At 69.3% G+C, this 101,231-nt stretch carries 83 protein-coding genes, 1 tRNA gene and 12 pseudogenes; 41 read left to right on the forward strand and 55 right to left on the reverse strand.

Features of this window, described 5'->3' with window-relative positions:
- Nucleotides 1-628 precede the first annotated feature (628 nt).
- Nucleotides 629-1,074: pseudogene (locus ACZ6TU_RS37735) on the reverse strand (IS200/IS605 family accessory protein TnpB-related protein); the annotation flags it as partial.
- Between the two features lie 230 nt (nucleotides 1,075-1,304).
- Between ACZ6TU_RS37735 and ACZ6TU_RS37740 the strand changes: the two are divergent.
- Both ACZ6TU_RS37740 and ACZ6TU_RS37745 read left to right on the forward strand, forming a co-directional pair.
- Entirely contained in the window at nucleotides 1,305-2,003 is a 699-nt protein-coding gene (locus tag ACZ6TU_RS37740; protein WP_469553300.1) for an SDR family oxidoreductase, read from the forward strand.
- A gap of 503 nt (nucleotides 2,004-2,506) precedes the next feature.
- The gene (locus ACZ6TU_RS37745) at nucleotides 2,507-3,337 is read left to right on the forward strand and encodes an enoyl-CoA hydratase/isomerase family protein (RefSeq protein ID WP_469553301.1); all 831 of its coding nucleotides are present in this window, start codon (nucleotides 2,507-2,509) and stop codon (nucleotides 3,335-3,337) included.
- 324 nt (nucleotides 3,338-3,661) lie between these two features.
- Here the strand turns inward: ACZ6TU_RS37745 and ACZ6TU_RS37750 are convergent, their stop codons facing one another.
- Nucleotides 3,662-4,465 carry a nuclear transport factor 2 family protein gene (locus ACZ6TU_RS37750; RefSeq protein ID WP_307049833.1) on the reverse strand — a complete coding sequence of 268 codons (804 nt, stop codon included), beginning with the start codon at nucleotides 4,463-4,465 and terminating at the stop codon, nucleotides 3,662-3,664.
- A pseudogene (locus ACZ6TU_RS37755) lies at nucleotides 4,454-5,389 on the reverse strand (NADP-dependent oxidoreductase); the annotation flags it as partial. The gene ACZ6TU_RS37750 and the pseudogene ACZ6TU_RS37755, both read right to left, overlap by 12 nt.
- Before the next feature lie 87 nt (nucleotides 5,390-5,476).
- On the opposite strand from ACZ6TU_RS37755, the gene ACZ6TU_RS37760 reads away from it, so the two are divergent.
- From ACZ6TU_RS37760 to ACZ6TU_RS37775, 4 genes and pseudogenes are all read left to right on the forward strand, one after another.
- Entirely contained in the window at nucleotides 5,477-6,487 is a 1,011-nt protein-coding gene (locus ACZ6TU_RS37760; protein ID WP_469553302.1) for a GlxA family transcriptional regulator, read from the forward strand.
- A 387-nt stretch (nucleotides 6,488-6,874) separates the two neighbouring features.
- On the forward strand, nucleotides 6,875-7,246 hold the full coding sequence (locus ACZ6TU_RS37765) for an SDR family NAD(P)-dependent oxidoreductase (protein WP_307038877.1): 372 nt from the start codon (nucleotides 6,875-6,877) through the stop codon (nucleotides 7,244-7,246).
- Nucleotides 7,225-7,611: pseudogene (locus tag ACZ6TU_RS37770) on the forward strand (SDR family NAD(P)-dependent oxidoreductase); the annotation flags it as partial. The gene ACZ6TU_RS37765 and the pseudogene ACZ6TU_RS37770, both read left to right, overlap by 22 nt.
- Nucleotides 7,608-7,751 carry a hypothetical protein gene (locus tag ACZ6TU_RS37775; RefSeq protein WP_218968829.1) on the forward strand — a complete coding sequence of 48 codons (144 nt, stop codon included), beginning with the start codon at nucleotides 7,608-7,610 and terminating at the stop codon, nucleotides 7,749-7,751. The pseudogene ACZ6TU_RS37770 and the gene ACZ6TU_RS37775, both read left to right, overlap by 4 nt.
- A 164-nt stretch (nucleotides 7,752-7,915) precedes the next feature.
- Here ACZ6TU_RS37775 and ACZ6TU_RS37780 read toward each other — a convergent pair whose 3' ends face one another.
- Nucleotides 7,916-9,463 carry a long-chain-fatty-acid--CoA ligase gene (locus ACZ6TU_RS37780; protein ID WP_469553304.1) on the reverse strand — a complete coding sequence of 516 codons (1,548 nt, stop codon included), beginning with the start codon at nucleotides 9,461-9,463 and terminating at the stop codon, nucleotides 7,916-7,918.
- A 29-nt stretch (nucleotides 9,464-9,492) separates the two neighbouring features.
- Between ACZ6TU_RS37780 and ACZ6TU_RS37785 the strand changes: the two genes are divergently transcribed.
- On the forward strand, nucleotides 9,493-10,065 hold the full coding sequence (locus ACZ6TU_RS37785; RefSeq protein ID WP_469553306.1) for a TetR/AcrR family transcriptional regulator: 573 nt from the start codon (nucleotides 9,493-9,495) through the stop codon (nucleotides 10,063-10,065).
- 391 nt (nucleotides 10,066-10,456) lie between these two features.
- Here ACZ6TU_RS37785 and ACZ6TU_RS37790 read toward each other — a convergent pair whose 3' ends face one another.
- A complete protein-coding gene (locus tag ACZ6TU_RS37790; protein WP_469553308.1) occupies nucleotides 10,457-11,323 on the reverse strand; it encodes an alpha/beta fold hydrolase in 867 nt (288 codons plus the stop codon).
- A 218-nt stretch (nucleotides 11,324-11,541) separates the two neighbouring features.
- Between ACZ6TU_RS37790 and ACZ6TU_RS37795 the strand changes: the two genes are divergently transcribed.
- Nucleotides 11,542-11,907: a hypothetical protein gene (locus ACZ6TU_RS37795; protein ID WP_469553311.1), complete on the forward strand. Its 366-nt coding sequence runs from the start codon at nucleotides 11,542-11,544 to the stop codon at nucleotides 11,905-11,907.
- 1,044 nt (nucleotides 11,908-12,951) lie between these two features.
- Here ACZ6TU_RS37795 and ACZ6TU_RS37800 read toward each other — a convergent pair.
- Complete coding sequence (locus ACZ6TU_RS37800) at nucleotides 12,952-13,803, reverse strand: alpha/beta fold hydrolase (RefSeq protein ID WP_466350228.1); 852 nt, start codon at nucleotides 13,801-13,803, stop codon at nucleotides 12,952-12,954.
- Between the two features lie 437 nt (nucleotides 13,804-14,240).
- Here ACZ6TU_RS37800 and ACZ6TU_RS37805 point away from each other — a divergent pair, with 437 nt between their 5' ends.
- Complete coding sequence (locus tag ACZ6TU_RS37805) at nucleotides 14,241-14,846, forward strand: TetR/AcrR family transcriptional regulator (RefSeq protein ID WP_307038895.1); 606 nt, start codon at nucleotides 14,241-14,243, stop codon at nucleotides 14,844-14,846.
- Nucleotides 14,847-15,680: 834 nt separating this feature from the next.
- Here ACZ6TU_RS37805 and lpdA read toward each other — a convergent pair.
- Together lpdA and ACZ6TU_RS37815 are read right to left on the reverse strand one after the other, a co-directional pair.
- The gene (gene lpdA, locus ACZ6TU_RS37810; protein ID WP_469553313.1) at nucleotides 15,681-17,093 is read right to left on the reverse strand and encodes a dihydrolipoyl dehydrogenase; all 1,413 of its coding nucleotides are present in this window, start codon (nucleotides 17,091-17,093) and stop codon (nucleotides 15,681-15,683) included.
- A 210-nt stretch (nucleotides 17,094-17,303) separates the two neighbouring features.
- Nucleotides 17,304-18,482 (reverse strand): saccharopine dehydrogenase NADP-binding domain-containing protein, encoded by a 1,179-nt coding sequence (locus ACZ6TU_RS37815; protein WP_469553314.1) that lies wholly within the window; start codon nucleotides 18,480-18,482, stop codon nucleotides 17,304-17,306.
- Nucleotides 18,483-18,572: 90 nt separating this feature from the next.
- Here ACZ6TU_RS37815 and ACZ6TU_RS37820 point away from each other — a divergent pair, with 90 nt between their 5' ends.
- The gene (locus ACZ6TU_RS37820; protein ID WP_469553315.1) at nucleotides 18,573-19,205 is read left to right on the forward strand and encodes a TetR/AcrR family transcriptional regulator; all 633 of its coding nucleotides are present in this window, start codon (nucleotides 18,573-18,575) and stop codon (nucleotides 19,203-19,205) included.
- 395 nt (nucleotides 19,206-19,600) lie between these two features.
- Here the strand turns inward: ACZ6TU_RS37820 and ACZ6TU_RS37825 are convergent, their stop codons facing one another.
- Nucleotides 19,601-20,473, reverse strand: a complete 873-nt coding sequence (locus ACZ6TU_RS37825) for an alpha/beta fold hydrolase (protein ID WP_469553317.1) — start codon at nucleotides 20,471-20,473, stop codon at nucleotides 19,601-19,603.
- Nucleotides 20,474-20,595: 122 nt separating this feature from the next.
- On the opposite strand from ACZ6TU_RS37825, the gene ACZ6TU_RS37830 reads away from it, so the two are divergent.
- The gene (locus tag ACZ6TU_RS37830) at nucleotides 20,596-20,658 is read left to right on the forward strand and encodes a hypothetical protein (RefSeq protein ID WP_469553392.1); all 63 of its coding nucleotides are present in this window, start codon (nucleotides 20,596-20,598) and stop codon (nucleotides 20,656-20,658) included.
- Nucleotides 20,659-20,710: 52 nt separating this feature from the next.
- Here the strand turns inward: ACZ6TU_RS37830 and ACZ6TU_RS37835 are convergent, their stop codons facing one another.
- Nucleotides 20,711-21,220, reverse strand: coding sequence for a winged helix-turn-helix transcriptional regulator (locus ACZ6TU_RS37835; RefSeq protein ID WP_469553319.1), 510 nt, complete (start codon nucleotides 21,218-21,220; stop codon nucleotides 20,711-20,713).
- A 160-nt stretch (nucleotides 21,221-21,380) separates the two neighbouring features.
- On the opposite strand from ACZ6TU_RS37835, the gene ACZ6TU_RS37840 reads away from it, so the two are divergent.
- Nucleotides 21,381-22,394, forward strand: coding sequence for an NADP-dependent oxidoreductase (locus tag ACZ6TU_RS37840; protein ID WP_469553321.1), 1,014 nt, complete (start codon nucleotides 21,381-21,383; stop codon nucleotides 22,392-22,394).
- Between the two features lie 414 nt (nucleotides 22,395-22,808).
- On the opposite strand, the gene ACZ6TU_RS37845 is transcribed toward ACZ6TU_RS37840, so the two are convergent.
- Entirely contained in the window at nucleotides 22,809-23,834 is a 1,026-nt protein-coding gene (locus ACZ6TU_RS37845) for an enoyl-CoA hydratase/isomerase family protein (protein WP_469553323.1), read from the reverse strand.
- A 184-nt stretch (nucleotides 23,835-24,018) separates the two neighbouring features.
- On the opposite strand from ACZ6TU_RS37845, the gene ACZ6TU_RS37850 reads away from it, so the two are divergent.
- The 3 genes from ACZ6TU_RS37850 (at nucleotide 24,019) to ACZ6TU_RS37860 (ending at nucleotide 27,413) form a co-directional block, all read left to right on the forward strand.
- Nucleotides 24,019-24,285 carry a hypothetical protein gene (locus ACZ6TU_RS37850; protein ID WP_469553395.1) on the forward strand — a complete coding sequence of 89 codons (267 nt, stop codon included), beginning with the start codon at nucleotides 24,019-24,021 and terminating at the stop codon, nucleotides 24,283-24,285.
- A gap of 146 nt (nucleotides 24,286-24,431) precedes the next feature.
- On the forward strand, nucleotides 24,432-25,343 hold the full coding sequence (locus ACZ6TU_RS37855; RefSeq protein WP_469553324.1) for an alpha/beta hydrolase: 912 nt from the start codon (nucleotides 24,432-24,434) through the stop codon (nucleotides 25,341-25,343).
- Nucleotides 25,344-25,523: 180 nt separating this feature from the next.
- Nucleotides 25,524-27,413 carry an AMP-binding protein gene (locus ACZ6TU_RS37860; protein ID WP_469553326.1) on the forward strand — a complete coding sequence of 630 codons (1,890 nt, stop codon included), beginning with the start codon at nucleotides 25,524-25,526 and terminating at the stop codon, nucleotides 27,411-27,413.
- A gap of 80 nt (nucleotides 27,414-27,493) precedes the next feature.
- Here the strand turns inward: ACZ6TU_RS37860 and ACZ6TU_RS37865 are convergent.
- Nucleotides 27,494-27,601 (reverse strand): annotated as a pseudogene (locus ACZ6TU_RS37865) (aromatic compound degradation protein PaaI); the annotation flags it as partial.
- Between ACZ6TU_RS37865 and ACZ6TU_RS37870 the strand changes: the two are divergent.
- Nucleotides 27,599-27,950: pseudogene (locus ACZ6TU_RS37870) on the forward strand (alpha/beta hydrolase); the annotation flags it as partial. The pseudogenes ACZ6TU_RS37865 and ACZ6TU_RS37870 overlap by 3 nt on opposite strands.
- A gap of 208 nt (nucleotides 27,951-28,158) precedes the next feature.
- Here ACZ6TU_RS37870 and ACZ6TU_RS37875 read toward each other — a convergent pair.
- The 3 genes from ACZ6TU_RS37875 to ACZ6TU_RS37885 all read right to left on the reverse strand — a co-directional run bounded on the left by ACZ6TU_RS37875 (nucleotide 28,159) and on the right by ACZ6TU_RS37885 (nucleotide 30,872).
- A complete protein-coding gene (locus ACZ6TU_RS37875) occupies nucleotides 28,159-28,851 on the reverse strand; it encodes a TetR/AcrR family transcriptional regulator (RefSeq protein ID WP_466350237.1) in 693 nt (230 codons plus the stop codon).
- Between the two features lie 39 nt (nucleotides 28,852-28,890).
- On the reverse strand, nucleotides 28,891-29,646 hold the full coding sequence (locus ACZ6TU_RS37880) for an SDR family oxidoreductase (RefSeq protein WP_466350238.1): 756 nt from the start codon (nucleotides 29,644-29,646) through the stop codon (nucleotides 28,891-28,893).
- A 398-nt stretch (nucleotides 29,647-30,044) separates the two neighbouring features.
- Nucleotides 30,045-30,872 (reverse strand): SDR family oxidoreductase, encoded by an 828-nt coding sequence (locus ACZ6TU_RS37885; RefSeq protein ID WP_469553329.1) that lies wholly within the window; start codon nucleotides 30,870-30,872, stop codon nucleotides 30,045-30,047.
- 63 nt (nucleotides 30,873-30,935) lie between these two features.
- Between ACZ6TU_RS37885 and ACZ6TU_RS37890 the strand changes: the two genes are divergently transcribed.
- Together ACZ6TU_RS37890 and ACZ6TU_RS37895 are read left to right on the forward strand one after the other, a co-directional pair.
- Nucleotides 30,936-32,162, forward strand: a complete 1,227-nt coding sequence (locus ACZ6TU_RS37890) for an acyl-CoA dehydrogenase family protein (protein WP_469553331.1) — start codon at nucleotides 30,936-30,938, stop codon at nucleotides 32,160-32,162.
- Between the two features lie 140 nt (nucleotides 32,163-32,302).
- Complete coding sequence (locus ACZ6TU_RS37895; RefSeq protein WP_466350241.1) at nucleotides 32,303-32,797, forward strand: MarR family winged helix-turn-helix transcriptional regulator; 495 nt, start codon at nucleotides 32,303-32,305, stop codon at nucleotides 32,795-32,797.
- A 555-nt stretch (nucleotides 32,798-33,352) separates the two neighbouring features.
- Here ACZ6TU_RS37895 and ACZ6TU_RS37900 read toward each other — a convergent pair.
- From ACZ6TU_RS37900 to ACZ6TU_RS37910, 3 genes are all read right to left on the reverse strand, one after another.
- On the reverse strand, nucleotides 33,353-34,414 hold the full coding sequence (locus tag ACZ6TU_RS37900; protein ID WP_466350242.1) for an LLM class flavin-dependent oxidoreductase: 1,062 nt from the start codon (nucleotides 34,412-34,414) through the stop codon (nucleotides 33,353-33,355).
- The gene (locus ACZ6TU_RS37905; RefSeq protein ID WP_067425071.1) at nucleotides 34,414-34,947 is read right to left on the reverse strand and encodes an SRPBCC family protein; all 534 of its coding nucleotides are present in this window, start codon (nucleotides 34,945-34,947) and stop codon (nucleotides 34,414-34,416) included. Before ACZ6TU_RS37905 ends, ACZ6TU_RS37900 begins: the two co-directional genes overlap by 1 nt.
- Before the next feature lie 112 nt (nucleotides 34,948-35,059).
- Nucleotides 35,060-35,557 (reverse strand): winged helix-turn-helix transcriptional regulator, encoded by a 498-nt coding sequence (locus ACZ6TU_RS37910; RefSeq protein WP_466350244.1) that lies wholly within the window; start codon nucleotides 35,555-35,557, stop codon nucleotides 35,060-35,062.
- Nucleotides 35,558-35,663: 106 nt separating this feature from the next.
- On the opposite strand from ACZ6TU_RS37910, the gene ACZ6TU_RS37915 reads away from it, so the two are divergent.
- Complete coding sequence (locus ACZ6TU_RS37915) at nucleotides 35,664-36,560, forward strand: short-chain dehydrogenase/reductase (protein ID WP_469553334.1); 897 nt, start codon at nucleotides 35,664-35,666, stop codon at nucleotides 36,558-36,560.
- Nucleotides 36,561-36,591: 31 nt separating this feature from the next.
- Here the strand turns inward: ACZ6TU_RS37915 and ACZ6TU_RS37920 are convergent, their stop codons facing one another.
- Nucleotides 36,592-37,275, reverse strand: coding sequence for a TetR/AcrR family transcriptional regulator (locus ACZ6TU_RS37920; RefSeq protein ID WP_469553336.1), 684 nt, complete (start codon nucleotides 37,273-37,275; stop codon nucleotides 36,592-36,594).
- A gap of 264 nt (nucleotides 37,276-37,539) precedes the next feature.
- Here ACZ6TU_RS37920 and ACZ6TU_RS37925 point away from each other — a divergent pair, with 264 nt between their 5' ends.
- Genes ACZ6TU_RS37925 through ACZ6TU_RS37935 form a run of 3 tightly spaced genes read left to right on the forward strand, consistent with a single transcriptional unit; the run spans nucleotide 37,540 to nucleotide 40,948 of the window.
- Entirely contained in the window at nucleotides 37,540-38,508 is a 969-nt protein-coding gene (locus ACZ6TU_RS37925) for an enoyl-CoA hydratase/isomerase family protein (RefSeq protein WP_466350247.1), read from the forward strand.
- A 7-nt stretch (nucleotides 38,509-38,515) separates the two neighbouring features.
- Entirely contained in the window at nucleotides 38,516-39,439 is a 924-nt protein-coding gene (locus ACZ6TU_RS37930; protein ID WP_469553338.1) for an alpha/beta hydrolase, read from the forward strand.
- 36 nt (nucleotides 39,440-39,475) lie between these two features.
- Nucleotides 39,476-40,948 carry a class I adenylate-forming enzyme family protein gene (locus ACZ6TU_RS37935; RefSeq protein ID WP_469553340.1) on the forward strand — a complete coding sequence of 491 codons (1,473 nt, stop codon included), beginning with the start codon at nucleotides 39,476-39,478 and terminating at the stop codon, nucleotides 40,946-40,948.
- A 539-nt stretch (nucleotides 40,949-41,487) separates the two neighbouring features.
- Here ACZ6TU_RS37935 and ACZ6TU_RS37940 read toward each other — a convergent pair.
- The 3 genes from ACZ6TU_RS37940 to ACZ6TU_RS37950 all read right to left on the reverse strand — a co-directional run bounded on the left by ACZ6TU_RS37940 (nucleotide 41,488) and on the right by ACZ6TU_RS37950 (nucleotide 47,194).
- Nucleotides 41,488-43,929 (reverse strand): helicase associated domain-containing protein, encoded by a 2,442-nt coding sequence (locus ACZ6TU_RS37940; protein WP_469553341.1) that lies wholly within the window; start codon nucleotides 43,927-43,929, stop codon nucleotides 41,488-41,490.
- A 173-nt stretch (nucleotides 43,930-44,102) separates the two neighbouring features.
- Entirely contained in the window at nucleotides 44,103-44,603 is a 501-nt protein-coding gene (locus tag ACZ6TU_RS37945) for a hypothetical protein (RefSeq protein WP_466350251.1), read from the reverse strand.
- Between the two features lie 209 nt (nucleotides 44,604-44,812).
- On the reverse strand, nucleotides 44,813-47,194 hold the full coding sequence (locus tag ACZ6TU_RS37950) for a helicase associated domain-containing protein (RefSeq protein ID WP_469553342.1): 2,382 nt from the start codon (nucleotides 47,192-47,194) through the stop codon (nucleotides 44,813-44,815).
- 176 nt (nucleotides 47,195-47,370) lie between these two features.
- Here ACZ6TU_RS37950 and ACZ6TU_RS37955 point away from each other — a divergent pair, with 176 nt between their 5' ends.
- Nucleotides 47,371-48,408 (forward strand): TniQ family protein, encoded by a 1,038-nt coding sequence (locus ACZ6TU_RS37955; protein ID WP_469553344.1) that lies wholly within the window; start codon nucleotides 47,371-47,373, stop codon nucleotides 48,406-48,408.
- Nucleotides 48,409-48,464: 56 nt separating this feature from the next.
- On the opposite strand, the gene ACZ6TU_RS37960 is transcribed toward ACZ6TU_RS37955, so the two are convergent.
- The 4 genes from ACZ6TU_RS37960 to ACZ6TU_RS37975 form a co-directional block, all read right to left on the reverse strand.
- Nucleotides 48,465-48,538 (reverse strand) — tRNA-Met (locus ACZ6TU_RS37960).
- 67 nt (nucleotides 48,539-48,605) lie between these two features.
- Nucleotides 48,606-49,181: a transcriptional regulator gene (locus tag ACZ6TU_RS37965; RefSeq protein WP_469553346.1), complete on the reverse strand. Its 576-nt coding sequence runs from the start codon at nucleotides 49,179-49,181 to the stop codon at nucleotides 48,606-48,608.
- Nucleotides 49,182-50,738 carry a helix-turn-helix domain-containing protein gene (locus ACZ6TU_RS37970; protein WP_469553348.1) on the reverse strand — a complete coding sequence of 519 codons (1,557 nt, stop codon included), beginning with the start codon at nucleotides 50,736-50,738 and terminating at the stop codon, nucleotides 49,182-49,184.
- Entirely contained in the window at nucleotides 50,735-51,022 is a 288-nt protein-coding gene (locus ACZ6TU_RS37975; RefSeq protein WP_469553350.1) for a helix-turn-helix domain-containing protein, read from the reverse strand. Before ACZ6TU_RS37975 ends, ACZ6TU_RS37970 begins: the two co-directional genes overlap by 4 nt.
- Nucleotides 51,023-51,056: 34 nt before the next feature.
- Here ACZ6TU_RS37975 and ACZ6TU_RS37980 point away from each other — a divergent pair, with 34 nt between their 5' ends.
- Entirely contained in the window at nucleotides 51,057-51,407 is a 351-nt protein-coding gene (locus ACZ6TU_RS37980) for a hypothetical protein (RefSeq protein WP_469553352.1), read from the forward strand.
- A pseudogene (locus ACZ6TU_RS37985) lies at nucleotides 51,395-51,684 on the forward strand (transposase); the annotation flags it as partial. The gene ACZ6TU_RS37980 and the pseudogene ACZ6TU_RS37985, both read left to right, overlap by 13 nt.
- 181 nt (nucleotides 51,685-51,865) lie before the next feature.
- Here ACZ6TU_RS37985 and ACZ6TU_RS37990 read toward each other — a convergent pair.
- The 4 genes from ACZ6TU_RS37990 to ACZ6TU_RS38005 form a co-directional block, all read right to left on the reverse strand.
- Nucleotides 51,866-52,909 (reverse strand): zinc-dependent alcohol dehydrogenase, encoded by a 1,044-nt coding sequence (locus ACZ6TU_RS37990; RefSeq protein WP_469553353.1) that lies wholly within the window; start codon nucleotides 52,907-52,909, stop codon nucleotides 51,866-51,868.
- A gap of 62 nt (nucleotides 52,910-52,971) precedes the next feature.
- Nucleotides 52,972-54,276: a four-carbon acid sugar kinase family protein gene (locus ACZ6TU_RS37995; protein WP_469553355.1), complete on the reverse strand. Its 1,305-nt coding sequence runs from the start codon at nucleotides 54,274-54,276 to the stop codon at nucleotides 52,972-52,974.
- Nucleotide 54,277: 1 nt separating this feature from the next.
- Nucleotides 54,278-55,543, reverse strand: coding sequence for a RuBisCO large subunit C-terminal-like domain-containing protein (locus ACZ6TU_RS38000; RefSeq protein WP_469553357.1), 1,266 nt, complete (start codon nucleotides 55,541-55,543; stop codon nucleotides 54,278-54,280).
- Between the two features lie 44 nt (nucleotides 55,544-55,587).
- Nucleotides 55,588-56,652, reverse strand: coding sequence for a 2-keto-3-deoxygluconate permease (locus ACZ6TU_RS38005; RefSeq protein WP_469553358.1), 1,065 nt, complete (start codon nucleotides 56,650-56,652; stop codon nucleotides 55,588-55,590).
- A gap of 250 nt (nucleotides 56,653-56,902) precedes the next feature.
- On the opposite strand from ACZ6TU_RS38005, the gene ACZ6TU_RS38010 reads away from it, so the two are divergent.
- A complete protein-coding gene (locus ACZ6TU_RS38010) occupies nucleotides 56,903-57,658 on the forward strand; it encodes a DeoR/GlpR family DNA-binding transcription regulator (protein WP_469040443.1) in 756 nt (251 codons plus the stop codon).
- A 164-nt stretch (nucleotides 57,659-57,822) separates the two neighbouring features.
- Here ACZ6TU_RS38010 and ACZ6TU_RS38015 read toward each other — a convergent pair whose 3' ends face one another.
- From ACZ6TU_RS38015 to ACZ6TU_RS38030, 4 genes are all read right to left on the reverse strand, one after another.
- Nucleotides 57,823-59,331 (reverse strand): UvrD-helicase domain-containing protein, encoded by a 1,509-nt coding sequence (locus tag ACZ6TU_RS38015; RefSeq protein WP_469553360.1) that lies wholly within the window; start codon nucleotides 59,329-59,331, stop codon nucleotides 57,823-57,825.
- Nucleotides 59,328-59,810 carry a hypothetical protein gene (locus ACZ6TU_RS38020; protein WP_266469253.1) on the reverse strand — a complete coding sequence of 161 codons (483 nt, stop codon included), beginning with the start codon at nucleotides 59,808-59,810 and terminating at the stop codon, nucleotides 59,328-59,330. Before ACZ6TU_RS38020 ends, ACZ6TU_RS38015 begins: the two co-directional genes overlap by 4 nt.
- Complete coding sequence (locus ACZ6TU_RS38025) at nucleotides 59,807-60,655, reverse strand: DUF6083 domain-containing protein (RefSeq protein ID WP_469553362.1); 849 nt, start codon at nucleotides 60,653-60,655, stop codon at nucleotides 59,807-59,809. The genes ACZ6TU_RS38020 and ACZ6TU_RS38025 overlap by 4 nt, the downstream gene beginning before the upstream one ends.
- Nucleotides 60,656-60,824: 169 nt before the next feature.
- Nucleotides 60,825-61,088, reverse strand: a complete 264-nt coding sequence (locus ACZ6TU_RS38030) for a helix-turn-helix transcriptional regulator (RefSeq protein ID WP_093600507.1) — start codon at nucleotides 61,086-61,088, stop codon at nucleotides 60,825-60,827.
- A 191-nt stretch (nucleotides 61,089-61,279) separates the two neighbouring features.
- Here ACZ6TU_RS38030 and ACZ6TU_RS38035 point away from each other — a divergent pair, with 191 nt between their 5' ends.
- On the forward strand, nucleotides 61,280-62,326 hold the full coding sequence (locus ACZ6TU_RS38035) for a hypothetical protein (protein ID WP_469553364.1): 1,047 nt from the start codon (nucleotides 61,280-61,282) through the stop codon (nucleotides 62,324-62,326).
- An 89-nt stretch (nucleotides 62,327-62,415) separates the two neighbouring features.
- On the opposite strand, the gene ACZ6TU_RS38040 is transcribed toward ACZ6TU_RS38035, so the two are convergent.
- The 8 genes and pseudogenes from ACZ6TU_RS38040 to ACZ6TU_RS38075 all read right to left on the reverse strand — a co-directional run bounded on the left by ACZ6TU_RS38040 (nucleotide 62,416) and on the right by ACZ6TU_RS38075 (nucleotide 71,125).
- Nucleotides 62,416-63,516 (reverse strand): patatin-like phospholipase family protein, encoded by a 1,101-nt coding sequence (locus ACZ6TU_RS38040; protein WP_466350260.1) that lies wholly within the window; start codon nucleotides 63,514-63,516, stop codon nucleotides 62,416-62,418.
- Nucleotides 63,513-66,053 carry a ThiF family adenylyltransferase gene (locus ACZ6TU_RS38045; protein WP_469553366.1) on the reverse strand — a complete coding sequence of 847 codons (2,541 nt, stop codon included), beginning with the start codon at nucleotides 66,051-66,053 and terminating at the stop codon, nucleotides 63,513-63,515. Before ACZ6TU_RS38045 ends, ACZ6TU_RS38040 begins: the two co-directional genes overlap by 4 nt.
- Nucleotides 66,050-67,354: a ComEC/Rec2 family competence protein gene (locus ACZ6TU_RS38050; protein ID WP_466350262.1), complete on the reverse strand. Its 1,305-nt coding sequence runs from the start codon at nucleotides 67,352-67,354 to the stop codon at nucleotides 66,050-66,052. The genes ACZ6TU_RS38045 and ACZ6TU_RS38050 overlap by 4 nt, the downstream gene beginning before the upstream one ends.
- 58 nt (nucleotides 67,355-67,412) lie before the next feature.
- Nucleotides 67,413-67,684: pseudogene (locus ACZ6TU_RS38055) on the reverse strand (hypothetical protein); the annotation flags it as partial.
- 38 nt (nucleotides 67,685-67,722) lie between these two features.
- Nucleotides 67,723-68,004 (reverse strand): DUF3892 domain-containing protein, encoded by a 282-nt coding sequence (locus ACZ6TU_RS38060; RefSeq protein ID WP_466350263.1) that lies wholly within the window; start codon nucleotides 68,002-68,004, stop codon nucleotides 67,723-67,725.
- 143 nt (nucleotides 68,005-68,147) lie between these two features.
- Complete coding sequence (locus tag ACZ6TU_RS38065; protein ID WP_466350264.1) at nucleotides 68,148-69,176, reverse strand: ImmA/IrrE family metallo-endopeptidase; 1,029 nt, start codon at nucleotides 69,174-69,176, stop codon at nucleotides 68,148-68,150.
- Between the two features lie 11 nt (nucleotides 69,177-69,187).
- Nucleotides 69,188-70,093 carry a hypothetical protein gene (locus ACZ6TU_RS38070; protein ID WP_466350265.1) on the reverse strand — a complete coding sequence of 302 codons (906 nt, stop codon included), beginning with the start codon at nucleotides 70,091-70,093 and terminating at the stop codon, nucleotides 69,188-69,190.
- A gap of 66 nt (nucleotides 70,094-70,159) precedes the next feature.
- Complete coding sequence (locus ACZ6TU_RS38075; protein ID WP_466350266.1) at nucleotides 70,160-71,125, reverse strand: hypothetical protein; 966 nt, start codon at nucleotides 71,123-71,125, stop codon at nucleotides 70,160-70,162.
- A gap of 554 nt (nucleotides 71,126-71,679) precedes the next feature.
- On the opposite strand from ACZ6TU_RS38075, the gene ACZ6TU_RS38080 reads away from it, so the two are divergent.
- From ACZ6TU_RS38080 to ACZ6TU_RS38120, 9 genes and pseudogenes are all read left to right on the forward strand, one after another.
- Nucleotides 71,680-72,438: a TnsA-like heteromeric transposase endonuclease subunit gene (locus ACZ6TU_RS38080; RefSeq protein WP_469553368.1), complete on the forward strand. Its 759-nt coding sequence runs from the start codon at nucleotides 71,680-71,682 to the stop codon at nucleotides 72,436-72,438.
- Between the two features lie 19 nt (nucleotides 72,439-72,457).
- A complete protein-coding gene (locus ACZ6TU_RS38085) occupies nucleotides 72,458-74,818 on the forward strand; it encodes a transposase (protein WP_466350268.1) in 2,361 nt (786 codons plus the stop codon).
- A gap of 122 nt (nucleotides 74,819-74,940) precedes the next feature.
- Nucleotides 74,941-76,065, forward strand: coding sequence for an AAA family ATPase (locus tag ACZ6TU_RS38090; protein ID WP_466350269.1), 1,125 nt, complete (start codon nucleotides 74,941-74,943; stop codon nucleotides 76,063-76,065).
- Nucleotides 76,066-76,115: 50 nt separating this feature from the next.
- Nucleotides 76,116-76,862 (forward strand): hypothetical protein, encoded by a 747-nt coding sequence (locus tag ACZ6TU_RS38095; protein WP_469553371.1) that lies wholly within the window; start codon nucleotides 76,116-76,118, stop codon nucleotides 76,860-76,862.
- A 527-nt stretch (nucleotides 76,863-77,389) separates the two neighbouring features.
- A complete protein-coding gene (locus ACZ6TU_RS38100) occupies nucleotides 77,390-78,760 on the forward strand; it encodes a Wadjet anti-phage system protein JetD domain-containing protein (RefSeq protein WP_466350271.1) in 1,371 nt (456 codons plus the stop codon).
- Nucleotides 78,753-80,033: a hypothetical protein gene (locus ACZ6TU_RS38105; RefSeq protein ID WP_469553373.1), complete on the forward strand. Its 1,281-nt coding sequence runs from the start codon at nucleotides 78,753-78,755 to the stop codon at nucleotides 80,031-80,033. The genes ACZ6TU_RS38100 and ACZ6TU_RS38105 overlap by 8 nt, the downstream gene beginning before the upstream one ends.
- Nucleotides 80,023-81,300, forward strand: a complete 1,278-nt coding sequence (locus ACZ6TU_RS38110) for a hypothetical protein (RefSeq protein WP_469553375.1) — start codon at nucleotides 80,023-80,025, stop codon at nucleotides 81,298-81,300. The genes ACZ6TU_RS38105 and ACZ6TU_RS38110 overlap by 11 nt, the downstream gene beginning before the upstream one ends.
- Nucleotides 81,297-84,449 (forward strand): coiled-coil domain-containing protein, encoded by a 3,153-nt coding sequence (locus tag ACZ6TU_RS38115; protein ID WP_469553377.1) that lies wholly within the window; start codon nucleotides 81,297-81,299, stop codon nucleotides 84,447-84,449. Before ACZ6TU_RS38110 ends, ACZ6TU_RS38115 begins: the two co-directional genes overlap by 4 nt.
- Nucleotides 84,450-85,096: 647 nt before the next feature.
- Nucleotides 85,097-85,690, forward strand: a pseudogene (locus tag ACZ6TU_RS38120) (helicase associated domain-containing protein); the annotation flags it as partial.
- Nucleotides 85,691-85,815: 125 nt separating this feature from the next.
- Here the strand turns inward: ACZ6TU_RS38120 and ACZ6TU_RS38125 are convergent.
- Genes ACZ6TU_RS38125 through ACZ6TU_RS38135 form a run of 3 tightly spaced genes read right to left on the reverse strand, consistent with a single transcriptional unit; the run spans nucleotide 85,816 to nucleotide 87,990 of the window.
- A complete protein-coding gene (locus ACZ6TU_RS38125; RefSeq protein WP_467682059.1) occupies nucleotides 85,816-86,520 on the reverse strand; it encodes a PaaI family thioesterase in 705 nt (234 codons plus the stop codon).
- A 35-nt stretch (nucleotides 86,521-86,555) separates the two neighbouring features.
- Nucleotides 86,556-87,566 carry a zinc-dependent alcohol dehydrogenase gene (locus ACZ6TU_RS38130; RefSeq protein WP_467682057.1) on the reverse strand — a complete coding sequence of 337 codons (1,011 nt, stop codon included), beginning with the start codon at nucleotides 87,564-87,566 and terminating at the stop codon, nucleotides 86,556-86,558.
- Nucleotides 87,559-87,990, reverse strand: coding sequence for a tautomerase family protein (locus ACZ6TU_RS38135; protein WP_467682055.1), 432 nt, complete (start codon nucleotides 87,988-87,990; stop codon nucleotides 87,559-87,561). Before ACZ6TU_RS38135 ends, ACZ6TU_RS38130 begins: the two co-directional genes overlap by 8 nt.
- A gap of 125 nt (nucleotides 87,991-88,115) precedes the next feature.
- Here ACZ6TU_RS38135 and ACZ6TU_RS38140 point away from each other — a divergent pair, with 125 nt between their 5' ends.
- Nucleotides 88,116-88,706: a TetR/AcrR family transcriptional regulator gene (locus tag ACZ6TU_RS38140; RefSeq protein ID WP_467682054.1), complete on the forward strand. Its 591-nt coding sequence runs from the start codon at nucleotides 88,116-88,118 to the stop codon at nucleotides 88,704-88,706.
- Between the two features lie 49 nt (nucleotides 88,707-88,755).
- Here ACZ6TU_RS38140 and ACZ6TU_RS38145 read toward each other — a convergent pair whose 3' ends face one another.
- The 3 genes from ACZ6TU_RS38145 to ACZ6TU_RS38155 form a co-directional block, all read right to left on the reverse strand.
- Nucleotides 88,756-89,232, reverse strand: a complete 477-nt coding sequence (locus ACZ6TU_RS38145; RefSeq protein WP_467682052.1) for a tautomerase family protein — start codon at nucleotides 89,230-89,232, stop codon at nucleotides 88,756-88,758.
- 79 nt (nucleotides 89,233-89,311) lie between these two features.
- A complete protein-coding gene (locus ACZ6TU_RS38150) occupies nucleotides 89,312-89,938 on the reverse strand; it encodes an NAD(P)-dependent oxidoreductase (RefSeq protein ID WP_467682050.1) in 627 nt (208 codons plus the stop codon).
- Nucleotides 89,939-89,964: 26 nt separating this feature from the next.
- Complete coding sequence (locus ACZ6TU_RS38155) at nucleotides 89,965-90,807, reverse strand: aldo/keto reductase (RefSeq protein WP_467682048.1); 843 nt, start codon at nucleotides 90,805-90,807, stop codon at nucleotides 89,965-89,967.
- 73 nt (nucleotides 90,808-90,880) lie between these two features.
- Here ACZ6TU_RS38155 and ACZ6TU_RS38160 point away from each other — a divergent pair, with 73 nt between their 5' ends.
- Both ACZ6TU_RS38160 and ACZ6TU_RS38165 read left to right on the forward strand, forming a co-directional pair.
- The gene (locus ACZ6TU_RS38160; RefSeq protein ID WP_467682046.1) at nucleotides 90,881-91,546 is read left to right on the forward strand and encodes a helix-turn-helix transcriptional regulator; all 666 of its coding nucleotides are present in this window, start codon (nucleotides 90,881-90,883) and stop codon (nucleotides 91,544-91,546) included.
- A 58-nt stretch (nucleotides 91,547-91,604) separates the two neighbouring features.
- Nucleotides 91,605-91,820: pseudogene (locus ACZ6TU_RS38165) on the forward strand (hypothetical protein); the annotation flags it as partial.
- 1 nt (nucleotide 91,821) lies between these two features.
- On the opposite strand, the pseudogene ACZ6TU_RS38170 reads toward ACZ6TU_RS38165, so the two are convergent.
- The 7 genes and pseudogenes from ACZ6TU_RS38170 to ACZ6TU_RS38200 form a co-directional block, all read right to left on the reverse strand.
- A pseudogene (locus tag ACZ6TU_RS38170) lies at nucleotides 91,822-92,112 on the reverse strand (transposase); the annotation flags it as partial.
- 490 nt (nucleotides 92,113-92,602) lie between these two features.
- A pseudogene (locus ACZ6TU_RS38175) lies at nucleotides 92,603-93,980 on the reverse strand (IS1380 family transposase).
- A gap of 263 nt (nucleotides 93,981-94,243) precedes the next feature.
- A complete protein-coding gene (locus ACZ6TU_RS38180; RefSeq protein WP_392361328.1) occupies nucleotides 94,244-94,813 on the reverse strand; it encodes a GNAT family N-acetyltransferase in 570 nt (189 codons plus the stop codon).
- 359 nt (nucleotides 94,814-95,172) lie between these two features.
- A complete protein-coding gene (locus ACZ6TU_RS38185) occupies nucleotides 95,173-95,832 on the reverse strand; it encodes a hypothetical protein (protein ID WP_467682044.1) in 660 nt (219 codons plus the stop codon).
- Nucleotides 95,833-95,879: 47 nt separating this feature from the next.
- Complete coding sequence (locus ACZ6TU_RS38190; RefSeq protein ID WP_469553384.1) at nucleotides 95,880-96,116, reverse strand: hypothetical protein; 237 nt, start codon at nucleotides 96,114-96,116, stop codon at nucleotides 95,880-95,882.
- 42 nt (nucleotides 96,117-96,158) lie between these two features.
- Complete coding sequence (locus tag ACZ6TU_RS38195) at nucleotides 96,159-96,941, reverse strand: AAA family ATPase (RefSeq protein ID WP_467682040.1); 783 nt, start codon at nucleotides 96,939-96,941, stop codon at nucleotides 96,159-96,161.
- Nucleotides 96,942-96,947: 6 nt separating this feature from the next.
- Nucleotides 96,948-98,321: a transposase gene (locus tag ACZ6TU_RS38200; RefSeq protein ID WP_469553387.1), complete on the reverse strand. Its 1,374-nt coding sequence runs from the start codon at nucleotides 98,319-98,321 to the stop codon at nucleotides 96,948-96,950.
- A 368-nt stretch (nucleotides 98,322-98,689) separates the two neighbouring features.
- On the opposite strand from ACZ6TU_RS38200, the pseudogene istA reads away from it, so the two are divergent.
- Both istA and istB read left to right on the forward strand, forming a co-directional pair.
- Nucleotides 98,690-100,281 (forward strand): annotated as a pseudogene (istA, locus tag ACZ6TU_RS38205) (IS21 family transposase).
- The gene (istB, locus tag ACZ6TU_RS38210) at nucleotides 100,278-101,075 is read left to right on the forward strand and encodes an IS21-like element helper ATPase IstB (protein WP_469553390.1); all 798 of its coding nucleotides are present in this window, start codon (nucleotides 100,278-100,280) and stop codon (nucleotides 101,073-101,075) included. Before istA ends, istB begins: the two are co-directional and overlap by 4 nt.
- Nucleotides 101,076-101,231: the final 156 nt, after the last annotated feature.

Here is a 101,231-nt window from a genome sequence, read left to right on the forward strand (position 1 = left end):
GCGCGCGGTCTGCTCCGCAGACACGCCGCGCCGCCGCTACGCGGCGGATCCCCAACCCCCGCTCCGCGGGAGTTGGGAGGTGATCCACTCCGTGGATCACTGAATGGGTGTCAGGAGCGTGGAGAGCCGATCGCTCCGTGATCGGCTCTCCACGCTCCTTCAGCTCTGTTTAAAATCTGCAACTTGGCTTGTAGTTAAGGTATCTGAGTGGACGTCCGCTCCGCGGTCGTCCACTGGCTGGCAAGTAGGCGGGAGTGTGCCACGCGGCTCCTGTGAGGCAGGCCCCGGTCTGGAGAGGGAAGAAGCAGTTCAACCCGTTCTCCCACGGGCCGGACCTGGCCAGCACTCCCCATGCCTCCTGATGGAAGCAAAAAACTATGGAGTATCTGAGATGTTGTCTTCCCCTCTTCAAGGTCATGCGGCCTGATATCGAGTCAGTTTGGCTCGGGCAGTTCGCAGCAGAGTCACCTGCGCGGTTGCAACTATCTCTCGTGGAGGTCACGCAGATGGATCCGCGGGCCTGGCCCGATGTGCGTGACCCGGGCTTCGGACGGCGCTGGCGGACGCAGGCTGCGACGTTCTCCTGGAGCAGCAAGTAGGCGTAGAGCGTGGCGGCGTTGAACCGTTCCTAGAGACTGAGCGGGAGTGAGTCCTGTTGCCAGGCCCCCTGCTCAGCAGAACGCCCCGAACGGTGTTGGGTGTTCTGGTCCCCCGCGTTCGCTCCGCATCCGGCGCGCACGGATCGTGTCCGTGGTCCGGGAATGCGGGTGGCGGGTTCCCCCCACGCCCTGGGGCACCCGGTCCAGCCTGGACGGTCCGATGCCCCTGCTCATCACTCCGGTGAGCAGGGGGCGGTGCCGTCCGACGCCGGACCGGGTGCCGCAGGGCGCGCCTTCTGATCGCCACGGCGGCAGCCTCATGGCGAGTGGTCTTACGAGTCTTGGAGTTGAGGGGTTTCTGCCGTGCTGGGCGGCCCCAGCGGCTGGTGTAGGCCGGGTCCACGGCGAGGACCGCGATACCGGTCTGGTCGGTCATCGGGGTCAGCCGGGCACGCAGCCGGCCGGTGGGCTTGCCCGGGTCCTCTATGTCGCGGTGGAGCGCGGCGGATCTAGGGCACCATTCGCCTGTCTCCTTGACGGTGCTCCGGCCAAGGTGCCTGGCGCAGCGTCGTTCACCAGGCGGGTCGGTTGCGATCACTGACTCACCCTGCTTACTATTATGATCGTAATTTAATGTGTCTGGGCCACGTCAGGCCATGCCGTCAGCGCTCTGGTCATCTCCTCTCCACTTCACCGGGAACCTTCATGGACCTCTCCGCCAGTACCGCCCTTGTCACCGGGGCGAACCGGGGCTTCGGCCGGGCCCTCGCCGCAGAACTTCTCAGCCGCGGCGCCACCGTCTACGCCGGCGCCCGCAACCCCGACCAGGTCGACCTGCCCGGCGCCAAGCCGATCGCGCTCGACATCACCGAACCCGCCTCCGTCGCAGCCGCCGCCGAGGCCACCGGCGATGTGACCGTCCTGGTCAACAACGCGGGCTCTTCCACCGGTGCCGACCTGCTCACCGCCGACCTGGATGACATCCGCCTGGAGATGGACACCCACTACCTCGGCACCCTGTCGGTGGTCCGCGCCTTCGCACCCCAGATCGCGGCGAACGGCGGCGGGGCGATCCTGAACGTCCTGTCCGGCCTGTCCTGGGTCAGCTTCCCGGAGATAGGCGCCTACTGCGCCGCCAAGTCCGCGGAGTGGTCGCTCACCAACGCCCTGCGCGTGCAGCTCGCCGACCAGGGCATCCGCGTGGCCGGCCTGCACGTCGGCTACATGGACACCGAGATGGTGCGGGCGGTCGACGCGGAGAAGTCCGACCCGGCCGACATCGCGCGCATCGCCGTGGACGGCATCGCCGCCGGCGCCTACGAGATCCTCGCCGACAACGCGGCCCGCCAGGCTCAGGCAGCACTGTCCGGGGGCGTTTCAGCACTCTACCCGCAGCTCCCCTGAGGAGCCGCGCCTCCACCGGCCCACCGCCAGGCGCGTCCGCCAAGGGACCGTCACGACGCAGCGGCACAAGCAACCGGTTCGAGGCGACAGCTCCGTCCGGGCGTGGTCATCACCAGCATGGCCGGATTCATCACCGCAGAGGGAAGCCGCCGCCGAGATTCTCGCGGATGGAGGGGAGGGCGCTAGCGACGATCAGGCTGTCCAGCCGAAACGGCCGGCGATGATTCCCCCGCATGTCGAGTCTTGCCTGCTGAGCGCTTCCCGACCTATTATATTATGATCATAAGATAAATGGTGGGAGGCGAGCGATGCCTCGCCATCAGCTCGAACGAACAGAGGCCACACCATGCCGCACACCTGCAGGCGGGGGCGGCACAACCGATGCATCTCCGACTGACACGTCGGCGACACCCGCACCCCACCAGACCCAACAGCCGCGTGGTCGCGGGACGCGATCACGGCCACGCAAGCCCAAGCCCCCTCCATGAAACGGAAACCACGCCATGAGCCAGCCCAGCACGATCCGCCTTGAGCGGACGACTCCGCGGACCGCGAGGATCACGTTCTCGAATCCTCCGGTGAACCTGGTGGTTCCCGAGTCGATCGTGACGCTGCACAAGATCGTCTCGGAGCTGGAGAACGACCCGGACATCCAGGTCGTCGTCTTCGCCAGCGAACTCCCCGACTTCTTCATCAACCACTTCGACGCCACCGCGGCCGCCGACATCCCCGCGCCCGAGCACGAGGACGACAACCCGCTGTGGACCGACATGGTCCTGCGGCTGACCAAGACCCCGTTCGTCAGCATCGCGGCCATCCGGGGCCGTACCCGGGGCGCCGGCAACGAGCTGGCCCTCGCCTGCGACCTGCGCTACGCCAGCCGCGAGAAGGCGTTCTTCGGCCAGCCCGAGGTCGGCCTCGGCCTCGTCCCCGGCGGAGGCGGCGGCGAGCGGCTTCCGCGCGCCCTCGGCCGCGACCGCGCGCTGGAGGCGATCCTGACCAGCGCCGACTACGACGCCGACACCGCCGAGCGCTGGGGATGGGTCACCCGAACCCTGCCCGACGCGGAACTCGACGCCTTCGTCGACGCGACCGTCGTCCGCCTCGCCTCCTTCGACCGGCAGGCACTGGCGACCGCCAAGTCCCAGGTCAACCGGGCGACACTGCCGCCGGACGCCCACCTGGTCGCCTCCTTCGGCGAGTTCGCGGGCACCCTGACGCAGCCGGGATTCGCCGCGCGCGCGGTCGGGCTCGGCGCACTGGTCGCCGAAAAGGGCCTCGACGTCGAGTACCAGCTGGGCGAGTACATCGGCCGGGTCAGCGAAGCCCTCTGATCACCCACCACCGACCGCAGCGCCCCACAGGGCGCCCGTGGGTGCCGCGACACCCCGGGCAGCGTCCATCCCCCACCCATCAGGGTTCCCACGGCGGCCGGGCACGCCTCAACGGCAGCCCGGCAGCCGGCTTCCCGGCCGGAGGGCCCCGCCGCACCCACCGGTCTCCGAACACGGAAAACGCGACGGCCAATGTCCCACCGTCGTCACGTGCAAGTGGACCGAACGTTCGGTTCAAGAGCGACGGGATCGACTGTTCGGGGATCGCCGCGCTGATGGCCTGATGCCGGGGCTGGACACGATTCGCCCCGCCCCCGGCGGCTGTCAGAACATCGTGTTGTCGTTGGCGGCGGTCTCGGGCACGGCCTGTTCGGAGCTCCAGTGCTCGACGATCCTGGCATCGCGGACCCGGAAGAGGTCGATGACCGACCGGCCACGCTCGCCCGGCGTGTCGACGTAGTGGCTGTGCACGGCGACCAGGTCGCCTTCGGCGATGACGCGTTTCGGTGTGACACTCGACTGCGGGAACTTGTCGAAGTAGCTGCCCAGGTCGGCCTTGAGGCCGGCCGCGCCGTCGGAGATGTTCGGGCTGTGTTCGTGGTAGTCGGCGCCGACGTAGGCGTCGATGGCGGTCAGGTCCTTGCGGACCAGCAGCTGGTCGACGAACGCGGTGACCAGTTCCTTGTGGTAGGCGGTGAACCAGCGCTGCCCGACCGCGTCGGTCCGCGGCTCGCTGAGCGTGGCGAACATGTCGTTGCCGCTGGCCGTGGTGGCGGGCACTTCCTGAATGACGTCCCAGTGCTCGGCGATCTTGCCGTCCTGGAAGCGGAACAGGTCGAACACGGCCAGACCCTCGGTGCCCGGCACCATGACGTAGCGGGAATGCAGCAGCACCAGATCGCCGTCGGTGATGATCCGGCGGGGCTCGAAGGCGGCCTGCGGGAACTGCTGTCGCATGGCGCCGCTGAAGTACTTGAGGGCGTCGGCTCCGTCGGGCGCCAGGGGGTTGTGCTGGATGTAGGAATCGGGCCGCACGACCCGATCGACGATGGCCGTGTCGCCGAGGACGAACACGTCATGCAGCAGTTGGCTGGCAACGTGTGCCTTGCTGTCTCGGACGGTCAGCACGATCTTGCCGGTGGTGCGGCCGGTCTCGCCGAGCGTGTGCGCCTTCGCAGCCTCGGCGAGCGGGAAGGTGGCCTCGACGTGGGCGCGCAGTGCGCCGGTCTCGACGAGGGCAGCGATGGCCTGCATGCCGGCGTGGTCGGCCTCGACCAGCAGCGACTCGTAGCGGATCCCCCGCTCGGCGATCGCCGCCAGTTCGCCGGCGTCGACGGGTACCGGAAGGATCGAGACGAGGGTGCCGCCCGGGCGCAGCACGGCCACGGATCGGGCGCGGGCGGCGGAGTCGCGGGAGATCGGGTCGAGGACCACGTCGATGTCGCTGAGCACCTCGGTGAAGTCGACGCTGTGGTAGTCGATGACCTCGTCGGCACCGAGGGATCGCAGGAAGTCGTGTTTGGCGGCGCTGGCGGTGCCGATCACGTACGCGCCGCGGGCCTTGGCGATCTGCACGGCGAGGTGACCGACGCCGCCGGCCGCCGCGTGGATCAGGACTCGCTGCCCGGCCCGGACGCCGGCGGTGTCGACCAGTGCCTGGTAGGCGGTCAGCGCGGCCAGCGGCAGCGCACCGGCCTGGACGTGGTCGATGCCGGCGGGCTTGTGCGTGAAGACGCGGGCCGGCCCGGTCACGTACTCGGCGTGCGAGCCGACTCCGCCCGGGTAGGGCAGCATGCCGAAGACCTCGTCGCCGGGCTTGAACAGGGTGACGCCCACGCCGACGGCCTCGACGACGCCGGAGACGTCCCAGCCGAGCACCAGCGGCATCCGGGCGATGGTCGCGGACTGGGCACGGTTCCCCCAGTCGGTCGGGTTGACCCCGGCCGCGTGGACGGCGACCAGGATCTCGCTCACCCCTGGCGCCGGTTTGGGCAGCAGGGTCTCCTGCAGCACGTCGGGGGCGCCGTAGGTGTCCTGGCTGATGGCTCGCATGGTTTCGGTGTCCGTCATGGGCCCAGCCTGGCCGCCGTCACAGGCCCCTACAATGGCGTGATCGCCAATTTTCGACGGGATCCTGCCGTGATCAAGGTGCACCGCGTCGTTGTCCTCGCCTCGCACGGGGTGTACCCGTTCGACCTGGGCATTCCCCACCGCGTCTTCGGCGCTGCGGACGGCCGCTACGAGGTCGTGACCTGCAGCATCGACGGTCACCCGGTGCGCACCAACGCGGACTTCTCCATCAGCGTCGATCATGGCCCGGAGGCGTTGCGCACCGCCGACACCGTCATCATCGCGCCGTTCCACACCGGCAACCCCCGCCGTCAGACGTCGGTCGACCTGGCGCAAGTCCTCGCGTACGTGGCCCCCGGCACCCGGATCGTGTCGACCTGCACCGGCGCCTTCGTGCTGGCCGCGGCGGGGCTGCTCGACGGGCACCGGGCCACCACGCACTGGCACGCCACGGGCCTCTTCCGGGAGTGGTACCCGCAGGTGGACCTCGACCCGAACGTCCTGTTCGTCGACGAAGGCGACGTGCTGACCTCGGCCGGTGCCGCTGCCGGCATCGATGTCTGCCTGCACCTTGTCCGCAAGGACCACGGGAGCGAGATCGCCAACCGTGTGGCCCGCACCTGCGTCGTCCCCCCGTGGCGCGACGGGGGCCAGGCGCAGTACATCGAACACCCGGTCCCCAACGCAACGGCGAACGACACGTCCGCCGCCCGGCAGTGGGCGCTGCAGAACCTGCACAAGCCGCTGACGCTGAGCGACCTTGCCGAGCAGTCGAACATGAGCCTGCGCACCTTCGCCCGCCGCTTCAAAGAAGAAGTCGGCTTGAGCCCCGGACGCTGGCTCATCCAGCAACGCGTCGACCGGGCCCGGCAGTTGCTGGAATCCACCGACCTGCCGGTCGACGACATCGCCGGCCAGGTCGGCTTCGCCGGCGGCACCTCGCTGCGCGAACACCTGCACGCCGCCATCGGCGTCACACCACTGGCCTACCGGCGCACCTTCCGAGGCCCACTGGCAACGAGCCGCGCCGCCGCGGCGGATGCCCGGCGGGACGGTCAAGCACGTCGCCCTCGACCGTAAAATTATGCACGTCATACCATCGGCCATGCCGGGAACCGGTATCGGTCGCGCGTATGACAGCAAACGCACCCGCGAGTCGAGCTGTGGCCGAACACGCTGATCCTCAACCGGGCCGGCACCGACATCGCCACCCGCGCCAAGGACATCGACAACGGCATCGCCGACGTCGTCACCGTGGGCTCGATGGCACTCGCCAACCCCTACCTGGTCGAGCGCATCCACCTTCTACGGCGGCGGCGCGGCCGGCTACACCGACTACCCCACCCACACCGCCTGACCACAGCCCCCGGCGCCCGAGGCAGTCGCCTTCCTCGGGCGCTTCGGCGTACGCACGGCGCAGCCAAACAGCGGTGAACATGCACTCGCGACGCGAGCGGTGCGCCGTCGATGACCACGAGGTCCCCTCCCGCGGCTCCGCATCCGGACTCGCCGCACGGGACGTGGACTCAGCCCCATCCGACAAGGTCGTACTCATCACCGGCGGGACTCGGCAGCGCCACGGCCCGAACCCTCCTCTCCCGCGGCGCCCAGGTCGGCATCGTGGATCTGCGTCCGGACACGCCGGAGATCGCGGCCGGCATCTCGTCGTCCCACGTCGTCGGCTCTACCGCGGACGTCTGCGACCGCAGCGCGCTCGACGATGCCGTGGCCCACGTGTGTGAGCGGTTCGGGCGGGTTGACGTCGTGATCTCGAACGCCGGCATCATGGGGCAGGGCTCCACACGCCCGCACCCGCGGTCGACAAGGTGCTGGCCGTGAACATCAACGGAGTCGTCAACACGGTCAGCGCGGCGATGGAGCAGATCATCGCCAACCAGGGCCAGGTCGTCCTGATCAGTTCCGTCCTCGCCTTCCTCAACGGTGTGGGGGCCATTCCCTACGCGATGAGCAAGTCCGCGGTCGAGCAGCTCGGGCGCGGACTGCGCGTGGAACTCGCCCGCCACGGCGCCTCCGCCACCACCGCCTACTTCTCTCTGATCCAGACGGACATGATCAGAAACGGCGTCGACGCGGATCCTGCGATCACTGAGATGCTAGCCAGGACATCGCCGCGGCCGCTGCTCAAGCGCCTGGAACTGGACCAGGCCGCCGAAGCCGTCGTGCAGGCCATCGAACACCGTTGACCCCGTGTGATCCGGCCGGCTCGCTGGCCCCACTGTCCGTGCTGCGAGGAGTGATCAACCCGGCGATCGACGGGCGGCTGGCACAGGATCGCGTGCTGCACGCGATCCTCGGCAAGCTCGACGGGCGGTCAGGCCGCTGAGCAAGGTCGCAGCGGGCTGTCGGCACCGAAGCCGACCTGGCCCGCGATCTCGTCCGCCGGCAAGTCGGTGGTCTCCAGGAGGCCGTCGCATCCGGACCCACCTCGGGGACGGCTGCCTGTCTTGCTGTCTGGCTCTGCCGCCTGGGCCGAGGCAGCCGGCCTGATCAGGAGAGGTGGCGCTTGAGGATCTTGCCGGTGGAGGTCAGGGGCAGTTCGTCGACGAACTGGACGATGCGCGGGTACTTGTACCCGGCGAGCCGTTCCTTCGCCCAGGCCACGAGCTCGTCCTCGGTCGTGCCGCTGCCTGCCTCGCGCACCACGACGGCCTTGATCTCCTCGCCGTGGGACTCGTGCGGTACGCCGATCACAGCGACCAGCGAGACCGAAGGGTGCTCCATGAGGACTTCCTCGATCTCGCGCGGATAGACGTTGAAGCCACCCCTGATGATCATGTCCTTGGACCGGTCGACGATGTAGTAGAAGCCGTCCTCGTCCCTGCGGGCGAGGTCGCCGGAGCGGAACCAGCCCTCTTTGATCGCCTCGGCCGTCGCGCCGGGCCGCTTGTAGTAGCCCTTCATGACGTTGTGTCCCCGGATCGCGATCTCCCCGATCGCCTCGCGGCCACCCTCGGCATCCGACCAGTCATCGCGGATGAGCTTCATCTCCACGCCCGGAATGGGCACACCGATCGAACCGACGCGGGGCTCCTCGCCGAAACGGGAGAAGGACGCGATCGGCGAGGTCTCGGACAGCCCGTAGCCCTCGAGGATCGTCACACCGAAGCGGTCCTTGAACTGCTTGTGGATCTCGGCGGGCAGCGCCGCGCCACCGGCCACCGCCACGCGCAGGTTCGCCGCCAGGCGGGCGACGTCGACCGTCTCGTCGAGCGCCGCGAGCAGACCCCAGTACATCGTCGGGACCCCGGCGAAGAACGTCACGTCGTGGGCGAGCATGAGACGCAGGGCCGCCTGCGCCTCGAACCTCGGCTGCATCACGATCGTGCCGCCGAACGCGAAGGCGCCGTTCTGGACGACTGTCTGGCCGAAGGCGTGGAACAGCGGCAGCACACACAGATAGGTGTCGGGGCGCCCGGGATCGGCGGCGAACAGGTCGCGGCCGACGAGCGCGTTGTCGTACACGTTGCGGTGCCGCAGCTCCGCGCCCTTGGGGTGGCCGGTCGTGCCGGAGGTGTAGAGGACCACCGCGGTGTCGTCCTCGTCGCGCTCGACCGTACGGAACGTCACGGGCTGCTCGGCGACGGCCGCCTGGTACGACTCTGGTGCCCCGCCCCCGGCCGCGCCGCCGCTCTCGATCAGGAAGAACTCGGTGCAGCCATCGGTCGCCCGGAACCCCTCCCACGCGGCCTGCGCGATCGCAAGCTCCGGCGTGCCCTCGAACGCGAAGTACGCCTTCGCGTCCGAATCGGCGAGGTGGTAGGCGATCTCGCCAGACCGCAGCAGCACATTCAGCGGCACGACCGCTGCGCCGGCCTTGAGGATGCCGAAGTAGACGCTGGAGAAGTGGGGCACGTTGGGGCAGGACAGCGCGACCTTGTCGCCCGGCTGGATCCCGCGCGAGGCGAGCAGGTTCGCGACACGGTTGGCGGCGGCGTCGAGAGCGGCATACGTGATGCGGTCGTCACCGAAGACGATCGCGGTGCGCTCCGGGTGTCGGGACGCGGTGTCAGTCAGCAGTCGTGGGATACGAGGCAATGGCCCGGCGGAGTTGAGGGAGGAACCCTGTGGCGCGCTACGCCAAGGAGCACAAGCAGGTCACGCGGCAGCGGATCATCGAGCGGGCCGGCCACCGGTTCAAGCAGGACGGCATCGACGGCTCCGGCATCTCCACCCTGATGTCCGACGCCGGGCTCACCAACGGGGCCTTCTACGCCCACTTCGAGTCCAAGGACGACCTCGTCGCCCACGTCGTCGCCGAGCAGCTGCGCACGCAGGTCAAGCAGTACGACACGCTGCGGCCCGGCCGCGAGGGACTCGAGGATTTCATTCGCTGGTATCTGTCGCCCGAGCACCGGGACAACCCCGGCGACGGCTGCCCGTCCGCGGCCCTGCTCGACGAGATCGGCCGCTGCGGTGACGCGACCAAGGATGCCTACACCGACGGCGCGAGGGCCATCCTGGACGAGCTCGCCGCCCGTCTGGCGCCCGAGGATCCGCAGTCCGCCCGGGGGCAGGCCATCGGGCTCTACACCATGGCGGTGGGAACGCTGCAGCTGTCCCGCGCGCTCTCCGACCGGAAGTTCTCCGACGAGGTCCTTGAGCAGGGGATCGAGAACGCCCTCGCCTTCGGGCGATGACGGTCAGTACCGGCTGGGTGAGCACCTGGCATGGGCCGGGACGCCGGCGCCGTGCACCCGCGTTTGCGCGCTCAGCCTGAGCGGGTGGTCCCTGGGGCGACTGCGCTCTCGGCAGCGACACCGACGCGACGGTCCTCCGCTCGTACGGCGGCCGGCGTCGCGCGCGTTCGGCAGGCGCCGCAGCGGCAGCGCACTCCGGGGCCTGGCGCCCGGACGGGACGCCGACCACACCGGTCTCCGCGTCGCCCTCCTGCACGACAACCGCCTCGGCGCCGTTTGACCGAGAAGCGAGCAGGTCAGTCACGTCGGACAGGTGACAGAGCCGCCCGCCCACCCGGGCGTCACGGCTCTGACCCAGTCCTCGGCCCGTACAGACCGCACCGCGGCCCTACTACGGTCGGCCGAAGAACTCGAGAGCCGTCGGCACGAACTGCTCGTGGTACTGGAAGATGCCGCCGTGGCCGCCGTCGGGGTAGATCACCAGCTCGGAGTTCGGCAGTCGCCGGTCCATGTCGTACGAGTTCGACGTCGGAACCATCCTGTCGTGGTCACCGTTGGCGACAAGCACGGGGATCTTGATGACGGACAGATCCTGCGGCCGTGCCAGCCCCCAGCGGTGGATGGCCTTGAGCTGGGAGAAGTAGGACTTGAGAGCGATCGCCTTGTCGCGGTCCTTGGTGCGCTCCTTCAGACGGGCCAGGAACTCCTTGCCGGCCCGAATCCCGTTCGGGGTGCGGGTGAAGAAGAGGAACTGCTTCACGTCCTGGAAGGTGAGCAGTGCCCGGAGGGTGTCGAAGTGGGAGATCCGGGTGACGTTCTTGATGCCCTCGCCTCCGGCCGGACCGGTGCCCGCGAGGATCAGCCTGCGGATGAGCTGCGGGTCGGTCTGTGCGATGACCTGGGCGATCATGGCGCCCATCGAGAAGCTGAGGACGTCGACCTGCTCGAAGCCCAGCGCCCGGATGAAGGTGACGGCGTCCTTGGCCATCTCCTCGATCGTCTTCGGCGTCTCACCGGTTGACGCGCCCACGCCCCTGTTGTCGAACGTGATCACCCGGTGCTTGGCGGCGATGCCGTCGACGACCCTGGGGTCCCAGTTGTCCAGGACCGCAGCGAGGTGGGTGATGAAGATGACCGGCATGCCGGTGCGGGGGCCGAGGTCGCGGTAGGCGAAGGTCACTCCGTCAGCGGTGACGGTGCGGGTCTGCGCGTTCTTGTACGACGTCACCACGTCGCCTCGTGTTTCGCGTGCGTTCACGGTCGTGCCCTTCAATGTGAGGATTACCGCCACTGTGCGCCGGCCTACTGCTTCCTCGCAGGTGGGCGCAGAGCGATTCCCGGGTCTCCCGGCTGCGGCTGCAGTCCGGGGTCGGCGGTCAGAGGAGGCCCAGGAAGCGGGAAACCCCTTGGATCAGGTCCCTGAACAACCCGCCACCATTGAAGTATGACCGTAATTTCATCAGGGTGCAAGGGGGCTTGCCGAACGCGATGCACAGCGGCGGAATCACGGGTTCCCCGGGCGCCGGGGTGCACCAGCACAGCGAACCACCAGGGCAGGAGCGGCTCACCCACGCCGGCGGCCACGAGACGCTGGTCGTGACCGGCGAGCCGTGGCCGTCCTGCCCCGGACCGGGGACAGCCGACGATCTGCACGACGGTTTCAGGACCTGGCTGCGCTCCGGGTTCCAGGACGAGGACTGGGCCGGAGGGCGCACCGTGGACCACGACGACGCCCGCCTCAGCCCCGAACCCCCCGCCACCGGTACGGCGCACCTCCCGCCTGCACCCGCAGCGGACCTGGTGCAGCGCTTGCGGCGCTCGTCGGCAACACCGTCGGCCTGACCGGGGAAGGCCGCTTCATGGCGCTGGAGCTCATGGGGCGTCAGATCGCACTCCTCGACGCCCTCCGGAAGCTCGACCGGCCCATCGTCGTCCTGGTCCAGGGCAAGCCCTCGACCCTGCCCGCCCGGGCGCACCGAGCCGAGCGGGCGGCTGCCGGTCCACTACACAACCAGGGCCGGGGGGCAGCACGGCTACAGGTGCGCCGATCTGACACAGGATCAGCTGTTCGCCTTCAGCGAGGGCCTCAGCTGCACGGCGGTGCACGACTCGGACCCGACGGATCCAGAATCCGTTGTCACGTCCACGGGGACGCTGCGGGCCACGGTGACACTGACCAGGACGGGCCGCCGTCCGGCACGGGAGACTGCGCAGGCGTATGCCCGCGACCGCGTCACGAGCGTGACGTGGACCGATCGCGAATGAATGCCTTCACCCAGGTCGACGTCGAGCCGGGCGAATGGGTCGAGGTGATGATCCTCGTTCCCGCCGGTGACTGCACCGTCGTCGTCGCTCGGGACCCGCGTCGTCGGACCGGGTGAGTTCGATCCCCTGCTCGGCCGCGGCTCACGCATCGAGGAGCTCCGCGCCGCCGCCTTCACCGTCGACCACCTGCGCGGAGCGAGCGCCACGGCATCCTCTGGACGGGCCCGGCAACGCGGTGATGCCCGGTGCGTGTGATCGTTTCACTGTGAGCGCGCGGGACGGGACGCTTCACGGTCTCTTCGCGAGACCCGGCACCGAGACAGAATTGCGTGCCGCCGAAAGTCCCGGTCGCCGGACACTGCCGGCGACGGGAACAGACCCGCGGACCCCTGTCGCAGGACAGGCGCGGGGTGACGGCAGGCGGACGACCAGTAGTGCGTGCCGCCTGTCGTGTCGAGGAGCGCTACGAGGTCACGGGGCCGGTACGCACAGGCTGCCCGGGCTCGACGGTGATGACGGCCGGAGCCGTGCAAGGGCCGCCTCACGGCTGTGAGGCGGCCCTTGCACGAAGGCTGACCGGCCGTCGCCCGAGGTTCGGGATCGGCGGCGCGGTCGGCGTCTTCAGGCGGCGAGGAAGTCGGCCACCTGCTTGGTGAAGGCCCTGGCGTGCTGGAAGAGGAAGGCGTGGCCGGCGTCGCCGTAGAGGAGGAGGGTGGCGTCGGCCAGGTGCTGGACGGCGACGTAGGACGCGTGGGCGGGGACCATCACGTCGTGCAGGCCGTTGGCGTACAGGACGGGGTGCTTGATGGACTCCAGTTCGGCCTTGACCTCGTCGAAGGGGGCTGCCAGGAGCTGGCCGATCGCGGCGAGCATGCCCTGCGCCGTCGCCTCGGTGACCGCGGGGCCACCGGCGGCGAGCCGGGGCGCGACGTGGGCGAAGTGCTCGCGCCCCGAGGCGCGGGCCGCTTCCGTCTCCGGGTAGAACAGGTACAGCATGTCCTCCTGGTCGGCGTCGGGCTTGGCCATGATGCCCAGGACCTTCTCGCTCGCCTCCGGCGCACCGGGCACCCAGCCGGTCGGGCCGCTGCCCGCCACGATGATCTTGCGCACCAGTTCCGGGCGACGCGCGGCCAGGCGCTGGGCCACGAAACCCCCCAGGGACCAGCCGAGCACGTCGGCCCGCGCGAGGCCGAGGGCCTCGATGAACTCGGCGGCGCCCTCGGCGAATCCGTCGAGGGAGTCGCGCGGCTCGCCGGTGGTGTAGCCGGTGCCGACGTTGTCGAACACGATCACGTCGTGGTCGGCGGCCAGGTAGTCCAGGAACTCCGGGTCCCACCAGTCGATGGTTGCCCGGAAACGCTGCAGCAGGACCAGCGGGACACCGCCCTGCGGACCCATGCGCCGGTAGGTGAAGGTCGCGGAGGACCCCTCCACGGTGAGGTTCTCGGCCTTGTCTGCCAGATAGGTGCTCATGACGTCCTTCTCTTGCGGGCGGGTGCCCGTCATGTCTCGTGGGTCTGCTCACGCAGCACACCAAGACATGCCGGGTCTGCGGGGTCGCTGCCCTCGGCTGCCCCATGCGGCGAGCCAGGGCTGTGGATCAGGCCGACGGCCTGCTCGGATCACTCGGTCACCGGCTCGCCCCAATTAAATTACGCTCATAATATTAAGCAGGGGCGACTCGGGTGCGCAAGGGGGTTCCCATGGTGAGCAGAGCCCGCGGCCCGGCCGCGGAACCTCCTGCGGGCCGGCGGCGCAAGCGGTCCGGCGCGGCGGGGGCCGAGGGGCGGCGGCCCCGCCCCGGCCGCGAGGGCGCCGGAATCCGGGGTCATTGAATTACGTTCACAATACAATACATTGGAGGAGCCGACGGAGGGCGAGCGGCCCACCCGGCACGTAGAGGAGTTGCGGTGCGATACAGGAAAGAGCACAAGCAGGCCACCAGGCAGAGGATCATCGAGACGGCCGGCCGCCGCTTCAAGGAAGACGGCATCGACGGCTCGGGCATCACGGCGCTCATGAAGGACGCCGGGCTGACCAACGGCGCCTTCTACACCCACTTCACGTCCAAGGACGACCTGGTGGCCACCACGATCGCCGACCAGCTGCAGGCCCAGAACGCGAGCATCGTCGCGCACGCACAACCGGGCCGCGCCGGCCTCGAACAGATCGTGCGCTGGTACCTGTCCCCCTGGCACCGTGACAGCCGTGACGTCGGCTGCCCCTCCGCCGCCCTGCTCGACGAGATAGGGCGCTGCACACACCCCACCAAGCAGGCATACACCGAGGGCGTCCTGGCGGTCGCCGACGGCATCGCCGCGCGCCTGGCGCCGGGCGACCCGCTCTCGGTCCGCCCCATGGCACTCAGCTCCTACGCCATGATGGCCGGCACACTCCAGCTCTCCCGAGCCCTCGCCGACCCGCAGCTCGCCGACCAAGTCCTCGAACAGGGCATCCACAACGCCCTCGCCCTCCTGGGCATCGAACACGAAGGGGACACCAGGACGGCGCACTGACTGGCGTACACACAGACACTGCGGAGCGCGCGCCGCACCGCCCGCGCCGCGCCAACCCCTCACCTGCGGCGCGACACCCCTACGGGAAGAGGCGTCCACTCGACACCCGGAGCCTGCACGCGGACCCGTCCACCCTCTACGCCCAGGCACGACGCCGCGGGCGTCGTCCGCCACAAGGACCAGCCGGCCGGTCCGGGTTTCGTGGACTCGCCCAGGTGCCGCATCAGCTCGTCGTACAGGTCGAAGCGGACTGCCCATCGGGCTGCAGGCCATGGGCCCGAGCGGAGGCGATCTCACCACCATCGAATTCGCCCCGCTGCTCGGCCGGGAAGTAGACGGGTTCGTGCCGCCTCCGGCCCTCGTCCAGATCTGACCGCCCAACCCGGGGAACCAGGAAAACGACGCACACCACCCGACCCGCACGTGTCACGGCCGCCGCCGGATTCCGCCTGCCACTTCTCCAGAGCACACCGCGACCTCGTCAGCGACGACCGCATCGCACACGACGTCTTCGGCGCCGCAGCCAGCCGGATCGCGACCCAGCCAAGGTCGTGGCCAGGTCGTAGATCTCGTACAGGGCGATCCTGCCGGGCCCTCCTGTTCGGGGAAGCCCGGATACCCACCTGCTTGTGGTCACGCTGGGGGCGGCACTGACGGCCCGCGTTCTTGTAGACGCCTGGACCAAGGACATCTCGGCGTTGAGCTTCTCACATGCCTCCGAGAACCCCCGCCCCGGATCGCCCCGCACCAAAGGATCAGGGCCCTCGGAAGCTCGAGGGCGCGAAGCCGTCCGAGCACCCACGGGCCCTGTTGCCGCGTGACGAGCACATCCCGCTACATGTTGATCATGTGGCCGGCGAGGCCGTGGACGGCTTCCTTGACCGCTTCACCAAGGGTGGGGTGGGCATGGACGTTGCGGGCGACCTCGTGGACCGTGAGGTCCCACTGCTGGGCCAGGGTCAGCTCGGGCAGGAGTTCGGTGACGTCGGGGCCGATGAGGTGACCGCCGAGGAGCTCGCCGTACTTGGCGTCGCTGATCAGCTTCACGAACCCGGTCGCGTCGCCCAGGCCATGGGCCTTGGCGTTCGCGGTGAACGGGAACTTGGCGACCTGGACGTCGAAGCCCTTCTCCCGCGCCTGCGCCTCGGTGTAGCCGAAGCTGGCGATCTGCGGCTGGCAGAAGGTGGATCGCGGGATCATCACGTAGTCCAGCTCCATGGTCTCCGCGTCCGCGATCGTCTCGGCGGCGACCACGCCCATGGCCTCGGCGGCGTGCGCGAGCATCAGCTTCGCGGTGACGTCGCCGATGGCGTAGATGTGCGGGACCGAGGTGCGGCAACGGCCGTCGACATCGATCGCACCGCGCTCGGTGACCCTCACGCCGGTGTTCTCCAGGCCGTACCCGGTGACGTTCGGCGCAAAGCCGATCGCCTGCAGGACCTTGTCCGCCTCCAGCACCTGCTGCGCGCCGTCCTTGCCGGTGACCGTGACACGGACCTGCGCGCCCGACTCGTCGATCGACTCGACCCGGGTCGAGGTCAGCACCTGGATCCCCAACTTCCGGTACTGCTTCGCGAGCTCAGCGGAGACCTCGGCGTCCTCCAGCGGGGCGATCCGGTCCAGGAACTCCACGATCGTGACCTTGACACCGTAGTTGTGCAGGACATACGCGAACTCGACGCCGATCGCGCCGGCACCGGCGATCACGATCGACTGCGGCAGGTCCTCGGCGAGGATCTGCTCCTCGAACGTCACCACGCGCGACGTACGGCGGGTGCCGGGCAGCAGCTTGGGGCTCGCCCCGGCAGCGATGATGCAGTGATCGAAACCGATGGTGCGGGTGTTGCCCTCGTAGTCGGCCACCTGGAGCGTGTGCGGGTCGAGGAACGTGCCGCGACCGCTGATCTCCGTGATCTTGTTCTTCTTCATCAGGAAGTGGACGCCCTTGACCCGGCCGTCCGCGACCTTCCGGCTACGGCGGAAGGCCTCCCCGTAATCGAAGGAGACCTCCCCGTCCACCTTGATGCCGAAGGTCTTCGCCTCGCGCGTGAAGATGTGCGCGAGCTCGGCGTTGCGCAACAGGGCCTTGGTGGGGATACAGCCCACGTTCAGACAGACGCCGCCCCAGTACTTCTCCTCGACGACCGCGACACGTTTGCCCAGTTGGGCAGCCCGGATGGCGGCTACGTAGCCGCCGGGGCCCGCGCCGAGTACGACGACGTCGAAGCGCTCACCCTGCTCGTCCATGGACGGCTTCCTTTCCGCTGGGGCGACCGACTCCCGCGAGGGCCGATCGCTCCCGATCGAACGATCTGTTCATCAACACGCCGGCGGCGGCATCCGCCACCTCCCGCCAGGGGGAACCGGTGGAGGCGACCGTATGGTCCGCCATCTCGGCAGCGGCTTCCCGACGTCAGCTTCAGCGGCGCGGCACGGTGATCTATGCCCGCTCAGTCCTCATCGACGGCGGGCCGACGCCTCGTCGGCTTCGTGTACTCCGGCCTCGGCGGCACCGAGCCTGAGAGTGTCGAGGCCGAAGGCGGCGACCGGGCCGTGCGCGCCGGGCTTGAGAACGGCATCCGGCTGTGCCGCGCGGGCGGCGCCCCATGCCAGGAGGGATCCCGTCATCTCGTACGGATCGGGTCCGGTGAGCGCCGTCGTGGCCAGCGGTCGGCCCCGGCTGTCGCGGGCGACGGCGATCACCAGGGAACGGCCGTCGGGATCCGGCTCGCGCCGGGATCCCGGGAGCCGCTCGGACCACCGCTCCAGGGCGGCCCGCACCTTCGCCGAGCGCAGCAAGGGCGCCTGGATCGTGGCGGCGATCTGCACCGGGCGCGTCCACCGTCCGAACCACCCGAGGCCCACCTCGACGCTCTCCAACTGGGGAAAGACCTCCGGCAGCCCGAGATGCTCCGTGCCCGGGACGGTCATGGACGCACGTTTCACACCGCCGTAATAGAAGGTACGCACCCGCTTGCCGACCCGCTCGTCGACCACACGGGCGGTGGCCCAGGGACGCGGGCTGCGGTAGGCGAACCCGTCCCCGGCCGCCGCAGCGACCAGCGTCTGACGTGTGCCTCCCGTGGTCAAGGTGTACGCGTCCCGCAGGGTGCTCCGGTAGAGCAGCTCGTCCCCGTGTCCGGAACGGGTGATGAAGTATCCGGCCTCCACGTGGCGTGCCCGCTCGCCCGCCCGCGTCAGGGCGAGCGCGCCGGCGAGGTTGCCCGGCACGTAGTCGTAGCCGAACGCGGGCACAAGGGTCGCTCCCCGGACGGCCGCGACGGCGTCCAGCTCAAGCAGGACGCGGCGGGCGAAGGTCCCCTCCCCCGTCGAGTCGAAGTAGTGGGCCCCCACCCGCGCGGCAGCCGTGACCGCGGCCATACCGAGCCGCATGAACGGACCGATCGTGGAGACGACGACATCGCTGGGCTCCACGAGGCGCGTGAGGTCGGCCGTCGAGGTGACGTCGACCTCGGCCACCGGCAGGTCCGCCTCGAAGCGGTCCGCCAGGGCCAGCATCCTGGTCCGGCTCCGCCCGACCAAGGTCGGCTTCTCCCCTCGTGCGAGCAGTTCCCGGAGCACGCGCTGCCCGGTGTACCCCGTCGCACCCAGCAACACGATCCTGCGCTTTTCCACGGCTCCGCCTGCCTTCCGGAGGGCACTGTCACGATCGACTGACCCTCGGTCATTCACTGACCTCAGGTCAGTGAATATACGATGGTTCGCATGCGAGGCCCAAACCGACGACAGATGTACGCGGAGCAGACCCGGGCGGACCTGGTGACGGCCGCACGGAAACTGTTCGTGGACAACGGGTTCGCCAACACGTCGGTCGAGGCCATCACCGGGGCGGCACAGGTGAGCAAGGGCACCTTCTACAGCCACTTCCCGGACAAGAAGGCGATGTTCGCCGAGCTCTACACCGAACTGCTACAGCAGGTCGGCGCCCTGAGCGACGCGACGTGCGAGGCGATCCGTGCGACAGGGCCGGACCAGCCCGCCCTGACCGCGGTCGCCGATCTCACGCACGCCTTCCTGCGGCGGACCATCGACGACCCCCTGCACCGGGAGCTGACGGCCCAGGCACCCTCGGTCCTGGGAGAGCAGTACCGGCACATCAACGACACCGTCGCCCAGCCACCCATCGAACGGCTGCTGACCGCTTTGGCCGAACGCGGTGAGCTGCAACCAGACGTTCCCGTCGCCACTGTCGCCAGACTGCTGCTGGCCGGCCTGTGCGAGGGCAACCAGATCATCGCCGCCGCAAGGAACAGAGAGGAAGCCCTGACCAGGACGTTCCATGCGCTCACCCTGCTGATGTCGGGCGTGGCGGCCGACAACATCAGCGCCCGCGGTTGATCTGAACCGGGGCCTGACGGACGGCGTCGGCGTATGACGACCCGCCTCGGCCGCGTGGCCTGTCGTCAGCGTGCTGCCTCGTCCTCGAACCCTGGCCGACCGCATGGGCCACCGGAGGAACATCATGTTCTTCGCGGCGAGATGCCGCATCGTCGCGTCGGCATTTCCGGCATTCGCCGGCTTCCTCAGCGGCAGTCCCGGCATGGGCGCAAGCGGCCTGTGCGCAGGAAGCTCTTACGGCATCGGCGTCCTCCCCGAGACCTCACACAGGGAACCCGACACCCAAGCTCTGACCACTCTGTTCAACTCCCGACTTCGCACACATCCGTTCGCCGCTCTTGATCGTGGGTGCTCTCCAAGGAGATCGCCGATGCGCTCATGGACAAAAACCCGCGCTAAACAGCCCTTGCGCCAGCCAGGAATGGCCGCAGATGCGCCAGCAGCGCTGTCGGCTGCTCCTCCGGGATGAAATGGCCGCACTCCGCAATCTCGTCACCGATGACGTCGTCCGCGTACTCGCGCCAGATTTCCAGCGTCGGCAGGCGGGAGGGCAGCCCCACGGAACCCCACAGCGCCAGCACCGGCATGGTGAGGCGCCGGCCCTCGGCGGCGTCGATGTCGTCGAGGGCGACGTCCTGCTCCATGGCGCGGTAGTCGTCGAAACTCGCGCGCAGGGCACCCGGACGGGAGAACGCCCGGACGTAGGCGTCGACTGCTTCGGGTGTCAGGCCGTGGCGGTTGTAGGTCCAGCGCTCGAAGAAGTACTCGAGATATCCGCGGATGTCGCGTCCCACGAGGCGCTCTGGAAGGTCGGGTTGCATCTGGAACAGCCAGTGCCAGTACCCGGAGGCGAGGGAGGCATCCAAGCGACGGAACATCTCCCGGGTGGGCACGATGTCGAGTACGGCCAGCCGCTCCACCTGCTCGGGGCGATCCAGCGCCCAACGGTGCGCCACACGGGCGCCGCGGTCGTGCCCCACGACCGCGGCCTTCTCGAAGCCGAGCGCTTCAACGAGACCGGCGATGTCGGCAGCCATCCGCCGCTTGTCGTAACCGGCCGTGGGTTTGTCACTCAGGCCGTAGCCGCGCAGGTCGGGCGCCACGACAGTGTGGTCGGCCGCGAGATCCGCCAGCACCGGCCGCCAGCAGTCGGAAGTCTGCGGCCAGCCGTGGAGCAGCACGAGCAGGGGGCCGGATCCGGCTCGGACGTAGTGCAGGCGGATCCCGTCCACCTGCTTGACTCCGGTCGTCACTGTCGGCTGTCCCATCAACGCGCCTCCTCGGCACGACAAACCGTCTTATATCCGGCGGGTACGCGTCTGCGGTGCGGACGAATGCGCCCTGCGCTTCGTGGACCGCTCCCCCTGCCCGCAACCGCCGCTGGTGCTCCATGTCCCGCTGCGGCAACCGCACAGAGGTCCGTCTCCACCAGGCCGGGCCAGGCGGAGTGTGAGTACACCCCGGCAGACTGACCCCCTCGAGCTCCTGGCGCCACCGCGCTCAGGTCACTCGGCGGGCCTCAGACGAAAGGCGGGGCCTGGGATGCTCTCGATGTCTTCCGGCTCTACGGCGTGGCCCCGGTCGCAGCGGATCCGGGCGTCGACGTGCGCGCCGCATCCACGGTGCCGCGCCAGCATGGCCGGGCCCTCGGGGTCGGCGCGGTAGCGGTCACCCCACTGCAGGAGCCCCATCACGGCCGGGACCAGATCCGCACCCTTGGGCGTGATCACGTACTTCGGCCGGCTCCGCGAGCCCGGCTCCTTGTAGGCCTCGGTGGCCAGGATCCCTTCCTCCACCAGCATCTTGAGCCGCGCCGCGAGGAGGTTGCGAGGACAGCCCAGAACACGTTCGAACTCACTGAAACGGGATGATCCGTACCAGACCTCGCGCAGGATCAGGATCGTCCACTTCTCACCCACGACCTCAAGGGTCCGGGCGATCGAGCAGTTCGACGTGTCCCGGTCCAGGCGGGGGTCCCTGCCGGCGTCCTGAAGAGTTTCGGTCCTCGCATCCATGCAGTGATACTAACCTCTTCTGAGTTTACTTTTCTATACTCAGCCAGTAGCGTCATGACCAGCAGCTCCCCCGGCCGCACGCGAGAAACGGGGCGCACAAGGGGACCTGCCCGAAGCATCACATCGAGCACCGGAACACCCACACAGAAAGGCGGCCGGCATGAAGGCCTTCGTCGTCGAGAAGTACGGCAAGGACGGCGTACGCGCCGCGGAGGTACCCGAGCCCGCCGTCGGGGACCGCGACGTCCTGGTCAGAGTGAGCGCCGCCGGCGTCAACCCGCTGGACAAGATGGTCCGCAACGGGGAGTTCAAGCAGCTCCTGAAGTACAAGCGCCCGTTCGTGCTCGGCCACGACGTGGCGGGCGTCGTGACGCGGGTCGGTTCCGCCGTCCGCGGCTTCGAGGTCGGCGACGAGGTCTACGCCCGTCCGCGCGACCTGCGGGTGGGGGGCTTCGCGGAGTTCATCGCGATCGACGTCGACGATGTCGCGCCCAAGCCGGCCTCGCTGTCCCTGGAGGAGGCAGCCGCGGTGCCGCTGGTGGCCCTGACCGCCTGGCAGGTCCTCGTCGACCGCGCGCACGTGAAGCCGGGGCAGAAGGTGCTCATCCACGCCGGAGCCGGGGGGCTCGGGTCGACGGTCATCCAGCTCGCCAAGCACCTCGGCGCCACGGTGGCGACCACCGCAAACCCCAGGAACGAGGAGCTGGTCAGAAGCCTCGGCGCCGACCTCGTCGTCGACTACACCACGGAGGACTTCTCGAAGGTGCTGTCCGGCTACGACCTGGTGCTGGACTCCGTGGGCGGGGCGAACCTGGAGAAGTCGCTGACCGTGCTCAAGCCCGGCGGTCTGGCCGTCAGCGTCGTCGGCCCGCCCGACGCCGGTTTCGCCAGGCAGCTCGGCGCCCCCTCCGTCCTGGGCCTGGTCATGAACACCCTCAGCCGCAAGGTCCGCAAGCGGGCCAAGGCGCTGGGCGTGCGCTACGAGTTCCTCTTCATGCAGGCCAACGGCTCCCAACTGCGCAAACTCAGCGCCCTCTACGACAGCGGGAAACTCCGCCCGGTCATCGACAGCACTTTCCCCTTCGACCAGACCCTCGAGGCGATGGCATATGTCGAGCAGGGCCGCACCAAGGCCGGCAAGGTCGTGGTCTCAATGGTTCCCGGCAACGACTGAGACGCGGCCGGCAACAGCCCCTCCGTCCCGGCACGGTCATCAGAGGACGACCCCGTTGGCGGTCCACATCGCAACTATGTCGCGGAGAGCTGCAGTTGCAGGGGTTCGGGTCATTCGGCACGCCGCATGCCCGCGACACAGCGCGGCGCGCGGCTTCAGATGCCCGCGCGAAGTGTGCCCTGCCGCCCCACATCCCGGTAGATCCTTCCTCGCCACTCGGTCCAGAACGCGCGCAACCGCGACAACGGTGGCACGCTGTCGCCGTGGTCGATGAGATCCGGCTGTACGGACGCGGTCAGACCGCTCGCATCAGCGGCCTACCGGTTGTCATGATCGGTACGGCTGCCGCATGCGTTCCCCTTTCGTTGACGCGCGGCCCTCCTGCCCCTCCCCTCGCGCAAGGCTGTGTCCTGCTCACGGCGGACATGCTCCGGACGGCATCGTCCGCCCGCCGAGCGACGCACGTTGCCAGGTGGGAGCGCGGTCCTTGTCGACCAGGGCGGCACGGACGCCCTCCAGGAAGTCCGGCGTGCGGATGGTCGTGCGCGTGAGGGCGAGTTCGGCCTCCAGGCACTCGCGCAACGTGCGCTGTCTGCCCCGGGCCAGCAAGGCGTGGGTGATCTCCAGGCTCTGCGGCGAGGCGGACTCCAGGGCACCCAACGCGGATGCCGCCCAAGGGGTGTCGAGCCGGCGCAGGCGTTTGTCGATCTCACCGAGGGTCGACGCGCCGAAAGCCCAGTCCACATCCCCGCGAACCTCCGCCAGCCTGCTCTCCGCCACCGGGGAACGGCCGGCGAGGCGGTTCAGGACGACGTCCACCGGCTCATCGGGGCTGTCGGCCAGGGCGTCCCCCACCGTGTCCAGCTGGTCCGCCGGAACGAAATGCGTGGCCAGCCCCGTGTACAGGGCATCGGCCGCGTCGATCCGCTGCCCGGTCAGTCCCAGGTACATGCCGATCGCGCCGGGCAGCCTCGGCAGAAAGTAGCTCGCCCCGATGTCAGGGAAGAACCCGATCCCGGTCTCGGGCATCGCCAGCACCGCGCGTTCGGTGACGACACGGAAGCCACCGTGGACCGACAGCCCCAGGCCGCCGCCCATGCACAGGCCGTCGATGAGCGACACGACCGGAACGGGATACTCGGCGATCCGGGCGTTGAGCCGGTACTCGGACGCGAAGAACCGCTCACTGGCCTCGGCATCGCCGGCAAGGCTGTGCTCACGGATCGTACGGATGTCCCCACCGGCGCAGAACGCCTTCGTGCCGGTACTGGCGAGCACCACAGCGGACAGCGGTGCCTGCTCCCATGAGGCGAGCGCACGGTCGATGGCGGCGACCATGTCCGTGGTCAGGGCGTTGAGCGCCCCAGGCCGGTTCAACAGGATGCGGCCGACGCCCCGGTGGACATCGGCGAGAATCTCGGCCGCAGCGTGGTCAGGCATGGCTCGTCATCTCGTCCCCGCGGACCTGGCTGTCGTGGCCATCACGTTCCTTGACTCGCTGTCGGCGCCGCGGGCTTGAGGGGTAGACACCAGGCACCTCAAGATCCTTGCACAAGGCGCGGAGCGCCTCGACGAGCTTACCGGCGGCCACGGCGGGGCTGCGGCACCGCCTTCGCCCCCCGCCCTGGGACGCGTTCGCCGCCGGTACCCCAAGCTCCAGGTCGAACTCATCACCGCGACACGGCAGCTCGCCCTGCGCCCGTCCGGTTTCGATCCTGCTCTCGTCATCGGCGTTCCCCCCAGCAGCCGCCTTATGACCGAGCACCTCACCGACTGCACGACCTCGCACTGGATCAGAGCGGACCACCTCTCACCCCCGGCCTCCAGGGCCCGGGGCGATTGCGCCGTTGGACGTCCCCGGTCGAGATGGGGCCCATCTCCGATGCCCTGAAGGGCCTCCTCGCATCCATGAGGCTGATATCACCCCATCTGAGTTTACTTTTCTATACTCAGCCAGTAGCGTCATGACCGGCACATCGACCCGGCTGCCGCAGGGGAACCCGGCACGGCACCCGCCCGAGAAGGAGCACCACCACCATGGGAGTAAGCCCACAGGCACACGAGTTCGCGGAGTTCCTCGCGAGCGTGAGCGCGAAGTCGGCGACACCGGGCCTCGACCTGGCCGTCATCCGTGACATCGTCGACTCCAACCACAAGGCGTCGAGCGAGCCGGAAGGCGTCACCTACGCCGAAGTGGACGCGGGCGGCGTCCCCGCCCTGTGGGCCATCCCCGAGGGCGCCAACCCCGACCGGGCGCTGCTCCACTTCCACTTCGGCGGATCCGTCACCGCCTCCATGCACTCCGACCGCAAGGCCGCCGGTCATATCGCGAAGGCGGCCGGCGCACGGTCGCTCGTCGTGGACTTCCGTCTGGCGCCCGAGCACCCCCACCCGGCGCAGCTCGACGACGCCGAGACCGCCTACCGGTGGCTGCTCTCCCAGGGCTACCAGCCGCAGAACATCGGCAGCACGGGCCACTCGATCGGCGGCACCCTCGCGGTGATGCTGCCGCTCCGCCTCCTCGCCAAGGGCGAGGCGACCCCCGGTGCGATCGTCAGCGTCTCGCCGTGGACCGACCTGACCATCCAGCACGCGTCGGTCGACGAGAACGAGGACAACGACAAGATGCTCAGCCGCACCACCCTCGAACTCTTCCGGGGAGCCTGGCTGCAGGACCCTTCGGTGGACTTCGCCGCCCCCGAGATCAGCATCGCGAACGCCGACCTGACGGGCCTGCCGCCCACGATCGTCTACTACGGCGAGTACGAGACCCTCGCCGACGACGGCGCCGAGCTCGGCCGCCGGCTCTCCGACTTCAAGGTGACCTCCGAGGTCCACGCGATGCCCGAGGGGCAGCACTCGTTCGTCCTCGGCGCGGGGCGCGTACCCGAGGTGGACCAGGCCATCGGGCAGATGGGCCAGTGGCTCCGCAAGCACCTCGGCGCGTGAGCGAAAGCCGCGCCGGACGTCAGGTCTGCCCCTCAGGCCGCCGCACCACCGCGATGCCGGTGACCGGCCCACCGGTCAGCGGCATCCTGCTCGACCACGCCGGGCGCCATGCGGTACGTGTGTCCGACACCGTTCCGCACGCAACCACACCACCGTCCCGATGCCACAAAGGAGTGCGCGATGGGAACGTACGAGGATGTCTTCCGCGCCAGTACCGAGGACCCGGAGCGCTTCTGGCTGAAGGCGGCGGAAGGCATCGACTGGGATGTCACCCCGCACCGCGCCCTGGACTCCACGGGCGCGCCCTTCTACCGCTGGTTCCCCGACGGACGGCTCAACGTCTGTTTCAACGCACTCGACCGGCACGTCGAGGCCGGCCGGGGTGAACAGCCCGCGCTCGTCCACGACTCACCCGTGACCGACACCCGACGCACCTACACCTACGCGCAGTTGAGAGACGAGGTGGCCGCCTTCGCCGGAGCACTGGCGGGGCTCGGCGTGGGGCACGGCGACCGGGTCGTCATCTACATGCCGATGGTCCCCGAAGCCGCTGTCGCGATGCTGGCCTGCGCACGGATCGGCGCGGTCCATTCGGTGGTCTTCGGCGGGTTCGCCCCGCGCGAACTCGCCCTGCGCATCGACGACGCGGCCCCCAAGGTCGTGGTCTCCGCCTCGTGCGGCATCGAGGGCCAGCGTGTGATCGCGTACAAGCCCCTTCTCGACCAGGCGATCCACCTCGCGGCCCACAAGCCGGAGAAGAGCGTCATCCTGCAACGCCCGCAGGAGCGGGCCGAGTTGGGGCCCGACGATCTCGACTGGGCCGACGCGGTCGCGGCCGCAACGCCGGCCGACTGCCTTCCCGTCGCCGCCACCGATCCCCTCTACATCCTCTACACGTCCGGAACGACCGGAAAACCCAAGGGAGTCGTCCGGGACTGCGGCGGCTACGCGGTCGCGCTCCAGTGGTCGATGGGCGCCGTCTACGACGTGGGCCCGGGCGAGACCATGTTCACCGCCTCCGACGTCGGCTGGGTCGTCGGGCACTCGTACATCGTCTACGGGCCCCTGCTGGCCGGCGCCACGACGGTCCTGTACGAGGGCAAGCCGGTCGGCACACCGGACGCGGGCCAGTTCTGGCGCGTGGCCGCCGAGCACCGGGTCAAGACCATGTTCACGGCGCCCACCGCCTTCCGGGCCATCCGCAAGGAGGACCCGAAGGGCACGCTCACTGCGGATCACGACCTGAGCGGCCTGCGCCACCTGTTCCTCGCCGGCGAGCGCCTCGACCCCGAGACCTACCACTGGGCGAGCGCCCTCCTGGGCATCCCGGTGATCGACCACTGGTGGCAGACCGAGACCGGCTGGCCCATCGTCGCCAACCCGGTCGGCATCGAAGCCGCTCCCCTCAAGCCCGGGTCCCCCACCCGCCCGCTGCCGGGCTGGGACGTCCGCGTCCTCGATGCCTCGGGCGAGCCGGTACCCGCGGGCGTCGACGGCGCGATCGTGGTGAAGCTCCCCCTGCCGCCCGGCGCGCTCCCCACCCTCTGGAGGGACGACGACCGCTTCGTCGCCTCCTACCTCTCCGCCCACGACGGCTACTACCTCACCGGCGACAGCGGCCACATCGACGACGACGGCTACGTCTTCGTCATGGGCCGCACCGACGACGTCATCAACGTCGCCGGACACCGGCTGTCCACCGGCAGCATGGAAGAGGCCCTGGCCGCCCACCCCGACGTCGCCGAATGTGCCGTCATCGGGGTCGCCGACGAACTCAAGGGACAGATCCCGCGCGGCTTCGTCGTCCTCAAGACAGGCAGCGACCGCGAACCGGGCGAGGTCGAGGCCGAACTCGTCCAGCTCGTACGGACACGCATCGGCGCCGTCGCCTCCCTCAAGGACGTCACGGTCGTGGCCGCCCTGCCCAAGACCCGCTCGGGAAAGATCCTGCGCAAGACCATGCGCGGCATCGCCGACGGCCACGACGAACCCATCCCCTCCACCGTCGACGACCCCGGCGTCATCGAAACCCTGCGCCCGGTTCTCCGCCGCGCCGATCGCACGCCGTGAACGGCTGCCCCGGGACATGAGTCACGGGGAGCACGTTCCACACCGACGGACACCGGTGCCGATCACTTCACGCGCTGGATAGTTTGACGACTCTGGCTGACAACCGTGCCGATCGCCCGCACCGTGCCCGTGTCCACGGTGATCCGCCGCAGGAACTTCACCGTCAAGTCCAGCGAGGTGTACGCCACGCGATGGCGGGCCTCGGCGTGTGGGACCGCACGGCCAACGAGAGCGGGTGGACCGCGTTGCTCGGCGAGCGGCGCGTGCGGCCCGGACGTCTCCCCGTACGCCGCCCCGGCCCGCGCGGAGGATCTGTCCGGGCTGCCCCCGGCCTTCCTCGACGTCGGCTCGGCCGAGACGTTCCGCAACGAGGTCGTCACCTACGCCACCCGCCTGTGGCAGGCCGGCGGAGTCGCCGAGCTCCACGTATGGCCCGGCGGCTTCCACGGCTTTGACGGCCTCGTCCCCCGGGCAACCCTCTCCCAGGCCTGCCAGACGGCCCAGATGGAGTGGCTGCGCCGACTGCTCGCGGAGTAACGGGGCAGGCTGGAGCCCGAGGGGCACGCGGCCGACGGACTCGACGGTGCGGAGTGCCGACCCGGCTCGGCCGACTGCCGCTGCTGGTTGCTGGAATGACCGGTCGCGCTCGCCCGTGTTCGTTGCCGGTCGAGTCACCCCTACCCGCGGCTGTCCTGGCAGGGATGACGTCTTGGCGTTGTGGCAGCGTGAACAGGTGGTCCGAGGGTCAGGATCCGGTGCCGTAGCGGCTGAGCATGAGGGCGACGGCTTCGTCCACGATCGCGGCGTCGGTGGGATTGGGCGGGACAAAGTCGGTCCGTACAAGTTGGGGCCACAGGAACTGGCTGCAGATCATGCCGAGGAACTGTTCGGCGACTTCGGCCGCCGACTGTGGCTGTCCGTCGGCCGAACGGAAGTCGAGTGTGCCGGCCTGCGCCTCGGCGTCCAGGTAGTCGCGGAGCCGGTCGAAGAAGGGTCCGCGGTCGATGGCGAAGCCGGTGCCGACGATGTCGGCGAGTTCCGGCATCGTCGGCAGCTCGGTGATGATGAGGCGGCACAGCGCCGCCGTACCGGGCCGCGAGACCAGGCAGGCGTAGTCACGGCCGATGTGGTCCAGACCGTACCGGGGGTCGCCGGGCGGGGGCGGTTCGGCGTACTCCACGTCCAGCTGCCACTGTTCGGAGGTAACGGCCGCGAACAGCGCGGCCTTGGAGGGGTACCGCTTGAAGAGGGTGCCGGTGGAGACGCGAGCCTCCTTGGCGATCTGAGCCAGGGAGGTCTTGTCGTATCCCCGGGCGAGGAAGAGGTCGCGGGCGGCGCGGATAATACGCGCACGGTTCTCCTCTTTGATCTGCGCGTGATACCCGGCCTGGCACGCATCGCCACCGCTTTCCGCTCGGTCACGGTCCGCCACCGACATACCCACGCCCCTCGCCCGTCTCCGGCCGCGTCCCCGCTGTCAGAGGACGGTCTGGCCGCCGTCCAGGATAAGGTCCTGGCCCACCGCGAAGGCGGAGGCGTCGGAGGCCAGATACACGACGGCTTCCGCGACCTCCTCGGGCAGACCCATGCGGCCCAGCGGGATGCCGGCGCTGATCCCCTCCAGCACCGCCGCCTGCACCGCGGGGTCCTCGATCCCGAGCTTGGCGTACAGCGGGGTGTCCACCGGGCCGGGGCTGACCGCGTTGAACCGGATGCCGTGCGACCTGAGCAGGTCCGCGTTCCACGACCGCATCAGAGAGGAGACAGCCGCCTTCGTCGCGGCGTAGGCGTTCGAATGCCCGTAGCCGCCGTGCGCGCTGTTGGACGCGTTGAGGATGACCGAGGACGGGTTGGCCAGCACGGGCACCAGGGCCTGCGTGAGAAAGAAGACGCTCTTGACGTTGATGTCGAAGAGCCGGTCGAAACTGTCCTCCGTGTGGTCCTCGAACGGCCGCCAGTCCGAGACACCGGCGTTCAGGAACACCACGTCCAGCTTTCCGAAGTGCTCACCCACCTGCTTCGCCAGGGCGCGCTGCGCGTCGAGATCGCGTGCGTCGGCCTGCACCACCGGCACCTTGTCCCCGAGGATCTGCCGGGCCCTGTCGATGCTGGCCGGGGTGACGCCCGTGACCAGCACGTCGGCGCCCTCCGCGACAAAACGCTGCGCGGTCTCCAGACCGATACCGCTCGTGCCGCCGGTGATGAGGGCGCGCTTGCCCGCAAGACGATTCATGGTGAATGTTCCTCGCCGAGAAGTAAGGTAAGTCGATGAACTCACCACCGGAAGGTAGCCCCCGCACCACCCTTAAGGCAAGTCGATCCACTTACCATCGGTGGCGGGGGTGGTTCTGCTGAGCCGGGAAGGTGGCGAGCGAGCGGGCCACTTCCGGCGACCGAAGCTCCTGAGATCCACGCCGCGGGAGGCTGTTCTAGCGCCCCGCCGGTATGCCCAGAGCCCGATGAGCGCCGCGAGATTTGTGCGGGGCCGCCCGGGTTGGGAAGACCACCATCTCCCGACTCCTCACCGACGGCCGCGACATGGCATTCGAGTTGCGCACGCCTTGCGTACCGGCGGCACGGATCGTCGCTGCGAGCGGGGTGAGGCCCGCCCCGCCTCGAAACCGAGCGGGATCAGGCAGCGTCGACGAATATGTCGAGCGCGAGATCACTCTCGAATCCGGCAGGGCTGTAGACGGACAGGTCGGTGACGCCTTCGTCGAGCAGGACCTCGTCGTCGATGAACAGGTTGGCGGTGCACGTGCGCGCGTCACGCGTGAGGACGGCGTACGCGGCGTCAGCCATGATCTGCGGACTACGGGCTTGTCCGGCGCCGCCGACCACGTTGCGTACGGCGGCGGTGTCGATCAGGGTTCGCGGCCACAGCGAGTTGGCGGCGATGCCGTCGGCGGCGAGTTCCTCGGCGAGCCCGATGGTGCACAGACTCATCCCGTACTTCGAGAGCGTGTAACCGAGATGCTTGCCCACCCAGTGCGGCGCGAGGTTCAACGGCGGCGAGAGGGTGAGGATGTGCGGGTTGTCCGCCGCGCGCAGGTGCGGGATCGCGGCCTTGCTCAGCAGGAACGTGCCTCGCGTGTTGATGTCCTGCATCAGGTCGTACCGCTTCATCTCCAGCTGCTCCGTCGACGACAGGTCGATCGCGCTGGCGTTGTTGACCACGATGTCGATGCCGCCGAAGGCAGTGACCGCAGCGTTGACGGCGGTGCGTACGTCGTCCTCGTTGCGGACGTCACCGACGACGGCCAGCCCCTTGCCCCCCGTGCGCTCGATCTCCCCGACCGCGGTGTGGACCGTGCCTTCGAGCTTCGGGTGCGGTACGGCGGTCTTGGCAAGCATCACCACGTTCGCCCCGTCGCGGGCCGCGCGCAGGGCGATGGCGAGTCCGATGCCGCGGCTGCCTCCCGACATCAGGACGGTCTTGCCGGCCAGCGTCCGTGTCATGGTCGAACCTCCACAATCGATTGGTCAACTAATCATACGCACTACGAATGATACGGTCCGCGCATGACTTCCACTCCCGCACGCCAGAGCGACCGGCTCTACCACGAGCTCCTCGCCCCCAAGGAGACCCAGTCCGTACGCGCCGCCGTGCGCCGGATCGCGGAGCAAGAAGTGGCTCCGCACGCCGCGGCGATAGCGAACGGCGACGAGCGCACCGACGGCTTCCCCCGGCAGGTGTTCGACGCGCTCGCATCGGCGGGGGTCTTCCGGATCCCCTTCCCCGGCGAGGTCGGCGGCGATGGCCTGGCCCACCCGGCGACCGCCACCGCCGCGGCGATCGAGGAACTGGCCTACTACTCCAGCAGCGTCGCGGCCGTCTTCGACGTGCACTGCATCCTGGCGGGCAACGCCCTGCGGCAGGGCACCGAGGAGCAGCAGCAGCTGTGGCTGCCCAAGGTCGCACAGGGCTCGGTGGTCGGCGCGTTCGCCACCACCGAGCCGGACGCCTCCAGCGACCTGTCTCCGCAGGCCGTTCAGACCGAGGCCGTACGCACCGAGACCGGCTGGGTGCTGAACGGCCACAAGCGGTGGATCTCCAACTCGCCCGTGGCCGCCTTCGTGGTGGTCCTCGCCCGCACCGGCGAGCGGCTGAGCATGTTCATCGTCGACACAACGCTTCCGGGCGTTCAAGTGGGCCTTGCCGACCGCAAGATGGGCAACCGCGGCCAGCTCACCGCGGACATCCGCTTCACGGACGTCCGCCTGTCCGACGCCGACCTCCTCGGCGGCGCCGAGGGACACGGACTGCGCCACGCGCTGTCCACACTGACCTACGGCCGGATCGGCATCGCGGCCGCCGGGGTCGGCATGGCGCAGGCCGCCTTCGACCACACCGTGGCCCACCTGTCGACGCGACACGCCTTCGGCAAGCCGGTGGCCGCCAACCAGCACTGGCAGTTCCTGCTCGCCGAGCGGGCCACCGAGATCGACAACGCCCGCACCCTCGTCACCAAGGCGGCCCTGCGCCTGGACGCCGGCAACCCGTCCCCGGAACCCGAGGCCGCGATGGCGAAGTACTACGCCACCAAGCTGTCGGTGGACATGGCGCGCGACGCCGTCCAGGCTTTCGGAGGCCTCGGCTTCGCCCGCGAACTGGGCGCCGACGGAAGCCCTGGCCCCGTCGAGGCGATCTACCGGGACAGCAAGATCGGCGAGATCTACGAGGGCACCAACGAGATCCAGAAGTGGGTCATCGCCCGGCAGATCTTCGGCCGGACCATCGTCGGCTGACGGCGGCGGCCCAGCCGATGCCCTGCCCTGCGAGCCCCTCTTCCCGCGCACCGGGATAGCTGCCCCGGTCCGGCCGCGCCAGGCCTTCTCGTACGATGGACCCAGACGATACGCAGGGCTAACCATAGGCGGGATAAACGATGTCCGAGGCTCCGCTGGTACCGGGGACCGTGGCCGAACACACCATCTGCCTGCTGGTCAAACTCGGACAGGTGGCCTTCAGGATCGCCGAAGACGGCATCAGCGGAACCGGCCTGCGCGTGCGCCACTACAGCGTCCTGCAGGCCCTGGCCGACAACGGCGCCATGCCGCAACTGGCGCTCGGCTCGTTCCTGCGCATCGACCCGGCGACGATGGTGACGAGCCTCGACGACCTGGAACGGGCCGGATACGCCGAGCGGACACGCGATCCGCAGGACCGACGCCGGTACGCCGTCGACATCACCGACGCCGGGCGCAAGGTCCTGGCCGACCTCAACCGCACACTCGTCGGTCTCGACAGCGAAACCCTCACCGACCTGGGCACCACTGAACGGCACTCGCTTCACGCCCTGTTGAGCAGCCTCGCCGAGAGTCCCGCTCTCACCGCCATGTTCGATGCCGTCCGCGAGCAGAGCGGCGCGAAGAGGGCTTAACCGCAGGAGGAGATTTCCACAGTCCGGGGCGACACGCCTCGGCCGCGATGGCCGGGCCGCACGGGCAGTCAGCCGCCCCCGCCGCCGATTCGAGGCTGCTCGCCTTCGCGGTCGGCGGCGGCTGCGAGGTGGTCTGCCCGCTTACAGGTCGTCACGACGATGACGAGTTCACCGTCACGATGGTCGGCCTCATCTCCGGGATGCCTGGCCGGCATCAGCAAGGGCATCGACCGACAACTCGGCGAAGGGAACGCGCACGGACCGGTGCCATATCCGCCGGGCCCGCGCCGAGCACGACGACGCCGTGTACTCACCGTGTACGTCCATGGACGGTTCCTATCAACCGCGTGATCGGCCACCTCGGCGGTGGCCTGGTACATCCCCGTCAGCGCCCCGTCGCCACGGCGTACGCCCAGGACGGTCATCGCCGATCGCGGACCCCGTCGACTTCGCGTACTCCGGCCTCGACGGCACCGAGCCTGAGGGGCTCAAGGCGCGGGTCTGGCGGACGGCGTCGGCGTATGGCGCCCCGCCTCGGGCCGCGGTGGCCTGTCGTCAGCGTGCCGCCTCGTCCTCGATGTCGCGGACCAGGTCGATGGCCCGGCCCAGGGTGGCGAGTCGGGCGTCGAGGCTCTCGCCGGCGGGATAGAAACGAACGGTGTCGACACCGACGTCGCGCCACACGCGCAGCCGCTCGCGCACCATGTCCTCGGTTCCGATCAGCGTGGTCGCCAGCACCATCTCGTCGGTGATCAGGCCGGCCGCGCCGTCCCGGTCCCCGGCCTGCCAGCGGTCCCGTACCTCGGCCGCGACCTCGGCCCAACCCTGACGGCTGTAGGCGTTGTTGTAGAAATTCGTGGTCGCAGATCCCATGCCGCCGAGGCTGAAGGCCAGCTCCTTCTTGCGTCCGGCCACCATCGCGCGCAGCGCGTCCTCGTCGTCCGCGAAGGCGACCTCGGCGCCCTGGCAGATGTCGAGGTCGGCGCGTGTACGGCCGGCGTTGGCCAGGCCGCGGTCCAGGTGGTCGAAGTACGCCTCCTTGGCGCCTTCGGGTACGAAACTGGTGCCCAGCCAGCCGTCGGCGATCTCGCCGGTCAGGTGCAGCATCTTCGGCGAGAGGGTGGCCAGGTAGACGGGGATGTCGTGTTCGGCACGCATGGACAGGCGCATGGGTCTGGCGTCGCCGCCCGGCAGCGGGATCCGGAACTCCTGCCCGGCGTGGGTGACCTTCTCCCCCGAGGCGGCCTGTCGCACGATCTCGACGGTCTCGCGCATCCGGGTGAGCGGCCGGTCGAACGGCACGCCGTGCAGCCCCTCGATCACCTGCGGTCCGGAGGGGCCTAGGCCGAGAAGGAAGCGCCCCTGGGAGATCTGCGACAGCGTGATCGCGGCTCGGGCGATGGCCATCGGCGTGCGGGTGCCGAGCTGGATGATTCCCGAGCCGAGAAGCATGCGCTCGGTCTTCGCGGCGAGATAGCCCAACGGCGAGGGCGCCTCGGAGCCCCACGCCTCCGCCACCCAGCAGATGTCGAGACCGAGCCTCTCCGCCTCGGTGACGTAGTCGACGATCTCCCGCCAGTCGCCCCCGGAGGCTTCGATCGTGGTGGAGGTACGCATCAGACATCCGCCTCGTCCGCGGTCTGGGCGCTCTCGGCCAGCTTCTTGAATCCTTCGAGGGTGACGGTCATGTTGGCCTCGAACTCCCGCATGCGCACGAAGACGATCTTCTGCTCCTTCTCCGGCATGCGTTCGATGGCGAAGGAGAGACCCGAGGGGGCCGGCCCCATCTGCATCCATTCCCGCAGCAGCGTGCCCCCGTCCTGCGGCTCCAGGGTGAACCGCCAGATCGCTGTCGGGTGCTGCGGATCCTCGACCGCCCAGGCGAGCCTCCTCGGCGGCTCGTACTCGACGATGTGGGACGTGGTGGCCCACTCCCCGAACGCGTCGTGCTTGCTCCGGCCGACGAACCGCGCCCCGAGGGCAGGGCCGCTCCCGCCGTCCAGCCATTCCACCGACTGCAGCTCGGAACTCATGCGCGGCATCAGCTCGATGTCGGACACCAGCGTCCACACCTGAGCCGGCGCTGCGGCGATCCAGGTGTGCACCTCGACCGTCGGCTTGTCCGCATAGCGTGCGCCCGTCCACTCCATGACCTCGCAGCCTCCCTGCCCGCCAGGAACTCCCGCATGAGCTCCTGACCGGTAAAGTTGCGTAGATAGACTCACTTGTCAAGGGTGACCTGCCGTGCAGGGCGCTGCCTGGTCAGCTCGTGAACCGGGCCCGCACATCCGGCCGTTTGGCCAGGTGCGGTGGGTAGCCGGGGCCCATCCGGGGGTGGGTGTTGTCCGCCGTCATGGGCTCGCCGCAGGCGGCGCACACCACCTCGGCATGAGTGTCCTGCCCGCACGCCTCGTGGCGCATCGTCACCGGCGGGCCCGCTTCGCCGGAGAGCCAGCGGTCCCCCCACCGGTTCATCACCAGCAGCACGCCATAGAAGTCGCGCCCCTTCTCGGTGAGCACGTAGTCATGGCGGACCGGCTCCGTCTGGTAGGGCCGCTTCTCCAGCAGCCCCTCCTCCACCAGCCGGCGCAGCCGGTCCGTCAGCGTGTTGCGGGCGATCCCCAGCGACTCCTGGAACGCGTCGAACCGCCGGATCCCGTAGAACGCCTCACGCAGCACCAGCGGCGTCCACCAGTCGCCGAGCAGGTCCATGGTGCGCGCGATCGAGCAGGGCCACTGTGCAAAGGATGTCCGTCTCATGACGGCCAGCATAGGTTCGTCCAGTCGTGAGACCCAGCAGGTGAACCTAACAGCGACCGGTGCGCAGTCTCTTGTGCTCCATCAATAACGAAGTTATGTTGCCGCCATGAAACGTGACTTGCTGGGCAAGAAGCTGGTTGTCACCGGTGCGGCACGCGGCATCGGTGAGAAGGTGGCCCGCCTGGCCGCCGCCCGAGGGGCCCGGGTGACTGTGATCGGCCTCGAAGCGGATCGGTTGCGGGCTCTTGCCGACGAGCTGGGTCCCGCCGCTTCGTGGCGTGAGGCCGATGTGCGCGACGGGGCCGCTCTGCGATCGGCGCTCGACGAGGCCGCGGAGGTCATGGGCGGCATCGACCTCGTGGTCGCCAATGCCGGCGTCGTGGCGTACGGGACGGTGCGGCAGACGGACGAGGCGTCGTTCGAGCGGGTCCTGGACATCAACCTGAACGGCGTGTTCCGCACCCTCAAGTACGCGACGCCGCACCTGGAGCACAGCCGGGGCCACGTGCTGGTCGTGGCGTCCGCGCTGTCGTTCATGCCGCTGGCCGCGATGGCCTCCTACGGCGCGAGCAAGGCCGGGGCCGAGCTGCTCGCCCTGACCTACCGGCAGGAGGTGGCGCATCTCGGGGTCACGGTCGGCGTGGTGCACCCTTCCTGGATCGACACGGACCTCGTTCGGGGCGCTGAGGCGGATCTCCCCTCGTTCCAGGGCCTGCGCGCGCGACTCCCCTATCCGGGCAATGTCACCACGAGCTCCGACCGGGCGGCCGCCGCGATCGTCGACGGGCTCGTGCGTCGACGCAGCCGCGTGTACGTCCCGCGTGCGGTCGTCGTGGCCAACTGGGCCAAGGCGGCGCTGAATTCACCGCTGGCCTGGCCCTGGGCGAGGCGCTTCGCGGCCCGGGCGGTGCCGTCCCTCGAACGGGAGGTCGCGGCGCTGGGGAGGCAGGACCAACTCACGCCTGGCACAGATGCCCCTCCCGCGGAGACCAGGGCGTTCTAGGGCCTGGGGCAGCACCCACCCGCCCGGCTTCTCAGCGGCCTTGGACGATCGAGTCGTACAGGCGCGCGCCGGCCTCGTGGGAGGCTTCGGCACGTTCGCGCTCGTCACCGAGTCCGACAGTGAAGTTCACACCCATCGGCACGAGCACTTGCGCCACGGCGTCGTCGAACTCGACGAAGTGCTCAGCCAGTTCAAGGGTGATGTAACCGTGCACGTAACTCCACAGCTGGGCGGCGATGGCTTCGGGTTCCTGCCGCTCGACCCTGCCGGAGCGCAGGAGCCGTTCGCATGCCGCGGTGACATGGGCGTGGGCTTCACGGAAGGCCGGGGAGTGCCCGCTCAGGCGGCGGTCCGTATCCGGCAGAGGCCGGTAGGTCGCCCGAGTGGACAGGCCGAACATCAGGTCGTAGAGGTGAGGGTTCTCGCGGGCCTGCCGACGGCAGGTCAGGGCCATGGCGAAGAGATCCGCGACCGGGTCCTCCGTCACCGGTACCCGGCCGAACGCTGCGCCGAGTTCCTTGAACCCGTGGTCGGCGACGGCACTCATCAGCTCGGGGATCCCGCCGAAGTGGCTGTAGACCACCATCGTCGACAGTCCGCTCGCGGAGGCCACCGTGCGCGCCTTCACAGCCGACGGACCCTGCTCGGCCAGCAGGCCGATGGCCGCCTGCACGAGTCGTTCCGGTGCGTCTTCGAGCCTCGCCCGCCCTGCCATGTTCCGTACGCCTCCACCGTTGACACACCAGAAATAACTTGGTTATGTAATTCTTCGCGGCAATAGTACACATCGCACGTGACGTGCCGCCTTCGATACACGCATCCGCCTCGGACACGTCATCACGCGCCGGTCCAGTCTCCTGCCGCCCGTGCGGGCACAGCGTGTCGGGGCGAACCCGACCTCATCGCTGCGACACGCATCCGCGGCCGCCCCGACGCACTTTCCCACCCCCGCCATGAACTCAGCACGGGAGCAGAACTCATGCCATACAAAGACAAGGGCCGTCTGACGGTCGAAGATCGCGGGGCTGTCCTGATCGTCCGGGTCGACGGCGGCCCGCATCAGGAGTTCGGCCTCGACATCGCCCAGCAGCTGGAGAAGCTGGTGGCCCGAGCCGACCGCGATCCGAACGTCCGTGCCGTCGTCTTCACCGGGGCGCATCCCGAGCGGTTCGTCAGCCATGCCGCGGTCCGGTGGCTGCAGGAGGAGGGCGCCGCGAGCCCTACGGTCGGCCGGCGCGGTGCCGCGGCCGTCGTACGCCTGGCCAAGCACGTGGACCGCTCCCGCCTCCTCGGGCCCCTGATGCGCAGGACCCCGATGCGGGGAGCCCTCCAGTTGGAACGTCTGCACACGACCTTCCTGCGGATGAACGCCAGCGGTGTGCTCTACGTCGCCGCCCTCAACGGTTCGGCTCTCGGCCTCGGCGCGGAGTTCGCCTGGGCGTGCGATCTGCGGGTCATGGCCGACGGGGACTTCTTCATCGGCCAGCCGGAGATCCTCCTCGGCATCATCCCGGGCGGTGGCGGCACCCAGCGGCTGACCCGCCTGATCGGCACCCACCGGTCCCTGGCCGCGATCCTCGAAGGCAAGCCGTTCACGCCCGCGGAAGCTCTCGCCAACGGGGCGGTGGACAAGGTCGTCGCGCAGGACAAGGTGGTCGCGCAGGCGGTCGAACTCGCCGAGTACTTCGGGAAGCGGTCGAAGGGGTCGGTCGCGGCCGCCAAGAGGTCGGTGTACTTCGGCGGCTCCATGTCACTGGAGGACGGCCTGCACGTCGAACGCGCCGAGTTCTTCACCCAGGTCATGTCGAAGGAAGGCCAGAGGCTGATGCTCGACTACCAGGCCACTACCGACGCCACCGGCGAACTCCCGCTCTACACACCGGGCACCTACGCCCGGGCCCTCGCGTCGGGCAGCGTGCCGGGCCGTCGCTCGACGAGCGGGCGGTGAACCGACGATGACCACTGCGCAGTCCTTCACCCGTCACGACATCACGTTCCCTTCCGGCGACAGCACCTGCGCCGGTTGGCTCTACCTCCCCACGGGCGTCACGTCTGCGCCCGTCGTCATCCTCGGGCACGGCCTCGGCGCCGTCCGCGAGATGCGCCTGGACGCCTTCGCCGAGCGCTTCGCACAGGCCGGCATCGCCGCGGTGGCCTTCACCTACCGGCACTTCGGCGACAGCGGCGGCCACCCTCGCCAACTCCTGTCGATCAAGCGTCAGCTCACCGACTGGGACGCCGCCATCGCCTACGTCAAGGCACGCACGGACGTCGACCGCACACGCATCGCCGTATGGGGCAGCTCGTTCGGCGGCGGCCATGCCATCACCGTCGCCTCACGCCACCCCGAACTGCGCGCGGCCGTGTCCCAGTGCCCCTTCACCGACGGTCTCGCCTCCGCGCTCGCGCTCGGCCCTGCCGCCTCGCTCAAGGTCCTCCCCGTGGTAGCCCGCGATCTGGCGGCCAGAGGCCGCGGAAAGCCGCCCGTGATGGTTCCGATCGCCGCCGCCCCCGGCTCGTCGGCCCTCATGAACGCCCCGGACGCCCTGCCCGGATACCAGGCGCTCCAGCCCGCGGGAACGACATTCCGCAACGAGGTGGCGGCGAGGGTCATCCCGACCATCCTCGCCTACCGGCCCGGGCGCGCGGCCAAGAAGATCACCATCCCGATCCTCTTCTGCGTCAGCGACACCGATTCCGTCACGCCTCCCGCCCAGACCCTCCGCTACGCGCGCACCGCACCCAAGGCAGAGATCAAGAGGTACGACGCCGGCCACTTCGACTTCTACACCGGCGAGACCTTCGAAGTACTGGTGCGCGACCAGATCGAGTTCCTCACCCGCCAGCTGAACCCGGCAGCCGCCACGTCAGCTCCGTGACCGGATCGCATCACACCCAGACAGGTACGCCCCGCCATGAATTTCGCATCTCTGCCCGACCGCCGCGCGGCCCTCGACCCTGATGGGGCCGCGGTCTCGGACGGCCGCCAGGCACTCACCAACGTCCAGTTGCTGCGTCGCGTCCAGGCGGCGGCACGTCACCTGCAGGACCTCGGGGTCGGCCCCGGCGACGTCGTGGCCCTCAGGCTGACCAACCGCGTCGAGTTCGTGCTCCTGCTGTTCGCCGCCTGGCGGCTCGGCGCCACCATCACGCCGGTCAATCCGAGCATGACCGACATCGAAGTCGCCCGACAGCTCACAGACTCCGGCGCACGCCTCCTGGTGAGCGAGGACGGTGAGACCGCCGTGGCGGACGGGACTGCCGTCCTCGCCGTCGGCGAACTGCACCACGCAGCGGCGCAGCCGGATCAAGCACCCCTTGCGGACCCGTCCGCGCTGGCCCTGCTCATCTACACCAGCGGCACGACCGGCGTTCCCAAAGGGGTGATGCTCGACCACGCCAACATCGATGCCATGGCGGACATGGGGCGTCGGGCGCTGGAGGTCGGGCCGGCCGACCGGTGCCTGCTGATCCTGCCGCTCTTCCACGTCAACGGCATCGTGGTCAGCACCCTCACACCGTTGCTCGCGGGCGCGAGCGTCGCCATCGCCGACCGGTTCCATCCCGAGACCTTCTTCGATGTCGTCGAGCGCGAGCGCCCCACCTTCTTCAGCGCCGTGCCGACGATCTACAGCATGCTCGCGGCGCTCCCGGACCAGGTCCGCCCGGACACCTCGTCCCTGCGCTTCGGAGTCTGCGGCGCGGCACCCGCCTCCGCCGAGCTGCTGACCCGGTTCGAGGCCCGTTACGGGTTCCCGCTCGTCGAGGGCTACGGGCTGTCGGAGGGAACCTGCGCATCCACCATCAATCCTGTTGCGGGCCCCCGACGCGCCGGAACCGTGGGAATGCCCTTCCCCGGCCAGGAGATCCGGATCGTCGACGCCGACGGCAGCGAGGTGCCCCCGAGCGTGGAGGGAGAGGTCGTCGTGCGCGGCCCCAACGTCATGCGGGGATACCTCGGCCGCCCGGAAGAAACAGCCAAAGTCCTCGTCGACGGCTGGCTGCACACCGGCGACGTGGGCCGGCTCGACGCCGACGGATACCTGACCCTGGTCGGACGTTCGAAAGACATGATCATCCGGGGCGGGGAGAACATCTACCCCAAGGAGATCGAGGACGTCCTCGTCGGTGACCCATCGGTGCTCGAGGCCGCCGTGATCGGCGTCCCCGACGAGAAATGGGGAGAAGTCGTCGTCGCCTACGTCCAGCCCCGACCGGGCCAGACCGTCGATCCCTCGGCACTGCAGTCCCTCTGCGCACGCAGCCTCACCGGCTTCAAGCGCCCGACCGCGTTCTTCGTGGTGGAAGCCATCCCGAAGAACCCGGTCGGCAAGATCGACAAGGTCTCGCTGCGCGCTGCCCACACTGAGGTCTCTGCGCGGACCTGACCTTTATTGATGGCGCTGTGGGCCGTCTCCGGCGGCTGGCCCCCAGCTCCGTGCCAGGGACCGAGTGGCAGATCCGGGGCTCCCCGGAACTTCGCGAGCTTCGCCGCGCGCCCGGCCTACCGGGGACATCCGCGAAGTTGCCCGCATGGGTGGCTCAGGCCCTTGGCTATTGGGCGGCGACGGTGAGGGCCGTCGCCGCCCAGCGGCCCCGCACAGTCGCCGGGGGCTTCGCCGGCCAGAAACACACATCGCGTATGGCGACCCGGACACCGGTCTGGTCATCGCCGGACCTGCGGGCAGCCACCCCGACCGGGCCGCCCGAGCCGCTCGCCCAGAGGCATCACGGCTCTTAAGGCAGCCTCCTCGGCCCGGGCGTCAACGGCGCTCCATGCTCACTGTCGTTCGAGGAACTCGAGCGCTGTCTCCACCTGCGCCGGTCAGCTGCGGTCCTTCGGCCTGAACGTGGATCACCAACTCCTCGATCAGCCGGGTCATCCACCGCTTTCACCGACTGCGGGACAGTTACCCAAAAGAGGTCTCTACCCGGATTCACAGGCAGCCCAGTCCGCTTTGAGAATCTCTGCTATCAAGTCATCTTGTTCCGAGGTGAGTTGACCGGCGTTCCTTTTGGCACGCGTCTTGCAGAGCCAGGGTCCGATCATGACGCGTTCTCCGTCGACCTCAACCCATTCCCGGGCACCTGGCGGGCGGTTCCAGTGCTCGACGAAGATCCGGAGAATCTGCGCGGTCTGCTCGAAGGAACGGCGGGGCCGCTTCGCCGCGGGAGGGCTCATCCGCCTCGCAGGGGGCAGGGCGGTGGCGTTCGGGGTCAGCCGCAGGCGGGCCAGGAGGTCGCGTTGCCCGGGGGCGAGCTGGTTCCAGGTGGAGAACTGGCGGTGCAGCCAGCTTCCCACCTTCACCTCGTCGATCACCGTGTCGCGGCGCAGCGTGGCGGGGCTGTGGCCGGCTTCGATGTGGCGTCGCAGGAGGTGGTATTTGCGGTGCCAGTCGGGGCCGTGCGGGAGGGTCCAGTGGGGGTCCAGGGCCGTGAGCTGGGCGTGTCGGTCGGGATGGAGGCGGTGGTTGCGGGCGAGGGCCCGTTGGCTGACGAGGAACTGGCCGCCGGGCTGCTGGAGAGGGATGGCGAGGTGGCCGTGCTCGGTGTGGAAGGCGGTGACGGTGGTGAGGTGGCCCTGCCAGACTGCTTCGTGGTCGTCCCAGATCATGCCCAGCGCGTCGAGTTCGGCGATCCAGTCCTCGGTGAGAATGCCTTGTCTGCGGGCGGTGCGCTGGCCGGCGATGAAGCTGCCGAGCCGGTAACCGTAGGCGTCCTCGTAGTCGGTGGGGACGCGCAGGTGGTGGTGTTCGGCGTGGAAGCGGGTCGCGGCCGCGAGGCCTGCCCGGCGCGGGGCGGAGAGGGCCGCGTTGTCGGCGGGCCAGGCGATCAGGTCCATGGCCCGGGCGATGGCGTCGGGGTCGAGGGTGAAGTCGAAGCGGAAGCGGCGGGCGAGGAGCGTGCGGGTGCCTTGCTCCAGGCGGTGTTTGGCGGTGGTGCGCGGGGCGCGGGCCGCGATGGTCTGGTCGTGGTGGCGCAGGGCCGCGGTGACGAGCCAGAGGGCTTCGTAGGGGGTGCCGAGGAGGTCGGTGGGGTCGGCGCCGTGGGGGATGTAGGCGGGGATGACGAGGCTGGCGGTCTTCGTGTCCTGGGTGGGAGGTTTACGCAGGGCGCGGCCGAGGGCTTGGACGATGCGGCGGACGCTGGCAGTGCGGTCGGCGAAGACGACGGCGTCGACGGCCGGCAGGTCGACGCCCTCCCCCAGCACCTGGGCGTTGGTCAGCACGGCGCGGTCAGCGGCGGCGAAGTCGGTCAGGATGTCGTGGCGCTGGCCGGGGTTGTGGGTGCCGTTGATCGACTGGACGACCAGGTCACCGGTCCAGGCGGGACGTTGGTCTTCGGTGAGGGTGCGCAGGGTGTGCGGGAACTGGCGGGCGAAGTCGGTGGCGTCGGCGACCTGCTGGAAGTACACGATCACGTGGTGGAGGTCGTGTTCGGTCATCGCTTTGAGTACTGCCAGGTGCAGTGCGGTGGTGCGGCGTGCGGCCGGGCCGAAGCCGGAGTGCGCGTCGGGGGTGGTGAGTACGGTGCGCAGGTGGGCGTCGGTGATCGTGGGGACGACCAGTTGGTAGTCGGCGAGGACTCCGTCCTCGATGGCGTCCGCGTGGCTGTAGGTGTGCAGGCGGGGGCCGAAGGTTTTCGTGTCCGCCATGGAGGCGACGAGGGCGGGGGTGTCCCAGGCGGGGGCGGTGGCTGCGGTGCGCTTGGGCTGGGGGCGGGTGGTGGGTGCTTCGGTCAGGCGGGGTGGATCCCATTCGTAGGGGGTGGCGGTCAGGTAGAGGCGGCGGTCGGCGCGGATGCAGGTGTGGTCGTGCAGGACGGTCCAGTCCTTGTCCCAGCTTCCTGCGGTGCGGTGTGCCTCATCGACGATCAGGAGGTCGAAGGTGGGTGCGGGAGCGCGGGTGTGCTGGGTCTGTTCGATTCTCGGGAGGGAGTCAAGGGTGACGAAGACGGTGGCGTGCTCGTGCCGGGCCAGCCAGGTCGCCAGGAACTCCGGGTTGTTGGTGCTGTGGACGGCTGCTCCGGCCAGGACCGGGTGCTTGGCCGCAGCCAGGGAGGAGACGGCCATCATCGGTTCTGGGCGTCCGTCGTTGCGGGCTGTGCGGGCCCACTGTGAGATGAGGTCCAGACTCGGCACGGCGATCAGCAGGTGCCGGGCATCAAGGGCTTCGGCGGTCCGCAGCGCGGTGAGCGTTTTTCCAGTGCCGCAGGCCGACACCATGTGTCCGCGGGTGCGTGCGCGTGCCAGGTGACGTGCCGCACTGTCGACGGCCCGCTGCTGGTCCGGGCGTAGTGAGAGCCGGGCGGGGCGGGTGCGGGAGGCGGTGACGGCGGCGATCTCGGCGATGGGCTCCTCGGAGGGCATGAAACAAGATCCTCAGTGCGCGATGGAGCGGTGGCCGGCGGGATCCATCGTGTCGGGTGTCCTTCGCTGAGTGGTGTTGCGGGGGCTTGCGGGCCGGGCCGGGCCGGGCCGGGCCGGGCGGGCGGGGGTCGTGTCGTGCAACGTTAGGGGATGCCGCGGGGCTGATCTGGAGGCTAGGCGAACAGGGCTTCTACCAGGACTGCCTGGAGCCTCCCTTCTTCCAGGGCGGTCGTGATTTCGGCTGCGGAGGGGTCCCCGGTGAGGCCGGTGCACAGGACCGCGCAGGGCTCGTTCTGAAGCATCGTCCACATCGCGTCGGACAGAACGGTATTGGGGACGCGGAAAGTCTGCGTCTCTTCCTGGGTGGGGCCCTCGTAGTAGAGGCCCCTGAAGGTGCGGTCCTGGGGGGCGAAGACTGCCTTCCACTGCTGGTGGGCCTCAGGGATGATCTCTCCCCGCCAGGGCGGCCAGATAAAGCGGCTTGGATCGACGTCGGTCTCGGCCAGGTGGGTGGCGGGGCTCACCACGATCACGATCACGTCGGTGCCCAGAGTGATTTCGTTGCTGCGGTTGGTCAGGCGGTTGACCTGTACCTGTGAGGTGGGGAGCGTGACGTGGGTGAGGCCGATGTTGAAAACAGGCGGCCGGCCGGGTGAGTGGGGCGGTGTCGTCATGATGCCGGAGTACTCCTGGTTGAGGTCGTTCGGTTCTTTCGTGCTTCTGGGCTGCGGTACGTCTGGTGATGTCAGCCGAGGCTCGGGTTCCGGTTCTGTTGGACGGGTTCGGCGGGCGCTGCCGGGAGGATCCGGTGCAGCTGTTCGTGCCGAGGGCCGGAGCGGAGGGACGCCCGTGGTCCCATGGTCTGCCGGTTGGTACGGCGGGTTCAGGGTGTGCGGTGCCGGTGGCGTGAGGTCCAGCGCATGTCGAGGGCTTCCAGGGCGTCCAGTTGTTCTCGCGAGAGGGTCTGCGGAGCTCGCCGTTTCTCGGCGAGCCACCTTCCCAGGGCGAAGGCGGCTGCGTCTTCGCAGGTGTAGTTGCAGGGAACGTCCAGGTGAAGGTGGCGGCGGCGGTAGGCGTAGGCGGCCTGCAGTCCTCGGGCGAAGGCCCGTTGGGAAGCGCCGCGCGGGCGGCGCAGCAGGAGGGCCAGGGGGTGCTCGATGGGGAGGTCGCCCAGGAGGTTGTGCTGGTAGGTCTCGAGCTTGTCGAGGTTGTCGATCTGTTCGGCCAGCCATTGGGTCAGCACAGGGGCGTCGCCGGTGAGTTGGTGCGGGCTGGGGAAGATCAGGGTGTTGTCGCGTGCGGCGGCGTGGGCGCGGGCGTAGGTGCGTTTCCATTCGGCTCTGCCTTTGGCGTTCCACCAGGGGTAGATCTCGTTCAGGGCCCGCTGGTAGCAGTGGGGCAGGCGGCGGGTGTTGGCTTCCTTTCTGCTGTCGGCGAGCCAGCGGCCCAGGTGCAGGCCTTGGTGGTGTTCGGCCCACCGGGGTGCGAGGTGTCCGTGGCGGGTGACGTAGTCGCGGGCGATGAGGAGTTTGCGCTCGATGCTGTGCGGGGGGTGCTCCCAGAGCATGCCGAGGGTGTCCAGTGCTGCGATGCGTTCGGGCAGGAGCAGGCCGTTGTTGCGCATGGAGCGCTGTGCGCCGATCCACCAGCCGAGGTAGAAGCGGCCGTCGTGGAGGTAGCGGCTGGGGACGTCGAGGTGGCCGTTTTGGAGGTGGAAGTCTGTGGCGACTTCGAAGGCGGCCTCCCATACGCGGTTGGGTGCCATGACGTCGTTCAGGTCGAGGACGGGGATGATCTCGTCGGCGCGTTCCGGGGGCGGGGCGATCTGGGGGGTGGCGGTGGGGTCGCTCGGGTACCGGAAGTGGTCGACGAGGTGGAAGGTGTGCTCGTCGTAGACGTCGAGGTCGATGAGGACCCGGTAGATCAGGTGGAAGGCGGTTTTCTTGACGGCCTCCTCGAGGGTTTCGCCGGGTGCCATGTAGATGGGGATGACGATGGTGGAGATCTTGTTGTCGCCTGGGGTCTGGCGCAGTGCGCGTCCGATGGACTGGATGATGTCGATGCTGCTGGTCTTGGGGTGGGCGAAGAGCAGGGAGTCGATGGCGGGGATGTCGACGCCTTCGGCGCAGCAGCGGCAGTTGGTGAGGACGGCCCGGCGGGGCGGCTGCTGTGAGGCGGGGGTATTGAGGGGCGCGGAGGCGAAGTCGGTGTAGTTCTTGTGGCGTTCGAAGGGGGTCTGCCTGGAGTTGACGGTGCCGACCTGCAGGGGGGCGTGGTAGGCCGGGGGCATGAGGGCCGCGGTCTCGTGGAGTGTTTCGGCGAAGACGTCCGCTGCGGCGATGCAGGGGTGGAAGGTCAGCGTGCGGCGCAGGTCGTAGCGGTGCTGCGCGACCAGCAGGGCGACTTGGGCAGCTGCGGCACGCAAGGCTTCGCCGGTCCAGGTGTGTGCGGGGAGCCGGTTCAGGAGGCCCCGCAGGTCTTCGTCTCTGATCACGACGCCGGCGATGCGGTAGTCGGCGAGGAGCCCCTCGTCGATCGCCTCTCTCAGGGAGATGCGGTAGACGACGGGCCCGTAGATGCTCACGTCGTCCATGGAGGCGATGACGGTGTTGGGACTGATGCCCTTTTCGCGGGATTTCTTTTCGTCGAAGACGCGGGGCGTCGCGGTCATGTAGAGGCGGTGGCGGGCGGGCAGCTTGTCGTCGTGGTGGATGCGGGCCCAGGGCTTGTCGTAGTCACCGGCGGTGCGGTGGGCTTCGTCGGCGACCACGACGTCCCAGCGGGGCAGGTGGAAGTCGCGGTGGGCTTCGACGACCTTGTCCAGGGAGTCGTAGGTGCAGAACACGTTGAGCGGTCCTGGGGTGTCGGCTGCCTGCCAGGCCAGGTCGTCGGCGGTGCCCACCATGGTGAGGACGTCGGCCAGGTACGGGTCTGCGGGGTGGCTTGAGGAGCAGACGCCGAGGTAGCGGCCGGGACGTCCTTCGCTGTGCCATTTCGCGGCGGTCTGCTCAAGGAGCCGCAGGGAGGGGACTGCCACCAGGGAGGCGCCTTCGGGTGCGGTTTCCTGGACGACGTGCAGGGCCACCAGGGTCTTTCCGGTGCCGGTGGCCATGTAGACGCTGACACGGCGGTAGCCCTCGATGAAGCTGCTGGCGGAGGTGTCGACGGCGATTTGCTGGCCTCCGCGCAGGCGGGTCTTCAGGCGCGAGGCGGTCGCGGGGGCGGGGGCGGTCGTGTCCGGGCGGATGCGTGTCGTCGTGGCCATGGTCCTCCCCCGGGTGACGGTGTGCGCAGGCACCTGGTTCACAGGGTGGAAGGAGTGTGCGAGGCCGTGGCTGGGCGTTCGCCTGGGTTCACCTGAACGAGTGTCGGTGTTCTTGACCGCCTGCTGGCGGGCCGGTCACGGTGATTCTTGGTGACGGTTTCGGCGGAAGGGCAGCGGTGCTGGACGATCCCGGTCTGTACGGGCCTCGCTGGCCGCTGCCGCTGCGTGTGGGGCCGGTGCCGGGTGAGTCGACGGGGTCGTTCGTGAACCGGCTCGCGCACGCCAACGGCCTGAGCCTGGCTGCTTTTCTCGACCGCGTCGGGCAGGGCGAGGCATCCGCGTACCCCGAGCGGGTGGAGAAGTACCCGCAGTCCACCGAGATGTACGTGAACGAGGCGGGGCTGCGCTATCTGGCTGTCCTTGCTGACCGGGCGGCTGGTCTTCTGCAGCAGGATCTGCCCAGCCTGGGCGCGGAGCACCTGCTGCCAGGCCCAGAGGAGGCGGAGTGGAGGTGGCGCTGGGAGCCTGTGGCGGGGCACCTCGTGCGGTACTGCCCGCTGTGCGCTGATGCCCTGGGGGTCGGCGAGGCGGTGTGGCTGATGTCGCCGGACAGCTGGCAGGTCTGTCTGCGGCACGGTTACTGGTCGGACGACTCCCGCAGTCGCGGTCCGGACTTCGTGCAGCTGGCCGAACTGCCCGAGACGGTGACGGCGCACCAGGTGCGCCAGCAGCTGGCCGAGCGGTGGGGGCCGGCCGGCGAGGAGTTGTTCGCCGATGCCTTCCAGGTGGCGGTGTACTGGTGGACGCGGATGCCGGACACCGTGTGCTGGGTGCGGCGGGCCTGGACGGCCGGGCTGGACGCGCGGGAGATGCGGGCGGCCCCGCTGGTGATCTACCCGGAAGCCGCGGAACTCGCGGGCGCCATGCTGGACTTCGAATGCGCGGGGCGGCGGGATACGGCGGACCGGTCCCTATGGCTTGCGGGCGTGGAGCAGTTGATGGCCGGGTGGGGGGTGGATGTGGCTGAAGGGCGTCAGGCGCTGCTGGTGTGGCTGGGGCGCCACCGTAGGGGGCTGCCTGCGCCGTCCGGTCCGGCGGGCGGGAGCGGGCTGCTGCTTGGGGTGGGGCACAACCGGATCGCGTCCGGGACCGGTCCGGTGAGCCAACGCGCGTGCCTGCCCTGGCAGTTGGGCATGGCGGCTGCCGACATGTAGGCGTCATAAGAGTGGAGGGCTCACAACCGTACGGTTGTGAGCCCTCCACCTTGCAGTAGCGGGGACAGGATTTGAACCTGCGACCTCTGGGTTATGAGCCCAGCGAGCTACCGAGCTGCTCCACCCCGCGTCGGTGAACACCACCGTACGTCATAGCGGCGGGCGCTGAAGACCATTTTCCTGCCGGCCACCGGCTGCTACGCGGCGAAGCCGACGTTCTTGACGTACTCGTACTGGCCCCACTGGGAACCCAGATCGGGCAGGACATCGGCGGTCCAGACGTCCTCCAGGCCCTGGTGGTCGCCGACCGCCCAGGATCCGACGATCTTGTCCCAGCGGCGCACGTTCATCGTCCGGTGGGCCACCACCCGCTGGAGCTGGCGCGCCACGCCGGCCTGGTCGAGGGGGTGGATCTCCACGCGAGTGCCGCGGCCTTCACGGTTGAGGCGGGCGGTGAGGTGGCGGGCGACGTTGCGGCGCCGCACCGCCTTGTAGGCGGCGTCGATGCGTTCCAGGTTGGCCTTCGAGGGACGGCGTGTGCCCTGCAGCCATGCCTTCAGCGTCCGGTCGCTCACGGTCAGTCCGGCGTCCTTGGCTGCCTGCCAGGCCCTGTCCGACGTCGTCAGGTAGTGCAGGCGTGCCATCAGGCCGCGCCTGGCGGTCACCGGGGTGGCGATGTGAGCGGCGAGCCGGTCGAGCTGGCGGGCGACGGCTTCGCTGCCCTTGATCCCGCTCGCGCCGAACTTCCCGAAGTCGATGTTTTTCTCCGGCATCTACTGCTCCTGCCCCGTGCCGGCTTCGGTGCCGGTCCCTGCGGTGTACGTGTCCTTGACCTTGACCTCGGTAACCGAGCGGCCTTCGGGGAAGACACGGCGCCAGTCTCCGATGACGTGGAGTTCGTCGGTTCCCATCGCCCGTACGACCGTCAGTCCCGCGTCGTGGGCCTTGAGCGCCTTCATCCAGAGGTTGGCGAATGCCTGGGAGCGGATGATGTGCATCCAGTCCGGGCGGTAGAGCTCCCGGTTGTAGTTCGACTCCCCCATCGTGGACACGAACTTGGAGTACATCGCCTTCACGTACTCCAGCGTCAGCCCGTCGCCGTCAGCGATCGCGGTGTCGCGGGCGTCCTTGAGGGCGATCCGGAACTTCTCCAGGAGGTTCTCGGTGGCGCCCGAGGTGTACGACTCGTGGATCTCGGGCGGCTCGCACAGGCCGTGCTTCGGTCCGGACAGGCGCAGCAGCAGGCGCAGGGTCGGCTCGGTGACCCACAGGGGGCCTGGTTCGTCGCGCTGGCCGATCGGGTTGGGCAGCACCGCGTCGTGCTCCCAGGCAGGCGGGGTGATCAGGTGGACTCCGGCGCGGCGCCGGTCGTGTGCGAAGCCCGTGGTGTGTTCCAGCTGGCCGAGCGGGAGGTGGGTCTTGAGGGCCGAGAGGTAGGCGCCGTTGATGTCGAGTGCGGTGACCTCGTGCCGGCCGGGCGGGAGCGTGGTGCGGGTCCATTTGGGGCGGGCCTCCCAGATCTGGTCGGCGCCCCTGGAGGTCTGCTTCTTGAGGATGTCGGGGATCCAGGGGTGGGCGATCACGTCGTAGCGGGCGCCCTTGCGAGTCTCGTCCAGCAGGCGCATCGCGTCCGGGATGGCCCGCTTCAGCAGTACGGCGCTTGCGGCTTCGACGTCGCCCCGGTGCTCGGCGAGCACGGCGTGCACCGCTTCGTGGATCAAGTCGGTGGGTCCGGACGGCTCCTGGAACGCCCGCCCGCGCGGGGCCGTGCTCCCGCCAGCCGGACGAGGCGGGCGGGCCGTACGCGGCACTTGAGCCCGGGCAGATGGCGCGGTGGGCGAGGACTTCGGGGTTTGTGCAGGGGGTGCCTGACAGCCGGAGGGGTCCAGATGCTGAGCGAACCCCGCCACGCGCTGTTTGGCCGGACGACCGCACAGCACACACGGCTCGGGCACGGCGAGCAGCTCCACCTCGTCCTCGTCCTGGCCGGGTTCCGTCGAGGACGTAGAGGTGACGGCCGCCGCAGCAGTGCCTGATGCCACAGGCCGCTCCGCAGCCGGCTCCTCCGTGGTCTTGGTTTCGGTCTCGGTGGTGAGTTTGGCGTTCAGCCCGTCCAGCAGATAGGCGTACTTGGTGCGGACCTCACCGGCCGGGTCCCGGCCGCTCTCCCATCCGCTGAGGGTGGACGGGCTCACCCCGAGCGCACGGGCCACCTGCGCCTTGGACAGCCGGGCCCGCTCCCGCAGCTCGCGGCGTACCTGACAGGGCGGGAGTGCGGCCTCCGGGCCGACAGCGTCGAGCAGTGAGTCGATCGCGTCGAAGTCACTCACCGGCTCGCCCCCTTCACCTCGGCCCGGACGGAACGGCGCCGGTCGGCGGGCAGCGCCTCGCATGCTCTGGTCGGACCCGCAAGCAAGTCCAGGGCGCCGATGCCGTAATGCTCGGCCAGGACATCCACGTCGCGCAGGCTCCACGAAACGGCACCCGACTGCCGGCGCGACACCTGCGTCTGTGTCAGCCCCAGCACTGACGCGACCGACCGCTGCGAGTCACCCGTCACCTGCATCAACGCGGCCACCGTCAACCGCAGCGACTCTTCCAAGGTCAATCCCACGCCCTCATCGTATCCGAGTCGATGCAAATTCCGCATGGATATCAGCTTATTGCTTTCAATGATGCACAGAAGCTTCATCATCCTGCCCTGCGCGGGCCCTTGCTATGGCAGTCTCCGCTCAGGCCTGCAAGTCAGCGATGAGGACCGTCTTGTTCACGCGGAATCCGGCGGGCCGCGCGCCAGGCGTCCCGCTTCCCTTCGGCTCATCCTCAATCGCGGCCATCGCGGCCATCGCGGCCATCGCGACGGGCGGCCGCCCGGGTTCGACCGGGAGATCTACCGCCGACGCAACCTCATTGAGCGCTCCTTCAACCGGCTCAAGGGCTTCCGTGGCATCACCAACAGATACGACTGTGAGGATGACAGTGCCGCCTCGGTGGGGTGAGCCCGGTGGAAGCCTTGTCGGGCAAGACACAGCGCATAAGACTCAACCGCGGCGGTGACCGCCAGGCCAACTCGGCTCTCTACACCATCGTCCTTGCCAGACTCCGCCGGGAGACACGCAGCCGCAGCTACGCCGGGCGGCGCATCGCCGAAGGCAAGACCAGACGCGAAGCCAGCCGCTGCCTCAAAAACGCTACATCGCCCGAGAGCTGTACACGATCATCATCCGAACCCATGCCTTGCCTCGAGGCCAGGCTCTGGCCGCTTGGCATCCATAGGGGTATCAAGACCGCCGCCTCCTACGAAGCAGCGGTCAGTCTCGCGTCCTTCCTGCACTGCGCAAGATCCGTTTGAAGACGGACCCTGGCGCCCTACGACCGCGTGCTCTGCGGCATGCCGTCCACGCTGTGGGCTCGTCGTGTGCGGATGGGCTGGCGGACGACGGCCGGTATCGGAGCGTCAGCCCATCCCTGGTACCAACAGCACCTTGCAGGCGTCGCCGGTGAGCAGATCGATCGCCTGGTCGACCTGGCTGAGTTGCAGTCGGTGCGTGATCAGCCAGTCCAGGTCCAGGCGCCCGGAGTTCAGCAGGAGCAGCGTCTGCTCCCAGGTTTCCCACAGGCGGCGGCCGAAGATGCCCCGCAGTGTGATGCCCCGCTTGTTGATCTGGGCAGCGACGTCGATCGGCACTGGCCGGCCCGGGTGTCCCACGGTCACGACCGTTCCTTCTCGGCGCACGGCGTCGAAGAGGGACGGGAGTGCGGCGGCCGCTCCCGAGCATTCGAAGGCGACATCGGCCCCGCCGCGGTGGCCGCTGAGTTCGCGGCTGCGCTCGGCGACACCCTCTCCGGGCTCCATCGTGATCACTCCGAGCCGTTCGGCTTCGGCGCGGCGGAACGGATTCGGCTCGATCACGATCACGTAGGCGGCGCCCATGAGGGATGCCAGTCGCGCGACGACCATGCCCACCGGCCCGGCGCCGCTGACCAGAACGCCTCGGCCGGCTACCGAGTAGCCGGCTCGCTGGATGGCGTGTACCGCGACGCCGGCCGATTCCAGCAGTGCGCCGGTCTCCAAGGGCACGCTGTCGGGAAGGGGGACGCAGATGCGGTGGGGTACGGCGACGCGTTCGGCGAAGACCCCGTCGAAGTGCATGCCCAGGATCTGCGTGCGCTCGCAGGTGTGTGCGTCCCCGGTCCGGCATGCGAAGCACTGACCGCACGCCAGGTGGCTTTCCAGAGCGACGCGGTCACCGACGCGCAGGTTCTCCACCCCGGTGCCCACCTCGACGACGGTGCCCGCCGCTTCATGACCGAGTACGACGGGCAGCCCCAGGTTGAACGCCCGGGCCGCCGGCGACCACTCGTAGCATTCGCGGTCGGTGCCGCACAACGAGGCCGCCGCGATCTCCACTACGACCGCGCCGTCGCCGGCCTTCGGCTCGGGCGCATCGGCGACGTACTCGACTCCCCTGTCCGCGACTGCTTTGACGACTGCCCTCATGACTGCACACTCCTTCGTGTCTCGTACGTGGCGGGATGACTGGTGGCCCGGACGGACGGTGGTCAGTCGGCGGGATGCGGCTGCGCGAAGCGTTCGAGGACATCGACCGGACCGACCTGTCCGCCCTTGAGCAGCAGCCGGCAGCCGGCCACGGCGGCTTCGCTGTCGGTGCGGCAGACGGGGGCGGCCGTGACGAACTGGGTGGCGACGCGCAGCTCGCTCACCCCCATGGTCAGCAGTGCGTGGCTGGAGGTGTCGCCGCCGAGTACGGCGACGTCCCGGGTGAGGCCCTTGACGGCCATGTTCCCGGCCAGGGTGCCCAGGAGTTTGCCCACATGGGCGGCGTCGAGGGGACCGGCTGCGGCGTAGCGGGGGTCCTGGGTGCCGCGCGTGGTGTGCACGATGACGTTCCGTCCGGCCGCGAGCATGGCGGCCGAGCGGTTTTCCAGGCCGTCCAGCAGGGACGGGTCCTGTCCGTTGAGCAACTGCGTGGGCACGGCCAGCTCGGCCCAGCCGTGCCCGATGGCGTCGGCGATCTGTGCGTCCGTCGTGCTGGAGGCCGACGCGCTGACGGCCAGCACCGGCCCGGAGGCGGGCTGGGCGCTGTCGGCCACGTCGGACCGCTTGGTGGCGGTGCGGGCGAGGGCGGCCATGACACCGCCGGAGCCGACCACGATCGACGGGCCCTGCCGGGTGTCGTCCTCTCGCAGTGCCAGCGCGAGGGTGTCGAGGTGACCGTCCTCGACGGCGTCCACGACGAAGGCGGCCCGGCTGGAGTGGCGGAGCCTCGTCCACTGCTCGTCGAAGGAACCATCGGCGAAGGCAGGGAGGTGGATGGCTCCGGGGACCTCGCCGGTACGCAGCTGCTCGGCGATCACCTGCCGCAGGTCGGCCTCGTGCATTGGGGTCGAGGGATGCTGCGCCATGACGGGATGCCGGTCAAGACGGTAGGCGTCCCCGGAGTAGTCGGCGAAGTGGTTGCTGAAGGCGGTGTACCGGCCGAAGCCCGGCTGTGCCGGTGCGACCGCGACCGGGCCGTGGTGTGGGAAGCGCTCGTGCAGCAGCTCGATGCCTCTGCCGATGCTGCCGCGTGCGGGGGCGCTGTCGAAGGTGGAGCAGACCTTGTAGATCAGCACCTGGGCATGGGCGGTGGCGATGCGTTCCAGCTGTGCGCGGACCAGCTCGTCGAAGGCGGCTCCGCCGAGCGAACGCGATGGTCCGGCGATCCCGACGACATCGCAGTCGGTGGGGAGCGGTCGGCTGCCGTCCCCGATGACGAGCACGGCGTCGAGACCGTGCCGGTGGGCCTGTGCGAGGACATCGCTGGCACCGGTCAGGTCGTCGGCCACGAAACTGACGTACGTCATGTCAGGCCACACCTCCGAACGTGCGCCCGGCGTGCAGCAGCGCCGGGTCGCCTGCCTGCGCCGCCGCGTGTGCCGCCACGTCCAGGGGAACACCGTCGACGGCAGCCGCCCAGGCGGCCCGGAGACTGCGCACGCCGGCCGCCGGTCCGTCGGGATGCGCGGCCACGCCGCCGCCCGCGAGCATCAGAAGGTCGGTCGAGCCGACCGCGGTGAAGGTCGGTGCCGGGGTGGTGACGTTCTGGCCGGACGACAGGGTCGGTACCGGACTCAGGGTCTTGCCCAGGGGCTCGAGCAGGCTGCGCACGTGGGCGGCGACCTCCTCGTCCCTCTCATAGAACTTGCTGCCGAGGCCGCTGACATGCAGATGGTCGGCTCCCGCCAGGCGGGCCAGCTGCTGCCACACCCGGTACGACATCCCCAGCGCCGGCGAGCGCATCGATGCGGCCAGTCCGGCGCGGTGTCCGTGCACGGGGACTTCGGAGAACTCCCGCAGCCAGGCCAGTGCGGGCAGTCCCATGACGGGGACGTTGAGCATCACGCACCGGCCGCCCGCCCCGACCACCAGGTCGTGGCGCCGGCGGAGTCCGGCGAGGTCCCCCGTGATGTTGAAGGCATACATGACCGGGTGGCCGGTGATCTGCTCGGCCTCCCGGATCTCTTCGGTGGCCACGGCGACCCGGCGCTCCAGCGGTAGGTACACCGGATCGGTCATCAGCTCGTCGTCCTTGATCAGATCGACCGACGCCCTGGCCAACTCCCGTACAACTAGGCGGAACTCGCTCTCGTCCAGACCGACGTTCGGTTTGATGATGGTGCCGATCATGACGCCCTCGGCACCTCCCATCAGCCTGCGGGTGCCGGGGATGCCGAACGCGGGGCCCGGGTGAGCGGCAACGAACTCCTCCGGCAGCTCGATGTCCTGCAGGCGGCAGGCGAACAGCTCACCCAGTTCGAAGAGGTTGCCTGCGATCGTGGTCTGCAGGGTCGCCAGGTCGGTCCCGATGTTCTCCATCGGGAACTCGACCACCACAAGGGCGGCCCGCACCGTCTCGGGGCGGGACCGCGACGGCAGCGACGGGCTGCGCGTGCCCAGGTCCCGCACGCTGACGACCTGTGCTGCATGCCGTTCGCGGATGCGGGGGGACTCGCCGGGCACAGCGACGAAGGTGCCACTGGACTGCTCCCCGGCCATGGCCGCGGCAGCCTGCTCCGGATCGCTCTCCGATTCCAGGTAGTAGGTGCAGCGCACGACCCGTTGGTCACGCATGTGCTCTCCGTTTCTCGACGACCGTGGTGTGGGGGTCGTTCGTCTCAGGTGCCGTCGTGCTGTGCGGCAGCTTCTCTGCTCCCGCCGGGCACGTGGTGCGGGGCGGAGGACGGCCCGTCGCCGTCGGCTGTCGCATCGCCGACCCCGGCGGCCGCGGGCTGCTTCAGGATCCGGCGTGCCCAGAAGACGGTGATCAGCGGACAGAGGATCGACGTCACCACAACCGACGAGGCCACGAGCACGGTCGCGTACTGGGCGGCTGGCGCGTAGACGGGATTGGCGGCTGCCACGATCGAGGGGACCACTGCCGCGTTGCCGGCGGTGGTCGCCGCTGCCAGGCCCGCGATGCCGTCGCCACCGCTCGCCTTGTCGGCCAGCAACAGCACTGCCCCGCCGACCAGTACCACGAACAGCCCCAGCCCGGCCCCCAGCAGGCCGGCTTCCCAGACGGCTGTCAGGTTGAGCGTGAGTCCCAGTGACAGTCCGAGGAACGGCACGAGGGCGGGCACGGCGGGCGCCAGGAAGCGACGCATCTCGGGATCGAGGTTGCCCAGGAGCATCCCGAGCACCAGGGGCAGGATCGCCCCCACCAGGGTCTGCCAGGGAAAGGCGGACAGACCGGCGACGCCGAGCGTGACCATCGTGAGGAAGGGGCCGGACTCCAGGCTCATGACGCTGTAGGCGCCGACGTCTCGCTTGCGTCCGAACTGGGCCATCAGTGACATGTAGAGGCCGCCGTTGGTGTCGTTCAGCGCCGCCACGACCGCCAGCGTCGACAACCCCGCGAAGACTCCACCACTGACCGGCGATTCGCCGAGGAACCTCCCCAGGACGACACCGACGGCCAACGCGAACAGGACCTTGGTCCCCAGCAGTACACCGCCCTTCTTGGCGATGTAGGGCGTCGCCTTCACGTCCAGGGTCGCACCCAGACACACGTAGAAGACGGCCAGGATCGCGGGCAGGCCCGTGTACAGGGCTCCGGTGAAGGAACCGAAGAACTCTCCGGAGCCCGGCGCCGCCGTGTGCACCACGGCTCCGACGAGCATCGGGACGAGCATCAGCCCACCAGGCACCTTCTCGATGCCGGCCTTTATGGGCACAGCCATGGGGACCTCCGAACGGCGATGTTCGAATGAACATTTGGTGACTCGGAACGTAGCCGCAGGAAGCGGGCGGGTCAATGGGTTCTCGCCACGGCATCGCCTGTATCGAGCCGAACCCACCCGTGCGAGCAGGCGTCGCAACAGGTCGAACGAGTCGGCTGTAATGTTCACATGAACACCGCTTGGACGGGATGGCAGCAATGGGTCACCCCGGGTGGAAGCCCAGAGCAGGAGGCCGGATAGCGTGATGAGCGTGGCTCAAGACGAGATGGAACCCGTGCGCAACTCCCGACAGCGAGCCATCCTCAGTGCCTTGCAGGAATTCCGGCAGGTCGACGTCAACACGCTCGCGGAGCGCTTCGGAGTGTCCGGCATGACGATCCGCCGCGACCTGGCCGAGCTCGATCAGGCAGGGCTGCTGGACCGGGTGCATGGCGGCGCGGTGCCACGCCGGGCACCCGCCTACGGGTCCCGGTCCTCGACCATGACGTCCGAGAAGTCGAGAATCGCGCGGGCCGTGGCGGACCTGGTCAAGCCGGGTGCCTCGGTGGGCGTCGACACCGGCACCACCTGTACCGCCGTAGCCGCGCAACTCGCCGACCGGGACGATCTGACCGTGATCACCAACTCGCTCCACGCGGCGTTCGAACTGCGCGACACGAGGAGCCGGGTCCTCGTCCTGGGCGGACTCATGACACCCGAACTGAGCCTGGTCGCCTCCACGGCCGCACAGGAACGGCCTCAGATCCATCTGGACCTGATGATCCTCGGCTGCGGAGGACTGTCCGTCGACCGCGGGATCACCTACTTCGACCCCGCCGAAGTCGAGGTACGCCGCACACTTCTCGACCTCGCGGACCGGGTCGTGGTCGCCGCCGACCACACCAAGTTCGACCGCAAGAAGGCGATGGCCCTCGGCGACCTGTCGGTCATCGATGTCCTCGTCACCGACCAGACGCCTCCCCCTGAGCTGCGATCCGCATTGGCGGAGGTCGTGGTCGCTCCGTAACGCTCAAACCGAGGCCAGAGCGCAGGCCACACCGCGCGGGGGCGGCGGACCTCGGGTACAACCGTCACCGCACTCAGGAGAAGCCTCCGATAGCGGCCCAGCGGGCGGAGAGTATCTCTTCGCACTTCAGCTGCTTACGGGCAGGTTCCTGGCGGCAGATCACCTCATTGTGACCCCGCCTGGTCATCATCAGGACGGGCCTGGCTCGGCGGTGTGCCGTCCGGGTGGTCGTAGATCCAGGAGAGGCCTCCCAGGTCGAGGCGCCGGCGAGTGCGGGTGACGGCGACGTAGGCGAGACGGGCCTCTGCATCGTCGACGGGCTCGGGGACGGGTGCCGGCGCGCTTCCCGTCTGGCCGGTGGTGTCGTTGAGGGAACGGGCGAAGTCCTCGGCGATGAGGACGCTGGGCCATTCGCGTCCCTTGGCCTTGTGGGCGGTGGAGACGGTCACGTGCGCGTGCGGTTCAGGGGCGAGCTGGGCGATGGCGGCGAGGATGGCGTCAGTGCCGTGGGTGTCGACGAGGTTGACCAGGGGCTGCAGGTCCCGGCCCGCGGGGTCGTGGGCGGCGTAGTCCTGCAGGTCGCCCCAGCAGGGAAAGAGGAGCAGTTCGGGATGGTGGGTGCGGCGGCCTTCTTTGAGGTCTCGGGCCGCGAGGGCCAGGGCGTGCAGGCTGTCTCCTCCCCCGGCCAGGGCGACGTGGCGTCCCGCGGCCATGTGGGCCATGACCTGGGCCATGGCGCCGACGTTGGTGCGGCACAGGACAGCGTCCGGCTGCGTGACGAGGCCGAGTTCGGTGGGCACGGCGGGGGTGCCGGTGAGGCGGATCGGCGCGTCGGCCAGGTGCAGCCAGCGGTTGGCTTCGGCGGCGAGGTCGGGGCCGAAGCGGAAGGACTGGGACAGGGCGAGCTGGGTGCCGTCGAAGCCGGTCATGATGTCCTTGGCGCCGCGCCAGTGGTAGATGGCCTGGGCGGAGTCGCCGACCATGACCAGCTGGGCGTGGTCGCGCTGGGCGAGGAAGATCTGTTCGACGACGGGGTTGGTGTCCTGCGCCTCGTCCAGCAGCAGGAAGTCGGCCTGGATGCGCGGCCGGGTGAGGGCCCAGATCTTCAGGTAGTGGTCGTGGTCGAAGCGGACGGCGCCGTCGTCGGGGTGCTGCAGGTCGGCCCACGCCTTGTGGGCGAACGGCACGATGTGGGCGGCGAGTTGGGTGTGAAGGTCGGTGTCTTCCAGGCCGCGAAATCGGGGCACGTGATGGGGGGTGATGGCCTCGTCGGCGGTGTGGCAGAAGCGGGCGACGGTGCGCAGGGTGGCGTTGGAGAGGGCTCGTTGTGTCACCTCGCGGTCGCCGATGCGGATCGGCTTGGTGATGCCGAGGGCCTGTCCGGTCTGCCAGGCCGGGCGGCGGGGGGCGTTCAGGCGGCGGGTGTAGCGGTGGCCGACGGCGGCGTAGGCCAGGGCGTGGGCGGTCTTGCACTGCACGGTGTCGGGGAAGCGGGTGCGTGCGTCCTGGGCGATGGCCCGGTTGTAGGCAAGGTAGCGGCCGCGGCCTTTGGTGGTGCGGGCGAGCAGGGTCAGAGTGGTGGTCTTGCCGGTACCCGCGCCGGCCTGCAGGGCGAGGTGGTGGCCGGCGTGGAAGGCGTCGGCCGCGGCCGTCTGTTCATCGGTCGGGTTCATGCGGGGGCTGCTCCGGGGGTGCGGGTCAGGGCGTGGCCGACGGCTGCCAGGAGGTGTGCGGCCGTGGTGCCGGCGAGCAGGTGCTGCACGGCCCGGTCGAGCCGGTCGGCCTCGTCGCTGGCGTGCTGGGCCAGTGCGCGGTGCAGGGCCAGCTTCACGAAGAGTTCCGGGCTCTGCCCCGTTTCATGGGCGGCGTGGCGGATCGTGGCGTGGACGGTGGGCGGGAAGGCGAGGTTGAGCAGGACCTGCCCTGCGGCGTCCGGGTAGTGGGTGGTGATCACGTCCACGGGGAGCCGAGTGGCGAGGTGCTGGCGCAGCCGGTGTGCGGCGCGGCCGGGGGTTTTGGCGCGTACGAGGGTCATGAGGCGGGTGGTGTCGTGGTTGGTCGCGAGCGGCAGCACGCGGGCGGCGTCACGGAGCTCCGCCGGGACCAGCGGGCGCGTCAGGAGGATTTCCAGGGCGTGGTGCGGCATCGTCACCTCTCTTTGCTGCCGGGTGCCGGTGGGTATGGCAGACCGGTACGCAGGTGCTTGGCGTGCAGGAGGGGATCGAAGACCTGCCATCCGGCCAGGGCCAGGTCGGCGGCGCCGTGGGTGGTGGCGTGCGCGGGGCAGCGCTGGATACGCCAGCGCCGTTGTTCGGCATGGGGCAGCTGGCTGAGGTCGTAGACGGCCGTCGCCTGTTCGGACAGGGCGAGTTGGCCGCGTTGGGTGCCGACAGGCAGCAGTCTCCAGGATCCGGGCGGGGCGTCCGGGGCCAGGACGGGACGGGGGCAGCGGGTTCGGTGGCTCGTCTGGGCTACGCAGCGGATGGCCTCCACGGGGCCGTCGGCGAGGTAGTAGCCCAGCAGCATCCGCACGAGCGGGCGGTCGGGGCCGTCAGGCGCTGCACTGGTGGGAGCAGCCGTGGGGATGAAGGCGCCGGTGTCGATCAGGCGACGGGTTCGTACGGCGAGTTGGCGGCGCACCGACGTGAGGGACGGGTTGATCCGGCAGAGGGGAGTGCGCTGCGGGCAGAGCACGGCGTGCGGAATGCGGCACCATGCGCTGCCGTCGCCGTGCGGGTGAGCGATGCCGGAGCTCAGGTGCCAGTGACAGGAGGCAGGGGCGTGGGCTGTGGCCAGTTCGGCGGGATGCAGGGCGATGGGACGCCCGTCGGCACGCGGGTAGAGGTCGATGCGGTTGCCGCAGTGGCGGCAGCGGCCGCTCTGGCCGGCGCGCAGCAGGCGGCTGGGACTGGTGGCGGCCACCCGCAGCGGACGGCGCGCCGGGGCGGTGCGAGGGCTGCCGTCCCAGTGGCAGCCGGGGATGGAGTGGGGGCACATGGCGAGGACCGTGCCAGGTGACACGCCCCGAGGGCGGGGATGGCGGACGGGCAGTCCCCCGGGTGGCCCAGCCCTGTCGAACGGCAATGCGAGTCGGCGGGTGTGCGTTCTATGCATGCTCGCCGGTTCGGGTGATTTGCGCGGCGCGCCAGGCCTGACGCGGCCGGAGTCAGGCGCCCTTGGATCCGGGCGGGGTGTGGTCGTCGCAGAGCGAGCCGAGCAGCTGCTCGATGGGGACATCGAAGGCGTGCGCGAGGGCATGCCAGGTGGTGACGGTGCCTGCGGCTCGGCCGTGTTCGAGGTCGATCAGCGTGCGCCGGGCCAGGCCGCTGCGGCCGGCGAGTTCGTCGAAGGTCCACTCGCGCGCGTTCCTCAGCCGCGCCAGCGTCACACGCAGGGCGTCGCGGTCCGGGTCGGGCGGCAAGATCGTCACCCCACCATCCGACGGTGCAGACACCTGCCCTGTCAGTGCGGATTTCTGCACTATCAGTGCAGGTGAGCGCACCCTGCACCCGCGCTGCGCGAGTGCAGGTATCTGCACTACGGTGCGGGCGGCTCCCACGTACGTACCGGGAGGCCACCGCGCGAGGCCGACGCGGACCAGAACGGAGGAACAACGAGCCGATGCGGCTTGCCAGCACACACGCCACGGTGCAGCGCATCTGGACGGTGCACCTGCGCCCGCAGACAGGCGGGCCGGCCCTGACCTGTCCCCGCTGCGCACACAGCCCCGTCCTGCCAGCCTCCTCCGCCCGCTCGGCCGCCCTCACCCATCTGGCCCGCCACGCCCGCGCCGACACGCTGCCCGGGCATCTGCGCACCTGCCAGTGCCGGACGAGAGGCTGCCACTGGCACCCCCGCCACCGCGGCTGCGCGGGACCCGTCCTGCTCGCCCTGACCTGCGACCGCAGCGGGCGCGCATGGCGACTGGCCGATGCCTGCGCCGCCTGCGCGGCCGCGATGAGCCACACCGCCGTCGTGCCGCCCACCCTGCTCGGCACCGGCCGCGCCCAGCCGGCCGCCGGCAGGGCGCACCCTGCGCGCACCACGCCTCCGTTCGGCCCGGCAGAGCAGCAGCGCGTACGCGAAATGCTCACCTACCTCGCCACAGCGCTGCCCCGCTTCTCCTCCCCCGCCGCCCGGCTGCTCGCCCTGCAGTGCGCACTGCGCGCCGACCGCCACGGGCAGATCCGCCTGCCCCACGGGTTCCTGCGCGGCATGCGGCTGCACGGCCACGCTGAGCTGTGGCTCGAACTGGAGCACGCCGGCTGGCTGCACCGCCCCAGCCGCAGATGCTCCCCCGTCCAGGCACAGCTGCTCGACGCCGCTGTCCTCCACCAGGCCCCCGGACGCACCGGGCGCGTCCGCGCCGCCCAATGGGCCCTGCAACCCACCCCGCTGGCCCTCCCGCCCGCCCTGCCCTCCGCTCTACGGCTGACCGCACTCGCCCTGGCCGCCCACAGCGCTTCCGGGGCGGGCGGGGGCGAGCTCGACGTCCTCACCCGCCGGTGCGGACAGCCGCCCCAGCAACTGGAGGACCTCCTCGACCAACTGGTCCGCGCCCGCCTCGTGACCGCTTGGCACCATCATCACGACAGCGGCGAGGTCCGGTGGAAGCTGCCCGCGCACTCTCCGGCCAGCGAGGACATCGCCCGAGAGACCAGGGCGTAAACGGGCATTGCGGCCTGTATGCCAGCCGCAATGCATCCTGCCGCTGTGCGTTCCAAAGGGGCATTCCTACTGGTTGCTTCGCTGCCTCCTCACCGATGTGCGGGCCGCAAGTACATCGGCAGGACGGTGCGCATGAGCTGTTCGCCGCGGGTGGTGATGGCCTCGAAGTCGCTGCGGGCCATGGCCGCGAAGTTGGTCGGGTAGGAGGCGACCGCGCTGCGGGGGACGAGGTCGGCGGGCGGTGCGGGCAGCCGGTCGTCCTTCATGCCGAGGTAGGCCAGGGCGAAGCCGTCGATGCGGCCGTTGGCGGCCCACTCGTGCAGGCGGGAGCGGGCGGAGTCCTGGGCCTTGCGGTGGACTGTGGCGAAGGAGCGGTTGAGTCGTCCGAACATGAAGTGCGGTGTCTTCAGGGCGAGTTCACCCAGGCCGGCGTCGCAGGAAATGATGAAGGGCACGTCGTAGACGTGCTGGGTGTGGTGCGGTGAGCGTCCGGGCTCGAGGACGGACAGGCCGAGGTTGTCGTAGACGCCGCCGTCGGTGAGCAGCACGGTGTGCTGCTGGCTGTGTCCGTCACGGTGCTGGAAGGTGAAGGTGCGTTCCAGGGCCGGCAGGAAGACGGGGTAGGCGGCGGAGGCGGCGACGGCGGTGGCGACGTGGATGGGTTCGGTGATGGTGCCGTAGCGGGAGCAGCCGCTACGGGTGCTGCCGAAGCGGACGGCGTTGGTGGTGGCCAGGTCGGTGGCGGTGAGGACGACGTCGAGGCCGGGGTGGGTGACGTCGGCCATGGTGGTGGTGCCGAATGCCTTGTGGGTGAGGACGGCGGCCAGGGCGTCGGTGCGGTTGGCGGGGCGGGCGACGCTGACGCCGCCGTGGCGGGAGAGCAGTCCGCGGGTGCCTGCGCGGGCTGCCGCGGTCAGGTTGCGTACGGCCGCAGAGGGCTTGAACGCCTGGCGTGCGATGTCCAGCTGGAGGCCCGAGCGCAGCAGGTCGGTGGTGCGGGTGTCGAAATCGGCAAAGTCTTGCGGGCCGTAGGCCCACAGAGCGGCGAGGAGGGAGCCGCCGGAGATGCCGGAAACGACGCGGATGCGGTCGAGGAGATCGCGGTCATGAAGGGCGCGCAGGCACCCGAGGTGGAACGCGGCCGCGCGGGAGCCGCCGCCGGACAGGGCGAGGCCGATGGTGCGAGTCATGGGCGAGCCTTGCGTGGAAAGGAGACGGGACGGTGGGGGCGGGTGGCGTAGCCGCCGGGCCACCAGGTCAAGGGGCCGAGGCGGGCGGGTGGTTGCGGCGGGGGCGGCTCGGCCGCAGCGGAGGCAGTGCGGGTGGCGAGGTGGGCGTAGAGGTGGGCGCCGTCACCGGTCGCGAGCCACTTGTGCCAGACGGGGTCCGGTCCCCCGGCGATCAGGACCAGGGCGCGGGCGGGGGCGTCGCTCAGTGGGAGGGTGAGACTGGTCATGGCGGCGCGGTCGGTGGCACTGGGCTGCGCGGCGGTGTGCGGGTGGGTGTGCCACATACCCAGGAAGCGGCTGATGTTGCCGGTCGCCTCCCGGCGGGCGGTGAGGTGGCCGCTGACACCGTCCAGGCCATGCCGGAAGTAGGCCTCCGTCAGCAAGGAATCGGGGGGCGGGCCGGTGGCCTCGTCGACGAAGATCACACCGGTGGCGTCGTCGATGACGCCGAGGAGGGTGCCGCCGGTTTCCACGAGCGGGCCCCTGAGCCGGGTGCCGCGGCGGGCTTCCGCGCGCATCTCGGCCAGTGCGGCGGGGGTGATGCGCACGTCGTAGCCGGTGGCCTCATCCGTGACGACGGTGTCGTTGGGCCAGGTCAGCCAGCGCGGCCCGGCGGGCTGGGCGCTGGCGGGGCCCGCGGGCATGCGGACGATGAGCGTGGCCATGGTGTGCCGGCCGCCGAGGTCGGCCAGGGCGTGGAGGATGCCCGTCACCAGTTGTCCGGCCAGCGCGGTGACATCGGCGGCCGATCCGGTGAAGGTGGCGTCCGAGCAGCCGGGTTCGGGCTGGAAGAGCTCGGTCGGTGGCTGGGTGGGGAAGAAGTCCTCGATCAGGTCGTCGAAGGCGTGCGTGGCGTCGGTGTGCGCCGCCAGCGCGGTGCGGCGCAGGACGTCGGCGCCACCGCCGGTGGCGCCGCGGGGTGAGAGGGCGGCGAGGCCGCGGGTGGCGTGGTGGCCGATCATCAGCGTGGCCAGGTGGGGCCACGGGGTGGCATCGGTGCGGCGGGCACGTTCGAGGTGGGCGCGGACGATGCGGTTGGCGGTGCAGTCCCAGATCAGGTCGAAGGCGCGCAGGTCGAGTTCGGACAGCCGGGTGGTGATGTCCCCGACGACGGCTTCGACGCGGGTGGTGTGGGGGTCGATCCGGTTAAGGCGGTGGGCCAGGACGCTCGCCTTGGGCAAGCCGATGTCGGCGTCCGTATAGGGCTGGCGCGCCAGAATTCCCGGATGGACGAGCGCCTGGTCGGCGACGGTGAGGTGCGCGGCGCCAGCGCGTGCGCACATGTCGGCGACGGGGGCGCCCAGGGCACCGGCGCCCAGGACGAGGATGCGTTTGCCCCGCAGCCAGGCCGCGGGGGTGGCGTGGTCGCGGCGAACGGTGACTTCGGGGCGGGCCTCGTACACCCGCATCCACCGGGTGGGCAGACGGTCGAGCCACTCGGTGCCGAACTGGATGACCTCCTCGCCAAGTTCGGCCAGGTGCGCATGTCCGCTGAAAGCAGTGTCGACGGTCAGGCGGCCGAGCCGGTCGGCGAAGTCGGGCAGGTGCCAGGCCACCAGGTGGGTCTGGCGCGAGCCGTCGCCCGCGATGCCGCGTGAGGGGGTACCCAGCAGCAGATGCACCGGCGCGACCGGCGTGTCCTCCTCGTCCTCGTCCGGCGCCTTGCCGTCGGGGTGGAGCAGGGTGCGGTTGTGGTCCGCGACGAATCCCGTCAGCCCCAGCAGCAGACGTGACGTGATGTGGTCGCGAGCCAGTGCCTCGACCAGTTCCCGCGCGGTGAGCGGGTATTCGAACGTCAGGTGCTTCGTGGTGACGACGGCGGGGGCGAGGAACGCGCGAGCGCCGGCCGGGAGGGCGGCCATCCCCCGCAACTGCTCCAGGCTGCCGGGCCAGGGGTCCTCGATGGCAAGCCAACCCACCACGTCGCATCGCGTGTCGGTGACCTGGTGCAGTACGGCGGCGCCCAGCCACGGCCCGTCCGGCCGTGCGACGGGCGCGTCGCGGCGGATCACGAGGAGCCCCGCCGCGCGGTCGGTCAGGGCATTCGGAGGGTGCAGGGGTTCCCCGGGGCGGTCCAGTTCTCCCGCGGCGGCCGCTTCGAACCAGTCCAGGAGGCGGTTGATGAACCCGTACATACCGTCGGCCGGATCCCACTCGGTCGCCGTCGAACGGTACAGACACAGGTGGCGGCCCCAGTTGACGTGCGGGGCACCCGCGAACCGGGTATGCCGGGTCCGCACACTGGGGGCGGTGAACGGGAAGCGCGGGGGGATCAGCAGGGTGACCGCCTCGACGCTGCGCAGCCTCAGGCCGCCTGGGGTGCGCGGCAGGTTGGCGCAGCCGATGCTGATGCGGACCTCGACGTACCCGGCCCGGTCGGCGACAGCGGCCACATGCGTGGCCGCCACCGCTCCTTGGGAGGCCTCGACGATGCGGTGAAGCTGGTCGAGAGCGAGCCGCTGGCCCTCGGTGAGGTCCAGGGTGGTGCTGTCCTTCACGCGGCACCGAATCCGATCTGTACCGCCGGCTCGGCCTTGTCGCCCCTGGCCTGCTGCACACCGGCGCGGGCGGCGTCCGTGCCGCGCCGGTGCGGGAGGCCGGCCGCGGCAGTGAATGAAGCGGCCGGGAAGCGGGTGGTGCCCATCGCGGCCAGCAGCCGCCGGCCGCCGCCTGCGGCCTTCAGCACCTGGGCCTTGTTCTCCAGGTCGGTGACGTCGACGAGCTCCAGCCCCAAGCCCGGCTCCAGAGCGAAGACCACCGGCCGGGGCTCCTCCTTGGAGGGGTACTCCCCCGTGCACAGCACCTCGTAATCGGTGATCGACTCATAGGCAGTGCGGGCCAACAGGTGCGGCGGGTCGTTGCCCGTGTCGTCCTTGTCGCGGAAAGGCCGCGAACTGGAGATCACCCGGGCATCCGCGCCGGCATGCGCCTCAAGCTGGTCGAGGATGTCCTGCTTGAGCTCCTCCTCGCCGTCCTCGCCCTTGGCGTACATGACCTTCTTCGAGCAGTGGTGCGGGGAGAGCAGCACGTCCCACTCGATGCGGTCGGTGCGGCCGTGGAACTCGCTGTAGTCGAAGATCTTCTTGATGGTGGGGTAGGCGAGGTCGCCCAAGAACAGCAGCCGGCCCGTCGTACCGTCGTCCGTGTGCAGCTGCACCTGCAGGGCCAGGGAGGTGTCGTTGCGGTCGCCAGCGCAGTCGTCCTTGAAGGGCGCGTGGACGAACGCCTCGAACCTGTCCGAGACCTCCACGCCGTCGACTGTCGTGATGGACTCCCCGGGGAAGGTGAAGTACTCGTCCGGCAGCTGCGCGTAGGAGTGGTCCTCGCGGTCCTCGTCGTAGCCGATGATCCGCACCCGATCCCCGCTCGCGGGCTCCTTGCCGTCCTCGATGGCCTGGAGGGTGGCGTCCACGCGCCGTTCGACCTCTTCCTGGAAGCGGCGGGCGTCCTCACACATATCCTTGTCCTCGGACAGCTCCCGCCACAGCCGGGGCGTCGCCCAGATCTCCCCGATCAGGATGGAGCTCTCCAGCAGATCGCCGAACCCGCAGCAGTGGTCCTTATCCGCGTGGGTCAGGGCGAAGACCGCCAGGTAAGGCGTCTTGCCGTCGGGCTGCGGCAGGGTCTCCTCCAGGCGGTCGATGACGGCGGCGACCACCGCGTCGTCCTCGTCGGCCGCCTTCATGTCCCGCAGGTCCACCTGCATCACCAGGTCACCGCCCAGCACGATCGTGGTGGAGTCACCCGTGCCCACCGGCCAGAACACCACCCCCTGCCCGGGAAGTTCCGTCTCGACCATGTCCTACCTCTTCACTCAATAATGATCAACTAGCAGGAAAAACACATCAGTTCACTGCTCAGGCCAGATGTACCACGCGCCACTGACAACGCCGCCGCGATCGGACAGCGGAGCGTTCAGGCACTGCTCGCGGGGAGGGGCCGGTGATCGCCGCCTCGACGTCCTCGAGCGTGTCGAACGCCCGGTAGACGGACGCGAATCGCAGGGGACAGGGAGACCTGGCCCCTGCCGCGGGCCGGGCACGGCCAGCCCCACGTCGCGGGAGGTCGGCTCGGTCTTTCCGGTGGCCCGCACCGCTTCCACGATCCGCTGCCCCGGGTGAGCAGGAGCGCGCCGGCCGTTCTTCTGCTCACCCGGGGCGGGCCTGCTCAGCGGCGGGGAAGGGCCAGGAGGTTGTTGGTCCACACGCCGTCGGCGCGGGTCTGCAGGTACTTCTCGCCCCGCGCCGGGGTCACCACGACGACCTCCGCCCGGTGCCCGCCCGCATCGCTCGTGTAGGCCTGGCCCTTCTTGTCTTCGATCCAGGTGACGATCTGCGCCCGGGTGTTGTCACCGGTCTTGCCGTCCGCCGGGTTGGTCCACCACAGGTGGGTGATGTGCTCGTGCAGGGTGCCGCCGGACAGGCGTACCGCGGTGATCTGGATGGCCATGGTTCTCTTCTGCCGGCCTTGCCCGACGGGGTTCCGGAGCCGGCGCCGGGACCCGTCACCCCGGTGCGGGGTGCTTCGCCTGGGACGGACGACGTAACTCGCCGGTAGCGCAACGGGAGTGTCTTGGAGGGGCTGGCGGGGTGTCAGGAGCAGTCGAGGCAGCGGTCGCTGCCGTCGGCGAACATCGCGGGCGGATGCTTGATGAAGCATCCCGGGCACAGGCGTTCGTTCACGCGCGGTGTGCATGCGCAGCGGCCGCACTCGGGGCAGTGGGGGACGCGGCAGGCGGAGCAGGCGGGATCGAAGGAGCGGTACTCCTCGTCGCAGTGTGCGCAGAGGTAGTCGCTTGCCTGGGGGCCGGTGTCCTTGGTGGGAGGCGTGAAGCGGCGCCAGGGGGCGGAGTCGGTGACGAGGACGGCGACCAGGTAGCCGCCCATCGGCGCGGTCTGCGCATGCAGTTCCCGTCCCAGGATGCCGTCGCGGTAGCGGACTTGGGTGCGCCCTTGCGCGCGTCCGCGGCCGGAGGCGCGGGCCCGGTCGATGACCGGGATGTCGCCCTGGAAGCTTCCTCGGCGCAGGGGCGGCAGGCCGTGGGAGGCGGCGAAGGCTATTCGGCCGCCGTCATCGAGCAGGAGGATGTGTCCGGGGGCGGGCAGATGCTGGACGGCGCGCACGCATACGGCCATGCGGGAGGCGGCTCCCGCCCGCCACAGGTCGGCGACCATGTCAGCGGTGGGGCCGGCGGCATCCAGGTGGTGGTCGACGAGCGGGGTGGGCAGCAGGATCTCGGCGGCGAAGGCGTCGCAGGCCGCGTCCTCCAGCTGCAGGCCGCCGTCGGACTGGCTCTCGAAGGCCGTCATCAGGTCGAAGCTGTTCTTCTGGAGGTGGTGGCCCAGCTCGTGCAGGGCGGTGAAGTCCCGGCGGGCGGGACTGGCCGCCTCGGCGACGGAGATCCGCGCAGGCGGTCCAACGTCGTAGGCGCCTGCCACACTGCAGCGGGAACCGGCCTGGCTTTCGGGGACGAGGTCGACGGTCAGCTCCGGCCAGGTCTGCAGTTCGGTGAAGGTCGAGCGCGCCAGGCGCTGCGCTGCGCCCGGGGTGTGCGTCTCCAGTTCCGCCAGCATCGCGGTGGCCTGCTGACGTGCAGTGGCTGCGAGTACGTAGTTGACCACAGCTGACCTCGCTAGTGCAGATGGAGTTCGAAGTAGCGGTCCGTTCTCGCACTCCAGTCGGTGGTGCTGCCTTCCTGGCGTGCCGCCAGGGTGTAGATGCCGAAGGCGGCACGGCGGCGGGCGTCGGGTTCGCTCGTCGCGGTACGGGTGGCGAGGGCGCGTACCTGGGGGCGGCGCGAGGGACGGCTGAGCTCGTGGATCACGGGGGCGGGCAGGGCCGGATTGGCCGCCAGGACTTCGTCGGCGCCGAGGCCGAGCGCTGTGGCGAGGTCTTCTGCCTGCTCGGGTGTGAGGGGCGCCTGTCCCCGCCACACCTCCAGGGCGTGGGGGGGCTGCAGATTCAGTTGTGAGGCCAGCTGTTTGATGGTGATGCCCCGCCGCTGCAGCAGTTCGGGCAGGGCTCCCGATCCCTGTGGCACCCACCGCGCACCGCTCAGTTCGGCGAGGCTGTCGGCCAGGACGCCCCGGTACTCCGCCGCCGCGGCCGTGGGGTGCGGCGCGGTGCTCCCCCATGTCGCGCCCGGCGGCACTTCGTGCGGGAGTGCCGGGCCCGTGGAGGCGGGCAGCGGCACGGTCAACTGGCTGACCTGACGGTCCAGCACGTACCAGGGCAGGGGCAGTTGCAGTCCCCACCACAGGGCCAGCGGCTGCTCCAGTGTGGAGGCGCCGGCGGGCAGCAGCAGCGTGTCCGTGTCGGCGTAGCGTTCGAAGGAGACCGGAACAGCCTGCACCGTGTCGTCTGCGACTGCTGTGATCACCAGCAGCTGGACGGTGTCCTCCCAGACCGCTCTCCAGATCTGGCTGGGCTCAGGATCTCGAGGCGGCGCAGTGGCGACCTCCCGGACGGCGTCGGGCACTTTCAGTCCCGCCGCAGCAGCTACCAGCCGCTCGTAGGCGCTGCTCTGGGCAGGGTTCATCGTGTCTCCCCCTCTCCTCGGCTGTGGTCCATCTGCGCATTCTCTTCTCACTGGATACGGACGACGTCACAGGGGCGGCTCAGGAGGTGGATCCTCACAGCGTCGTAGCAGTGCTCGCATGACTGCTTCCCGGTCACTGTCCTCGGACAGGGCAAGCCGGAGCTTTGCCTTCAGCCCTGCCAGAACAGCCCCGGCCTGGGCCTGTCCAATCTCCAGCAGCTGCGCAGCATGATGGGCGTCTTCGTCCAGGTAGGGCAGCAGCAGGCGCTCGTTGGCCGTCAGCCGCTGCCAGATGTCTTCGGCGTCGCCGCTGGCGCCCGTGGAGTCGGCAGGGGCCGCCGCCGTGCCGGTTTCGGCCGGATCGACGAGCGTCCCGTCGTCGGCGAAGAGCGTGGTGAAGCGGGCCGGGGCCAACAGCTCGAACCGTGACTCGAGGACCTTGGCGAGGTCTTCCTCCCGCACCGCCCCTTGGGCGTGCTCAAGGACCCGCGTGAGAACGGTCATAAGAGCCTGGACCGTTTTACGGGGTGTGGGCCCGGAGTGATTCCAGCGGGTGATCCCGACCCCGTCCACGCGCGAGGCCTCGGCGATGAGATCGTCGAGGTCGCCCTGCCACACCGCGTCCTCGGGCAGGCCGCTCAGTGCCCACCGCGGCGGGGAGCCCGGCCTACGGCGGAAGGACGTGTCCTCGCTCATCAGCCGGGCGATGCGGCGCCGCAGTTTGCCCCGCGGGGTCTTCTTCGCCTCGTCGATGAGGAAGTTCTTGATCGACGCGAGGAACAGCCGCTCCAGCGTGGCATCACTGATGGCCAGCGCGAAGCAGGCAGTGACGAACTTCTGGCCTGCGCCCTCGCGGGTCAGCATGGCCGTGATCACGTCGTAGGCCGCGTCGTCGCTCCACTGCGTGTATCCCTCGGGCGGGGGAAAACCCGACGCACGGCGCACCTGGTGGACCATGCGCAGCAGCAGTTCCAGCGTCTTCGGCCCGGGCTCGCCCGTCTGCGACAGCTCTTCGTACGCTCCACCCGTCACCGGTTCACCCCCCGACCCGCCTGGACCGCGTGAACCAGGCTTCCTGCCTGCATACACCTGCCATCTCGGTCACACCAGGCAACACGCCCTGGACCGGAACCGCAGGTGCGTTCGTTCGTAGTGGGCTTCTTCGCTCTTTCCCTCGGAGCGATCGGCGCAGGAGACCTCTTGGAGAGCGAAGCCGGTTTCCTGGCAAGCGAGTTCAACGGCCAGACCGGCACGCAGGACGCGGGCGGCCAATACCCGACGTCCTGCCTTATCGCCAGCTTGTTCACCCATTCAGGTGGATCCAGCGGGCGGTGAAGTTCTCGTAGCACGAAGCAGCACAGCATGGGATGCCGGGCTGCTGCGGCAGCGGTCATCGCCCCGAAGGGGCCAGGGATGGGTGAACAGGTGGCGGAAGACTGGCGATCCGGCTCTCGTCGGCCGCTGCCGGTACGGAGGCCGACGGCTGCAGGCGGATTCGGGCGCCGGCTGGCACACAGTCAGGGACTGGAACTGGCGGCCGGGCAGGTGTGCGAGACCGTGCTGCGGCGCGACAAGAGGTGGCCGGGGTGAGAACGGTGCGTGCCCCCGGCGACCTGCCGGACCGCGAGGCGGTACCAGGAACCGGGCAGGGTGTCGTGGCTCTGTACCGCGAGCCGTACGGGCCGGTGCACTCGTGCGACGCGTCCGGGCTTCGGGGAGTGGCGCTGGAGGAGTTCGGGCCGGTGAGCGAGCCGGTGCCCTACCGGGGCCGCAAGGGCATCATCACCTACTGGCCGGTGGCGACCCGGGAGCACACCGTGGTGTGCGGAAGTCTGCGGCAGTGGCGGCTGGCGGTGGAGCTGGACTTCGAGCCTGCCTGGGCGGCGTTCAGTGCCGGACCGGTGGAACTGCGGTGGCGGGCGGGGGGCCGTCTTCGCCGGTGGCGCCCGGATTTCCTCGCCCGCACGACCGGTGGCGTGCGCGAGGTGCTGGTGCTGAAGCCGTCCGGCCGAGAGAGCCTGCCCTCAGTGAGGCTTCAGGTGATCGAGGAGGTGGCCCGGGCGGCCGGGTGGCGGGTGCGGCAGGTGCGTGAGCCGGCGGGAGTGCGCGGACGCAATCTGGGATGGCTGGCCGGCTACCGGTTCCCCGAAGGCGACGAGGACGGCCAAGGGCGGGCGTTGCTGGAGGCGTTCAGGGAGCCGATGGGGCTGCGGGCGGGGGTGGCGGCGAGCGGGCTGGACGAGCTGACGGGGCTGGACCTCGCCTACCGGATGCTGTGGCAGCGGCGGCTGCTGTTCGATATCGCGCGGCCGCTGTTGCCCGACGCTGTGGCCTGGACGGCCTGAAGGACCGGAAGGGAGGCGCATGGCGGGATCGGGTGGGGGCCGGCTTGCGGGATCGCTGTCCATCGGGGCGGTGGTGCGCTGGCAGGGGCGCGAGTGGGAGGTGGTGGCGTGGCAGGGGGCGCAGGTCACGCTGGTGCCGCAGGACGGCGGGCAGGAGGTGCCCCGGGCGGTGTCGTACCGGTGGCTGGTGGGCGCGGAGGACTTCGCCGTCGTCAGCGGCGGTGGGGCACCGGCCGCGGACGGTGCGGCCCTTGGCGGGTGGGGGCGGCAGGAGGGCCGGGAGGAGGAGGCCGCGCTGTGGCAGGCGCGCATGGTGGAGATCGACACCGGTCTGGCGCCGGGCAGGAGTGAGCATGCGCGGGGATTCGGGCCGGGCACGACGCTGGCCCAGCGGTGCGCCGCGATGTCGGCGCGGCTGGCCGCCGACGGCGTCCGCTGCTCCGCCCACACCCTCGCCGACAAGCGGCGCAAGTGGAAGGCGGCCGGGGAGAACCCGGTCGTCCTGCTGCCCGGGCCGCGGGACAAACGCCCGGGGGGCTTCACCGACCCGCGGTGTCTGACCGCCATGCAGGAGGTGGTGGCCCGGCGCGCACACGCGTCGGACGTGACCATCGACGTGATCCGCGAGGAAGTCGAGGACCTGCTGCACTCGCGGTACGCCGAGGAACTCGGCTCGGCTGCCGTGACGGCTCTGCTGCCCTCCCGTTCCACCTTCTACCTGCGGATGAAGGAGTCCGGCCTGGCCGATGCCCTGGGCCAGCCGACACGAGCCCGGGCCGCTCTGGCCTCCACGCCGCCGCTGCCCCATGGCGGGCGCGAAGTCGTGCTGCGGCCGGGACAGGTGACCCAGGCAGACACCACGCCGCTGCGGATTCTGGCCCGCGGCGACGACGGCCGACCCACCGCCACGGAGCTGACCACGCTCATCGATGTGGCCAACCACAGCGCGTGCGCGCTGATGATCACGCCCAGCCGTCCCCGGGACGCCGAGAGCGGGCAGGCGGGCCAGGCGACCCGGGCAATCGACTTGACCCTGATGCTGGCCCAGGCTCTCGCGCCCTGGCCGGTGATGCCCGGCTGGGACCCGCTGAGTGCAGCCGCCGCCTCCAGTCTGCCGTTCGGGGCGCTTAGGGCGGCGGACGAGCGGTTCACCGAGGCCACCGCCGCCCGCCCTGTCATCCGCCCCGAGCTGATCATCTACGACCAGGGCAGCCCCTATGTGAGCGAGCACTTCACCGAGGTCTGCGACCGGCTGCGCATCGCCCGCCGCCCGGCGCGCAAGAAGACCCCGACCGACAAGCCGCTCCCCGAGCACTTCTTCGTCACCCTCGCGCACCGCTTCAGTCAGCACGTCACGCACGGCTGGCAGGGCCGCAGCCACAAGAAACGCGGCCGCGGCATCGACCGGATGCCGCTGTACACGATCGCCGAGCTCCAGCAGATGGCCCAGGAGTGGGTGGCACTGGAGTACCAGCAGACCCCCGACGCGGGGCTGCGCGACCCGTTCCGGCCAGGCGTCGTGTTGTCGCCCAACGAGATGTACGCGGTCCAGGTGGCCCGCAGCGGCTACCGGGCGGTGCCGCTCTCCCCCGCCCAGAACCGCTTCTTCCTGCTGCGGCAGTGGGTCATCCCCGGCAAGGGCGGCTTCATGATCGACTATCGGACCTATCAGCCCACCGCGCAGGACGCCAGCCACTACCGGGAGATCCTCCTCCGTGGCGACTCGAAGCTGCCCGGCCGGGAGAAGCAGTGGGAATGCCGCTTCAACCCCTACCGTCCCGAGCGGGTGTGGCTGTACGACCACACCGTCGGCACCTGGGTGACCTGCGATTTCCGGCTCCGGCACCTGCTGCACGACCCGTGGACCGCGGACATGTGGCAGGAACACGCCGAGCAGCACCAGGCGGCCGGCGGCAGCAAGCAGGACGAGGAGGCGATCGCCCTGTCCCTGGCGCAGCGCGACCGGCGACGGCGCAGTCGCAGACCGCCACCGAAGCGCACTGGGGCCGAACCGCCCTTCCAGGGGCTTGAGTTGGAGACCGAACAACCGTCCCAGGACCCATACGCGGATCTGGAGGAGTTCGACCTGTCGACCCTGCGGCCCTACCCGGCGCTGCCCATCTCCCCCATGGCACCCCCGCCCGCAGCCGCCCCGCCGGCGCTGCCCTCAGGCACCGGCGACGCAGACCGGCCGCCGGACAGCGGGCAGACTCCGCATCCGCTCGCAGCGCTCTTCCCCGACGACGGCGACGGCAGCAGACCGCAGGCCCCCACGGCCGAAGTACCGGCAGCTGCCTACGAGGTCGTCGAAGCGGAGCTCCTCGATGACCTCGATCCGGACAGTGACGACGAGGCTGCGGATGACGTATGGGAGATGTAGACGACCTGGGGCAGGGGCCCGTGAACGCCGCAGCCGCATGCCGGCCTCGGGAACGGACGCGTTCTCGGTCCAAAGCCGGTCCGCCGGTGTCGAGGCAGGAACCGCGATGAGAGAGAAGCGTAATGAAGGCATCCGTCGAACTGCGTGACAAGCGTGAAGCCCGTCTGCGTCAGCAGCTGAAGGACACCCCGATGCGGCCTCTGCCGCTGTTCCAGCTCACCGGCTGGACCCACTTCGTCGACGAGGAGGTGGAGCCGCCCGTCCTGCCGGCTGGCAGCAGTCCCACTGAGGACAGGAAGACCGACGAACAAGCCATCGCCTACCACCGGCATCTGCGGATGGTGCCCACCGACGCGATGACCCACATGCAGGAGATGGTCGTCGAGGCGGTCCACCGCAACAGCGGGAGCCGTGAAGGCCTGATGGACCATGTGATCGACGGGCCCGCGGGCACCGGCAAGACCTGCCTGCTGCGGGCAATCGGGCGCACCGCCCAGCAGGAGATAGAAGCCGCCATGGGCGGCAGGCGCCAGAACACGATTCCGGTGGTGCACATCACCACCCCCGCAGACCCGGAGCCGAGGGTGAACTGGCTCTGGGAGATCGGCTCCTACCTGGGTCTCAACCCTGAACCGAAGAACCTCGTCGAAGTCCTGGAGATGCGCAAGCACCAGGACGTGACCCTGTCGGTCAACTACGTCCTGGAGACGGCGCAGACCCGTCTGCTGCTCATCGACGACATCAACCGCGCCTCGCCACAGCACCTGGCGAACGTGCTGCCCTACTTCGACTACCTGCGCGACAAGCTGGGCATCTCCATCGTCTTCTGCGGCACCGGAGCCAGCCACCGCCTGCACCAGGCCCGCATCCTGGCCGGAGAGCTGACCCGGGTCAGCGAGGAGAACCGGGTACGGCTCGAACGGGCGGGACAGCCGGCCCAACCCGTCTCGCCCTCACCCACCGAGCTGCTGCCGGTGACCTGGCTGCACCCCCTGCCTCTGGGCACCAAGAAAGAGGAACAGGAGATGTTCCGGCGCGTCCTGGCGAGCTTCGAGGCCGACCTGAGCCTGTACCGGCTCGAGGAGAACGCCCTGAGCAAACACGCTGCCACACTGCACCAACGCACCGGCGGCTACTTCAAAGCCCTCGCCTACGTCATCTCCACCGCCGCCGTCATCGCGATCCGCAGCGGCAGCGAGAACATCACCATGACAGAGATCGACGCCGCGACCGCCCAGCTCCGCTGATGAACCTACCGAGTTCGTGACCGCTGATCTCTGCCGGGACCCTCATAGAAGTGAAGGATCAGCGCCGCGAGACAGATCTGATCGACATGATGACCGCCATGAACGATTTCCTGGACAAGCTGTGGTCGATGGAGTTCGGAGCTGCCCTGCTGGGTGCCCTGGCAGGTGGGGCCTTCACGATCCTCGGGTCGTGGCTTCAGGCCCGAAGTGCCAACCGGGCCACCGCTTTGGCACAGGCCCAGGCGAATGCTCAGCGGGCCTTCGACACGCTCACCGAACTCAAGGTGTACATGGAGGCCCAGACCTTCGTGGGCAGGGGCACGCATGGGACCAGGACGGAGTGGAACCGGCAGCGCAAAACGCTGATCACTACGGCCAACAGTTCGATCATGCTGCTGCCGGATGCATACAAGGAGACGCGTGGCCCGGCTCTCATGCTGCTCCAGATGATCAAGGAGTGGTATGGGGATCCCGAGTGGCGCGAGTACGAGGCGGAGACGAACCTCCTCCTGTCCGAGGCGTTGAATTTCCTTGGGCTGTTCGTCCGCGGGTCTGCGGTTCCGGAGAAGCGCGAGATGAGCGAGGTCATCGCGGAGACGCTCGGACAGTACCGGCGCCAGTGGATGACCGCCGAATTGGAGGACCTCGCCCGCGAAGCCGAGAATAGCGGCTTGGACGAGGAGGACCAGGAGCGGGCCAACCAGCTTCGGCACGCCCTGGGGCTCCTCCCCCAGCAGGGGCCCCGCCCCCGACACTGCGACCAGTCCGGCCCAGGCTCCCGGAACGCAGTGACGTAAGAATCGCGCAGATGTTGGGGGCCTTCTCCCGCGTGAGGGGTGGCGCGGTGCGGGGCAGCGGCCTCTCCGGTCGGGCGACGACGACGAACCAGGCGGAGGAGGGGTTCTGTTCGAGGAGGAAGTTCTCCCGGATGTGCGCGAAGAGCCGGTCGAGGGTGCTCCGGACTGCTTCGTCGTTGGATCAGTCGAACATCAGCGCGGTTCTGGCAGCTCGCCGGGCCTGGCTCCGACCCCTCCCAGATACAAAATCTGCCCAGGACCGGAATCAGACGGACGGCATGAGGACGGCGTCTGGCCCGTGACAGGGACAGCGTCGATTCTCCTCGCGGGCCGTCTGTGGAGCCAGAGCTAATAGCAGGTGACGGTACGTCACTGTGCCTGCTTTGGATCAGTGTTGGATTGAACTCACTTTGTCTGTTTGTGAGGCGCAAGAGGCCTTGTGTATGCCTTCCTGACAGAGTGGAACTGCCTGGGTTCAAGGTCCGATGTGTCTCTGGGGAGGGCATATGAGTGCCGGGGCGGGCGCTATGGCTCTGTTGTTCAGTGAAGCGGAAGGCCGCATCCGGGTATCGGTGGCTGAAGCCCCGGAGGGCATACACGCTTTGTCCGTACCGGTACGTCGTGAGGGGATGAACCGCGCACCGCGTAATCGCCGGGGTTTGCTGCGCATTCGGGAGGTCGACCTGGTGACCGCGCGGGAGCAGCCGGCCTATGAACCCCCGGAGACTTTGGATAGCCGGCATCTGGTGTGGGTGCTCTCGGCGCAGCGGCGCTCTTGGGCCACGGTGGAGTCCCGTTTCGGAGACAGGGCGTGGGATGTAGCTCTGGCGCTGGTGCGGTGCGGAGGTGTGGTCCTGCGTTGCGCGGTTGATGACGATCTCGAGCTCGCCGGTCCGTTGGCATGGCGTCTGTCTCATTCGTGGGCATTGCAGGCGGATGAGTTGTTGCAGGAGCTGCGCGGGTGGCGGGATCCCGATGAGGTACGCAAGGAACTGCTTGCGTTGATGGCGCCGGTACCGGAGTTGGAGCGGGAGCAGGTGTTGCTGGATGCCTGTCCGGCGGGTTCGCCGCTGAGGGTGCCGCAGGACAGTGCGGTGGCGACCGAGGCGTGGACTGCCTATGAGGCGGCGGTGCGCGCGGCGTCTGTGTGGTGGCCGGCGCACCGGGACGGGGAGCGGTTGTCCGCCAAGGAGTTGGCTGGCCTTGCGTTGAGCGGGTCGAAGAAGTGGACCCCTCCACGGCAGGCGGCTTTCGAGAACCTGGTCGGGATGAGCTTTGACCTGGCGCTCGATGAGGCTGATGTCGATATTCGGGTGCGGGGGCCTTTGCGGTGGCGGGTGGGGTCGGTGGCTGCCGACGCTGCGGTGGCCAAGCCGTGGATCGCTCTGCCTGCTGGCGCTCTGCGGCTGGTGGGGGAAGTCGAGCACGGCGGGCGGGGCGTCTTCTTGGTTGAGAACTCCGACACGTTTGAACGTGTGTGCGCGATCTCGGAGGTCACGTCGCAGTGGCTGTGCATCTGGGGCAAGGGGTACGTCACCAACAAGCTGGTTGCCCTGCTGGAGTGGATGCGTCCGGAGCGGATGGCCATCTGGGGAGACCTGGATGCCGATGGGATTGCCATCATCGATGATCTGTCCCGGCGCTTGGACCGCAAGGTGCATCCGGTGGGGATGGAAGTGGAGATGTGGCGTGCCGGCCCCTACCGGGATCAGGAGCCGGAGCAGTATCCGAAAGCGCGCGCGCTGGCGGAGAGGATGGCGGCGGAGGGGCCGGTGGAACTGCGGGCCCTGGCGGCGGAGATCGCGGTCTCGGGCGAATCGTGTGAGCAGGAGCCGTTGCACCGGAAGGTGCTGCCTCGCTTGGTTGGGCTGTTGGAGGCGGTGCCGGCCGGTGGGTGAACAGCTCGCGTTCGGGGACGGCGATCGGGAGGATCTGGCGGCGGCTGTTCAGTTGGCCAACTGGCGGGCGTTCATGGCTCCCGTTGCTGAGGATGCTGGTGCTGTGGCGCAGCACCCGGAGGTGGCGCGGGTGGCGCTTGCGATCCTGAAAGTGTTTGCCGAGCATGCCGGGGCGCACGGGCTGTCGAAGGCTGAGGTCGTGCAGGCATTGAAGGGCAATCCCTCAGGGTGGCCGGAGGAGCTGATCGATCGCCGTTTGGCTGTCCTGATCCGGCTGGGGTTCCTTGAGCCCTATCTTCTGAAGTCCCATCAGGACCGGTATGTCGTGCGGCCTGCAGGGCTCGCTGGTGCTTTGGCGGCTGAACGGCTGGCGGAGCACGGGGGTGTTGATGAGTTGATCTTGCTGTTGGATCGGGCGAGGGCGGTGTTCGATCGCAGCAATCCCGACCCCGAGGCGGCTCTGGACTATCTGGTGTCGTGCCGGAACGCGCTGCGGGTTTTCGCTCTGGATTTGCAGCGGCAGATCGCTACCGGCACGACGGCCGAGTTGATGGAGTCCCATCGACAGCATGATCATCAAGGGTTCACGCGCCAGGTGAAGGAACTGAACAAACTGGTCACGGACCGGTTCAGTGGTGACTGGGCGCTGGAGGAAGCTGGTTCGGCTCTGATCGAGGCGGAGCAGTTCTACCGTCTGCAGGTCATGGCCGCTGCGGACAAAGTGCTTGAGCAGGGCGGCGGCAGTCTGAACTTTGACGTGCTGACCGTCAAGGAGTACGACCACGCCGCGGTCCAGGGTGACGTCGAGCTGCTGTCGCAGGTGGGTACGGCACTGGTCGCCGACGTGCCGGCAGTGTGGATCGAGCCGGCTCAGCTTCTGGAGACAGTGGAGGGGTTCGCCCCGCGCTCGCGGGCACGCGTGCGGCCTCTCGTGGTCGAGGGCGACGACGAGGATGAGGACGATCCTTTGCAGTGGGCCGAGGATGCACACGCGCATCTACGGGAGCGGTGGCGGCTGCGGGCCGATGAGTTGTTGGCGGCAGATGAGGAAGTCGATCTCACTCAGGCGCTGTACGAAGCGGGATGGCCTGCGGCTGCTTCGATCATCACCGATGTGCTGGCGCTGAGTGCCGATCCTGACGAGCCCTATACGGTCGTGGTGGAGGACGGTTTGCTAGCCGATCCGGAGGCCTCCGTCACCTATCTGCATCCCCTGCGTCTTCGGCGTCAGAATGTGGCTCAGAGGTCCGATGGGGGTTCGGATGGCTTCTGAACAGGACGCCATCCGTGAGGCGGATGAGGACAGAGCGTTTCAAGCAGCGTTGCTTCTGGGGCGGTTGCGGGCCGCTGGAGTGACATCGGCCGAGACGACCGGTCCCGTGGCGTTTGCCGCTGCGGCCGCGGCCGCCCGGATCGGACGCCGGGTGATCCGCGTGCACGGGGTGGGCCGGTTGGCCGATGTGCTGGTCTTGGGGTGGGACGGTGAGACGGCACCGGTTGCCGGCCTGTCGCCGGCGTTCCGGATTGGTTTGTCGCCGGTGCCGACCCTGGTGTGGGCGGCGTGCCTGCGCGCGGCGTGGCCGCGGCCTGAGCGCGCGCCGTTTCCGGGCGGGCCGTTTAGGCGTGCCGCCATTGTGGCGTTGTGTTCTCAACTGGGCGCGGACCGCGAAGCGGTGGAGCGGGCACTCGAGCGGACCTTGCCGGAGGCCGGCCTGATCTCCAGGGACGGGGACGAACTGCGGCTGGGGGCAGCCGTTGCGGCGTTTCCTGCTGTGGTGGTGGAGGGCCTGCGTCGCGGGCACCATCTGCTGCCGGCTCCCGGGGCGGATGAGCAGGCGAGCGGTGAGCCGGATTCGGCGGTGCCGCCGCATGAGGTCCGGGCCGATGCCGGGACGGTGCTTGAGATGTCCGATGGATATGTGGTGCGGTCAGTGGTCGCCACACTGGAGACGGCTCGTCGGCCGGTGCCCCGGGGTGAGCTGCCGATGCTGGCTGATCCTGCGATGCGGGCCGCGGTGGAGCAGGCATTGCTGCCGTGCGGGCGGCAGCTGCTGCAGACAGCGGAGGGCAACTGGGTTACCGGGTTTTGTGACCCGCTCGCCGATGCCCTGGTGGCCGAGGAGGTCGGGACCCTCGCCGCGGTGGACCGGGCCGTGCTGGCCCTGGTCCTGTTGCACACGGTGGCGATTCCGAGAGCTCGGGGGCGGCACCGGCACAACCGTTGGACGGGGGAAGTCCACACCGTCACCCTGGCGGAGCTCGCCTCCAACCGGCGGATCTCCAAGGCCGCGATGAGAACGGCGCTGCGCAGGCTGCGGGCGGCGGGCATGGTCGCTGAGACCACCACGGGCCGTTACCTGCCGGGTCCCGCCCTGGAGCGCATGAGCGAGGCCCGCAGCAACCTGCTCTGGGAGGACCTGATCTTGGTCGGTCGGCCCGGTGGGCAGCTGGCCGCCGCCATCCGTCGGCGGCGTGGCCTCGAAGTCCCCGCGCCTCGCGGCGAGTTATCTGAGATCCCGACAGAGACGGACCGCATGTGAGTCAGCAGATCCCTAGTGCACGTGGCAAGCGGGGAGTGGTCGGTACCCGTCAGCTGGTCGCTGTCCAGACGTTCTCCATTGCCCGTTTGACCTCCCACCCGGTGGCGATCGTCCCAGGCACATTCGTCGCGGTGACCGGGCGGGGGCCGAAGGACTCCAATGAGTCGGGAAAGACCAGCTTCCTGTCTGCCCTGGCCCTCTTGCTGGGAGACCCGGAATGGCGCATGACGGGCGGTGGCTCCGTGCACGCACCCAAGCTGCTGTTCGAGCCCGTCACCGCCGGGGCATCGCCAGAGGTGAACGAGGCCGCCTCGGTCGGCTATGTGGTGGGCGTCTTCGCCGAACCCGAGGATCCATGGGGCAGCGCGCACACCGTGTGGCTGCAGGTATCGGCCAAGTCACCGCACATCGAGGTACGACACAAGGAAGGGGTGCACCTTCTACTCGGTGGAGACGATCGCAGCCAGCACGAGCTGGCTCCAGGGTTCTTTCGCGCGCTCGGTGGTAAAGCCCTGGGGGCCACGGACTACGCGGAGGTCCTCTACGGCCGCGCCCCGCGTCTGCTGGCCTACATCATCAGCCGCGGCGGTATGCGGTCGCGGCCCTCTTTGCTGAAGCTGGATGCGGGCACCTTTACGCCCGTGCAGATCGGGGAGGCGCTGCTCGATCTCACCGGCAAGGCCGGCATGCTCGCCACGGACGTACAGGCCCGCAAGGACCTGGCTAGGACGCAGAAGAACCTGGCCGACAAACTGGCCGATGCCGAGAAGTCCTGGCACGAAGAGGAAATCATCCTTCACTCTGTCGACACCCGGCAGCGGGCCCGGGTGGAGGCTGGCCGGGCTCACCTCTTCTGGCGACTGGCATCGGCACGCGCCGCACTTGATGCCGTCGTCTACGAGCGCAGGATCGGCAGCAGCCTCGCCCGTGTCGAGGATGATCTGGCAGCTCTGGCTGCGCGGCATGATGCAGTGCAGGGCCAGCTCACCAAAGCCCGCGACATCGGCCAGCTCCGGCAATCGGCCCGTTCCGCACAGTTGCGCAGCGACCAGCATCAGCGGGAGGTGGAGGAGGCCAACGAGAAGGTGGGACTGCTTCGAGGCGACTTGAAACGGGCGCAGCAGGATCACCGCCAGGCGCGGCAGCAGGCCGAGGACTACGCCGGCCCCTCCCCCACCGAGCTCGCCCAGCACGTCAGCGACCAGGAGGCGCGTCAGCTCGAGGTGAAAGCCGAACTCCTGCTGACCGAGGAACGTGTCAGGGCGCTGGAGGGAGAGCTCGCCGAGGCCCGGGAGGGGCGCACCGGCCAGGCGGGGGCGGCGTTGCGGGCCCTGGAGGGGGAAACGTCCCACCGGAGGGTGGGGCTGATGGCCACCACTCGCGTCCGTCCTGAGGCGCGGTCCCAGTGGGAGGCCCGCCTGGCACCGTGGAGGGAGGCGGTGTGTGTCGCCTCCGATGCCCTGGAGGATGCCAGCCGTGCGGTGAGCACTCTGCCCGGGACCATCCTCATCTGCGGGCCGTCGAGCGAACCGGAAGCGGCAGGTTCCGGCGCCCCGGATGGCTTGCCCGAGGGAATCCTGGACGCCGATCCCCTGGCAGTGCCGTTCCTGCATGCCCTGGCCGATTCAACCGATGTGACGGTTCCTCCGCATGCCTGGCTGGCCGGGCTGGGGGTCCGCGTCATCGGAGGCTTCGAGAAGCCGATCGCCGGCCAAGAAGACATCTGCGCCCACCTTGAAGGGCAGCGGGATCAGGCCCGGGCCCAGTGCGCTGCGCTGGAGACCGCAGCCGACCTGCACCGTCGCCGGATCGCCGAACTGCGCCGGGACATCAAACGGGCCGAGGCCCAAGAGCTCGCACAGCGGCTCGTTCCCAAGATCCGCGACCTCGAGGACACCCACGCCCAGTGCGTTGCCGCGCTGCCCGGGCTGCGTACGTTGGCCAAAGAGGCAAGCGAGACGGCGCATGAGGCCCAGACGGCGTTCCTCACCGCGAAGGAGCGCGCAGACAAGCTCGAGGGCGAACTGCGGAAGTTGAAGGACGACAGGGCGCAGGCGACGCGGAGGAAGGAGAAGCTGGAGGAGCTCCGCAAGGGGCTAAGCACCGACCGGGCACGGATGATCTGGACGGGCTCTGAGGAGGAGGCTTTGGAGGAGCTCAACTGGAGCTGCCTGCCCGAGGATGAGCCCGGCGCGGAGCCCGCCGACGGCATCAACTCCTACGCCGTCGTACCGCGGGACACCGAGCGCCCGCCCGAGGTCCGCACCTGTGCGGACCTTCGCAGCGAGAGCCGGTCCCGGCTGACGGCGGCGCTGACGAGGCTCGCCGCAGACACGGTAACCACCGGTGTGGCCACCGTGGAGATCGCCGACGCCCTGCACCATCACGAGGCGCACACCCACGATCCGCACGACACCATCTTCCGTGGCTCGCTGACCGCGCTGAAGACGTGGCTGGATGAGTACGAGGAGCGGGACGCAGGAGCTCGGGAGCAGGTGGAGGTGAAAAGACGGGAGCGGGAGGACGAACAGAGCTACCTCCACGACCTCGTCGAGGAGTCACGCCAGGCCCTTGAAGAAACTCAGGAGTCCATCAAGGAACGCGTGCACAGCGCGCTGGACCGCATCAGCAACCAGCTCAACCTACTGCACAAAAAAGAGGGGTACGCGGCCGACCTGCTCTACAGCGTAAGCGCGCCGGAGAGCGCCGAGGGCCAGTGGATCTGTCATGTCGTGCCCCGGTGGCAGCGCAACCCCGGCGGCTCCTTGCTGGCCTACGATGCGCCCACCAACACCGCCCAGGAGAAGCTGTTCTCCATCCATCTCGTCCTGGCCGCCCTGCTGGCCGCACCCGACGCGCGGGGCCGCGTCCTCATCCTCGACGAACTCGGTGACTCACTCGGCGCGGAGCACCGTCGTGAAGTGATCGCCGCACTGCGTGACGCTGCGCTGGAACACGGCATCACCGTGCTGGCCACCTGCCAGGACGGCCTGATGGCGGACGTGGGGCCAATGTGTGGCCAGGTACTGCAGTTCCGCTACTACTCGAAATCCGACCCCTTGAACCGGCCCACTGCCATGTACGGCTTCGACGCCAACCGACGCCGCGTCAAGCTCACCTTGGATGATCTAGTGGTCAGCCGATCCTGAACGACGTGTGAGTATCCGCCGACGGCCGTTGGCCCGACCTCGGCACCCGCAGCCGGAGCACGGCTCTCCTCGTCGTCTTCGTTCTTCCACCCCTCGTCACCCGTCATCAGTGTCCTCGAAGTCGTACGGCACCGCGGGATGCCCGTGACCGTAATGCACTGCAACCGGACTAGATCGACCGGGAGTTCACCGACCGGGCGCGTGAGCCTCGCTGACGTTATGTCCACACCTTAGGAGCGCGCACTGGCACCCACCGGAAACGGGTTCGACGAGCACTGCTTGCTCCTTCTCCTGATCACGGATACGCAGAGATCAACCTCCTTGCACCAGGCCAGCCAACCAAGCTTGTCACCACCGACCGCGCCTGCAGCCACGCCCTATGACCCACCCCACTCCCCCAAGCCTCCAGACCACCCTGACCAGCACAGACTCCCTCCGCCGGATCCACCCAGCAATAGCGAATCCTTCGACGATCACTGGATTCCGGAACGATCACTGAACTCGCACCTCAGAGGGCTCCTTGGCTCTTGCACCTCCACGGAAATCCCAGCTCAGATTGATTCGCCACGACGACTAGGGATCCTGAAACGATCACTAGATCAGCAGCGCAACCGCATCACTCACGCAGTGATCCTTCGCAGATTTGTCACATGGCCAACCTGCGCCGGAAGGGCGGCCTGGGCAAGGACCCGGAGCGGGCGGCGGAGCGAGCGAAGCAGCTGGCCGCGATCGCCCCGGACTGGGACTGCCCGTGGCCGCTGGACTGGCAACGCCACTACCGCGTCCTCGCGGACCTGGTCGACGCCGACGGCGTCCTGCCGGCCATCGAACCCGGGGTGCTGTTCGAGGGCGATGACCTGGGCAAGTGGCTGGAACGGCAGAAGAATCCGGGCACCTGGGCGCAGCTGTCGAGCGAGCAGCAGGAACGGCTGTCCGCGTTGGGCGTGCAGCCCGCTGAGGCCCCGTCTGCTGCCCCGGCGGCCACCCGCGCGACGAAGGGCACGAGCAAGGCGCAGCAGGCCTTCCAGCGCGGACTTGCCGCCCTCACACAGTGGATCGAACGGGAAGGCGCCCACCGGCCCGTGCCGAGGGGCCACAGTGAACAGATCGCGGTCGGCGGCGAGGCCGAGCCGGTGGTCATCAAGTTGGGCGTATGGGTATCGAACACCCGCGCGAGGCGGGACAAGCTCACCCAGGAACAGCTGGACGCACTGCGGAAGCTGGGAATGGAGTGGGCGTAACGGTGCCGACGGTGGAGGCAGGACCGGAGGTGGGCGTGCTGTTGGCCCAGGAGGCAATGGGGTTTGTGTGCCGGATCCGTTCCGCCGGCAACTTCTGGCGGGGGATACGCCGTGTGCCCGGCTGGTTACCGTTCGGCTTGCAGCCCCGGGAACAGGGTGCGAGTGCGGTGGGGGTCGGGAGCAATGAAGACCCCGTCGGCCGTGACGAGGTTCGCGTCAGGGTCTGTCTGGGTGGTGATCGACCCGCTCACGAAGATCTTGCGGTCGTCCGTGCCGGTGACGCGGGCGAGGGTCCGCAGAGGTGTTTCCAGTGGGACCGGGCGGTGGTAGCGCATCTGAAGGGAGACGGTCAGGCCGGGCGTTCCCGCTGCTGCGCAGGCGCGGCCCATGAGTTCGTCCAGGAGCATGGCGCTCATGCCGCCGTGGCCGTAGCCGGGCGGCCCTTCGTGGGCGATGCCGAGTGTGCAGTGACCCACCAGGCCGTCGGCGGTGGGTGTTACCTGTACGGGCGGGGCCAGCGGGCTTCCGGCCCCGGTCACTGGGCTGTAGATACGTGTCCCTGTGGGGAACTCGTCCACCTCGGGGATCTCCGCCCGCGACCGCTGTCGGCCCGTCAGCTGGCTGGTGATGGCGCGGACGCCGTCCGCCACACGGTGGAGGGTGTCCGGGGAGGCGGCGGTGCGGACGGTGGCTTCCACCAGGGCGCGCAGTTCGTGGCCGAGGTGGGTGATGGCCGCCTTCTGGTCTTCCAGTTCCTCTTCCTCGGCTGTCGCTCGCGTGGGGTCGGTGGCAGTGCCAGTGGGCGGCGGGTCGGTGAGGGAAGTGTGCATCGGGTTTCTCGGTGGGGTGGGCTGGTGGGGTGGGGTCAGTCATCGGCCCGGACGAAGACCGGCTTGAGGTGCTTCTCCGGCAGCGCGGTCGGCAGGTCCTCCCAGTCGATGACGCGGGAGACGACTTTCTCGGGGGCGACCTTGCCGGAGGCGGCGAGTGCGAGGGCGTCGGGGATGTGGGCACGGACGTTGTCGCGGGCGATGCGCAGGGTGACGCCGTTGAGGTACATGTCGAGCAGTGGCAGTTCACCGGGACGGAAATGATTGCCCGCCGACTCGCACATCCCTTCCGGAGTCAGGGATTTGACGGCGAGGGCGAGCTGGTCGACGCGGCCGGTGGCCTCGACGGCGATGTCGTAGCCCTGGGGGATCGGGTCCAGGGTCTCGGCGGTGGCGGCCCCGAACGCGCGGGCCAGGGTGCGGTGTTCGGGGTCGGGGTCGACGTAGAGCACGTCGGAGGCGCCGAGGGCGCGGGCGATGTCGCACACGTAGAGGCCGATGCTGCCGCGGGCGACGACCAGGACGCGTGCTCCGGGGCGGGCCTTGAGGTGCGGGGCGACCAGGCGCCAGGCCAGGGACCAGTTGTCGCTTGCCGAGGCCATGGCGACCGGGTCGAGGCCGGCCGGTAGCGGGACGAGCATGGCGTCGGCGTAGGGCACGCGGACCAGGTCGGAGAAGAGCCCGCCCCAAGTGCCGCCGATCGGTGCGCCGTACATCGCCATGTAGGGGACGGCGGTGCAGTGCGCGGTCAGCCCGGCCCGGCATCGCTCGCAGGTGCCGCAGTTGATGGACCAGGGGACGACGACCAGGTCGCCGGGTGCGACGGTGGTCACGGCGTCGCCGGTATCGACGACCCGGGCGACGCACTCGTGGCCGAGGGCGAACGGTGGGTCGATGAAGCCGTGACCGGCCAGGATGGAGGAGTCGACGTCGCAGGAGGTGGCGGCCACCGGTGCGACGATCGCCTGCCCGTCGGACTGGAGTGTCGGGTCGGGCGTCTCGCGCCACTCGACGGTGCGCCGGGCGACGTAGGTCAGTTCACGCATCGGTGCGCTGCCCCTTCGCCAGTGCCACCAGGTCGGCGTAGCGGATGACGGAGCCGCCCGCACCCCAGGTGCCGTCGGGCTGCTCGTGCACCAGCACCCACACCCGCAGTGTGTCGTCCCGGCCGAGGCCGGCCGCGGCCAGGACGGTCTTCGTCGCCTCCTCGACCAGGCCCGCCTTGCGGCGCTCGGACAGGGCTCCTTGTGGGACGGTGACCTCCACCAGGAAGCGCGGCGCGTCGTCCTCGGCGGTGGTCTGGGCGCCTTCCGGCAGTTCGGTGAGGTAGCTCCACGCCTGGGTGCGGAAGAACGCCGTGTCGGGTGCGCCCTCCCAGCGCAGCAGCACCGCCGCGAGGTCACGCTGGATGCTCTGGCGGCCTTGTGCGGTCAGGGCGGCGGCCGGGGCGGTGAGCCGGATCATCGGCATGGCATACCTCGCTTTGTTTCGTTCGTCTTCTTGTCGTTCGACGACACAGGTATATGACGGTCGTTATAAGTGCCGATCACGCTAGACTATGACGGCTGTTATATCCAGTGGGGTCAGAAGGGATCATGTACGTGACCAAGCCCAGCCCGGCGGCGCGCGAGCGGATCGTGGCCGGTGCGGCCGACATGATCAGCCGGCGCGGTCTGAACGCGACGAGCATCCGCGAGATGGCCAAGCACGCCAGGGCGCCGCTCGGCTCGACGTACCACTACTTCCCCGAAGGCAAACAGCAGTTGGCCACCGAGGCCGTCCGCTACACGGGCGAGTGGGTCGCGCGCCGTCTGCGCAAGGAGCTGGAGGCGGGGCCGGCCTCCGGGCTGCGGGCATTCCTCGGCCTGTGGCGCAAGATCGTCGTCGACAGTGACTTCCGGGCGGGCTGCCCGGTTCTCGCCGTCTCCATCGAGGAGCCGCCCACGGACGAGACGCCGGCCGCCCTGGTAGCCGCAGCTGACGTCTTCAACGCCTGGGAAAGCCTGCTGGCCGACTCGCTGTGCGAGCACGGCGCCGAGCGTGAGCAGGCGGCCCAGCTCGCCACCCTCGTCGTCGCGGCCGTCGAGGGGACCGTGGCCATGTGCCGCGCCAAGCGCAGCACCCAGCCCCTGGATCGCACCGCGGAGCAGTTGCAGGCCCTCGTCCTCGCCGCGATCAAGGGCTGACCGGGCAGGGGCAGGGCTCCGTGCATGCCTGGAACCGTCGTTGTCGACTTCAGGCGCCCAGCGCGGCACGGACGGCTTTGGCCCTCTCCTCCGTGAACACACCGCTCTCAAGGAGGGGGAGGACGGACAGCACACCCCCGGACGAGCCCCAGCTACCCTCGTCGATCACGCGGAAGTTGACCCACCACGTCGGTGACGGCTTCTCCAGTCCGCAGGACTTCGCCAGCGCGGCCAGGACGCGCTCGATGACCTGGCCTCGTACGTCCGGCTGCCAGGCGGCGTCCATGACCGCGATGTCGATCACCATCACGTCGAGTTCCTGACCGGCGTCCGAAAGCAGCCGTCCGCCGATGGCCACCATGTCCAGCTCGCGCTCGACGAAGTGCACCTGGAACCCGACGCGGGCGGCCGGGACGGGCTGCCCCACCTCGGGCACCAGCACCGCGTCCGTCAGCGTCTCGGCCAGCTCACGGCGCTGCTCAAGGCCGAGGCGTCCCTTGGGGGCGTTCACGGTAATGATCGTCACGACATCCTCCTATGACAGGCGTTATAGAGCCCGAGGCTACACCCGTCTATAACGACTGTCATACTCGGAGTGCGGACACTCAGTCCGAGATCACGGCGGCGCGGTTGATCCACTCGCTGCCGTGTGCTGCCTGGTGCATGAAGGCGGCGACGTCCGCGCGGCTGATCGTCGGGTTGCCCTTCATCGGCAGCCGGTCGTCCGCCCTGTACGTGCCCATGGCGGGGCCGTGGGTCAGCCTGGTGGGGTAGACCACGGTCCAGTCCAGCCCGCTGGAGCGGATGCTCTCGTCCGCGATCTCCTTGTCGGCGTAGATCGACCGCAGCAGCGTGCTGTAGATCAGCTTCTGTGTGGTGCTCGACCAGTGGAAGGTGTCGCCGACACCGAACGACGACAGCCACACCAGGCGGGAGACACCCGCTTCCCCGGCTGCGCCGATCACGGCCGCCGAGGCGCGCGTGAAGAGGCCGTCGGCGCGCACCGAATTTCCCCTGCCGAGCGCGGAGACGATCGCGTCGTGTCCGGCCGCGGCGGCTGCGAGGTCGCGGTGTGAGGTGGCTTCGCCGGTGACCGGCGTGACCCGCTCGGCCAGGTCACCCAGGGCCGCCGGGTTGCGGACGAAGGCCGTGACCGAGTCACCGGATCGCACCGCCAGGTCGATGACATGACGACCGGTGGGACCGGTCGCGCCGAGGATCAGCAGCTTCATGGCAGGGGCTTCTTTCGTGTGCGATGTCAGGACAGGTCGGCGAGGTCGTCGTCGGTGAGGGTGATCGCGGCGGCGGCCATGTTGTCCTCCAGGTGCGGGAGGGATCCCGTGCCCGGGATGGCCAGGGCCACCGGGGAGGTGGCCAGCAGCCGGGCGAGGCCGATCTGGGGGACGGTGGCGCCGTGCCGGGCCGCCACCTTCGCAAGACGCTCGTCGTCGAGTTCCCGACCGCCGCCCACAGGGAAGAAGGGCACGAAAGCGATGCCGGCCTCCTGGCAGGCGGCCAGGACGTCCGCGTCGTCAGACTGGGCGGCGTGGTTCTGCACGGCGGCGACAGGTGCGATGGCGCGGGCCTCCGCGAGATGCGCGGTGTCGACGTTGCTGAGGCCGAGGTGCCGGATCAGGCCCTCCTCGCGCAGCGCGGCAAGCGCCTCGAAGCGTTCGGCGAGCGACTCACCGTGCGGGGGTGTCATCGCCCCGATGCGCAGATAGACGAAATCGAGCCGGTCCACGCCCAGGCCGGTGAGGTTGGCTTCGACAAGGCCGCGCATGTCGGCCGGGGTGCCCTGGTGGAGGCCGTCGGGACGGATGATCGGGCCCACCTTGGTCGCGATGACCAGGTTGGACGGGTAGGGGTACAGCGCCTCGCGAATCAGGCTGTTCGCACGCACCGCACCGCCGTGGCTGACGTAGAAGTCGGCGGTGTCGATGTGGTCGGCCCCGAGTTCGACGGCGCGCCGCAGCACGGCACGGCCGGCCTCCGGGTCGCGGGCGGGGCCGCCCATACCGTCCTTGGACGGCAGACGCATGGCGCCGAATCCGAGCCTGTTGACGTCCAGGTCGCCGCCGAGGCGGAATCTGTTGCTCATGGGCTTGAGCCTGTACGGCCCGGCACCAGCCGACGAGAGCGTGGCATGTTGCTGCCACCCGCACAATGAACGCATGCCACAGGTCATGATGCTTCGCGGTGATGTTGAGCTCTGGACGCGGCTCAAGCCCTTGACGGAGTCCGACGACACGGAATGGGTCAACGTCGCCCGCGACCTCGACACCTGGCCCGGCGCGCGCGAGGCCGCCCGCCTGACGATGCGCCGCAACGGGGCAGTTCCGGCCCGCAAGCTGTACAGCCCCGCCGTACTCGCCGACGAGCGCGACCGGGAAGCACTGCGCGAGATGGCAGCACACGGCATGCAGATCCGGATCACCGCCGCCCCCTTGTCCCGGGGAACTTTCTTCATCGACCGGCGAACCATGATCCTCACCGACCCCATCACACCCGCACCGGCCGCCCACGGACACCGCACCTACACCATGAGCGCCACACCGGCCCTGGTCGACGGGGCCTACGCGCTGTTCCAAGCCGCTTGGGAGAGCGCCACCGACCTCGCGGCCTTCCTCAGCGCGGAATGGCCCCGGATCGACGCCCAAGCCGCAAGGGTTCTGCGCGCCCTGACCTCCGGCGCCACCGACGAGACAGCCGCACGGGAACTCGGCATGTCGCTGCGCACCTACCGCCGCCGGGTCGCCGAACTGCTCGTCACCCTCAACGCGGGCTCCCGTTTCCAGGCCGGAGTACGCGCGGGCGAGTTGGGCCTGATCCACGGGTGATCGCCGCCATCAACCGACACGCTCAGCCACAGCCGTGGGCAGCCGCAGCCGACCACCATTGCAGAACATCGGCCGCGCACTCACGTTGAACCGCGACAGCTCAACGAAGGTCGCACGGATCATCGTGCCCGTGTTCCCGGAGCCCGGCGAGGACCCCACCGACATGGTCGCCAGCTTCCGCCCCCTTGTAGCGGTCCTCCAAGGCCTCCGCAGTCACGATGAACAACTCGTCGAGCAGCTCACCTCCCATGCCCTCAGCAGCGGCGGGAAGCGCGGTCGGTCAGGACGGTCTTGGAGCGTTTGCCGTTGCGGGAGTTGCCGCAGTCCTTGCCGGCCGGATCGTGCTTGTCATAGCCGAGGTGGTCGGTGATCTCACCCCCCAGGGCGGATTCCAGCAGCCGTTTGGTCAGCTGCTGGAATCCGCCCTCGCCGGTCAGCTGCAGGCCCTCGGCCTGGGCACGGCCCACCAGCTCGTCAATCAGCTGGTCGTCCACGGCCTTCACCGACACACCCTTCGCGGGCTCGACGGCCTCGGACTCGGACACGTTCTCACTGGTCAGATGCATCCTCCATGATCGGGAGTCACACCGAACGATTTACAGTCCCGCGTGGGCCGAGATACGGAACGTGCAGAACTTCCGGGGCCCTTCGGTCAGTACATGCGGTGGGGCACTCGTTCCCGCTTTCTGTAGCCAGACGGTTGGGGGCAACCCCTCATATCTTCCTCAGCGATGTACCAGGAGGTGCTGTGGTGGGCATTGCTGAGGGGCCACACGGTGGGTGGCGGTGACTTTTGGCGGGTGTTCTTACTCCGCTTGGGGCGTGGTGGCTGGGGCGGGCGGAGTTTGCACTGTTCCGCAAAGTCGGTCAGGCGCGGCAGCCCTGTCGAGCCTAGCCTCGATCTTGCGTAACGGTCTGCCGACAGAGTCGGCGGACCGTTTTGCATTCTTACGGGGTGATGGACAGGCCGATGGCCCGACTCTCGTGTCGGATGGGCGCCGGGTTCCACGGGTCCGGGTGTGGAAGTGCTGTCGAAGGGACGGGGGGATCTGCTGGTCAGTCGGGGCTCGGCAGTTGGGCGAGCCGTTCGAGTGCGGCCGTGATGTGGTTGGTCCAGGGCCAGTGCCCGGCAAGGCGGAGGATCCGTCGACGGCCAGTGGTGATGAGTTGTCCTGCCGCGGTGAACAGGCGGAGTCGCAAACGGCGGGGCTCCCAGCACCTGGCCTTGCCGGTCAGGGCGAGCATGGGCATCCAGGCCAGCAGGTCGAGGGCGATCTGCACGATCTCGAGCCAGACCTGGTTCTGGGCGGTGTGGTGCAGAGGGAGGTTGCGCAGGCCGGTGGCCCTGGCGGCCCGGATCCGGTCCTCGGCCCGGGCTCGCAGTCGGTGTCGCAGCTCGAGCTCGGCAATGGGCCGGCTGGTGGTGTTGGTGGCGAAACACGTGAGCCGCATGCCGTCGGCGTCGGTGAGCCTCAACTGGGCTCCCGGATGCGGCCGTTCCTTTCTCACGATCAGCCGCATGCCCGTCGGCCAGCCGTCCAGGATGTTGCCGGTGAGTTCGGCGACCCAGGCCCCGTCACGGATCTCGCCGTCCGCTTCGACGGCCGGTGTCCAGGCGGATGCTGGGACTTTCAGCACGTGCTGGTGGATCGCGTCGGTGATCACCATGCCGACGGAGTAGGACAGCCATCTGCCGCGCTGGGTGAGCCAGGCGAGGAAGTCGTGGGTACCGCCCGCGGAGTCGGTGCGGATGAGGGTCTGGCGACCACGCCGGTACTTCTTCGGGAGTTGGGCGAGGGCTTGGCGGGTGGTGGTGATGTGGTCGGCGGCGGTGTTCGAGCCCGCGTTGCCCGGTCTGAGCAGGGCCGCGACGGGTTCCCCGGTGCCGCCCGGTCCGTGGTCGACGAAGGCCATGAGGGGGTGGTGGCCGTAGGTCTTCTTCCAGGTCGGGGCGGCGTCCTCCTTGTCCGAATGCGCGATCACCAGCACTCCGTCCAAATCGATCGTCACGCGGCCCTCCTGGTCGGGAGCGTGTGAGCCGGCCAACGACCACATCCGGGAGCGGACTTGGGATCGTGCGGCCCGGATGGCCCGTAAGCTCTTCTCTCTGCTGGAGGCGAGGGTGCCGATGAGGCGGGAGACGGTCGGGTCGGAGGCCACGTGGCCGAAGACGGCCGGCTCGGCCCGGAGCATGGCGATGTCAGCGAGGCAGTCGCCGCCCATCGCGACCGCCAGGGCAAGGTCCAGGAGGATCTTGCCGGGATCGTGGACGGCCCGCGGCTTCCTCCAGGGAGCGAGTCCGGCGGATATCGCCTGTTCAAGGCCACTCTTGCGGACCGTCTCAACGAGCAGGACCGAACCGGCCTGTGAGACGACCTGACGGCCGTCGCCCTGGACACGTGACACGCGGGTACGACCCGATTGGCTCTCTCACCTGGAAGGTGCTCTTTTCCTTGCAGCCAACAGGGCCCTCAGCAAGTCCTATCGTTGCAGGTCACCAGCTCGTGGTCACCTCGCCTCGGAAAAGCGCGAGGCTAGAAGCGTGGGCCGGTAACGAGCAAGCCGCCGACCGTTGGTGATCGGATGTCTGGCGGTCTGGAGTATGTGGGCGGTGTCGGGCCGGGTTCAAGGTCTGGTTGCTGTGGAGGGTGATGCCGCCGCCTTATGGAAGATCACGAACAGGAGGCGGCGTCGGGCTCAACCGCCTGATCGACGGCCAAGATCAGCGGACAGCGCCGCGTAGATGTACTCGCTGCCCCAGCGATCCCCGTCGAGGTCGTTCTCGACCAGGTGTGCCTCCCGACGCATCCCAAGACGCTCACAGACCCGCACAGATCCGGTGTTCTCCACGTCCAGCCGTGCGTAGAGCCGGTGCACGCCCAGCGTGTCGAAGGCAAACCCGGCCAGCGCTGCGGCCGCCTCGGTCGCGTAGCCGTGTCCCTGGTGACCTGGGTCGAGAGTCCAGCCGATCTCGGCCTGGGCCGCGCGGGCATCAGCCAGGGTGAGGCTCACCTCGCCAAGGAGGCCGGGCTCATCGCGTCGGCAGACAGCGAGCGCCAGCTTGTCCCCGTCGGCGCGCCAGACCGTCTGCGCCGCGCGCTCGGCGGCAACCTGCCCGCTGCGCTCACGCGTGTGCGCCGGCCGGTACAAGTAGCGTGCCACGCTCGACAGGCTCTGGTAGGCGTACAGGTCATCGGCATCGTCAGGAGTGAACAGACGCAGCGACAACCGGGACGTGGTCAACGGCAGCAGCGGGACGATGTCCAACCGGACCTCCGGAGGCGGATGTGGATCAAGTTGCGGCCTGATTTTCGCATCACGGCTGCCCGGCAGCCACGCCTTTTCAAGAGCAGCGCTAGGGCAGCCGCACTTCACCCCGAGGCTCGGCATTCCAGGAGTTGCTTACTGACCCACGCTCCTCGATCTTGCGTGAGGGTCCGCCGACGGAGTCGGCGGACCGTTTTTCATGATTTCTGGACGAGCAGAACCGAACCGGCCTGTGAGACGACCTGACGGCCGTCGCCCTGGACACGGACATGCGGGTACGACCCGATTGGCTCCCTCGCCTGGAAAGTGCTGTCTTCGTTGCAGCCAACAGGACCCTCAGCAAGTCCTATCGTTGCAGGTCATGGGTACTTCCTGTGTTTCTGATCAGCGCTTGGACAGCCCACCTCGTGAAAGCGCGAGGCTAGGGGGCCGGTGAAGAGGCGGTCGCTCCTGCTGCCGGTGGTGAGGAAATGGGTGAACATCGCGGCCCGTAGGAGGGGGCGTGCCCAGTCCGGCACGGAGTGGGTCATGCAGCCCTGGCGGGTGTTCCTGCGGTCGTGGAGCATCAGCGTGCTGGCGTCCAGTGCGGCATCAGTGACGCGGGCAGTGTCCAGCTGGGTCATCGAGGCGGCCGTGACGCAGGCCGTGGCCAGTTCGGCCGCGAGGTGCGGGTGCGCGGTGGCGGCGTGGAGGCGGCGGGCGATCTGGCTCTCGGCGAGAGGGGTCAGCGCGGGAGGGGTGAAGCCGCGCTCGCTGGCTGTCGGTGCCCGGCAGGAGCAGCGGTCGCTGTCGTCGATGGACTGCAGTGTGGTGAGGGCCGGCAGGTTGATCCAGCGCCGTGACAGTGCGGCTGGCGGGCTGTCCTCGCTCTCGCCGGCGGCTTCCCCGTAGGACAGGACCGCGTCCGCGTCCGCGAGCTGGTGGTCCGTACGGCTCAGGGCCCGCTCCAGGGCAGCAGGCGTCTTCCGGTGATGGCACACCAAGGCAAGGCGCAGCCCCGTCCTGGCGCGCAGGGCCATCAGCTCGCCCAGACAGCGGGGGTCGAGTAGGTGGGCGCGCAGAACAGTCAGGCAGGTGATGGGGGGGCGAGGATCCAGGCGGCGCACAGGGTCCAGGCGGGGCGGGGATCAGAGGCGGGGTAGCCGGTCAGGGGTACGGGTTTGCCGAGGGCGGCGAGGATGTCGTAGGCGAGGGTGAGGGTGGAGTCGGTTCCTGGGGTCGGGTGGATGGTGACGCGGCCCTCGGAGGGGTTGTGGGCAGCCAAAGCTGCCCGGGTGTGAGCGACGTCGTCACGCGGGTCCATGACGAGCGTGACCGCGGGTGGGTTCGGGCAGGTCAGCATGGGTCAGGCCGCCTGGCGGGTGCGGAGTTTGCTGTAGGCCCAGCGGAGAAGGTCTTCGTCCACGGTTTTGCGGCCGGTCTCCTTCAGGCCGACGGTGAGGTGGTGGGTGATCTTCGCCCAGGCGCGGAAGTTCCCGTGCGCGGCCTCCTGGTCGCAGATAGCGATCAGTTCAGAGTCCGCGTCGGCCCATACAGGGTGGAAGGCGGGAATGACGGTGAGAACCTCGTCCAGGGGCATGCCACCGATCTCCTGCCAGGCGTAGACGCGGGACTCCAGCATCGGCTCGCTCTGCAGCATCTCGAAGCAGCCGTTCCCGCCGGTGAAGACGATCGTCAGGTCCGAGTCGGTGTCGTCCCACAGATAGCGCAGGTACTCGAAGCACAGCTTCGATAGCCACTGCGCCTCGTCACACACCAGCACCCGTGGTTCCTCCAGAGCGCCGCGCAGCATCCGGTCGAACTCGACCGCGTGCGAGGGCGGGCGGCCGGCCAGGTCCAGGGCGTGGAAGAGCTCGTGACGAAGGTCGCGAGTGGAGGGCCGGGCCCGGAACTGGATCCGGCGGGTCAGCGTCGGCGCGAGCTCGCGCAGCGAGGCGTTGACCGCGAAGGACTTACCGTTGCCTGCCTGCCCGTAGATACAGATCATCGCCTTTGCCTCGATCGCGGCCCGGATGTTCTCCCGAGCCGTGAGCAGCGCCCGCGTGGAGACGATCTGGGCACCGGGCAGGCGCATGAAGTGGTCCTCCCGCTCCTTGGGCAGGCGCCCCCTGCGTTCAGCGGTAGCCATCTTGCGTCACTCCTTACTGTCCGAGGCTGGCTCGGTGCCGGTTGCGTTGTCTGCCGCGGGGTTGTCAGGCGTAATCCCCGGACGCGGCCGGGCGGTAGGGGCGGGACGTGGGCGGGCCCAGCCTGCGGGCGGGTCCCGGGGCGGGATCAGGTCCGGAAGCGCGCGGGCCGCCAGATCTGTCGCCTTCGCACGGGCGATCTCCGCCTGGGCTTGCTGCCTGGTGACCGTGCGCCGCGGACGAGGAGTACCCGGTGTGGTCGTGGCCGTGTAGCGGGTCCGGCGCAGCTTCTCTGCCGCCTTCAAGTCGGCTTTCAGCGCGCGGGCTTTCTTCTCCCTGACCGAGCTGAGCGCCCTGCGCTGTTCGAGCGTCGCTTCCTCAGCCAGGTAGGCGGTCCCGAGATGGCGGCCCCGTCCCTCGGAGGCGAAGACCTCGATCTGCCCGTCGTAGTGCGGCAGGTACCGCAGCCGGACCCGTGTGCCAACGTGGCCGACCATCCACGGCGCGATGTAGAAGCGGCGCCGCCACCTGATTCCGCTCGTCGAGATCTTCCGTGGTCTGCCGTCGTCCTCCAGCGCGAAGAACGCCAGCCGTTCCTCGTCCGCGTCCGCTACGGGGCTCGGATCCGCCTCCCACGCCGCCATCGGGGTGAGCCCCGGCTGAAGGCCGGAGGGCTGGTGTTCGGTGTTCCACCACCGCACCCAGCCCAACAGCGCGTCGACGAAGTCCGCGAAGGACAGGAGATCGGCCACCTCGTCGGGACGGTGAGCACCCACCGGGCGGGCCCGGTGGGTGCAGCCCGGAAGGGAGACCAGGAACATCTCCTCCACCGCGCTGTTCAAAGCCTCGACCGTGCCCTTGCGGTATGGCTTGTAGGCTGGCAGGTCATCTACCGAGACCGCGAAGGCGCCCAACGCCCGCGACACTGTCTGGCACAGGAACTCCTTGCCGCGGTCCACCCGCACCACGGTGGGCAGACCACCGCACGGCCCGTAGGGGGCGGCGCGGCTGATCCCCGTCCGCAGCGCCGCCAGCACGGCGTCGCGGGCCGGCTCATGCGGGGTGACAGCCACCCCCACGATCACCTTCGTCGCGACATCGATGAACCACGTCACCCACGGACACACCGCCTGCCCCTCGACCTCCACCCGCACCGGAATCCGCTTGTGATCGCCCTCCCAGCACGCGTTGCGATGCGTCGGCGGGCGCTTCCCATACACGTCGTAACGTCGGCGGCCTGTCTCACCAGACCGCAGCCCTGCCCGCTCCCCCGCGGAAAGGTCCTGGCGGACAGCACGCTGCAGGGTACGCAGGGAAGGCACGACGCTCACATCTGCAGCGGCGGCTGCCTCAGCGACCAGTTCCCGGTGGACGGCAGCCACGTTCCCGCCCCACACCGCCAGACGGGCACGGAGATCAGGAGTCACCGAAACCCTTGAGGGGCGGTGGGGCGACAGGCGCCCTTCCCCTCGGGCGGCAGCGACCCAGTTCCACACCGTCCGCAGTGACACACCCATCGCCGAAGCGACCAGCTGGGCATGGACAGTGGTCAGTTCGCCCTTGGCATCCAGTGCCAGCAGCCGTGCTACCGCCCCCTCACGGCCCGGTGGCTTTGTCGGTGGAACCTGACACCACTTGTCGCTCAGGGCCGAGAACGCCCTGTTTGGCCGGAGGGCGATGTCTGTGAGTTCTGGCAACGCTGGAGGGGTTGCGGTGGGAGCATGGACGTGCTCTGCGGGATGAGGCTGCGATGGCGCCACCGAAGTCCAAGGTCGACTTGTACGCGGCGATCCGCCGTGATGCCCGGGCAGGGATGTCGTACCGGGCCTTGATGCGTGAGTACGGAGTCGGATTCCGCACAGTGAAGGCCGCGTTGGAGTCGGTCTGGCCGGAGCCGCGGAAGAAGCCGCGGCCGCGCGGGACCCGCCTGGATGCCTACAAGCCGTTGATCGACCAGATGCTCCGGGCGGATCTGGATGCTCCGCGCAAGCAGCGTCACACCGTCAAGCGGATCTTCGACCGGCTCATCGACGAGCACGGGGCGGAGTTGGGATTGCTGTTGAGGCCGGCCGCGGGGTGGTGCACGCGTTCATCCCGCAGTCCCACCGGCCGGGAGCCGAGGCGGAGGTGGACTTCGGCGACGTGAAGGTAAGCCTGGCCGGCGAGCTGGTCACCTGCTTCGTGTTCGCGATGCGCCTGCCGTACTCGGGCAAGGCCGTGCACCGCGTGTTCGCCTCCTGCGGCCAGGAGGCGTTCCTCGAAGGCCACGTCCATGCTCTCAGCGTGCTGGGCGGCGTCCCGACCGGCAAGGTCCGCTACGACAACCTCCGCTCCGCGGTCTCCCGGGTGCTGAGCTCGCGGTCCCGCACGGAGCACGAGCGATGGACCGCGTTCCGGTCGCACTACGGCATCGATGCCGCGTATTGCCTGCCGGGCATCGAGGGCGCCCACGAGAAGGGCGGGGTCGAAGGTCAGATCGGCTGGTTCCGCCGCAATCACATGGTCCCCGTCCCCGAGGTCGCCTCCCTCGCCGAGCTGAACGCGATGATCGAGCAATGGGATGAGGAGGACGAACAGCGCCGGATCGGCACCCGGCCACGGCCGGTGAGCGAGTACTTCGCCGTCGAACGGCCGCTGCTGCAGCCATTACCGGACGAACCCTTTGAGACGGGACGGCTGTTCAGCCTGCGGGTGGACCGCTTCAGCCAGATCAGCGTCCGCACCAACCGCTACTCGGTGCCGGTGCGGCTGATCGGCCGGACGGTCCGGGCGGTGCTGCACGCGTCCGAGCTGGTGGTCTACGACGGCCAGCAGGAGGTCGTCCGCCATGAACGGCTGATCGCCAAGGGGCAGGCCCGGCTGGATCTGGACCACTATCTGGAAGCCCTGGTCCGCAAGCCCGGCGCGTTCCCCGGTGCCACCGCGCTCGAACAGGCCCGTTCCGCAGGGAAGTTCACGCCGTTCCACGACGCCTGGTGGGAGGCGGCGAAGGCTGCCCACGGCGAGCGGGACGGCACCCGGGCCCTGATCGAGGTCCTGCTGATGGGCCGCCACGTCTCCCACGAACACCTGGTCGCGGGGCTTGCCTCCGCGCTCAGGGCCGGCGCCCTGACCGCGGACGCGGTCGCCCTGGAGGCGCGGAAGGCGGCCGAAGCCGACGAGGTCGCGGCTCCGGTTGTTCCTGCGGAGCCGGACCGGACGAACGTGACCTCGCTGACCGAACGGCGGCTTGCCCAGCTGCCGCCCGACACCCGGCCGCTGCCCTCGGTCGCGGCCTACGACCAGCTGCTGCGAGCACGGCGGCCGGCTGGCCGCCCCGCCATCCAGGGAGAGATGCCGTGACACTCAAACGACACCGAGGGCTGACCGAACAGGCCGCCGACGCCGCCGTCGATCAGGCATGCCGCATGCTCCGGCTGCCCACCATCCGGGCCCAGTTCCCCGAACTGGCCGAAGCCGCCGCCCGTGACCAGATGTCGAATCGCGGGTTCCTCGCCGAGCTGCTGATGGCCGAGTGTGACGACCGGGCCCGGCGACGCTCCGAACGGCGGATCAAGGCGGCGCAGTTCCCGCGGGAGAAGTCGCTGCGGGCCTTCGACTTCGAAGCCAACGGGAACGTCGACGCAGCCGTCATTCACACCCTGGCGACCTGCGAGTGGGTCAAGAAGGGACTGCCGCTCTGCCTGATCGGCGACTCGGGCACTGGCAAGCCCCACCTGTTGATCGCGCTCGGCACCGAGGCCGCCATGGCCGGCTTCCGGGCCCGCTACACACTCGCCACCAAGCTGGTCAACGAGTTGGTCGAGGCGGCGGACGAGACGGTCCTGACCAAGACCATCGCCCGCTACGGACGCGTCGATCTGCTCTGCATAGACGAACTTGGCTACATGGAGCTGGACCGCAGGGGCGCTGAGCTGCTGTTCCAGGTGCTGACAGAGCGGGAGGAGAAGAACAGCGTCGCCATCGCCTCCAACGAGTCGTTTGGAGGGTGGACAAAGACATTCACCGATCCGCGGCTTTGCGCGGCCATCGTCGACCGCCTCACCTTCGGCGGGAACATCATCGAGACCGGCACCGACTCCTACCAGCTCGCCAGCACCCGGGCCACCCGGGCGCAGAGCGCAGTCTCAGGCTGACCCGTCCGAGCCTCAAAAACCGGCTACCCGTGCCACGACCGAGTGCGCGTGCGCTGAACACGCTAAGACGTCATCTCATTTGGGTCGGTAGGCTGTCGGTCGTGGTCTCGATCGTTGAGCGGCTGGTGCCGGATGAGCTGTGGGAACTGTTCCAAC

The organism is Streptomyces sp. NPDC052064 (assembly GCF_055585925.1).

Bases quoted from the DNA above. Each gene is read 5' to 3' on its own strand.
- ACZ6TU_RS37895 (WP_466350241.1), top strand. From the start codon at position 32,303: ATGTCCGAGGCTCCGCTGGTACCGGGGACCGTGGCCGAACACACCATC.
- ACZ6TU_RS38135 (WP_467682055.1), bottom strand. From the start codon at position 87,990: ATGCCGATGATCCGGCTCACCGCCCCGGCCGCCGCCCTGACCGCACAA.
- ACZ6TU_RS37800 (WP_466350228.1), bottom strand. From the start codon at position 13,803: ATGAGCACCTATCTGGCAGACAAGGCCGAGAACCTCACCGTGGAGGGG.
- ACZ6TU_RS37950 (WP_469553342.1), bottom strand. From the start codon at position 47,194: ATGGCCACGACGACACGCATCCGCCCGGACACGACCGCCCCCGCCCCC.
- ACZ6TU_RS38140 (WP_467682054.1), top strand. From the start codon at position 88,116: ATGTACGTGACCAAGCCCAGCCCGGCGGCGCGCGAGCGGATCGTGGCC.
- ACZ6TU_RS37905 (WP_067425071.1), bottom strand. From the start codon at position 34,947: ATGGAGTGGACGGGCGCACGCTATGCGGACAAGCCGACGGTCGAGGTG.
- ACZ6TU_RS38060 (WP_466350263.1), bottom strand. From the start codon at position 68,004: ATGGCCATCCAGATCACCGCGGTACGCCTGTCCGGCGGCACCCTGCAC.
- ACZ6TU_RS38195 (WP_467682040.1), bottom strand. From the start codon at position 96,941: ATGGCTACCGCTGAACGCAGGGGGCGCCTGCCCAAGGAGCGGGAGGAC.
- ACZ6TU_RS37930 (WP_469553338.1), top strand. From the start codon at position 38,516: ATGACCACTGCGCAGTCCTTCACCCGTCACGACATCACGTTCCCTTCC.
- ACZ6TU_RS37880 (WP_466350238.1), bottom strand. From the start codon at position 29,646: ATGAATCGTCTTGCGGGCAAGCGCGCCCTCATCACCGGCGGCACGAGC.
- ACZ6TU_RS37845 (WP_469553323.1), bottom strand. From the start codon at position 23,834: ATGCCTGACCACGCTGCGGCCGAGATTCTCGCCGATGTCCACCGGGGC.
- ACZ6TU_RS37940 (WP_469553341.1), bottom strand. From the start codon at position 43,929: ATGCCCTCCGAGGAGCCCATCGCCGAGATCGCCGCCGTCACCGCCTCC.
- ACZ6TU_RS37840 (WP_469553321.1), top strand. From the start codon at position 21,381: ATGAAGGCCTTCGTCGTCGAGAAGTACGGCAAGGACGGCGTACGCGCC.
- ACZ6TU_RS37740 (WP_469553300.1), top strand. From the start codon at position 1,305: ATGGACCTCTCCGCCAGTACCGCCCTTGTCACCGGGGCGAACCGGGGC.
- ACZ6TU_RS37855 (WP_469553324.1), top strand. From the start codon at position 24,432: ATGGGAGTAAGCCCACAGGCACACGAGTTCGCGGAGTTCCTCGCGAGC.
- ACZ6TU_RS37860 (WP_469553326.1), top strand. From the start codon at position 25,524: ATGGGAACGTACGAGGATGTCTTCCGCGCCAGTACCGAGGACCCGGAG.
- ACZ6TU_RS37825 (WP_469553317.1), bottom strand. From the start codon at position 20,473: ATGGGACAGCCGACAGTGACGACCGGAGTCAAGCAGGTGGACGGGATC.
- ACZ6TU_RS37935 (WP_469553340.1), top strand. From the start codon at position 39,476: ATGAATTTCGCATCTCTGCCCGACCGCCGCGCGGCCCTCGACCCTGAT.
- lpdA (WP_469553313.1), bottom strand. From the start codon at position 17,093: ATGGACGAGCAGGGTGAGCGCTTCGACGTCGTCGTACTCGGCGCGGGC.
- ACZ6TU_RS37875 (WP_466350237.1), bottom strand. From the start codon at position 28,851: ATGTCGGTGGCGGACCGTGACCGAGCGGAAAGCGGTGGCGATGCGTGC.
- ACZ6TU_RS38035 (WP_469553364.1), top strand. From the start codon at position 61,280: ATGCGGCTTGCCAGCACACACGCCACGGTGCAGCGCATCTGGACGGTG.
- ACZ6TU_RS37945 (WP_466350251.1), bottom strand. From the start codon at position 44,603: ATGACGACACCGCCCCACTCACCCGGCCGGCCGCCTGTTTTCAACATC.
- ACZ6TU_RS38015 (WP_469553360.1), bottom strand. From the start codon at position 59,331: ATGAACCCGACCGATGAACAGACGGCCGCGGCCGACGCCTTCCACGCC.
- ACZ6TU_RS38110 (WP_469553375.1), top strand. From the start codon at position 80,023: ATGGCTTCTGAACAGGACGCCATCCGTGAGGCGGATGAGGACAGAGCG.
- ACZ6TU_RS38155 (WP_467682048.1), bottom strand. From the start codon at position 90,807: ATGAGCAACAGATTCCGCCTCGGCGGCGACCTGGACGTCAACAGGCTC.
- ACZ6TU_RS38040 (WP_466350260.1), bottom strand. From the start codon at position 63,516: ATGACTCGCACCATCGGCCTCGCCCTGTCCGGCGGCGGCTCCCGCGCG.
- ACZ6TU_RS37745 (WP_469553301.1), top strand. From the start codon at position 2,507: ATGAGCCAGCCCAGCACGATCCGCCTTGAGCGGACGACTCCGCGGACC.
- ACZ6TU_RS38025 (WP_469553362.1), bottom strand. From the start codon at position 60,655: ATGTGCCCCCACTCCATCCCCGGCTGCCACTGGGACGGCAGCCCTCGC.
- ACZ6TU_RS38185 (WP_467682044.1), bottom strand. From the start codon at position 95,832: ATGGCCCTGCGCGCCAGGACGGGGCTGCGCCTTGCCTTGGTGTGCCAT.
- ACZ6TU_RS37925 (WP_466350247.1), top strand. From the start codon at position 37,540: ATGCCATACAAAGACAAGGGCCGTCTGACGGTCGAAGATCGCGGGGCT.
- ACZ6TU_RS37915 (WP_469553334.1), top strand. From the start codon at position 35,664: ATGAAACGTGACTTGCTGGGCAAGAAGCTGGTTGTCACCGGTGCGGCA.
- ACZ6TU_RS38000 (WP_469553357.1), bottom strand. From the start codon at position 55,543: ATGCGTGACCAACGGGTCGTGCGCTGCACCTACTACCTGGAATCGGAG.
- ACZ6TU_RS38005 (WP_469553358.1), bottom strand. From the start codon at position 56,652: ATGGCTGTGCCCATAAAGGCCGGCATCGAGAAGGTGCCTGGTGGGCTG.
- ACZ6TU_RS37890 (WP_469553331.1), top strand. From the start codon at position 30,936: ATGACTTCCACTCCCGCACGCCAGAGCGACCGGCTCTACCACGAGCTC.
- ACZ6TU_RS37990 (WP_469553353.1), bottom strand. From the start codon at position 52,909: ATGAGGGCAGTCGTCAAAGCAGTCGCGGACAGGGGAGTCGAGTACGTC.
- ACZ6TU_RS37885 (WP_469553329.1), bottom strand. From the start codon at position 30,872: ATGACACGGACGCTGGCCGGCAAGACCGTCCTGATGTCGGGAGGCAGC.
- ACZ6TU_RS37995 (WP_469553355.1), bottom strand. From the start codon at position 54,276: ATGACGTACGTCAGTTTCGTGGCCGACGACCTGACCGGTGCCAGCGAT.
- ACZ6TU_RS38100 (WP_466350271.1), top strand. From the start codon at position 77,390: ATGGCTCTGTTGTTCAGTGAAGCGGAAGGCCGCATCCGGGTATCGGTG.
- ACZ6TU_RS37835 (WP_469553319.1), bottom strand. From the start codon at position 21,220: ATGGATGCGAGGACCGAAACTCTTCAGGACGCCGGCAGGGACCCCCGC.
- ACZ6TU_RS37920 (WP_469553336.1), bottom strand. From the start codon at position 37,275: ATGGCAGGGCGGGCGAGGCTCGAAGACGCACCGGAACGACTCGTGCAG.
- ACZ6TU_RS37980 (WP_469553352.1), top strand. From the start codon at position 51,057: ATGGATATCAGCTTATTGCTTTCAATGATGCACAGAAGCTTCATCATC.
- ACZ6TU_RS38070 (WP_466350265.1), bottom strand. From the start codon at position 70,093: ATGAACCCTGCCCAGAGCAGCGCCTACGAGCGGCTGGTAGCTGCTGCG.
- ACZ6TU_RS38190 (WP_469553384.1), bottom strand. From the start codon at position 96,116: ATGGACCCGCGTGACGACGTCGCTCACACCCGGGCAGCTTTGGCTGCC.
- ACZ6TU_RS37965 (WP_469553346.1), bottom strand. From the start codon at position 49,181: ATGCCGGAGAAAAACATCGACTTCGGGAAGTTCGGCGCGAGCGGGATC.
- ACZ6TU_RS38160 (WP_467682046.1), top strand. From the start codon at position 90,881: ATGCCACAGGTCATGATGCTTCGCGGTGATGTTGAGCTCTGGACGCGG.
- ACZ6TU_RS38090 (WP_466350269.1), top strand. From the start codon at position 74,941: ATGAAGGCATCCGTCGAACTGCGTGACAAGCGTGAAGCCCGTCTGCGT.
- ACZ6TU_RS37765 (WP_307038877.1), top strand. From the start codon at position 6,875: ATGACCACGAGGTCCCCTCCCGCGGCTCCGCATCCGGACTCGCCGCAC.
- ACZ6TU_RS37820 (WP_469553315.1), top strand. From the start codon at position 18,573: ATGCGAGGCCCAAACCGACGACAGATGTACGCGGAGCAGACCCGGGCG.
- ACZ6TU_RS38085 (WP_466350268.1), top strand. From the start codon at position 72,458: ATGGCGGGATCGGGTGGGGGCCGGCTTGCGGGATCGCTGTCCATCGGG.
- ACZ6TU_RS38150 (WP_467682050.1), bottom strand. From the start codon at position 89,938: ATGAAGCTGCTGATCCTCGGCGCGACCGGTCCCACCGGTCGTCATGTC.
- ACZ6TU_RS37900 (WP_466350242.1), bottom strand. From the start codon at position 34,414: ATGCGTACCTCCACCACGATCGAAGCCTCCGGGGGCGACTGGCGGGAG.
- ACZ6TU_RS38130 (WP_467682057.1), bottom strand. From the start codon at position 87,566: ATGCGTGAACTGACCTACGTCGCCCGGCGCACCGTCGAGTGGCGCGAG.
- ACZ6TU_RS37910 (WP_466350244.1), bottom strand. From the start codon at position 35,557: ATGAGACGGACATCCTTTGCACAGTGGCCCTGCTCGATCGCGCGCACC.
- ACZ6TU_RS38125 (WP_467682059.1), bottom strand. From the start codon at position 86,520: ATGCACACTTCCCTCACCGACCCGCCGCCCACTGGCACTGCCACCGAC.
- ACZ6TU_RS38050 (WP_466350262.1), bottom strand. From the start codon at position 67,354: ATGGTCGAGACGGAACTTCCCGGGCAGGGGGTGGTGTTCTGGCCGGTG.